Source organism: Burkholderia sp. AU31652, from assembly GCF_002223155.1.
GTDB lineage: Bacteria > Pseudomonadota > Gammaproteobacteria > Burkholderiales > Burkholderiaceae > Burkholderia.
This window is the reverse complement of sequence record NZ_NKFG01000002.1, coordinates 55,675-171,017: the sequence shown is the minus strand read 5'-3', so window position 1 is coordinate 171,017 and position 115,343 is coordinate 55,675. Positions and strand designations below refer to the sequence as shown.

The window sequence follows — 115,343 nt, the reverse complement described above, 5'->3', positions numbered from 1 at the left end:
GATCTTCCGCGGCTTCTACTTCACCAGCGCGCTGCAGGAAGGCGAAACCAACAGCGCGGCCGCGCAGCGCATCGCGCATCGCTTCGGCCTCGACGGCGCCGCGCTGCCGAAGCCGCACAGCGCGTTCTCGAAGAACGGCTTCTTCCTGCGCGACCTGTTCTCGAAGGTGATCTTCGCGGACCGCCAGACGGTGCGGCAGTTCGCGAGCCCGACCAAGACGCGGCTGCGCTACGCGACCTTCTTCGGCTTCGTCGCGGCGCTCGCGCTCGCGCTCGGCGGCTGGACCTGGTCGACGATCGGCAACCAGCAGCTCGTCGCGAACGTGCAGGCCGACCTCGACAACGTCACGCGCCTGCAGCAGGGCCGCAACGACCTGCAGTCGCGCCTGCAGGCGATGGACATCCTCGAGGACCGGATCGAGCAGCTCGAGCAGTTCCGCCGCGACAAGCCGATTTCGGTGTCGCTCGGCCTGTACCAGGGCGACCGTCTCGAGCAGCACCTGCTGACCGAGTACTACAACGGCGTGCGCCAGATCCTGCTGGCCCCGGTGTCGCAGAACCTCGCGTCGTTCATGAAGGACGTGAACGCGCACCCCGAACAGCTCGTGCCGATGACGCGCCCGCCCGAATCGGGCGCCGTGCAGGGCGGCACGATGCCGGTCTCGACGAACGCGGCGGGCGCCGCGCCGCAGGCCGGTGCCGCACTGGCCGCGTCCGGCGCCGCGCCGGCCGCAGCGCAGCAGCCGGCCGCACCGCAGGGCGGCCTCTACAGCGACGCGTCGCCGACCAACGTGCAGGATGCGTACAACGCGCTCAAGACGTACCTGATGCTGTCCGACAAGCGCCACGTCGAGCAGGCGCACCTGACCGACCAGCTCGCCCGCTTCTGGCGCGGCTGGCTCGAGACGAATCGCGGCAACATGCCGCGCGACGAGATGATCAAGAGCGCGGAGCGCATGATCTCGTTCTACCTCGCCCGCGTGAACGACAACGACTGGCCAATGATCGACGCGAACCTCGCGCTCGTCGACCAGACCCGCGAGAACCTGCGCCACGTCGTGCGCGGGATGCCGGCCCGCCAGCGCGTCTATGAGGAAATCAAGGCACGCGCGTCGACCCGCTTCGCGCCGATGACCATCGCGCGCATCGTCGGCGACGGTAACCAGGGGCTCGTGGCCGGCAGCTACGCGATTCCGGGCACGTTCACGCGCGAAGCGTGGTTCGACTACGTGCAGCCGGCGATCCGCGACGCGGCGACCAAGGAACTGCAGGCGAAGGACTGGGTGCTGAACACGTCGACGCAGGACGACCTGACGCTCGAGGGCAGCCCCGAGCAGATCCAGAAGACGCTGGTCGGCATGTACAAGACCGAGTACGCGCAGCACTGGCAGAAGTTCATGCAGGGCATCGCGGTGCAGGGCTTCAGCAGCTTCGGCCAGGCCGTCGACGGGATGAACCGCCTCGGCGACCCGCAGGATTCGCCGATCCGCAAGATCCTCGAGACCGCGTACGACCAGACCTCGTGGGACAACCCGTCGCTCGCGAACGTGACGATCAAGAAGGCGCAGACGGGCGTCGTGAACTGGGTCAAGCAACTGTTCTCGCGCTCGCCGGCCGGCCAGGTGGCGGCCGCCAACATCGACATCAACGGCAATCCGGCCGAGGTGCCGATGGGTCCGATCGGCCAGGAGTTCATCGGGCTCGCGCGGATCGTCGCGTTGCATGACGGCACGTCGATGCTCAAGGGCTACATGGAATCGCTGTCGAAGGTCCGCACGCGCTTCAACGTGATCAAGAACCAGGGCGACCCGGGCCCGGGCGCACGCCAGCTGATGCAGCAGACGCTCGACGGCAACGGGTCGGAACTCGCCGATTCGCTGAAGCTCGTCGACGAGCAGATGCTGACGGGCCTCACCGATTCGCAACGCAAGTCGCTGCGTCCGCTGCTGGTGCGGCCGCTGATGCAGGCGTTCGCGGTCGTGATCCAGCCGGCCAGCGCCGAAGTCAACAAGGTGTGGAACGCGCAGGTCTACCAGCCGTTCCAGAACTCGCTCGCGACGAAGTACCCGTTCGCGGCGAGCGCGAAGGTCGAGGCCGGCGCCGGTGAAATCGCGCAGGTGTTCGGTCCGGACGGCTCGATCGCGAAGTTCGTCGGCACGACGCTCGGGCCGCTCGCGGTACGCCGCGGCGACACCCTCGCCGCCCGCACGTGGGGCGACATGGGCATCGGCCTCACGCCGGACTTCACGAACGGCTTCGCACGCTGGGTCGCGCCGCTCGCCGGCGGTGCGGCAGGCAGCGCCGCCGCGTCGTCCGAGCCGCAGACCGTGTTCCAGATCCTGCCGCAGCCGAGCACGGGCACGACGGAATACACGATCGCGATCGACGGCCAGCAGCTGCGCTACCGCAACACGCCGCCGCAGTGGACCAACTTCGTGTGGCCGAACCCGCAGGGCTCGCCGGGCGCGACGCTGTCCGCGACGACCTTCGACGGCCGCACGGTGCAGCTCGTCAACGAGCCGGGCCGCTACGGTCTCGAGAAGCTGATCAACTCGGCGCAACGCAAGCGCCGCCCGGACGGCACCTTTGACCTGACGTGGGCGCAGGGCAGCGTGAACGTGTCGGTGACGATGCGCATCATCAGCACGTCGCAACCGTCCGGCGGCGGCGGTGACCAGCCGCAGCAGCAGAGCCTGCGCGGCCTGCAGCTGCCGTCGTCGGTCGCCGACGCGAGCGCGGGCGCCGCGCAGAACGCAACCCAGACCGCCGGCACGGGCACGCCGGCCGCAGCGCCGGCCGTCGCGGCCGCCAACGCAACGCATGCCCAGGGGGCGCAATGACGCAAACCGTACAGGCGCAGATCGCCTACTTCGGCAAGATTCCGTCGCGCGGCGACTTCGTGAAGAGCCCGCACAACCCGCAGTTGCTGCAGACGCTCGACCGCTGGATCGCGCAGGCGCTCGAACTGCTCGCGGAAGATCCGCGCTGGAAGCTCGTCTACGAGGATGCGAAGCCGATGCATTTCGCGTTCCTCGGCTCGCGCAGCAAGCTCGCGATCGCGGGCCACATGGTCGCGAGCCACGACGTGTCGATGCGCCGCTTCCCGTTCCTCGGTGCGACCGCGCTCGAGGTCGACCGGCCGCTCGCGTTCCTCGCGCGCAGCCCGCTCGCGTTCGCGCGGCTGTGGTCGCGCGTCGCCACGCAGATCCCGCCGCTGCTCGGCAAGGACGAGCCGCCCGGCGCGCTGCAGGCGCTCGGCGACACGCAGGTGCCGATCGACATCGGCGGCCCCGGCACGTCGCATGACGGCACCTTCAACGATTTCGTCGAGCACCAGACGCTGCACGGCCTCCAGGAAATGCTGCTGGAAAGCGGTCATCCGGTGCGGCTGCGCGGCGCGATGCTCGCGCTCGGCTCGCTGCTGCGGCCGGTGATGCAGAGCGGCTCGTCGCACATCGAGCGCGGCCTCACGCTGCCGCTGCCGGTCGATCCGTTCTACCGCAGCCTCGTCGCCGCGTTCTGGCTCGAACTGATCGCGCCGTTCGTCGCGCAGGCCGACTTCGAGCTCGCGATCTTCATCGGCACGATCGCCGAGCGCGAACGGCTCATCATCGGCTTCAACGGCGCGTCGGCGAAGACGCTGCTGAGCGTCGTCGACCCGCAGACCTACGCCGCCCACAACATCGACATCGACGATCCCGAGTGGATCGACGCCCATGCGCAAAACGATCACCAGATCAGCAAGCTCGTCAGCTACCTCGACCAACCGCAACTCTCGCTGCGTGTCGCCATCGACGCGTTCCGCGAAGCGTTCATCGGAGGCTGACGGGATGCATCGCACGATTCAAGCCCGGCGCGCACGCTTTTCGGCCGCGCGCTCGCCCGCCGTCGCCGCCCTCCTCGCTGCCGGGCTCTTCGCCGGCGGCGCGGCCTTCGCGCAGAACACCGGCGCGACCGTCACGCCGGTCGGCAACGGCACGGTCGCGACCACCGCGCTGTCCGCGAACCCCGGCGCCGCGCCGGGGACGGCTTCCGGCGCCGTCGTGCACGGCACGGCCGGCACCGCGAACACCCTCACGCCGCCGCCCGCGACCGCGACGCCCGGCCAGGTGGTCGTCGGCGGCAAGGTGCCCGACGAGGCGACCAAGGCCGCCGTGCTGCAGAAGCTGCGCGATACCTACGGTGCAACGAACGTCGTCGACCAGATCGAGGTGGGCGACGTCGCGACGCCGCCGAACTGGAGCGCGAACGTGCAGAAGCTGCTCGGCACGCAGCTCAAGCAGATCAGCAAGGGGCAGCTGAAAATCAACGGCACGCAGATCGAGATGAAGGGCGAGGTGCACAACGAGGCACAACGCCAGCAACTCGCGAGCGACATGGCGAACACGCTGAACCCGACGTATACGATCAAGAACGGGCTGCGCGTGTCGGCGTCCGAACAGGGCGTGCTCGACCAGACGCTCGCGAACCGGACGATCGAGTTCGAGACGGGCAGCGCGACGCTCACGCCGCAGGGCAAGCTGATCCTCGACCAGATGGCGGCCGCACTCGCGAAGATGCAGAACCGCACGGTCGACATCATCGGCCACACCGACAACTCGGGGAACCGCACGTCGAACATCGCGCTGAGCCAGGCGCGCGCGGATTCGGTGAAGGGCTACCTGATCACGAAGAGCATTCCGCCGCAGCAGATGACGACGACGGGTGTCGGGCCGGATCAGCCGATCGCGCCGAACGATACGGCGGATGGGCGGGCACGGAATCGGCGGATCGAGTTCCGGGTGGGGCAGTAAGTTTGCGGAGGGCGGCCGGCTCCATCGCGAGCCGGCGGGCGATCATCCGATGCGGGCGGCGACGGGAATTGTCGCCGCCCGTTTTTCATGGGCGGCTACCGCCGTCAATGAACGGGAGGCGTCGCACCGCCCTTGTACCTTTTCGCCCATTCCTGGCTCTGCTTGGCGGCCTGGTCGATACGGGCGGCGGCGAGGTCGTCCTTCTTGCGCTGTTTCGCTTCCTTGTCGAGATCACTCGACCCGAACGTATCCTTGTCGCGTGTCCGGAAGTACAGTGACGGCGCCAGCACATGGTCCTGCCAGCTCGTCAGCAATGTGTCGTGGACGAGCATGTCGAACAGTGCCATCACGTCGGGTGGCAGCGGATGCTTGCCTTCGATGCCCTCCTTCCAGGCTGACACGAGCTCCATTTCAGCTTCGGGCAGCATAGCGGCCTCGACCGTAGCCGCGCTGACCTTGTTATCAGAATCCCACGTTTCCGGCAGATTTCGGATGTGCTCCGCGGATTGCTTCCAGCCGTCCTGGTACGACGCGCTGCGCAGCTTCTTTGCCGCTTCCTTTTCGAGACGCTCCCACACCGTCGAATAGTCATTCGGCGCCTCCGCGATCAACTTCTCATAGCGTTTTTGCGCCGCGTCGCTCGCCGCCTTCATTCCCCGAAGCTTCGCCTGATCATCCGGGCTGCGGCTGGCCAGCATGCTCATGTTGATGCCTTGTCGCTGCAGTTCCCAGTCGAGTTGCGACTTCGCGGTCTTGCGCTGCAGGTCGGCGTCGCTCATGTTGCGCTTCCAGTCGGCGACGGGGTCAGCGATCGTGCGACGGAATTCGGGGTCCATATAGCGGGCCGAGATCCAGCGCATGAAGACTTTCGAATGCTCCATGAAGTCGGCGCCGGGTTTGCGGGGGACGAGAGTCCGGTAGGCGTTTACCAGCGCCCTGATTCGATAGTCCTTACCGCCGTACTTGATCGGATCCGAGAGCTTGAAGCGCTTGAACACCGGCGCGTTGTACAGGTACAAATCCTCCATGGTGTCCATAACGGCGCCCGCCTTGACCGCTTCCAGCAACATGTCCTGCAGCGGAACTCTCATCAGCTCGGCATTGAGCCCCAGCGATCCGCTCGGCGCGCCACCGACGACATCACAACTCGTGCCCGGATAGAGAAACTGTTCGCCGCGGGTTTTCTCGAGACTATCGAGACGCTGATAGAAACGCATCTCATGCGCCGCGGCGAAATGGACACAACGTTGCACGCTGGCCGGTATCGCGAGAGGACGATCCTTGAAGCTGGTCTTGAGCATACCCAGGTAAGGCACCATTCCGATCAGCTCGCCGGCTTCCTCCGACATGACGGACGAAACGGCATCGAGCAATCCGACGAACTTGATCTGGATAGGCACGCCTTCAATCGCGAGATCCGTATCGTCCCTGCGCTTGTATTTCTCCGCCAGATCGTTGATGAACGCGCGTGCAAGCACGCACCCGCGGTCCGCCCCGAACACCGACACCTCGATGGCTCGAACTTTCGGCATCTGCTTCTTCACGGCCTCGTACGCGGCTTTGAACTGGTCCTTCGCGGCGATCAACCGGGTATCGACACCCGTTCCAAACGCCTTGGCCATGACGGCATTGTCACGCACGATCGGCACGTTTTCCATCGCTATGCCGACAAAAAGACTGCGCGCAACCGCCCAGCCCGCCTTCATCGGAGCGCCTTTGACGTTGTTCTTGAAATCGTTCTTCGCGTTGCGCCACAACAGCGTACCTGTCGCCTTGGTTCGTTCCCAATAACGCTCCTGCGATGCGTTCAACACGTTCATCACACGCCGCGCCTGAGCGGGGATGTGCTCGATGTCCTTGCGAAGATCCTGAAATGCCTTGTCGATGGGTCGAAGCGAAAAATCCCCCTCGAGAAACCCGTCGATGAGTTGCTTCTTGACGTCGTCGACACGCTTTTTCGCACTGATCTGTTTGAGTGGCGTATTGACGCGCGTGAATGATTTGGCAACCGACTCCGCTCCGCTCAGGGCCTTCTTGCCCGCCATCTTGGCAGCGGCCACGCCCGCATTGATCCATTCGCTGGCCTTGGCCGATTCGTTCAGCGGCGTGCCCAATCCCGAATAGTAGAAGCGGAGCCAGAACTGATTCGCGGGTCGCCTCGGATCCTCGATGTCGCGATGCGCCTCCCAAAGCCGGGCGATATTGGAATACTGCGAACTCGATTGATCGTCGAGGTCGCGATGCCGTCCGAACGCATCGAAGAAAAAGCCCATCCGAATCGTCGCCCCGCACGGCATGCAATCGCCCTTCGGATACATCGTCTCGTTCTGCCTCGCGATTTGCGCGTAGACAGATGTCGGCGTTGCGTCATCCGGATCGAGTTTGACTTTCTCAGCCATGCTTTTTCTCCTCTACGCGCGGCGGTGGAACCAGCCCGTCGGGAATGGACGGCACCGTGACCGACGCGAACGTGTCGCTCGTCAATTCGGACAGGGTATTTTTGGGCAACGATTGCATCGACTTCGCAAAGGCACCCGGCTTGCCGGCATCCGCCTGCAACAGGCGCTGGATCTCTGGATGCGCGTCGAAGCGATTGTTCACGAGCAGAGCGTAGTAGGCGTATTGCTTCAGATCGTCCAGATCGGTCAGGCGATATTTGAGCCAAGCCATCGCGACGACCCGCGCAATACGACGAAACTGCTGGTCTTCACGCTCGTCGTACCGTTTGCTCAGCCGCACCTGATACCGGCTCGCCATCCAGCGCGCCACATCGATCGTCGGAATGCGCGATTCGTCCATCAGCACGCCAGGAAACTGAAGTTCGACGTGACGATCCGGATAGAAGTGAACCTCGAGAATTCGATCGCCGACCTTCTCCGGAACCTGCGACGGCGGTAGCGTCGCCTTTGCCTCGGCGTGAAGCGTTTCCTCGTTCCCTTTGTGCCACTGGTCGACGTCGACATAATTCCATTTGACCGTGAACTCGGTTCCCTGGAGCTTGTAGCAACACGTCACCCCGCCTCCGCCACCCGGCAGGCTATTGCCGCCGCCGGCCTTGTTTCCGTGGGCATCGGTGATCGTAAATCCGTCCAGGTTGTACGGAAGGTAGTTGTGAGCGATAACCGAAACACCGCTATACGTCGGCTCCGACTTGCTGCACGCCGCCACGGCCGTCACGAGCAGACACCCTGCCAGGACACGGCTCGCCAGACTCGAAAGTCTCGTTGATCTATTCACTGAGGTTTTCCTTCCGAAGATTGTCCTGCATGCGTTACCGACGTATCAGTACATCGGAATCGTTCCGCCTGTCGCGCAAACCGCCCTTCCCTCGTTGCACGACCGCTCTCCGCACAATCAACCATGCTGGGCCTCGTCGACACGCGCTGACGGCAGCAAACCGTCAGCTATCGACGGCGCGGCTACGGCGACGAATTTCCCGCTCGTCACTTCGAAACGCACGTGATCTGGAAGCGACAGCGCCCACTTCGCAAATGCACCTGGCTGGCTCGCCGTGCTCTTCAATATGCGCTGAGCCTCCGGATGGGTATCGAATCGACTGTTCATGAGCAAACTGAAGTAGGTGTACTGCTCCAAATCGTCACGATCCGTCAGACCGTATTTCAACCATGCCGACGCGACAATACGAGCGATACGGCGAAACTGCTGATCTTCGCGCTCGTCGTATCGTCTATCGAGTTGCGTCTGGTACTGCTTCATCCACTTCACGACGGCGACGATCGGCAGACGTGCGTCATCAACTAACTGGCCGGGAAACTGAAATTCGACATGCCGGTCCGGAAAGAAATGCACTTCAAGAATTCGTGACCCCACGTTGTCGGGCACCTGAGACTGGGGCATCGATACCTTCGTCTCACCATGCAACATCTGCTTGTCGCCCTTGTGCCACTGGTCGACATCGTAGTAATTCCACTTGACGACAAATTCCGTGCCCTTGAGCTTGTAGCAACACTTCACGCTGCCGCCGCCGGCACCCGGCGGGTCATCGCCTCCACCACTCGCCGTATTGCCAAATGCGTCGGCGATCGTGAATCCACTCAGGTTGTACGGCAGATAATTCCGGCCCATCACCGAAATCCCGCTATACACCGGCTCCGATTTCCCGCAAGCGCACATCGTCGCCGCAAGCATGCACATCCCCAGCACGGAGACCCTATGCCACGCCACGAAGCGTCTCCCGCGATTCCCGCTCATGCGCATCGCGAATCGCATCCCACGTCGCGTCGTCGATCGTCGCCAGCGCATCGTTGAGCGTCGTCTCGCCTTGCGCCACGGCCTCGAGGCACGCCTGTACCGCCGGATACTCGTCGAACCGCGGCGAGACCAGCACGCCGGTCATCACGTAGCACTGCAATTCCGCTTCATCGGCAATCCCGTGCGCGGCAGCGCGATCGAGTTGCTCGACGACCTCGTCATACAGTTGCGCATCCGACAAGTGATCGACCACCGCCCCCATCGTCTCGCGAAACTTCAGCACGAGCTTGTCCGGATACCCGAGCTCGATCAACCGAGCGTGCTGCTGCTCGCTCAGGCCCGGCGCATCGCCTGCCGGCGCCGCGCCTTCGATCGCCGGCGCATCGTTGCGCCACACGACCTCGTCGAGCCGACGATCGCGATACCGGATCTCGGTGAACGGCGCAACGAACTGCCGCGTCTGCGCATCGCTCCACACCTGCCGCAGACGTTCGAATACGTGGTTGTCGAAGAAGAACAGGTAGTACGAACGACCATTGGTCAGCTTGTACTGCACATACCGGCGCAGATGCGCGTCGAGCGCATCGAACGTCCACGTCGACCACAGCCATGTCACCGCATGCAGATCGACTGCATCGAGCCACAGCTTGCGCAGCAGCCGATGATGCTCGCCATGCTCGTCGTCGAGCGCGTCGCGCTCGAACGCGATCAGGTACGGCGCGATATCCGTATAGGCATCGAGCCCGGTATCGATCCAGAGCGACGCATAGCGCAGGCCGCGCACCGTCGCGAGTTGTACATCCAGCTCCTGATAGCCGCGCGTATCGACGAGCACATAAAGCCGCATCGCCCTGCCGTCGTCGTCCGCATGCGCCAGCGAAGCTTTTAGTGTTTCCAGGAACGCCGGCCACGCCGGCTCGCGCGGATTCGGCACGGTGTCGACGGCTTCGCCTGGCTCGACGGCGTCGTCCCGATCGACTACGTCGCCCGTGTCGTTGACCTCGTCCATCAATCCGCCTCGACCATCGATTCGCGCCCGCTATGCGCGTTCAGCACGCATTGCTTGCACGTGCCGCCCGGCATCGCGGGCAGCGGATACGGCATGCTCGTCGGCCCGCTGAACTGGTGCTGCGCGCCCTTGAAATCGATCTTCCCCGGCGCGTGAATCTCGATGTTGCCGCCCTTGATCCGGATATAGGCGCCGCCCGAAGTCAGCAGGACCTCCTGCTTCGCGGCCACATCGACGGCCTCGGTCGCCGCCACCAGCTTCACGGTCTTCTGCGCGGTAAGCTCGATGTTGTCCGCGTGCGCCTGGACCTCGACGTTGCCCTTCGCGGCGAACAGCTTCATTCCGGCATTCTGCGCGAACAAGCTGATGCGGTCGCGGATGCCGGCGATCAGCGACTTGCCGCTCGTGATGAAGGTGCTTTGACCGCTGACGATATTGGTCTGCCGGTCGCTCGCGACGTGCACCGACTGCTGCGACGCCATCCCGATCCCCGCCGGGCTCGCGAACAGCATCACCGGCTCCTTGAACGCATTCGCGTTCCCCGTCCCGCCGCCGCTGGTCCGGCCGCCCGACGACGCGCCCGCCAAGCTCTCCTGCGTCGCGTCGGTGAACGTCTTCAGCGCGTCTTGACCGTTGCCGAGGCTTTCGGCCTGATGCGCTTCGCTGACCTGCGACAACGATTCGATCAGCCCCTCGGCATCGACGAGCTGCTGTTGCGCCTCGCGCACGTCGAGCGGCTGGCTGCTCGCCTGCTTCGGATGCGTCGTGACGTACAGCCCCTGCCCGGCGCGCACGGCGCCGTATGCATCCGTGCGCAAGTCGAACCCCGAGCCGAGATACGCGCCCCGCGTGTTGCCGTTCTGCTCGATCAGGTAGCCGAGATGCAACAGCGAATTCGCGCTGCTGCTGAACAGGCGTGCACGGTTCTGGCCGGTCGCGTCGTCGAGCACCATCTCGTTGTGCCCCGACCCCGCGTACTCCTTCGACCGGAAGCCCGACAGGATGCCGTCGCTATGCCACTGCGGCCTGGTTGCCCCGTTGTAGACGCGATGCATCACGATCGGCCGGTCGCAGTCTCCGCCGATATAGCCGATCAGCACTTCCTCGCCGACCCGCGGAATATGGACGGCCCCATAGCCGCCGCCGGTATCCGACTGCACGACACGCATCCAGCACGATGCGGTTTCGGTGCCCTCGTTCTGCCGGTCCCAGACGAACATGACCTTGATGCGATTCAGCTCGTCCGTATACACCTCTTCGCCCTTCGGCCCGACGACGACGGCCGTCTCGAGCTGCATCACGGGCTTCTTGTGTTCGAACGGGCTGCGATACGGCACCGCCGCGCGTTGCGCTTCGACCTCGACGAGATAGAACCCGGCCGAGCCGTCTTCGTGCCCGACTTCGAACGCAGCCGCCGCACCGTGCCCGGCTTTGGCCTGCGCGAGGCGGTCCTGCAGGCTGTGCGGGAAGTGCGCCTCGTGATCCGACAGCGGCAAGTTGTTCTCGATGTAGCGTGTCACACCGATCGCCGCGAACTCACGATCGCGCTCCGGATCGCGGTCGTGCTCCGGATGATCGACCAGCGCGAAGCGCCGGCCCGCATCGATCCCGCGCACGCCGCCCACGCCGAAGAAACGCTTCGCGCGCGACTCCCATTCCTCCAGGCGGATCTTCGACAGATGTTCGCCGCGGTCCTGGCCCGGATACGTGTAGGCGCCCGTGTATTCGTAGATTTCCGCCTGATCCGGCAGGTCGCCCTGGCCGGCCTTGGTCGGCAGCGTCGTGCCGTTCGGATTGCCCGCGGACGACGGTGACTTGTAGTCGAACGTGCGCGTCGTGTGCAGCGTGCTCTGCAGAGTCCTCGACGCAGCCCATTGCGTAAAACCGGTCGTTTCCGCGCCGCTTCCCGAGCGATCGAAGCCGACGGCCTTCGGCGCCAGCTCGTCGACCGCATGCAGATCGTCGGTAATGACGAGCGTATGGGTCTTGCCGTCGTCGGCATGCCGCCAGAAGCCGAACAGCCCTTCGTCCTCCATCAGGCGATGCACGAAGTTCCAGTCGGTTTCGCTCTGGCGGCAGTACGAGCGCGACGGCAGCGGCTTCGACAGCGCGAACTGATACCGGCCCTTGGCCTGGGGATGCGCGTCGAACACATCGGCGAGGATCGCGTCGACGCTCTGATCCTGCCAATACCGCATGTCGCTGCGGAACTTGAGGAAGTGCATCCACGACGCGAAGGTGAGCTGGTAGCTCGACAGGCTGCCGTCCGCGCCGAGCCGGCGCGCCGTATGGACATAGCCGTTGATCGGGCGATACGACCGGTCCGCCTGCTGGATCCATAGCGTGATCGGCTGTGCGATCAGCGTCTTGAGTTCGACGTCGCTCGCGGTGGACACCAGATCGAGCGTCACGCTGAAATCGCGCCCCAGTTCGGAACGGGTCATGGCCCGGCGCGGTACGAGCGCATGGTCCGGCAACGACGGGATGTCCGTTTTCAGCAGGCGGTCCTGCTGAATCAGGCCGCCGCGAATCGCCTGCGCCAGTTCTGTCGCGTTCATGCGTCACTCACCTTCTTGTTTGCCGCGGACCCGCCGGGGCCCGCGCTCTCAGGAAAGAGCCCTTCCCTCACCACACGACGGCGTCCGGGCACGCGTCACGCGCGTCGCCGCGGCATCGTCGCTCACGCCTGCTCGTCCGGCCGCACGCCCAGCAACTCGCGAATATGCGACAGCGAGCCGTCGTCCTTCACGACGCTCTCGAGCCACTTGTGCAGCGGCATGTCGGCCCATTCGGCGGCCTTGTCGGCGAGATACGCGACCGGGCTGTGCGGCTCGGTCTGGCGGAAATAGCGGGCGACCGCGCGCAACTGGTCGACGGCCTGCGCACGGTTCTGGATGCCGGCGATCATCTGCGTCACCGGGGCGCGCGGAACGGGCTGCGGCTGCACGTGAGTCTCCTCCGTCTGGATCGGGTTGCCGAACACCGGCTCGATACGCTCGGGCTGCGCCTGCTGCGCCGCCTGCGTGTGCGGCGCGCTGCCCGTATAGCCCTGCTCGCGCGCAAAGCGCTCGGCGAGCCGGTACACGGTCTCGAACGCGTCGCGCGCCTGCCGGAAGCTCGGCGCCGAATCGCCCGCGCGCTCGACGAGGCGCTCCTCGAACGCATCGAGCGCGAACTCGAACGCCTTCAGGTTCGCGAGCAACGCGGTGTAGAACGCGATCGACGTCACGCGCCGCGACGAATCGATCTGCTCGATCGACGGCTTGCCGCGTGCGATGTCGTCCGCGTGTTCGGGGTCGCGCTTGATGGCCTGCGCGACGTGCTGCGCCACTTCCCAGTCGAGCGTGCTGAACGCGTTCGACGCGCCGTCCGTCATCGGCACCGCGCGCAGCAGCTCGGCCGTGCGGCCGGACAGCCACGCGACGTTGCCGAGCCGGTGCTCGGTGTCGTCGTCTTCCGGCAACGGATGCACGGTGTCCCAGAAGTCGCGGCACAGGCCCTCGAGCAGCGCATAGCCTTCGGTGAGACCGGTGATGCCGTCCTCGAGCGCGAGCGCCTCGGTCAGCCACACGGCGAGCCGCAGGTCCTTCGTGCGCGTGCGCAGCAGCTCGCCCGCATGGTCGACCACGAAGCCCCAGTCGGCCTCCTTGATCTCGGTCACCCACTCGCCCTGGTCGAGCGTCGGATCGTCGTAGCGCCGCGCATCCTGGATCGCGTCGAATTCGTTCGAAAACAGCAGGTCGTCGCCGCTGGGCGACGCATCGCTGATCGGCGTCAGCAGCTCGGGGAGATTGATCGGCATGGTTCGGTCAGTTCATCAAATGCTTGCGTTGCTCGGCCGCGCTCATTCGACGGTGTACGTGAATTCGCCGGCCTCGTCCGCGCGCACCGCGATGCGCGCGATGGCCTCGCCGTCGGCGATCCGGCCGAGCACGTGGCCCGCGATCTCCGGCAGCAGCGTGCCGTTCAGGATGTGGTCGACGTTGCGGGCGCCCGAATCGACCTCGGTGCAGCGCGCGAGCACCGCCTCGACGAGCGACTCGTCCCATTCGAACGCGGCCTTGTGGTTCGCCTCGATCCGGCGGCGGATCCGCTCGAGCTTCAGCTCGATGATCTCGGCCAGCACGTCGTCGGAAATCGGGTAGTACGGCACGACCTTCATCCGCCCGAGGAACGCGGGCTTGAAGGTCTTGTACAGCTGCGGGCGCAGCGTCTCGGCGAGCGCGTCCGGATCGGGCAGCTCCTCGGCCGGCTTGTTCAGGCACGCCTGCATCACCGCGGATGAACCGACGTTCGACGTCAGGATGATCAGCGTGTTGCGGAAGTCGATCTCGCGCCCTTCCGCATCGTCCATCGCGCCCTTGTCGAACACCTGGAAGAACATCTCGAGCACGTCCGGGTGCGCCTTCTCGACCTCGTCGAGCAGCACGACGGAATACGGATTGCGGCGCACGGCCTCGGTCAGCACGCCGCCTTCGCCGTAGCCGACGTAGCCCGGCGGCGAGCCCTTCAGGCCCGACACGCTGTGCGCTTCCTGGTACTCGCTCATGTTGATCGTGACCATCTTGCGCTCGCCGCCGTACAGGATGTCGGCCAGCGCGAGCGCCGTCTCGGTCTTGCCGACGCCCGACGGCCCGACGAACATGAACACGCCGCGCGGCTTGTTCGGATCCTCGAGGCTCGCGGTGGCGGTGCGCACGCGCTGCGCGATCGCTTCCAGCGCGTGATCCTGGCCGATCACGCGCGCGGCGAGCAGCGGCTGCAGGTTCATCACGGTGTCGATCTCGTCCTTCACCATCCGGCCGAGCGGAATGCCCGTCCACGCGGCGACGATCTCGGCCACCACGTGGCCGTCGACCTGCAGCGGCACCATCGGCTCGCCGCCCTGCAGCGCGTGCAGCGCCGCGACGCGTTCGGCGAGCTTGTCGCGGGTGGCCTGCACGTCGACCGGCTGGCCGTCTTCCGACGGGCCGCGTGCCTTGTCGAGCGCTTCACGCAGTTCGGTGATCTCGGCGACGATCACGCGCTCGGCTTCATAGCGCGCTTCGTCCTTCGCCAGTTGCTCGAGCGCCGTATCGCGCGTGCCGCGCAGCTCGCCGAGCCGCTCGTCGTGCGATGCGCCTCCCGCTGCCTCGCGCTCCAGCGACGCGATCTCCGCGTCGATGCGCTCGATGCGCTTCTTCGTGTCGTCGATCGCCGCCGGCGTCGCGCTGTGCGCGAGCGCGACCTTCGCGCACGCGGTGTCGAGCACGCTGATCGCCTTGTCCGGCAGCTGGCGGCCGCTGATGTAGCGATGCGACAGGCGCACGGCCTCGGTGATCGCGTCGTCGAGGATCCGCACGTTGAAGTGCTTCTCCATCAGGCCGGACATCCCGCGCAGCATCGCGGCCGCGAGCGGCTCGCTCGGCTCCTCGACCTTCACGACCTGGAAGCGCCGCGCGAGCGCCGCGTCCTTCTCGAAGTACTTCTTGTATTCGCTCCACGTCGTCGCGGCGATCGTGCGCAGCTCGCCGCGCGCGAGCGCCGGCTTCAGCAGGTTCGCCGCGTCGTTCTGGCCGGCCTGGCCGCCCGCGCCGATGATCGTGTGCGCCTCGTCGATGAACAGGATGATCGGATGCGCGCTCTTCTTCACCTCGTCGATCACGCTCTTCAGGCGGTTCTCGAACTCGCCCTTCACGCTCGCGCCGGCCTGCAGCAGCCCCATGTCGAGCACGTGCAGCGCGACGCCACGCAGCGGCGGAGGCACGTCGTCGGCCGCGATGCGCAGCGCGAGCCCCTCGACGACCGCCGTTTTGCCGACGCCGGCCTCGCCGGTCATGATCGGGTTGTTCTGGCGGCGGCGCATCAGGATGTCGATCGCCTGACGGATCTCGGCTTCGCGGCCGATCACCGGGTCGATCTTGCCGTCGCGTGCGCGCTGCGTGAGGTTGGTCGTGTACGTGTCGAGCGCGGGCGTCTTCGACGGGCCGGCCGCGGGCGCCAGGCCGTCGGCGGCCGGCGCGACGTCGCTGCCTTCGTCGTCCGCCTGACGCGGCTCGGCTTCGCTCGAGCCGGCCATGATCTCGTCGAACTTGTGCTTCAGGTCCGTCACGTTCATTTCCGCGAACTGCGACGACATCCGCTGCGCGAATTGCGCGAGATCGGGCGCGGTCAGCAGCGCCAGCAGCAGGTGCCCCGAACGGATGCGGCCGAGCTGCGAGTCGAGCGACGCGATCAGCCAGGCCTGTTCGAACAGCGCGATCAGGTGCACGGAGAACACCGGCGTGCGCGTGTTGCCCGTCTTCAGGCGCGTCAGTTCGCGCTCGAGATCGGCGTGCAGCGCGTGCGGATCGACGCGGCTCGCGCGCAGGGCGAGCGGCAGGTCGCCCGTCGCTTCGTCGAGCAACGCGAGGAACAGGTGCTCGAGATCGACCTCGTAGTGGCCGCGCGCCAGGCACGCGCTCGCCGCACGCTCGGTCGCGTGGCGGCACAGCGGGTTCAGTTTCGTGATCAGGGTCTTCAGAGGCGTGCTCATGGCGTCGATCTCAGTCTCAGGTTCGATTGCGTGTTTGTTGTCGTTCGGAATCAGTGAATCACGTGCAGTTCGTAGCGAGCGTCGGAGCGGTCCTCGACCGCGTCGCGCGTGCAGAGGAACGCGTCCCAGCCGAGCCGCGAGCCCGCGCCGAGCACGCTCGCACCGACCTCGGTGCGCTTGAGCACGAGCTTCACCTCGTATTCGAGCGTGACGCCGGCAAGCAGCGTCAGCATCCGCTCCAGTGCGATGGCGTGCGCGCCGCCGGGCAGGAACGCCTCGTAGTCGCGCTTGGACAGCGGGCCGACGACGATCCGCGCGCGCATGTCGCGCTGCCACACGCGTTCGCCGACGAGCGCCGTCGCGCCGAGCACCGCGTTGACTTCGCCGAGCACGCTCAGCTGGTCGGGCGGCACGTCGTACCACTTGCCGACGAACTGGTCGATCTTCACCGGCACGCGGAAGTAGTCGGACAGCGTGCGCTGCAGGTAGGCGGCCGACATCGGCCGGTGCCGCGCGGCGAGCGCATAGCCGGCCACGGCCTCGTCGAGCACGCCGCCCACGCCGGCCGCGAGACTGTCGCGCACCTCGTCGCTCGGCACGCCCGCGATCGCGAGCAGCAGCGGCAGATAGCGCTCGTCACGGTCGAGTTCGTAGTGGAACGGCAGCCGGTATTTCTTCCACGCGGCATAGAACAGCGCGGTCGCGCGGTTCGAGAACACGTCGAAGAAGGCACGCGCCGCATGATCGCGCTTCAGGTGCTCGCGCGCGACGATCTGCTCGGTGTAATGCAGCGGCAGCGCGCCCTGCCCGCCGAGCAGCCCGAAGAACGCGGGCGTCAGCTCGACGTGGCCGAGCTCACCGGCCGCGAGCGCGGCGCCGCGCGCCTCGCCCGTGTCGAGGTGGGTGCCGTCGTCGTCGAACGAACGCGCGCCTTCGATCTCGCTCGGCGGAAAGCCGAGCGACAGCGTGTTGCGGAATTCGATGCGCTGCGCGACCACGTCGCCCTGCCGCCACGCGCCGGGCGCATCCGACGCCTGCCGCGCGAACAGCCCTTCGAGCACGCGCACCGCCTGGAAGAACTCGAAGCGGTGCGGTTCGTCGAGCAGCGCGTCGACTACGCCAGGATCGATTCGCCGGTCCGGGGCTTGCATCGGATGATCTCCTCGCCGGTGCGCTTCGACACGACGACTAGTTGAACGAAACTGTTGAGGTGCACGTACAGCCCGAAGAAGCTGTCGAGCACACGCACGAACGAGGCCAGGCTCGCGCCGACGAAGTGTTCCTCGTCGATCGTCAGGCGGATCTCGATGCCGCGCACGAAGGTCGCGAACGGCTTGCCGGGCAGCCACTGCACGGCGCCGCGCTGCTCGATGCCGGCCAGGCCGTCGATCTGGCGCATCGACACGGCGGTGCGCCGCAGGTCGTACAGCGTCAGCATTTCCTTCAGCGGCGCGAGGCCGTGCGCGACCAGCGACACATGATTGAGCGCGAGATGCGACACGAGCCGCCAGTGCGCGGCGCGGCCGCGCTCGAAGCGCACGCTCTGCGTCGGGCGGCGCAGCAGTGAAATGCCGCTCGTCTGCGCACCGCCTTCCTGGAACAGGTCGCCGCCTTCGAGCCCGAACGCGAGCATCGCCGGCAGGTCGCGGTTCGTGCAGGTGAGGTCGAGGCTCAGCGTGTCGGTCTGCGGCGACGTCGGCTCGAAATCGATGTCGACGATCGAGATCTCGGTTTCGTAGCCGGGGCTCTTCTGCGCGACCCAGTCGTTGCGGCGCGCGAACCAGTAATGGCCGATCCGCGCCGATTCGCCGTGGTGCAGCGAATAGAACGGCCGGAACTCGATCACCGATTCCTCGTGCGCCTGTTGCCTGACGAGCTTCACCGAATCGATCGAATACACCTCGTACGCGAACGCGCGCCGCGCCTCGGCGATCACCGGGTAGGACACCGCGCGGTGCGTGATGCGGATCGGTTCGCCGTGCTGGCGGAACAGGTTGACGATCGGCGTGCAGAACAGCCGGAAGTGGCTCGCCGTCAACAGTTCGAGCAGCCGCGCGACATGCGAATCGCTGCGCACGTCCTGCAGCACGAGATGCAGCGTCGCGCGCTGGCAGCGGCCGCTCGCGCGCGCGATCGCCGCGATGTCGAAGTCGACGAAATCGAACTTGTCGGGGAACGCGAAGTATTCGGTGAGCAGGCGATACGCGGGATGCGATTTCGCCGGGTAGTCGATCAGCGCGTCGTCCTCGTCGAAGCCGGCATGCGCGATCGGCAGCTTGCGCAGCGCGGTCCAGCGGCCGTTGCGTTCGGGCTCGACATACGCGCCGAGCACGTTGACGAACAGGCAGTCGGTCAGCGCGGCGACGAACGACTGTTCGCCGTGCAGGTGCGCGCGCAGCGTCGGCAGCTTCAGCGCGCCGAGATCGAGCTGCGCGGCGAGCGATTCGAACGTGATCGAGATCACGCCCGTCGCGTTCGACGGCAGCACCGTCGCGCTCGGCGCGAGCGCGACCGGCGTGTAGCGGGCTTCCGAGATGCGGATCGGCGCGAGCGTCACGTCATAGGCGGTACGGAACCGGCACTGCACGCCGCGGATCGGGCGGCTCTTCAGCTCGGTGCCGCGATCGATCACGACCGGTTCGGTCTGCTGGCCGGGCGACGCCGGCGTGAACTGCGCGATCGAGCACGACGGGAACGGCCGCAGGTAGTGCGGATACAGCACTTCCAGCAGCGCTTCGGTGAATTCCGGGTAATCGTCGTCGAGCTTCTTGTTGATGCGCGCGCCGAGCAGCGCGAACGACTCGATCATCCGCTCGACGTGCGGATCCTCGCAATGCTCGCCGGACAGCGCGAGCCGCGCCGCGATCTTCGGATAGCGTTCGGCGAAATCTCGCGAATAGCGCCGCAAAAACGATAATTCGCGCTCGTAATACGGCAGCAATTCTTCCATCGACGACCCCGAACCTCAATATTTCCTGCCGGACCCTGATCCACCACCGGGCGGTCCGGCCCGCTCGGCGGCTTGATTTACTGCATTCTTGCGGCGCGTGCGCGCGTGACCGAATACTGCAGCGTCGAAGGCTGCAGCATCGCGTCGAAACTCACCGGCTCCTCGGCCGGGTGCACGACGAGCAGCGCCTGGATCGCGAAGTAAAGCGCGTTGGTGGCCTGCTCGTTCAGCTCGAACGTCACCTGCACCTGCTGCAGGCGCGGCTCGTGGCGTGCGATGGCCTGCTGGATCGACTTGCAGATGAACGCGCGATCGTAGTGACTCGCCAGGCTCAGCCCCGCGAAATCGTTCAGCCCGTAGGTCAGCACCGACTTCTGGCACTCCGGCAGCGTGGCCAGCTCGTTCTCGGTGTGGGCGATACGGGTGTTGAGGATCGCCTCGACGTCGCGGGCGACCGTGTTCTTGAGCTCGTCCAGCGACAATTGCCGCATCGCTGCCGAGGCCGGCAGGTGCGGTTCGTCGTCGAACAGCTTGTCGAGAAAACTGGGTTCGAATCGTTTCATCGGCCGGTATGTACAGCGAAAACGGCAACGGGGACGCCGAGCGCCCCGTTGCCGCAACCGACCTTAGACCGCGTAGGTCTTGTCGTTCTTCGTCAGACTCCAGGCGCCCTGCGTGTTGCCACCCTGGTTGCCGCCGATCTTCTGCTGGGTTTGCTTCCACTGCACAGCTGCGTACTTCAGCGAGAACGTCTCGAGCGGCAGACCTTCTTCGCGAACGCTCGGGGCGATGCTCGAGATGATCACGTACTTGAGCTTGACTTCCAGATACTGCACGCGCTTGCCTTCACCGTCAGCGCGCGAGAAATGGACCGTCACCTCGTCGAACGTGGTGCCGCCCGAAGCGTGTTGGTACAGCAGCGGGCTCGACGAATCGATTTCCTTCGTGAAGATCATGTCGCCGTGTTCGCAACGCGTCATCGTGTGACCGCCAGCGGTCGATGCGGTTGCCGAACGCGGCTGAACGATCGAGTGATCCCACGATTTCAGCTCGATCCAGCCCTGGTGGTCCTTGTCCGCGGATTCGCCCTTCACCGCGGGACTACCAAACTGCAAGTGCATATGTAACATGGCCCTTCGACTCCCCAAAGAGGTGGTTTTAACGTCCTACCCAGGCGGCCCGCCCGGGCGATTTACTCGCTTATGAATTTGCCGGTTTGGGCAGATCAGCGACAAGTCGCAGAGAAATCGAGAGTTCGTCGAGCTGAAAGTGCGGGCGCAGGAACGCGACCGAACGATACGAGCCCGGCTTGCCCGGAATCTCCGACACTTGTATGGATGCCTCGCGCAGCGGAAATTGCGCTTTCTGTTCCTGCGAGGCGTTGTCGTCGAGCAGGACGTATTGCGAAATCCACCGGTTGAGGAAAGTCTCCACGTTCTGCGCCGATGCGAAGCTGCCGATCTTGTCCCGCATCATCGCCTTCAGGTAGTGCGCGACGCGCGATACCGAGAAGATGTACTGAAGCTGGGCGGACAGGACGGCGTTCGCATTCGCGCTGTCGGTGCTGTATTTCTTGGGTTTCTGCACCGACTGCGCAGCGAAGAACGCGGCGTAATCTGAGTTCTTGCAATGGACGAGCGGGATGAAGCCGAGGTCGCTCAGCTCCTTCTCGCGGCGATCGGTGATCGCGATTTCGGTCGGGCACTTCAGCGCGACTTCACCGTCGTCGGTCTTGAACGTGTGGGTCGGCAGGTCCTCGACGAGGCCGCCGCCTTCGACGCCGCGGATCGCCGCGCACCAGCCGAAGTCGTCGAATGCGGCCGTCAGGCGCGCAGCGAACGCCCACGCGGCGTTGCACCACAGGTACTTGTCGTGGTCGGTGCCGTCGACGTCCTCGACGAAGTTGAAGTTCTCCGCGGTCTGGCCGTCCTTCGGATTGAACGGCAGGCGGCCGAGGAAGCGCGGCAGCGTCAGGCCGACGTAGCGCGAATCTTCGGCGTCGCGGAACGACTTCCACTTCGCATATTCGACCGTATCGAACACCTTGCCCAGGTCGCGCGGCTTGCCGAGGTCGGAGAACGACTCGAGACCGAGCAGCTCGGGCGATGCCGACGCGATGAACGGCGCATGCGCGGCCGCCGCGACGTGCGACATCTGCTCGATGAAGTACATGTCTTCCGGCTGGCGCGAGATCTCGTAATCGCCGATCAGCGCACCGAACGGCGAGCCGCCGAACGTGCCGAATTCTTCTTCGTAGACCTTCTTGAACAGCGCGCTCTGGTCGAACTCGCTCGCGCCCTTGAAATCGCGCACGAGGTCGCGCTTCGGCGCGTGCAGCGCCTTGATCTTGATCGTCTGGCCGGTGTTGCTTTCCTTGACCAGGTAGTCCATCCCGCGCCACGTGCTTTCGAGGCGCTGGAATTCCGGCGCGTGCATCACTGCGGAAAGCTGCGTGGAAATCAGGCGGTCCAGTTCCGCGACGCGCGCGTCGATCGTGGCCGACAGGTTGTCCGACACGATCACCGTGCCGTCGAGCACCTGGTGCACGAGTTCGCCGATCAGGTCCTTCGCACGCGCATGCTCGGAATCGGATTTCGCGACCTTGCTCTTCTCGACGATGTCGTCGAGCAGCGAGGTCCCGGCGGCGTAGTCCGCGCCGCTCGCTTGGGCCGCAGCCGTTTGCTGGTTCATCTCAACACTCCGTCGTCATTCGCCGTCTTTGTCGCTGCCCGTGCCCTTCGCGAGCTCCTGCAGCTGCTGCGTGTTCTTCAGCACCTCGGACAGCAGATCCTCGAGCTTGTCGTTGCCGGCGAGCTTGTTGCGCAGGTCGGCGAGCTTCGAGCGCGCCTCGAGCAGGCGGCGCAGCGGCTCGACCTGTTCGACGACTTCGTCCGGGCTGAAATCCGACAGCGAACGGAACTTCAGGTCGACCGCGAACTTGCCGCCTTCCGGGCTCAGGCGGTTTTCCACCTGGAACGCGGCACGCGGCTCGATCGCCTTCATCACGTCGTCGAAATTGTCGCGATCGATGTTGACGAATTTACGGTCGCGCAGCTTCGGCTGCTCGATTTCGGACTGGCCCGCCAGATCGCCGACGACCCCGACGACGAACGGCAGTTCCTTCACCTCGATCGCATCGCCCTTCTCGACCTCATAGGTCAATTGGACGCGCGGCGGCCGTATTTTCTGCAAGCTTTTCTGAATGCTTTCTTTCTTGGCCATCTCGACGGCTCCCAGGTTAGTTGTGGTTATCGCGTCAGTCTTGCGGTCAGTTGCGCAGTGCGCCGAACGGGTCGGCGCCGCCCTTTTGCGGCGTGGTGGGCGGCGTCGGCGTGCTGGTCGCCGCTGCTTCGGCCGCCGGTGCACTGCCGGTCTTCGCACGATGAACGACACGGCGCGTCTGGCGCGGCTTCACGACCTTCGTTTCCGGCGGGAACAGCGCCGATTCGCCCAGCGTGTCGCGCAGCTGCTTCGCGAGCGCCTGCGCATCCGACTTCGCGTCACCCGCGAGCGACGAATCCTGGCGCAGCTCGCCGAGCGACTGCGTCGCGATCCGCAGGCCGGCCACGGCCAGCACGCTCTTCGCCTGACGGTCGGTCGCGTCGCGCTGCAGCGCTTCCTGCGCGGCAACGATTGCCTGGCCGTAATGGTTCTGGGCGAACTGGATTTGCGCGATGCGCGACCACGGCTCTTCGCGCGTCGGATCCGACTTCGCGAGCTGCTGATACAGGCCGAGGGCCTTGTCCTGGTCCCCCGCCTTCGCAACTGCGTCCGCATCCGCCAGCGACTTGTTGAACACTTCGGCAGTCGGCGGCGCCGGAGGCTGGCTCGCACAACCGGCGATCACGCCGCAAGCCACTACTACCCCAGACAGTTTTGCGAAGAGACGGTCTTTCATCGTTATATCCACCGGCGCGTGAGTTTTAAATCGTTGAGAATCTGGTTCTTTTGCTTTGCAAGAAGCGCGCGGGTATAGTACCGATCAATTTTTCATAATTCAATCGTCGTGTGAAGAGTAATTCCTTTTAAAACCGGGCGCTACCCCCTCCAATGGCCTCTCGCAGCGGGCTCGCAGCGATTTTTCTTTGGGCCGGGACGGGCAAGTTTTACTGGTTTCGCGACGCGCCGCCCGGACGGTGGCAAAAATTTCCGGGCGCCTGCCTCGACGCGGGCGTGCTTAATAGTTGAACAGTGCAATGCCGGGGACACGCAGCGAACGCGGAAATACCCGGCAGATTTGACAGGGATAAAAGGCAGCCCGCCGGAAATACGATGAGATCGTTGATGATTCGCTACGCGCTGCCACTGGTTGCCTGCGCGCTTCTGGCCGGATGCGCGGCCGCTCCGCTGCTCGGCTCGGCCGCGAGCGCCGTGATGTCCGCGGCCGGCATCGGCAAGCCCGAGGTGCCCGACGCGCAGAAGCCGCCGCGCAACCTCGGCATCACGCTGGCCGCCGCGCCGAACCTGAATGCCGCAACCGACCACAAGCCGCTCGCGCTCGTCGTGCGGCTCTATACGCTGAAGGACCCGACGTCGTTCCAGCAGGCGCCGTTCGACGCATTCACGGATCCGACCAAGGAAAAGGCCGCATTGGGTGCGGATCTGCTGAACGTGCGTGAAATCACGCTGATTCCGGGCCAGCGCTATACGGCGACCGAGAAGGTTTCGCGCGAAGCGCAGGCATTCGGCATCGTCGCGCTGTTCCGCGATCCCGCCTTACAACGATGGAAACTGACGTTCGACCCGGTGAAGTCGGAGAAATCCGGCATAATCATCGGCCTGCATAATTGCGCGATGACGGTCACCGACGGCACTGTCATCGCACCGCAACAGGGTGCGCCTTCACAACCGCTGAATTTGCTTTCTTCGGTCTCCTGCGGTTAAACAATGACGCACGAATGTCAATTAACAAGAGTTAACAATTGGCGATTTAATTCGGGCACGAACAAATCGATTACATCGCAACGCGACATTAACCGGATTTGACATGAGTTATTCGGCCAAGGTGCTGTGGGGGGAAGGGCTGTTCCTCCGGCCTCAACACTTTCAGCGACAGGACGCGTACCACGAAGCGCGCCTGTTCGAATCGATCCAGGCGATCCAGCCGTACAACTGGGGCGTGCGCTCGGTGCGCATCGACCGCGATGCGCTCGGCAGCAACGTGCTGCGGGTGGCCGAGCTTGCGCTCGTGTTCCCGGACGGCGCGCTGTATGCCGCGCCGCAGGCCGACGACCTGCCGCCGCCGATCGCGCTGGACACGCTGCCTGACGGCATCAACGAATTCGTGTTCTATCTCGCGCTGCACCCGCTGCGCGAGAACGGCACCAACTACAGCGACGATCCGGCCGCCGGCTTCATGACGCGCTTCGTCAGCGAGCAGACGAGCGTCGGCGACAACTTCACCGACGCCGCCGAAGCCGACATCACGTTCCTGAAGACGCAGGTCAAGCTGATCGCGCACAGCGAACCGCGCGACCAGCTGCTGTCGGTGCCGCTCGTGCGCGTGCGCCGCACCGCGACGTCCGGTTTCGAGATCGACGACAGCTTCGTGCCGCCGTGCCTCGCGATCGACGCGTCGCCGATCCTCCACCAGCGGCTGCGCCAGCTCGTCGACGCGCTGCAGGCGAAGGTGAACGCGCTGTACGGCTTCCACCGCGAGCCGTCGAAGAACATCATCGAATTCCGCTCGGGCGACATCGCGTCGTTCTGGCTGCTGCACACCGCGAACGCCGCGTTCGCGACGCTCGCACACCTGCACCAGCATTCGGCGCTGCATCCGGAGCGGCTGTTCCAGGAACTGCTGCGCCTCGCAGGCCAGCTGATGACGTTCTCGAAGGGCTATACGCTGGCTGATTTGCCGGTGTACCGCCATGACGACCCGGGCCCGAGCTTCGCGCGTCTCGACCTGATGCTGCGCGAGCTGCTCGACACCGTGATCTCGACGCGCTACTTCGCGATCACGCTCGACGAGGTGCGCCCGTCGTTCCACCTCGGCCGCCTCGATTCCGGCAAGATCGACGACAAGACCGAGTTCTACCTGGCGGTGTCCGCGGACATGCCGAGCGTCGAGCTCGTCGATGCGGTGCCGGCCCGCTTCAAGGTCGGCGCGCCCGACGACGTCGACAAGCTCGTGCTGTCGGCCATGCCCGGCGTGCGGCTTTCGTACACGCCGCAGGTGCCGCCCGCGATTCCGGTGCGCCCCGGCGCATGCTACTTCGCGCTCGATTCGCGTAGCCCGCTGTACGAGCGCATGCTGCAGGCCCAGTCCGCCATGATCTACGCGCCGACTGGCATCAATGACCTGAAATTCGAACTGATCGCGGTCACATCATGAGCTACGCGCCTTCCCTGTTCGGCGACAACGCGCCGGCCCCGCTGCATACGCCGGCGTCGACCGACGCCTCGTTCCAGGCCCGTTCGCTGCTCGACCTGCTGTACGACGGGTTCTTCATGCTGTTCCTGCTCAAGAACGGGCGGGAGCCGGAGAGCGCGGGCGAGTTCAGCACGCGCATCCAGGAATTCCTGTCGGACTTCGAGCGCGGCGCGAAGAAGCTGAATATCGCGGCTGAAGACGTGTACGGCGCGAAGTTCGCGTTCTGCGCGGCGATCGACGAGATGGTGCTGTCGTCGCAGTTCAAGATCCGCACGGAGTGGGAGCGCCGACCGCTGCAGCTCGTGCTCTTCGGCGAGCAGCTCGCGGGCGAGAAGTTCTTCCAGTATCTGGAGGAATGTCGCGCGCAGGGTGCGGCGCGGCTGCAGTCGCTCGAGGTGTTTCATATGTGCCTGCTGCTCGGGTTCCAGGGGAAGTATCTGCTCGAGGGGCCGGAGAAGCTGGCTTACCTCACCGCGCGGCTGGGCGATGAGATCGCGCATATGAAGGGTAAGCGGGCCGCGTTTGCGCCGCATTGGCCGCTGCCGGATCAGATCGCGCATCGACTCAAGCGTGAAGTGCCGGTTTGGGCGATTGGGGCGGTTTTTGCGCTGGTCGCGCTGCTCGGGTATCTCGGGCTCAACACGTATCTCAAGGACAAGACGCTGCAGGCGCTGGCGCCTTATTCGCAGGTGATCAAGGTCGGACCGGAGTCGGCGAATTTGACGATCTCGTTGCCTTGAGGCTCCGCTTCGTTCGGACGTTGACGCTGCATGAAAAAGGACCGCTTGGCGGTCCTTTTTTACTGTGACGCGCGGCGTGCGCCGTCAAAGCAGGATGAATTCTTCGTTGTCGACGTAGAACACGAACGCGTCGAACAGCTGCGTGGCGGTCGGTTCGTCGACCTGGTCATGCGCGTTGATCACGATGTCTTCGATCGTCGCGCTGTTCAGCGTGACGTGCCAGCCGGGGCGCGGTGCGATAGCAGGTGGCGTGTCGGTCTCGGGGTCGTCGGCATCTTCGGTGAATGCGCCCTCTGTATCGAGCGTCCACGGCGTCGGCGGCAAGCAGAGCCATCCGGAGAAATCGCCGGGATGTTCGAGAATGTGTTGCAACGACACTTCGGTCGTGATGGTGGTCGACATGGGTATTGCGGTGGTAACGGGACTGGAGTCAATGCGCAGGAGCGGCGATATAGCAGGTGCACGAAAGGACCTGCGTCGCGGCACTCGTGTCAGCAAGCCGTGATTATGCCAATTCTCGGTCCGTGAGACTGGCCGGCGCCTGATGGCCGCCCGTCGCCCCCAAGGCAAGTCAGTCGAAACGCGGCCGACCTGAAGCGGCCGCGAACATGACGGTCGGTCCCAGGAGTGTATGCTTCGAGCCAAATACCGCATGATGGGCTGCTGAGACAAGGGAATGCCGAGCTGCCGACGAATATCTCTCAAACTTGACCGACGAGACTTACGACACGGATCGCAAGGGCAGCGAGCAAGGCCGAGCGGGACGATCCATCCTGTTGGGTTGTCGGCATATTGATAGACGTTGATCCCACCAGCGAGCCCGATCGGGTCGTTCGATACGAACCGTCCGCTACTCGAATCATAGTACCGGTGCCAGTTATAGCCCCGCTTCCACACCATGCTGTTGCCCCTGAAACCGTGCGGGTTACGCGGCGAGGCCTCGCATCCATGAGCCCAACGGAGGGCTCTGATGCTTGAATTGTCAAAACGCTCCCATAGGCAAACTCTGCGATGCTCCCGTTGCCGTACTTTTCCTACGAGCCGATGTACTTGTACTTCAAACTCAGCCCGTCGCTAGGCCCGCTCAGTTCGACGTGCAAAATCGGCTCCTCAGCCTTGCCGTCCACCCAAAGCACGCATTCCACGCCCCACGACTGACCGTCGTCCATCTCAAAGAGATCAATATATGGCCTCGATCCGCTCTTGCCGGAGAACGCAACTTCGATCGGCGCGAGGCTGATACTCGGTTTTGTTCCGAAGTAATCGTCGAGGGACTCGCATATCTCGTCGAGAATCGGTTCGGTCACTCCGAACTTGGACTCTAGTGTCCTTTTGTCCATCGAGTTGAGTGCGTCAAGGAATTCAGAAATCACCTTGTACGCTCGATCATTCAATGATGGGTTCATCTCAGCCTCATTCGTTTCGATGGAGTTGTCGTGCCAGACCCGGCGCTCGCGCCGATGCTGGAGAAATAGCCGCGTGCGCGTAAGACGGCGCATTTGGCCGCCTTGGAGCTGAGCCCGGCAGCCCTCAGCGAATTGAAGGCTACTACGGTTTCGCTTCCTAAGGTACCGGCAAGAGACGCGTTGTCTTGAGTCCGGTTCGCGCGGTAGTGAGGAGTTCCGCGAGTTGTACCGTCAGCATTTCGGCCCTGTAGACTAATTGCCGGCGCATCGTTGTAGTTGTAGTTTGGCAGGCCGTTCACGGCAGCATCTTGATAAATGTGATGGGAATCTTGTTGGCCGCCGATCTTTCTCAGATCGCCGTGCCTTCCGGTCACGACGCCTTCATCGGCGAGAGTCTTCTCGCAGTCGTCGGTGCAGGGGCATTTAGTGAGCCCACGCGGATCAATCCAAAGCGTCGGGTTAGGCGCGTATTGATAGACGTTGAGCCCGCCGGCTAGCCCGATCGGGTCCTTGCTCACGAAGCGCTCTGTGCCCGGATCGTAGTACCGGTGCCGGTTATAGTGGAGCCCGGTCTCCTCGTCCGCCTGCTGCCCCTGAAACCGCAGCGGGTTCTTCGCTAGGATCCCCGCCGCCGTCGACGCCCGCGCGCTCACCTCCCGTGCTTCACCCCAAGCTCGGTACGATGCTTCCCACACCACGTCGCCATCGTCGTCGGTAAGAAGTTGCGGCGTGCCAATCTGATCGCAGTGGTAATAGAACATCGCCGCGTCGCCCCGCCGCTCCGGTACCTTCTGCAGCGGATCGTCTTCCGGCGCGTAGCGGTCTGTGCTCTTCCATTCCGGCGTCTCGATGCCCGATACCGGTTCTGCGACGTATTGCGCCAACGGCACAAATGTTCTCGGCTCGTACAGATAGTGCGTGCCGCGCTCGCCGTCACTCTCGTACGCCAGCGTGTCACCATCCCACCCGAACACCGTCCGCTCGCCGTTCACTTCCTTAGCGATCCGTCGACCGAACGCGTCATAGAAATACCGCGCCTGACTCTGTCGCGACGTCTCCGCAACCCGCGCGGACAGCAAGCGATTGAATTCATCCCACTCGTATTCCTGCTCGCCCGCAGGCGTGCGCTTGCGCACCAGATTCCCGCGCGCGTCGTACTCGAAGTGCATACCCGCATACGCTTTCAGCAGGTTCCCGAGCACCTTCGGCATCTCGACCGGCAACGTGCTTTCCGGCCGTACCGGACTCGGACGTGATGCAGGCGTCTCCGAAGTCCGCACCGGATCGATGATGTTGCTCGCCGGATCGAACGCAAACCGTTCCTTCGCGATGGGACTGATCGCCTCGATCAACCGTCCGACCGGATCGTATCGATAGTCGGTCCCGCCCTTGCGGCTGTCCTCGATTCGCGACAACTGCCCCACCGCGTCATAGCGATAGCGCCGCTCGGCAAGCGGCGCAGGCGACGTCGATCGCTGAATCGTCTGCTGCAACACGCGTCCCGCCGGATCGTAGTGTGTGCGCTGGCCGACCTTGCTCGACAGCACGCGCATCGTCTCTCGATGCAAGTCATCGCGCTCGAACTGCACGCACTCCTCGCCATCGAGCAGCATCCCGTGCACATGCCCGGACCCGTACATCAGCCAGTCGACAACATGCCCGTCCGGTCGAACGGTACGCCGCCGATTGCCGAGTTCGTCGTACTCGTGATGCCACACGTAACTGCGCCGTTCGCCGAACAGGTCGTACGCGTGATGTTCGCGCACGAGATTGCCAACCGGATCGAAGAAGAATTGCATACGGCTGTACCGGTTCACCGCATCGATCAACTTGCCGCTCCGATCGTAGGCAAACCGCTCTTCGCTTTCCCCTGCGACGCGCTTCAGCAGACGGCCATTTGCATCGACGTCGATCGATGCGACGCAGCCCGCTTCATCGATCGAAACAAGACCGCCGCTGTCCGGATCGTATTGATAACGCGTCGACTTGCCGTCGAAGCCGATTTCCTCGATCAGCCGTCCTGCCGGATCGTAGTGAAACTGACACGTCGCAAAGTTGGCATCGGTCAACGCGGTCAGGCGCCCGAGGCGGTCATAGCGATATGCAACCGTCTGCCCGAGCGCATCGGCACGGCTGGCAATGCGGCCGACCGAATCGTAGCCATATCGCGTCGAACGATTGAGCTGATCCGTGTTACGGAGCAAGCGGCCTTCAGCATCGTATTGGACCTGTTCGACGCCAGCCGGCGAGCGAACTTCGGTCGGTTGCCCGTTCGGGCCGTACCGATAGGCAACCACACCACCGGCCGCGTCCTTTGTCTCGATCACGCGCCCGATTTCGTCATAGCGCCACTCCGTCTTCTTTCCGGAGCAGTCCGTATAGCTTGTGACCTGCCCCGCATCGTTGTACTCGAGCGTCTTCGAGCCGCCCTTCGCATCGATGATTTGCGTCGGCAAGCCCTTGTCGTTGTATTCGTACTTCGTCGAGTATTCGAGCGGATCGATTTCCTCGACGAGGTTGCCCGCATCGTCGTACTTGCGTTGCCACACGTAGCCATTCGGATCAACGAGCCGGATCATCTGATCCTTGTCGTCATACGCCATCTCGACAACGCTGCCGTCCGCCCGCTCGTGCTGAATCAGATTGCCGCGCGGGTCGTATTCGCGCCGCTCGATGCTGCCATCCTGTCGGATATGCAGCACCAGATTGTGATGGGCATCGCGCCGGAACCACTCCTGGTTGCCATCCGGATAGACGATCCGATACACGTAACCATGGATGTTGAAGTAGTACCGCGTCATCTGACCGAGTGCATCGGTCACGTAGGTCAGACGGATGTTCGGATTCCATGCGAGCCGGAGATCGAGACTGCCGTCGTCGGCGTATTCGCGAATACATTTTGCGTCTGCGTTGTCTTCGGCATCCGCACCATCCCATTCGAGCGTCATCCCGCGGCCCGTGCGATCGGTATAGCGCGTCACCAGGTGGCGGCGATAATGATACGTCCGTGCGTTGCCATGACGATCGGTCGCACGCACGAGATCCCCATCCGCATCGTATTCGTAGCTCGCCAGCGTGCGACGCGCGCCGTCCTTGAGCACGTGCTCGATCTGCACGATTCGACCATGCCTGTCATGCTCGAACGCGAGCACATTGCCGCTCGCATCGATCAGGCGAGCAAGGCGATCAAGCGCATCGTAGTCGAGCGTGATCGTGTTCCCGGCGCGATCCTTCTGCATCGCGAGTCGGAACGCTTCGCCGCGGCGCTCGTACACATGCAGCGCGTCATGGCCGTATGCGATCGTCACCCACGTGTCATCGAGCCGCGACAGCGTCAGGTTCTCGGACAGGTCATCGTGCACCGCGCCGGCCGCAAGTGCCGGATACTCGATGCTGCGCCCTTCCGCATCGCGATAGATCCACTGACCATTCTTGATGTCGATTCGCGTCGTATAGGGCGTGATCCATCGCGCACCCAACTCGCCATTGTCATAAGCCGACAGCCGGGAACGATAAGTACGCTCCCAAACGAGCGGCATGGCGCCGGGCAGGTCGAAATCCACGTGGGAGAATGTCTCGTCACCGAACGCGAAATCGATGGATGCCGGTGAGGCTCCGAGCCCGCATGCCTTGCACGTGCTCTTCCCCGGCCCCTCCGCCGGCGCCTGACCGTTGGTCTTCTCAAGCCCTTCCTGCCCCCGTGTTTTCTTCGCCTGACTGCGTCCGCCCACCTTGACGTCAGCACTCTGCTCGTGAAGCTTCGCGCGTGCCTTGACGCGCCCGACAGCCTCGATCAGTTGCAAAACCAGCCACATCATCTTGCCTTCTTCGCTGCCGGCGAGCGAACGGATCGACGTCGCGATCTTCGGCGCTTCGGTCCGAAGGAAGGTCACCGTGCCGCGAAACGGCTCGAGCCAGGCATCCGGCGCGAGTTTCGCCATCGTGCCCGCAGTCTTGTTCGCGACCTTCTTGCCGAGCGCCTTCGTGCCCTCGTACGCGAACTGGATGCCGTCACCCACCCGACTGGGGCTGTACCAGGGTCGGTTGTCCGCCATCTTCTTCGCGAGCTGATGCTGGCGTTTCAGATTGGCGTTGGCATCGAAGAGCTGTCCGTGCAGCGCCTTGTCCATGCCGGTCGCCAGCGCAAGCATCAGCTCTTCGCACTTCGATGCGCATCCGTTGAGCAGTTCAACGAGGCCGGTCTTCAGCTTGTTGAGAAAATCCTCGATCTCAGTCGCGCAAGTCGCGTTGATGTGCGTAACCAGCACGGAGATGATCGCCGCGCCGAGATTGTTGCGCGTCATCAGCAATTCGTGGCGAACGAGTGCGAGCAGCGGGCGCGCCGACATCCGGAATGGTGCGAGCGTCGGCGGAATCGGAATGATGCCGAGCAGGTTGATCGCGAGGCTCATGTAATCGAGCACCTGACCGCCGCGCTTCTCGACGATTTCGGCGATATCGCCGAGCGCGTCAACCATTGCCATGATGTTGCCGACAATCGGCACCGCACCGGCAAATGTCTTCACGTCCTCGAATGTGATGTGGTTGCCGCTAATCTTGCGCAACCACGCGTCAAAGCGGTTGCCGACTGCCGCGACGTCCTTGGCCGAAACATCGCTGAGCCAGGTAACGGCCTGTTCCTTCTCGGCGCCAGGTGGAAGCTGTTGTGCCATGTCGTTCTTCGTTCAAGTCACGATCTGGTTGTTCTTGGCGGTCATGCACCGCCCTCTCAGGATTTCAGCGGTCCGCCAAACCCGCTCGTCGGGAGCTTCATGCCGGTGGCGCCGGCAGCGGACGTCACCGTCGTGGCGCCCTTGCCGGCGATCCCGGCAACACCCGGCAGCGCACCCTGCAGTGCTCCGGATGCCGCGTTCGCAGCAGGCGCGGCCAGTGCCGCGAGCCCGCCCTGACGCGCAGCCTGCACCATCCCGGCCACCTGCTTCGCGGCGCTGCCCAGGCTCGAAGCCGTCTGCAAGGCAGACACCACACCTGCCCCGCCCAGCGCACCTGCCGCAGCCGGCAACGCGGAACTCGCCAGTCCGCCCAACGCCGCACCGGCACCACCGCCGCTCACGAGCCCCATCGCAGCGGTCGCCGCGGCAGGCGCCATCCCTTGCAACTGGCTGGCTAGCTGCCCCGTCGCCGCAGCCTGTGCGGCCTCCGGCGACGGCTCGATCGGCTCCGCCGGCCACTTCGCCTGCTTGAAGTAGTTCGCCGGCTGATCCGACTCGCGCGGATCCTTCCCGAACTCGACGCGCACCGCGCCCGGCGGCAGCCCGCTCACGACCGTATACCCGCCGTTGTCGAGCGCGCCCTTCTTGAGCACGGCGCCGTTCACGTCTTTCACCGTGAACAACCCACCCTTGACCGCCTCGCCGTTCACATACTTGTGGAACAACTCCAGTTGCCCCGGCTGATCCGGCCGCGGGCTCGGCAGCGGATACCCCATGCTCGCCGGCCCCGCGAACGTATGCGACGCACCCTTCACATCCACCGCGCCCGGCGTATGAATCTCGATGTTCCCGCCTTGAATGCGGATATACCCGCCACCGCTCGTCAGCAGAATCCCCTGATCGGCCGCGATCTCGATCCGGTCCGTCGCCGACACCACCTTCACCGCCTTCTGCGCGGTCACCTCGATGTTGTCCGACTGCGCCTGGATCTCCACCTTGCCCTTGCCCGCGAACAGCTTCATCCCCGCGTTCTGCACGAACAGGCTCAGCTTCTGCCCGATGCTCCCGATCAGCGACTTGCCGGCCGCGACGTGCACGCTCTGCCCGCTCGCCACGTTCACGTGATCGTTCGCGACCACATGCACCGACTGCTGCGTCGACATCCCGATCCCCGACGGGCTGCCGAACAGCATCACCGGCTCCTTGAATGCGTTCGCGTTACCCGTGCCGCCGCCTGCCGTACGCCCGCCCGACGCGCTACCCGATGCGCTGTCCTGCGTCGCATCCGTGAACGCGCGCATCGTGTCCTGCGCGTCCTTCAGGCTTTCCGCCTGATGCTGCTCGCTCACGCCCGACATCGCCTCGACGAGGCTCTCGCCCGTCACGAGCTGCTGCTGCGCTTCCTTCACGTCGAGCGGCTGGCTGTTCGCTGCCTTCGGGTGCGTCGTCACGTACAGGCCCTGGCTCGCCCGCACCGCGCCATACGCATCCGAGCGCAGGTCGAAGCCGCTGCCGAGATACGATCCGCGCGAATTGCCGCTCTGGTCGATGATGTAGCCCAGGTGCAGCAGGCTGTTCGCGCTGCTGCTCATCAGCTGCACGCGGTTCTGCCCGGTCGCGTCGTCCATCACGAGCTGGTTGTAGCCGCCGCCCGAATACTCCTTCGACCGATACCCGGACAGGATCCCGTCGGTATGCCATTGCGGCTGGTTCGCGCCGTTGTACACGCGCCCGACCGCGAGCGGCCGGTCGCAGTCGCCGCCGACGTAGTCGATCAGCACTTCCTCGCCGATGCGCGGCACATGCACGCCGCCGTAGCCGCCGCCCGTATCCGACTGCACGACGCGCACCCAGCACGACGCGTTCTCGTTGCCCGGATTCAAGCGGTCCCACACGAACTGCACGCGAATCCGGTTCAACTCGTCGGTATAGACTTCCTCGCCCTGCGGCCCGACGACGATCGCCGTCTCGAGATGCATGTCCGGCTTGTGATGTTCGAACGGGCTGCGATACGGCACGCTCACGCGCTGCGCTTCGACTTCGACGAGATAGAAACCGGCCGATCCGTCGTCGTGCTGCACGCGAAACGCGGGATCGGTACCGTAGTTGTCCTGTGCCTGCGTCAACGCTTCGCGCAGGCTGTACGGAAAGTCCGCGCTGTCGCTCGCGACGGGCAGATTGTTCTCGATCCACCACGCCACCTCGATCGCGGCGAATTCGCGTTGATCGGCGGGATCACGATCGTGCTCGGGATGATCGGCCAGCGTGAAACGCCGGCCGGCATCGATCGCGCGCACCCCGCCCGCGGCATGGAAGCGCTTCGCCCGTGACTCCCACTCTTCCATCTTGACCTTCGTCAGATGGTCGCCGCGCGTCTGGTCGAGATACGTGTAAGCGCCCGTGTACTCGTAGACTTCGAGTTGATCCGGCAACTCGCCCTGGCCACCCATCGTCGGCAACGACGTGCCTTTCGGGTTCGACGGCTGCGAAGGATTCTTGTAGTCGAACGTGCGCGTCGTACGCGTGACGCTCTGCAGCGTGCGCGTGCCCGACCATTGCGTGAACGCGTCGGGTTCGCTGGCAGCGTCGCCGCGATAAAAGCGCACGGTTTCCGGCGACAGCGGCGCGAACGCCTGCAGGTTGTCGGTGATCACGAGCGTGTGCGACTTGCCGTCGTCGGCCTGTTGCCATGCGCAGTAGAGCCCCTCGTTCTCCATCAGCCGATGCACGAAATGCCAGTCGGTGTCGTGCTGGCGCGTGTACGACCGGTTCGGCAGCGGCTTCGACAGCGCGAAGCGGAAATGCCCCTGCGCCTGCGGATGCTGGTTCAGCACGTCGCTGATGATCTGGTCGACGGTCGTGTCGTTCCAGAGCCGCTGATCGCGACGAAACTTCAGGAAGTGGGTGAAATCGGCGAACGCGAGCTGATAGGTCGTGAGCCCGCCGTCGGCACCGAGCCGGCGCGCGGTATGCACGTACCCGTTGATCGGCCGGTAACCGAGATCGCCCTGCTGGATCCACAACGTGACCGGCTGTGCGATCAGCTTTTTAAGTTCCACATCGCTGTCGGTCGACAGCACGTCGAGCGTGAACTCGTATGCGCGCCCGATACGTGAGCGACCGACTGCCCGCTGAACGGTCAGGACGTTGGCCCCCAATGGCGTATCGAGCTTCAGCAACCGGTCCTGCTGAAGCAATCCGCCGCGCAACGCGGCGATTGTGTTCTGCATGTTCATGAACGGCCTTTTTCTTTTGACACGCCCTCGGATGGCGCGAGCATTCGATTTTGCTCGCGCGATTTTACAGACAAAACCTCGCACGCCCTCAAATCTGACCTGCTTTAAACGAGCAGAATCCGCTCAGCCCGCATGCACGCTGGCGGACGGTAATCACGCCCGCCGTCCCGCACATCGATGAAATCGATTGCAATCAGGGCCAATTCGACTTCCGGCGCGGCCCGGTTGCGAGTAGTGTCTACGTGCCCGTCTTGCGGCCCGCCGCGCCCACCCGGCGCCGGCGCTCACCCCACACCACGCTGACCACTGGAGATCTGCGATGAAACGTTCGAAGTTCCTGCTGTCGGGCCTGCTGCTCGCGTCGGCCCTCGGCTTCACGGCCGTTGCCGCGCACGCGGACGACCTGCTCGATTCAGTGAAGAAAGCCGGCGTGCTGCGCGTCGGCCTCGAAGGCACGTATCCGCCGTTCAACTCGCGCGGCACGTCGGGGCAACTTGAAGGTTTCGACGTCGACGTCGCGAACGCGGTCGCCGGCAAGCTCGGCGTGAAGACGCAGTTCGTCCCGACCGAATGGAGCGGCATCATCGCGGGCCTGCAGGCCGGCAAGTTCGACGTGATCGTCAACCAGGTCACGATCACGCCGCAGCGCAAGGAAGCGCTCGACTTCAGCCAGCCGTACACGTACTCGGCCGCCCAGCTGATCCAGCGCAAGGACGACTCGCGCAACTTCAAGTCGCTCGACGACTTCAAGGGCAAGAAGCTCGGCGTGACGCTCGGCACCAACTATGACCAGATGGCGCGCACCGTGCCGGGCATCGAGGTGCAGACGTATCCCGGCGCGCCGGAGAAACTGCGCGACCTCGCCGCGGGCCGGATCGAGGCGACGCTCGACGACCGCCTGATGCTGCCGTACATGATCAAGACGTCGAACCTGCCGCTGCGCGCGGGCGCGGTGCTGAACGGCGGCAAGCAGGAAATGGCGATCCCGTTCCGCAAGGGCAATCCGAAGTTCGAGAAAGCGATCAACGACGCGCTCGATTCGCTGCACAAGGACGGCACGCTGAAGAAGATCTCGATGCACTGGTTCGGCAGCGACGTGACCGTGCCGGTCGCGCAGTAAGCGGCCCGGCGCTTCAACGCGTCACGTCCTTCGTCTCGACGAAGGCGTGACGCTTCCCCTCAAGCCGCTTCGTCGAAGCGCGCCAGCAGCATCTGGCCGATCGGGGTCAGCGCCGGGCGCGCGGCCACGGCATTCATGCGTACCTGCGTATCGTCGACCAGCCGCTTCTCGACCAGCACGGCGAAGGCCGGATTCGACGGATCGACACTGTCCGGCGCACGCGCGACGCGCAACAGCATCGAGAATTCATGCGGACTCAGCATGGTCCCTGTCTCCTGATCGTCCGCGGTCCGGTTCGAACCGTCGTCGATCGTATCTTCGAATGAAATGGCGCGATGCATGACCGCTGCGCCGCCGGGAGCGAGATCCCGGTCGGCCCCCACCTGCGACGCGGGCACGTCGTCGCGAGCGGGTTGCGCACGTTCCCGGTCCGGCAGTGCCGCCGCGACGGGAACGTGCAACGTTATGGTCGCCTCATGACGCGACCGTGACAGAGAAACGGGGCGCGCCACACACCGCTTTCGGTTCGATGCCGCCACGATCGACGAAGACGGACCGTATCGCCTGTCAGGCCATCAGTTGTCCGCTCGCCGGGCGTTTCGTACCCTTCATCGCGGATCGACCGAATACGTGTGTTGCATGCCGTGGTCCGAGAAAACTCAGGCCGGAGCAGCGCCAGCATTTCGCTAAAGCACCTCACGGCAACCGATGTAAAATCGCGCGGGCATTCCTCAGACGCTATCCGAGAGCGCTGCAAATATAACGAAAGGCTTACGATGAACGTGCAGAACCTTGCTGCCGCGCTACGTGGCGGCCTGATTCAGCAGGACCGGCTGTTGAAGCTTGATACACCGCTTGGTGCAAACGCGCTGACGGTACTCCGGGCCGTCGGCCGATCGACAATCGGTCGCGACTATGCTTTCACGCTGGACGTGGTATCGCCCGATAACGCCATCGAGCTGAAAAAGCTCATCGCGCAACCCGTCACGCTCTGGCTTTCGCAGGTAAACGGGCAGTATCGCCCCATCCATGGCTATATCTACACGGCACGCCAGCTGGGCGTGGATGGCGGGCTGACGACGTATCAGATCACGCTGCAAGCATGGATGCACGTGCTGAAATTCCGCCGCGATCAGAAGATCTGGATCGATAAGACGGCCGACGACATCGTATCCGACGTGCTGAACCAACACCCGGAAGCGCGCGGCCGGTTTCGGTTCGCACTGTCGCAAACGCTGCCGAACCGGTCGTACACCCGGCAGAGCGAAACTGACTGGCATTTCGTGCACCGCCTGCTTGAGAGCGAAGGCCTGTTCGGTTACTGGGAACAGGCCGACGACGGACAATCGCACACGCTCGTGATCACCGACAGGCTGGCAGCATGTCCGGAGCTGTCGCCAACGACGGTTTCGTTTTACCGAGGCGGAACCCGCATCGAAGCAGACGGGTTGACGCAATGGTCGGGTACGCGCACGCTGCAGAGCGTCACGCACACGACACGCACGTTCGACTACAAGAATCCTTCGCAGCCGTCGAACCCGAAAGGCACGACACTGCCGACGATGGGCGGACAGGGTGAGTTGCCCGATCAGCTCGAGATCTACGAGTACACCGGCGCGTACACCTTCCAGCAACAGCAGCATGGCGACCGGCTTTCCCACATCCGCATGGAAGAATGGGAATCGCGCGCCAAACGGTTCCACGGCGTCGGGGGCGCGCGAGCCATCGATGCCGGGCGGCGTTTCGTGCTGTCGGGCCATCCCGTACACGATCGCGACCCGGCAGACCAACGCGAATTCGCGACGATTTCGGTGACGTGGTGGATCGAAAACAACCTGCCTGCCACTCGCATGCGGGACTTTCCGCACAGTCTGCACCGCGACATCGACAAGGCCCGGACGAACCGGTCGGGCAACACGCCGACCACCCCGTCGCACGATGACGATTCGGCCGGTTTCTATCTCGTCGAAGTCGAGGCGCAGCGCGTGAGCGTGCCGTATCGCAGCCCGTTCGAACATCACAAGCCGGACATGCACCTCGAGACGGCGATCGTCGTCGGGCCGCAGGGCGAGGAGGTCTATACCGACGAGTTGAACCGGATCCGCGTGCAGTTCGTGTGGGACCGCTTGAATCCGGGCAACGAGAACGCGTCGTGCTGGGTACGCGTCGTGCAATCGGATACGGGCGGCGGCTACGGCGGCGTGCACGTGCCGCGCATCGGCGAGGAAGTGCTGATCGACTACGTCGGCGGCGACTGCGACCGGCCGCTCGCGGTCGGGCGCGTGTACAACGGCGCGAACCAGCCGCAATGGCATACCGACGGGATCCTGTCCGGGTATCGGTCGAAGGAGTATTCGGGCGGCGGCTACAACCAGCTCGTGATGGACGACGCGACCGGGCAGAACCGCGTGCAGCTGATGAGCAGCAGCGCGAACAGCCTGCTGCATCTGGGCTACATCATCGACCAGAGCGGCAATTCGCGCGGATCGTATCTCGGCAGCGGGTTCGACCTGCGCTCGGATGCGTATGGCGCGGTGCGGGCGAGCCAGGGCCTGTACGTCACCACCCATCCGAAGGCGGCGAACAGCCAGCCGCTCGACGTGAAGGAGGCGCAGCAGCAGCTCGTGACGGGAGAAAGCCTCGTCGAGGCGATGTCGGGCGTGAGCGAGCAGCATCAGGCGGAAAGCCTGAAGGACGCGCAGGACACGATGCGCGCGTTCACGGATGCGACGCAGGCCAGCGCATCGGGCAGCGCGTCCGGCGGGCGCACGGCAGGCGGCGGCACGGGTAACGCGAACGCGTTCAAGGAGCCGGTGATGCTGTTCGGCAGCCCGTCTGGGATCGGGATGTCGACGCAGCAGTCGGTGCATGTAGTCGCGAACGATCACGTGAACGTGGCGAGCGGGCAGAGCGTGCACGTGGCCGCAGGCAAGTCGCTGATCGGGAGCATCGGGCAGAAGCTGAGCCTGTTCGTGCAGAACGCGGGGATGAAGCTGTTCGCGGGCAAGGGCAAGGTGGAGATCCAGGCGCAGTCGGACAACATCGAGGTGACCGCGCAGAAGGCGGTGAAGGTGGTGTCGGCGACGGACCGGATCGAGATCGCGGCCGATCAGGGGATCCTGCTGACGAGCGGCGGAGCATACATCCGGATCAAGGATGGCAACGTCGAGGTTCATGCGCCCGGGAAAATCGATATCAAGGGTGCGTCGCATACGTTCGCGGGGCCGGCGAGCATGGGGTATCCGTTGCCGAGCCCGCGGCCGGATCAGCCGGGGCAGTTGGAGTTGCTGCATCGTTACGCCAACGGCCAACCAGTGAAAGGCGGCACGTTCTCCGTATTCGACGCAAGCGGCGGCTTGCTCAGGAGCGGCGCGCTCGACAACAGCGGTCACATGGTCGTGAGTGGACTGCCAGCCGGTGCGGCTCAAGTGAAGTTCGGCCATGATCCGCGCGATCAGGGCCAGGATGCCAGCCTCTTCCCCGTTGAACGCTGGCCAGCGCAGCCGCAGCAGAATGGCGCCGCCGACGCGACGATTGCCAAAGATCAGTTGGGCGGCCTGCTGCCTGCGGCAGCAAGTGCAGCCGGTGCCGGCGCGTTGACGAATGCAGCCGGTCTCGCGAACGCCGCCGGCCCATTGGCGGGAATCGCCGGCCAGGCCATGCAGGGCGCCCCCGCCCTGGCCAGCGCTATCGCCGGCCAGGCCTCCGGTATCGCGCAGCAGGCCATCGTCGGGCAACTGCCGGCCGCCGCGCAAGCCGCGTTGTCACAGGCGAGCCAGCTCACCGCAACCGCCAGGCAGCTCAGCAGTCTGGCGCAGACGGCGCGCAACGCAGCCCCCGTGCTCAAACTGACGTAAGCACCGTCTCGTCCAACTCCTTCGGAAAAAAACATCATGGCCGATTCGGGCGCCCTTCTTCCCAAGCCGACCGACGTTTTCGTGTCGCCGCTCAACAGAATCCAACCCATTGACGTCGATGCATCGATCAAGGTGATCGATGCATGGCTGGTCAACATCAGTGGCGGACTGGTCAATGCCGAACGCCTCAAGATGGTGGCATCCGGCATACCGATTCTCGCCAACATCTTTGCCGCGGTCGACGTCGTGCTCGATATCAAGGCGATGATCGAGCATGGCAGCAAACCTGTCGACGTATTCGACTGGACCAATCTCGGGCTGGATCTGATCGGCGTCGTGCCGTTGCCACCCGGCACCGCGGAAATACGGGTTGCCGCCCGGCCACTGCTGAAGATCATTCGCCAGGAAGTCGCGAAAAGCGGCAAGGCCGTGCTGGAATCATCCGCGTACATGTTGCGGGACGCCGTGATCGGCGCGATCGCGACGAGCCTGAACGAACGCTTCGCCGGCGAGATCGAGAACTTCATCAAGCACCTGAAAGCGGGGCTCTCGGATCTGCTCCACAAATGCGCGGAATACATCGGCAAATTGATGACCGCTTTTGCCGATCTCTTCGCTCAGGCCGCCGGCGAAAAAGGCTTCGAGGTGGACGGCAACCTGCGAGCAGCCGAGCGCCACGCAAAGGACATCAAGGCCGGATTCACGTCGTACGACGCGAAGAAGGTGTTCCATGGTGCAGGCCAGTTCATCGTCGACTTCGCGAAGATCGAAGTAAAGGGCGTCGCCAACGTCGCGACCAAAACCGCCAAATTCATCGATCCGGCCGCCAGCAAGGATCTGCTGAAGATCTCGAACGAGCTGCGGGCAAAAATCCCGGCCACGATGAAGTATGTTCGCAGCCTCGACGGCAACGAGATCGGCAAGATCGGCTGGTTGATCGAGGTCGGCGAACAGGGCGTCATGCGCTGGCGTCAGGTCAATCCGAAGAAGCACATGACGGGCATCCCGTCCCGCGGACAGGCCCGTGTCGTGGCACAGCGACCGCAAGCCCGCAACGAAGTCATGAATCACTCGGCACCGGCGGAGCATCCCGGTGCCGGCGACTGCAAGCGCGGGTGCCCCGTGCCGACGACACCGGAGCGCAGCGTGGGCTCGATTGGATTCGCGCTCGGCGATGAACGGATCGAGCATGACGATTTCGTGCTCGATGGCCCGTTATCGATCACCTGGCAACGGACCTACCGGTCTTTCTTCGACGCCTACGACGAGCGGGGCGAACTCGGTGCGCGCTGGATCACGCCCTACACATCGCGCTTCGACATTCACGCCACGAAGCTCGTCTACCACGGCGCCGACGGCCGGAGTCTCGATTACCCGCTGCTGGCCCCGGGTGAGGCGAAGGACGACCTCGCCGAAAGCCTCACCCTGCTTCGCGTCGACGACCAATGGCTGACACTCACGCGCGGCCCCGAACTCGTCGAAGTGTACGAAAGGCACGGCGACAGGTTCCGACTCGCATTCGTCAAGGACCTGACCGGCAATCAGCTCACGCTCGACTACGATGCACCGGGACGCCTGTCCCGAATCATTGCGCCGCATGCCCTCGTCGCATTCCGGCATGACGCACACGGCCGCATCGTGGAGATCGTCCACCACGACGCAGACGGCGTGCGACTGGGCACGCTGGCGACGTACACGTACGACCGGGAAGGCGACCTCGTCGCGGCCGCCGATCGCTACGGCAATACCCGCTCGTATCGCTACGCCAATCATCTGGTTACGTACTATACGGATCGAACCGGACGCGGCATGCATCTCGAATGGGACGGATCGGGACCCAAGGCGAAATGCATCCGCGAGCGGGCGGACGACGGAAGCCACGCGGTCTCGCTTGCCTGGCACCCCGACTTCCGGATGGTGTCCGTCACCGATGCGCTCGGCAACGTGTCGCGCCATTACTACGACATCAAGGGCTACACGTTCCGGGTCATTCACCCCGACGGCAGCGAGGAATGGCTGTATCGCGACGAGCATGACAACCTGACGCAATACATCCATCGCGACGGCAGCGTCGAGCACATGCGTTACGACGCACGCGGCAATCTCGTCGAGCACGTGCGGGCGGACGGCAGCACGATCGCCATGACCTATGACGACGACATGCGTCTCGTCGGCGTAACCGATCCGCACGGCCATGTCTGGAAACAGGAGCACGATGCGGCCGGACAGGTCGCCGCTCGCATCGATCCGCTCGGTCACCGAACCGAATACAGCTACGACGGGCAAGGTAACGTCACGGCAATCAAGGATGCGAAGGGTGGCGTCGTTTCGCTCACCTACGACGCCGCGGGTCGCCTGACGTCCCGGACGGACTGTTCCGGCAAATCCACCGCGTTGACCTACGACGCCGACGGACGGCTGGCCTCCGAGCAGGATGCGTCAGGCGCCGTGACGACATTTGCTTATGGCGAAAACGGCCGACCGATCGAGATCAGGACGCCAGCGGGAATCGAGCGCGTCAGCTACGACGCCGAAGGACGGTTGCTTGCTCATGTCGATCCCCTGAACAACGAGACTCGTTTCGACTATGACGCCGCAGGCCGGATCGTGCGTCGGACCGATCCATTGGGGCACGCGACTACGTACCGCTATGACGGACTGGGTCACGTCACTGCCGTGGTCAACGCGCAATCCGCAACGTACGGTTTCGAGTACGACGCGCTGGGCCGGATCGTTCGGGAAACGGGATTCGACGGACGAACGATCCGTTACACCTACGGAGAAACGGACGGCCTGCTGCAGTCTATCGACGATGCCGGGCAAGTCGTGACGCTCGAACACGATCGCGCCGGCCGGCCGAATGCCCGCGCGGCCGGCGACGATTCCGAGCGCTTCGTCTTCGATGCGAGCGGCAGATGGATCGACGCAACCAACCGCCATAGCCGCGTGCAGCGCTTCTTTGATCCGGTCGGCAATCTGGTTCGCGAGCACCATGCGTACACGTTGTTCGGCGAAGCGCGCAGTTACGTGTGGCATCACGAATATGACGAGCTGGGCAACCGCGTACGGACCATTCGCCCGGACGGTCATTCGATCGACTGGCTCACCTATGGATCGGGACACGTGCACGGGATGCTGCTCGACGGCAAGGAGCACTTGCAGTTCGAGCGCGACGACCTGCATCGCGAAACGGTACGCACGCTGTCGAGCCGCGTCAGTCAATTCACTGCATTTGATCCGGCCGGCCGACTGGCCCGACGATCGGTGCAGCGCAACCAGGCACCGGCCCCGTTCGCCGCCCGCAGCTATCGCTACGACGCCGCGGGTCAGGCGGTCGAGATCGAGGACAGCCTCAAGGGCATCATCGGCTATCGTTACGATCCGGCCGGACGCCTTGTCGAATCATCCGGGCCGGCCGGTTCGGAGCGCTTCGCGTTCGACGCGGCCGGAAATTTCGCCAATCCGGATCGGTCGGCCACGCCCCGCCCGTCGCCAGGTGCCAGCCCCGTACGACCGGACAACACGCTACCGGCGAACGTACCGCGTGCGCTGGGCAATCTGCTGACCGAGTACGCCGGCACACGCTTCGCGTACGACCCACGCGGCAACCTCGTTCATGCCCGCTCACCGAGCGGTGAACGGCACTATGAATGGGACGCGTTCGGCCGCCTGACGGCGGCCCGCATCTCGACTCAGAACCGTCAGAGCCACGCGCGTTACTACTACGACGCACTGGGACGCCGGATCGCGAAGGAAGTCGACGGCGAACGCGTCATATTCGGCTGGGAAGGCGACCAGCTCGCCTACGAGACCGACGGCAATCGCAGCACGCACTACGTGTACGAACCGGGGACGTCAGTGCCAGTCGTCCAGTTCCTCTCGGGCTCGGGCATCGGCATGCCCACGCCGACGCACGACGATACCAATCGATACGCGCCGGAAAGCGACGCGCTGCAGCGTCATCCTCGCCGTCAAGGCGACGCCAGCGTGTTTTACTATCACTGCGACCAGATCGGCACACCGTTGATGCTCACGGACGAAGCCGGCGAAGTGGTGTGGGAGGCTTCCTATCGAGCCTGGGGCCATGCACAGGAAGTCATTGCGCGGGCATCACGGGCTGCCGGTGCGACGCCCCGCAACCCGCTGCGATTCCAGGGCCAGCAGTTCGACGACGAAACCGGGCTGCATTACAACCGCCTCCGGTACTATGATCCGCAACTCGGGCGCTTCATCAGCGAAGACCCGATCGCACTGCACGGCGGTGTGAATACGTACCAGTACGCGCCCAATCCTGTCGCCTACATCGACCCGCTCGGGCTGGCGAGAGGCAAATGCGTGATCTACTGGTACAACCATATCGGTGGTCGGACCGGGCATTACACCGTCAAGACCCTATCCGGCACCGGCAACGTGCATACCGAACAGGATATTAATGGTGACAAGACCTGGATCATACGCGTCAGTAGCCTCGCGCCAGGCGAACCTGTCAACAGCGCTACCTTCGATATACCGGACGTCGGCGCGGCACAGAAATTCCAGCGCGACAAGATACGTGCAGGTAGCGCGAAGACATCAGATGGCGCCTATGACGTGTTGAACAATAGTTGCATGACGCACGTAATGGACGTGCTCAGCGCCGGGGGAGCCGACGTTCCGACGCGGGGCAAGGCTGCGTGGGTATTCCTCAACCGACAGGGCGTCGGTCCGCGTGGGAAATAACCGATGACGAGGTAACGACAGATGAGGTCTCCAACGTTGTGCGCCAGGCACGGCGTCCGGCCATTCACCGTGGCAGCGAAACGCATCGACGACCGGATTCGCGAGCGCGGCCAGTTCGAGCCCGGTGAATTGGTGCGGGTATCGCTGGATCGGCCCAAACGCAGTCATGTTGCGTGGATGACGCGCGCGGATCTGGATGAGCATGCGGTAACCGCCAACCATGTCGACGGGGTCGAGCACGTCACCGAGCTGAGAAAGATTGCGTTGCTCGACCAGGCGTGCGAGCACGTTTGCCCGGATTGCCTGGATGAACTGCTCGTACGGTCAGGCGAGCAACCGCACTCACCGACGCCCGTGTCGCGCGCGTTCGACACGGCGATCGTCGCCGACAATGCGACGGTGAGCGGCCCGCTCGTCAGGTGCGACATCCACGGGATTGGATTCGGCTCGTGCACCTCGCCGGCCATGGCAGCCTTGATCGATCGGGGTGACGCGCTGCCGCACGGTCGGCTGATCAAGGTAGTCGTGGTTTCGCCGAAAGCCGAAAACGAATTCTGGTTCGACGAAGCCTTCCTTCGCCGCTTGCTCGGTGAAGATACCGATCTTTCCAGCGGCATTTATCGAATGGAATTGGGCGAGCGCAGCCTGCACCTGCTCGAAAGCGGGGAATCGGTATGCAGGTACTGCCTGGAAGACTGGCTCCGACGCAACGACATCGCTTAGCGATGCACCGCTCCTGACAGGCAACACCTCGTGCCGACCGGAGATCGTACGGCACGAAGTCGTGAAAGAGATTCCGCATGCTTGCGTCGGAACATGCGATGCGTGGAAGCGGGTATGCCACGCGACCCGCGTCGGGTTTGTCGCCTTATGGGACAGAAACGACAAAGGGCCGGGAGGCAAAACCTCCCGGCCCTTCGTTCAATATGGTGCCGGCTGCAGGACTCGAACCCGCCACCTGATGATTACAAATTTCCTTGTAAATCAATAAGTTATTGATATGCAAGGGAAAGCAACCGTAACGCAGCGCAATACAAAGTACTTTATATTCAGCAACTTAGCGTAACTGAGCGATTTCTAGAAAAACTTGTCCGTGTACCACTATTGCACCGGGCGGATGGCGGGACAGTTGCCCGCTGCCATCGCCCGCGCCTCATTTCCTCACCCCTCCCGATGAGGGACGCCGACGTCTCCCCGTCCCTGTCGTTTTGAACGCAGGCCACCACTTACCAAGCCGCGTCCGGATGGTAGATATCACCGACTGCTCTCCCTGAATCGATTGAAGCATATGCGTCGGAACCTCAGTGAATGCATGATGAGTCATTCTTTCTGGCGAAACACGAATGAAGTGCCGGATCACTACCGGTGAAATCGACTGCGGTTTCTTTGCGTCTAGATCGAAGACACAGATATAGGCGTTCAGCTTAGGCTCATGCGGCGCACCAGGATTAACTCGCAGTCGCTTTATGCCGGGAGACTCGTCCTCTAGCTCTGGCGCTCCCAAAAATGGTTGCCAGCTGTCCCATACGGACTCGGGAATCGCTAGCACTGTACCCGCAGCAGCTGATCCATCACCGGCCAAGCGGAACTTAAGTAGCATCTGATAGAACGTCCGCTTGAACACGTTGGCTATGTTGGGGCCCTCAACATTTTCACCTGACCAGTGCTCCAGATTACTCCTCAGCGCGTCAGCAAAAGATTCCGGATGGAGCCTAAGGCCATCGCGGAGATTGGAAACCGCGTGCTTGTACGACCCATGGTAGTCCATCGTTTGAATTTCGAGAACACCATAGCGCGAGACGTCAAAGCCTCCGTTTTCGGTCGGACAAATTTCGACAATGGTGACGTCAAACGAAAGCTCTGGTGATCGGTTCGTTCCAATCACAGAAACTTCGCCGCCGAGCTTGTCTTGGAAGAAGACATAACCCGCTCCATTTGCGCGAATTTCATCGGTTAGCCTGTCGAGTTCCGCGACGTCGCCGAGAATAGATACAGGAATCGGTTCGACGGCATGCGGAAGATTGAATATCAACTGACAGCCGCGTGAAACTATCGACGAGCTAATGACCCGGTACGGACAGACAAGCCAATCTTGACGAGCTCCGTTGCTTGAACTACTGATTGTACAAACACCTTTGCTGTTTTCGTTTTTAACGCAGTTGGCTGGATGGTGAAGAACGTCGCTGAGAAATGGGCACTTGTTCGCGCCAGCACCAGTTACTCCCCCGATATCCAACCGGACATCGGGATATATACGCTGTCCGAACCATTCACTGACGTAGTTTCCGCGCGGCTTGTTTTTTGCCATTGAGTTTTTTTTGTTGAAGTTTGACGAAGACGCTTTGAGCATCGAAACCAACGGCTTTTCGACCATGCTTCAGCGCTACTTCGAGTGCCCGGCCGGTACCCGAGAATGGATCCAACACGACACCGCCGGGTGGGCAAGATGTCAAGATCCGTGGTTCGATCAGATCATGAGGAAAAGTCGCACTATGCCCCCCCTCGCCCGGCGCAACGTTCACTGTAACTACGTCGCCAGCACGAGGCTCAGCTTGCGCAATATCGTAGTAGTAAGCTGGCCGGCCGGAAGTTGGCTTCTTCACAAAGTGGAAAAAGTGTTCATGCACAGACCGCAGTCGATCACCTTCTGGGCGAGGTACTGCATTTGGCTTATGCCAAATCACGTCGTTGCGAAGAATCCACCCCCTCTCCTGCATTGCAATCGCGAAGCGGGCCGGAATGAGAAGTAGATTCTTCTCCTGACGGAAACCGCCCAACGGAGTCTTGCGTCGATGTCGCTCCTCGGAACCTAAGCCTTGACGACCCTGCTCGCGAATGCTGGCCCACCGCGCGAAATAGGTGTCGCCGATATTTACCCACATCGAGCCGCTACCCTTCAGACCGGATCTAGCCTTGTCCAGAATTTCGGCCAAGTGCTGCACGAACCACTCAGGATACGGTTCCAAGCCCAGCAGACCACCTCGGCTTCTATACCAGTGGTAGCCTGGGCTGACGGCACCAATCTTCCGAACTGTCGGAATATCGTTGAAGTAGTCCCAGTTATGAGACAGGCCATAGTCGCGATGCCCCCAGTACGGCGGGGATGTGATGATCAAATCAACAGAAGCCTTGGGAAGGGTCTCGAACAGATCAAACGCGTCGCCGTGATGCACCTGCACCACGGGATCCTGTTCATGCTGCGTTGACTCGGCAGCGGGTGCGATAGCGGCTATACGTTGTTCCATCCCGCAATCTTATCGTATTTGAACAGGCTGCTGCCGCCTGATCAGACACTGGACACGACGGCTAACCGATCGCTGCAACTTCGCGCGGACAGGACTCTGGCTCGCGTTACGAACAGCAATCCACAGCACCGTCGCTGCCCGATGTGGCCTCCGGCTCGGCCCACTCGCACTCCCCTGTTGGAGGGGGTCGCCTATACGGCGAGGGGACGGATTGTCCCGTCCTCCCGACCGGAAGGGATGCGGCATCCCCCCCGGCACACCACGACGACCGTTTACAACATCTCACCGATCCGGCGAAACCAACCTTGCACCTCGCCAGCAGGATCGCGCGCAACTAGACGTTCCGCTGTCATCAGCGGAAACGCCCTATCGGCAAGGCGCAACTTTGCCGCCCCATCTTTCATCACACCGTCAAATTTCTGCTGTGCGGAGTAGGCTTCGGCGAATAGCCTTGGAACAGCTTTTCCGTCTGCTCCGGGCTCGTCAACGACGATGACGTCGACGCCGAAGGCGTCTCTAATAGCATCTGCATGTAGATAGCATTCGATCTCATACTTCATCGTCTGCGTCGCCCATGAACCGTCCGTCCGCAGGTTCACCTCAGCAACCGATTGCGCATACTGGGGAACATCACGGTCATAAATGTGGACTTCGGGACGATTGAGCGAGCGCAAGTAGTGCTCTGCGACCCAGTGCTTGAGCGTTGACCCGCCGAGCAATACGAAGGCAACGCGCTCGTCACTGGCCAGATCTGGCACAGTCTCATCGGCCGCATGAAGCGCCTGACTAAGAGATTTGAGCGCGACCACATCGGTTGGCCCTTCAACACAGAGAAGAACCTTGACTCGGCTATCGGGCACTACGCCAAGCGTTTCGGCCACCTGCCCAAAGACGTCAGCACCCTCCTGCACCACGGGATTGCGCTTTTCATCACGCGTCACGAATCTAATACTTGCGGTAGGCAAATCTGACGCAAAACCGGGACTGTGCGTCGTGAGCAATACCTGACACCCGAACTCCGAAGACAATGCCTTAAACGACTCGATTAGAACACGCTGATTGTTCGGATGCTGAGCGGTTTCTGGCTCCTCGATTGCGTAAATGATGCTCCGACTTGTGCCGGTTTTTAGGCGCCGTTCCGCTTCCGCCTTGAAAAAACTGACCAGAACAAGGCGGCGGACTCCGCTACCGCGCTTGTTCAGGGGAATACCGTCGTCCGTGTCCAATCCCACCGAAAACAACCCCGTCCACTTGGCTGCAGTCGGTGGCAAAAATTGCGGCGTCAACTCTTTAGCCAAATTGGGGTCGATTGTTTTCAGGGCCTCATGGGTATTTTTCGCGATTAACTCAGCCTTTTCTCTCACCTTTTCTTGAATTCGGCCGATATCATCCTGCACCTCCGCAATGGCAGCAGCCACCGCCGCCTTCATCGGGTTTTGCACCTCTCCGTCGGAATCCCTGCTGCTCCGGTCGCTCTGAAACAACGCAAACATCGGCAGGTAATTCTCAAGCTGGTCCCAAATCCGCTTGCTATCTTCTTTTGGTTTAGTAACAGAAAGTTCGACTTCTTTCAGCTCCAAATCCTTTGCTGCAGCCCAAAGTGCCTGCCGCATGCCCGGATTTCCCTTAAGCGCAACATCGATCTTTTGCTCTTTGATGAGTTTTTGTAGATCCTTTTCCTTCTGCTCGAGAAGGTCCGACACGCCGAGAGCAGTTGGATGGTTCGCCAAGATGAAAACTTCCACAGACGGGGTTTTCTTGCTGCAATCGAAAACTTTCTTTATTTTTAGCGTGCCTTTATCAGAAAGCAGATATTCTGCCGCGAGACTCGTTTCGGCTCCCGCATCAAGACTCAGCGCCGGAGGAAGATCGGAGAATTCACACGCAATCGAAACTTGACCATCACCGCTATAAATATTCGCATCACCCTGCTCAATCTTGACTGTGTCGTTATTGAAGAAGATTTCCAATGCCTCAAGAATTGACGATTTTCCGATATCATTTTTCCCGACAAAGGTTGTCAGGTCACCGATAGGCACCGTAACCTCCTCGCGATAGCAGCGGAAATTTTTGATTGAAACAGATTCTAGTCTCATCGCTTCCCTCTTAATTTTGATTTCCGGTCTTTTATAGGCGCACTTGTTTATAGCGTGGTGAGCCCTCACTACCTGCAACGTTCCCCACGTTGGTCCAACAACGCTCCCGCGATTTCATGTCAGCCGCTCCTTGGCACGTCTGCTGTATCACGCCCCTATGCTTTCGAATAACTTTGTTTCCCCCAAAATCATCATGGCATTACGGTCCACGTACCGATAACACTCTGATACAGGCACATATGGCGTTATCCGATGCGAGCCTTTCCTGCCGCCGCCGCACTTAGACTTACTTCGCCCGATTGAGTCCAGTGCAGCGCTGCTCAAAAAATAGGCACTGTATCACGCGGTGATACAGGCTAGTTCTGTGTCATCGCGTGATACTCCCCTAGTTCTGTATCGCCTCGTGATACAGAACGAAGTTAACGATTGAGAACAATACCGCCCGGGCTGTGGATGCTTCCTCGAACGGAGCCTGCCACGCACAATGCGCCGAAACCGGCGAGCAACCCGCGTCAGCGAAGAGGGGATCAGCGATAAACCCACCCGGCGCTGTGCGTGATCCCAAGAGGGCTCATAGCCAGTCAGCGCAAAGACAAAAATTGGACATTTACTGTCTTTCAACCGACAGCCGTTGTCTTTGGAGGTCCAATTTTTGCCCCGCAAGCGTCCCGAAAACCAGAATTCATCGTATTACGCGCCTTGATGCCCCCAGCACCCAATTGTTTTCCCCGGGCCCGTGGAGCCTTGGTCTAAGCCGCTGACGGGGCAAGCCCCGCCACCGGCTAAGACCGGGATAAATCGCGCTCGGGCCGTCCTACAGCCGTCCCGATCGCTCAACCCGGCCCCTGTGAGGGCCATCGGCCGATCGGCCCGGGGTCCACCTAGGCATATTTGTCTACAAAAATGGGCGACCGGTAGGTTGGATGGCCCTGCGGCTTGAAATCCGGCCCTCAGCGCCGATCCTGCGCATCGCCCAAGCCCACATACCCCCTCCGCCTTCAGCGGCTCACAGCACCGATTTTGGGCGAGAGCGGGCCGTAGCGTTGGATTGAGGTCTTTTTATCTCACTTGGGCAAGCCGCGCAGCGGCGCGTCAGGCCCGTAGGGCTCGATCGCGGGGAGCCGGTGGGCGGGTGCGGTATCTCGGCCGCGAGGGCCGGGACTGTCCACACCCTCGCGGTGTGGGCAGCGCAGCCGTCCACGGGCGGGCGCGGGTGAACCTCGCACCAAAGAGGCATCTGGGATCTAGCATGTGGCCGATGCCAGTCACCGCTACGTCCCGGCTGCCGGGAGTTTAGGCGTCTTGTGCAGCTCGATCCAATATGAGTTGATACGGTCCGGCTCGACATCAAGCCGACGAAGCCAAGCCTCGGTCGCAACCTGCGTGTTCAGTAGGGGAGCGGTGCTAGTCGCCGTCCCGGTTTGTAGCGTGCCGAGCGCATCTACAATGATCGGGCGCAGAGCGTTGTTCAGCAGCACGTACGCGGGCGGAGGCGCAGGAGGATGGCCTGGCTCGCCAGCAATACCCGTCTGCGGCGCAACACCGGCCTGAATGATCAGGCCGCCGTCGTCGTAGGGCTGCTTGCGGAACCAGTCCGGTGGCAGGCCCAGTTTGTCTACTCCCCCCAATTCCCGCACGAGGTCAGCATTGATTGCCGTCAGCCAGTCCACCGTCTTGATGTGATCGGTGAGCCGGCGGAGGTTCCGACGCATCGGGTCGCCGACGTCCAAGCCGGGGCCGAATTTCCGCGCCCAAAAATATTCCGAAGCCTCGTTCGGACCGCGCTGCAACAGCGACAAGTTCGCTGCATATCCTGCGTGCCCGCGCACCGCATCGAGTTCGTCGACGGCTTGCGCAAAGAGCGCTTGGAACACGTCCGGACAGAGCGTCAGGAAGGCTTGCGGGACAGAGAACGTCGCAACGTCGATGCCTCGGTTCATCGACGCCTGCCAGTCCTCGAGACAGAAGGTCGAAAATTCCATCGTGCCGGCCTCTTGTTTGTCCTCCGCGTTAGAGAGGGCCAGTACGAACGGCGCATCAGCCGGAATGCTCGTCGCCAAGGAGGCGAACGAAGGCCCCTTTTCGAACTCGACCGGCTGCTTGCCGTCCTGATACAGCCATCGGAGCGGAGAGCCTTTGGACGGGTCGCGGCCGGCGGCCTTTTCCGCCGCGCGCTGATAAGTCTGCAGCGCATCGTTGTATCGCTGGAAACAGGCGATTAGCGCCTTGCGTTTGGCCGGCGTGTGACCGCCCTTGAAGTAGATAACAGCACGCACGGCAAGAGCGGCGCCTACGATCGCGCGCTGGTGCTTCGGCTCGAACGCTCCGAACGGAAGCGTGCCCGCTCGGTTCGGGTCGTTGGCCCACGCGATCAGTTCATCCTTCGTCATTGGCATGATGCTCAAAAGGGAATCGGAAACGGAGAAGGCGGCAGCGCCGGGGGGATGAGCGGCGGAAACAGACTGCCCGAGCGCGCATTGGAACCACCGCCAAGGATGCTCTCAAGGTCCGTTTGAGTCTGCTTTGCAGTCGATCGCCGAGATTGCTCATCGGCATCACCGCAACCGCAATCATCCGGCGTGATGCCGGCGTATTTCGATTCGTCGCCGGCGATATCCATGTATGCGGCTTCCTGCGTCTTCGAAAACTCGTCGGGCGGGAACTTCATTTCCACCACTTTCCTGATGTTCGACTGTACAGGAGGTTTGGACGGATCGTTCACGATCACGACGTCGGGCCGGCGGAACCAGGTTTTGTCCTCTTGCTTGTACGCATCCATGCCGCCCGGCCAGTATTTCTGAATCCACGCCGGAAGCCACGGATGCGGCGTCGACGGGTCCGATGCTCGCATGATCGGCGTCGGAGGCTCGTTCCGCATGTCGTATGAAACTTCCGGCAGGTACGGCGTCGTTTCGCCGGTCAATACCTTCGAGGCGAGGTTCTTTGCTCGCAGTCGCTGTGCGACGCACGATTGGCGGAGGATCTTCGCATCGCGGCTGTAGACGCCTATCGATTTGCAGCGACATAGAGCGTCGCAGAGCACCGCGCGGTCTTCCGGGGACAAGTTGCCCTTGGTCATCCCGACCTGCGTGGTTTTACCCTGGCCGGCCCCCATGTTGCCCGATGCCGAATTCGTCATTGATCGCTCGCCGGGACATGTTCGAAGGTCAGCGACGACGCCTGGTGGCTGCTCAGCCAGTCGGTATGGCCGCTCGCGTCCGTTGTGCCCCGGATCGTTTGGCCGTCGGCAGACGTAACGGTGTATGGGTGATTCGCGAGGGGTTTGCGCGACTGGTCGTCGACGAGTTGGAAGCGCCCGCGATATGCGCCGTCGTCTTGCGCGATGGTCTGCGAGACAACGCTTTTGCCCGCGCCGACCGACCCGCCTGCGCCCGACGTCGGCTCCGCCGTCGCCATGCCTTGTGACGCGATCAGCGTCGCGCCGCAGGCTGTCTTGTCGCCGTCTGTCGCTACGGCTCGCCCACCGAATGTCATGCTGCGCACTCGGACGCCAACAATAGGATAGACGCCGCCACACTTCGGACACGACACCATGTCGCCCTCGAGCGCGAGCGGCTTACCGAAAACGATATTGGTCGACGTGCAGGCGAGCACTCGACCACCATGGCTGGTCGTGTCGCCTTCGCGAATGAATGCAGAACTCATGCAGAATCCTCACAGGAAATCTGCGGCGAATGTAGCACATCCGCTTTTTCTTGTTCGTACCGTGCTTCTATTGGTGACGTGTCATTTCTAGCGTATTGCCACGCGCGGAATCTCTTATAATTAGCCGGGAATGTACAGAGGCAAAAAAAACCGGAAAGCCTTACCCAGCAAGGCTGGGACTTGCTGCTGAATCAGTTGACGGAGAGGACATGAGCATGGTCGTAATCACGGACCGTGCGGCGCTCATGCAGCGCCTCATGGATGCAGTCATTCAGGGCTATAGCAGCTATACATCCGGCGTCGTCAAAACAGAGCGTGTACACGCGCTCTGTGAAAAATTCTCCGAACGCTATCTGATTGCCCTTAATCGCAATCAGCTCGCATATCGACGCGCAAAAGGCCAAGGTAATGCACGGTTCATTCTCGCTGATCTAGGCGACCAGAACGGCCTACACTGGTGGCTACTGGTCACGGAAGGCGAGCACGCTGCACACAAACTCGAAGTGCTGAAAGAGGCATTTGGGAAGGGCAGCCGATTACGTGTCGAAGGCTATGAACTTCTCAAACTCCCCCGATCGAAGAGCAAAGGCGGTGGATTTCACTATACGTGGTGCATGTCGCAGGAAGCAAAGCGGCAGTGGCGTTATCAGATACGCATCGCCGTTCGAGCCCGCCGACCGGACGACGCGGCAGCTAAAGTTTTGCGCCTGTTGTACAAGGCTCCTGGCTTCGATTCCATCAAGGCTCAGGTGGATAAACTCGCGGACTTTCTGCGGGGGGAATGGTCCAGAACCGGACACGATGTGCAGCACTTGAAGGTTCCCGAGTCACTGACGCCAGTTCCTCGTCTCGCAAGCGATGGGGTGCCGTTAGCCGAATGGATAGCCGCACGGTTGCCGCAAAGCGCTTGCTACTTGGAGGGAAAATGAACGACGGAACGGTCTCAAACTTAATCTCATGCGGCATCTTGATCGTCGGTCTCGCGTTCGCTTTCTGGTTCACGGCGGTGCTGCCGGATCGTGAAAGACGAGCTAAAAGGCAGTCGGGGCCAACCGAGAAATCGATCGGAAAAGGCCGGAGTGACACGTGAAGCTGGCACAGCTTCGCACACCTCGGACAGGATTTTTGTCGTCGTCGCAGGCGTCCTTCCGGTACGTGAACGAACGACAGATCGAATAATATTGGCGGTTGGAAACAGCTTGCGCTACCGCGCGATCAGAGACTAATCGCCGCCCGGAAGCGGCGTTGTGCAGTCAACGCATGAGCGATCGGGCGACGTTTATCGGCCACAGCCAGACGTAGAAGAGGCGCAGTTGGAGCCGGCTATTCCAGTTCAGGCCATTGAATTTGTCATCCGGGATCACCTTGGCCCACCAGCAAAAAACCATTCCAACGGCGACGTAGAGGACGAAGTACACAACAAGATAGCTGGTTGGGAAGCGCGACAGCAGCCACATCACAGTGAGGGCGACCGCAATATTCACCAGCCTTATCGATAAGGCTTCCCCCGGCGACGTGTTCAGATTGGACTGGAACAGCCGCTTCTCCCGTTGCTCGCTTTCGACTCGAATGACGTGGTCGGCGATGGTTTCTCCACGCCATCTGCTCCCGATGAACGGGACCACGAATCTAAAAATTACCGTCGCGGCCACAACAGCCATGCCTGCAATCACAACCGTTCGAAGTGCGTCAGCCGATACCTCGATCATCGTTACGTCCCCCTGCTTTGTGAGCCTTGTGATCCTTGAGCGTAGCTGTATCCGCCTCCACTAGACGAGCTGCCCCCGGTGCTACCGGTCCCGGAATTCGAGCCGCTACCCGCGCCTGCACTGCCTTGCGACCCTCGAGCGTAGCTGTATCCGCTGCTACTCGACGAGTTGCCGCCGGCGCTCCCGGCTCCGGAATTAGAGCCGCTGCCCGCCCCTGCGCTGCCGCCGTTGTTACCACCGGACGGGCTCCCCCCGCCTCCGCCGGGGGCTGCGGAAGACGAGCTTGGCTGCGGCAGGAAACGATCAAAATTCGTCTTGACGCCACTCGTCCATCGCGCTGCGAGATCGGGCAAGACCTTCAACAAACCGAGTGCCATAACGGTGACCAGGCCGGCAGTGATGATCGGGCCAATGATGGCCGCGTCCGGGTTCGGTTTGGCCGCGGCCGAGATGGCGCTGTCGTAGAAGTGCATGAAAACACCGAAGCTCATCGCCGTTATCGCGATGAGGATGACGTAGTTCAAGACCGAACCGAGCCAGTTCCCGAAGAGATTGGCGAGCGGCGGGGCCAGCAACATGAAGATGAAGAACGGGCCGAAGCAAACTGAAAGCGCGAGCAGGAACTTCGCAATCAGAATCGAGACAGCGCCCACGCCGCAGATCAGTAGAGTGGAAAGCACGAGCACGATGCCCAGAATGAAAGCCCCAATCCCGGTGCTCGTCAGTAGGCTCGAATTCGCGAAGACCGTGCGCATGACGGTCAGACTGTGGTCGATCGCGCCATCGATCAGGCTTGCTATGGCACTGTTACTCGCACCCAGGCTCCCGTGTACCAGCAGCTTGGACGCCAGCTCATCGGGCAAGTGGATGGCTGTACTGGCCAGCGTTGTTTCATACAGGCCACCGGCGCCGGCGATCCCCACAATCGCGTAATACTTGAGGAACTTCTCCACGAGGTGCGTGAGCGGTACGCCGCTCGGCCGCAGCATCGTCGCCACGCCATCTATGACGAGCATAATGGTCAGGCCAAGCGCCGCGAGCGGCGTGACCCATGCAATCATCCTGCTAACGTTTTCGGCGACGATCTGGAGCGTCACAGCATCCATGTAGTCGAATATCTGCGTTACCGCATCGAAGGCCATGGTTCGCTCCTTATTGCTCGCGGGCCGCTCTAAGCGCCGCTTCTTTGCCGTAGAAAGTCACCATCGCGTTTGCTTCTTTCGCGTTCAGGCAGTCTGAACCTTGCCGCAGATATTGCGCGGGATCGTTCTCGCATTCCTTGAACCTGTTGGTTCGCTCCGCGTCATGTTCGATATACCAAGCCTTGGTGTGATATTCCTGTCCACAGGCGGCCAGAACGCAGGCAACCAAGACATAGAGGCACTTCTTCATATTCATATCCTCCGCGCAACGTTTTAACGTCGTGACGTTGTAGCGTTCTGACGTCGTAACTTTATAACTTCACGACGCTGTAACGTTAGTAGTTCTACTTAAATCTTCTCTGGGTCGAGATTTTTTCGCTGACCTGCTTCTAGCGCAGGTTAACCATGCAGGTCTTCACGCCGTCTTTCAGTGAATGGGACAGCAGATCAAGCATCGTGAAATACGCCTCTTGATCGCTCGGATCAACGAAACTGCTCAAGTTGATGAGAAGCTGGAATGCTTCCTGTGTTCTGGAGATGTTGTGCAGCAAGCCTTTCAGACGAGCGACGTTATCCGCTTCGTGTTGCTGTGAGTTGCAGGTACACTCAGTTCTAGCCATGATTCACCTCTTGGAAGGTGGGTTGTGGTCAGGCCCGTCTTGGTGTTGGTGCACCTTGGCGGGCCGCTTGCTGCGTTGTCCGGGCCTCGCATTGCATTCGCCCCTATCTCCGCAACGCGTGCGGCTAGCGGCGAAAGCAGCTTGTCAGATGGTGGCCCGACTGCCTGAGGAGTAACGGCAACAGGGATGGCCGCACGTAACTCTCCGGTCTTCGAGTCCCAAGTAAGTCCCCCGCCGGGAACGACTTCGACACGAGCGAATGCGTCCGGATCGTGCTCGCCGGTTTCCAATGCGGCCTTGATCCGTGCGATCCATTTCGACAGGCTCCTGGGTACGTAGTTGATGACGATCGAACAGCACGTGCCCTGTTCCGACGTCACATCCAAGCGCTCACGCGCTAGGTAGCATTGCACCCGTCCTTTCTTTCCTACTTTCTTCAACAAATGAGCCGCTTCGAGCCGCATCAAGGCTTTTTGAACAGTGGCAGATGCCAGCCTCGTTAGATCCATAAGGCGACGAATACTCGGATACCCAACTCCGGTATTGAAATCGGCATGCCATTTGATTGCGAGCCACACGTTTATCGCGTCCGACCCAAGCTCCCGAGCGAGACCTGACGTGTATAGCTCTCGCTGGACGGTGATGAAGGTTGTATCAACGCGCCCGTGCATACCTTATTCCGCGAACAAGTGTGCAACAGCAGCCGTTTTGAACAAGACACGCCGGCCGATCTTGATCCGTGCTGGTAACAACTTGCGAGACACATCGTTATCTCGCGTGAGCGTCACCCGAAGTCCCTCAGGGCTGCGATGCAATAACTCCGCCACCTGAGGAAGAGTCAACAATGCTCCGTAACGCTCGATGATGTTTTCTTCCGTTGAAGTCACCTGAATAACTCCTTGCTTTTATGCGCAACGGAAGATTACGGTCGATCAAAACAAACAACAAGCCCTAACCAACATCAACACCAAACACACCATAACTTTATAAAGTTATAACTTCAAATCAGCACAAAATAAATATTTAACAATCAATGATTTACGAAAATCGCGTGGACGAGATTTATCGCCAATTAATTTGTATCTTTTTGTAAATGCAAAATCGTAAAGTTATAACTTTATAAATCAGAAAAGTTATAACGCTTTAATACTACAGCACCACGACATCGCTCATCGAATAAGAACAAAGGAACGCGTGTATATAATCGGCATTTAAAAAGAGAGCGTGTACACGCTCTCGATAACATCGATCGTGGCTCTCCTCGCGATGGCCGTCCAAACCACGCCGGCAGCTGATTCAGGCGCGTCGAAGAGTGTCGAGCTTCTGCACCAGATCTTCAGCTCGTAGGTGCGTGTAACGCTTGAGCATTTGCATCGACTTATGACCGCTGATCGAGGCCACCTCCTGATCACTCAACCCCGACTCAACAAACCGACTGACTGCCTCATGTCGCAGATCGTGGAAATGCAGATCGACCATCCCGAGGTCGCGAACGATGCCGGTCCAGAGCTTCTGGAACACATACGGCTTACGCTTTCCGTCTCGCCCTGGCTCGCCGAAGAACACGAGAACGGTGTCAATGGGCCGTATCGGATTGTCCAGGGCTGCGCGGAGGACTTCGGCTGCCTCACGCGTCAGCGGGACCACACGACTGGATCCGTTCTTTGTATCCCTGAGAGTCACGACCCGTCGATCCAAATCTACTTGCGGGCGACATAAGCCAGTGATCTCGGACGATCGCATGCCGGTTTCGACGGCAAGCCGCACGATCCAGCCGAGCATCGGGTTGCTATGGGCGTCGGCGGCCGCGAAGAGACGTTGCTGTTCGTCACGGCTTAATCGCCGGTCCCGGCCGGCACCGGGACTCGGCTTGCGAACGTTGGCGACGGGATTGAACGTCAGGCCAATTCCCCACTCCTGAATCGCCATCCGGAAGAGATGTCCGAGCATTGCCAGCTCGAGACGAACCGTGTTGTTTGATTTGCCGGCCGCGAGGCGTTCATCGCGATACTTGGCAACGAGCTCGGCACTGACGGCCGCCATCGAATACTTCCCGAAAAACGCCTCGAGGTGCTTCGCAGAAAAGCTCTCGCTGCGCTGCGTGGTCGCCTTCTTGGTAACCGACACCTCTTCCATATACCGCTTCAGCGCGGCCGACACCGTGAGTTTTTCGGAGGGAGCACGCGACAGATAGACACCCCGAACCATCTCATCTTCGGTCCGGCGGCCCCAATCCTCGGCGTCGCGTTTGGTGCGGAAGGTCTTGGCCGTAGTCGGCCAACCAATCTTGCGGATGACCGCCTTCCACGTGCCGGAAGGCGTCTTGACGATGGTTGCCATGTACCTGTTCTGAGAGCTGACTGTACCGAAAATGTACTTTTCAACGCCCAGAAAGCACAAGGGGTTACGCGAAATTCACGTAACCCCTTGATTTGATTGGTGCCGGCTGCAGGACTCGAACCCGCCACCTGATGATTACAAATCAACTGCTCTACCAGATGAGCTAAGCCGGCGTAGCGCGAGATTCTACCTCATTTCACGATCTTGAGGCGAGGTCTGCTGCCACCTTTTGAACCGTCGCCATCGCCGTCGGTTTTCGGCGGTTCGTCGGCGCCTTCGGAGGGTTCCTCGTTCGCGCCGCTGTCGGCCACCGGCGTCAATGCAGCAGGCGATTCGTCGCGCTGCGCATCATCCGTCTGCGCCGCTTCATCATCGAACGCACCCGAATCCGCGCCTTCACCCGCGACGGCATCGACCTGGAACGCCATGCCCTGCCCGTTCTCGCGCGCGTAGATCGCGAGCACGTTGGCAACCGGAATCTCGATCTTGTGCGCCTTCCCGGAGAACCGGGCCGTGAACTCGATCCACTCGTTGCCCATCTGCAACTGGCTCGTCGCCTCGAAGCTGATGTTGAGCACGATCTCGCCGTCACGCACGAACTGACGCGGTACGCGCGTCGAGTTGTCGACCCTCACCGCGATATGCGGCGTGTAACCGTTATCGGTGCACCACTCGTACAACGCGCGCAGCAGATAAGGCTTCGTTGAAATCTCTTGCATCACAATCCTCGAACCCGGAGCGGGGGCGCGGCATGCCGCGCCGCCCGCTCCGTCATGCACTCATTGCACCATCAACGACGCATGACCTTTTCGGACGGCGTCAGTGCTTCGATGTAGGCCGGACGGCTGAAGATCCGCTCGGCGTACTTCATCAGCGGCGCCGCGTTCTTCGACAGCTCGATGCCGTAGTGATCCAGACGCCACAGCAGCGGCGCGATCGCGACGTCGAGCATCGAGAATTCCTCGCCGAGCATGTACTTGTTCTTCACGAAGATCGGCGCGAGCTGCGTCAGGCGATCGCGGATCGCGAGCCGTGCCTTCTCGTGGTTCTTCTCCGCTGCCTTGCCCTTCTCGTTCTCGAGCGTGCTGACGTGGACGAACAGTTCCTTCTCGAAGTTGAGCAGGAACAGGCGTGCACGTGCGCGCTGCACGGGGTCGGCCGGCATCAGCTGCGGATGCGGGAAGCGCTCGTCGATGTACTCGTTGATGATGTTCGATTCGTACAGGATCAGGTCGCGCTCGACCAGGATCGGCACCTGACCGTACGGGTTCATCACCGAAATGTCTTCCGGCTTGTTGAACAGGTCGACGTCACGGATTTCGAAGTCCATGCCCTTCTCGAACAGCACCAGCCGGCAACGCTGGGAGAACGGGCAAGTTGTGCCGGAATACAGAACCATCATGTTTGCGTTTCCTCAAAAAAGCCGAGGGCCGGCACGCGGCGAACCCCTTCCGGGGTTCCACCTTGCGCCGGCCCCACGCCGGTCAGGCGTGATTACTTGATATCTTTCCAGTACGCGGCATTGAGCCGCCAGGCCAGGAAAGTCAGGACACCGAGAAAGATCAGCACCCATACGCCGAGGCGTTTACGGGTCTGCTGAGCCGGCTCGGACATCCAGGTCATGTACGCCACCAGGTCGGCAACCGCAGAATCATAATCCACCGCGGACAGTGTCCCCGGTGTGACCTGCTGGAAGCCGACGAGCGTATGAACCTTCTCGCCCGTCTCCTCGTCCGTCTTGTCTTCGAATTTGGCGGTGCGCTGCCCCTGCAGCTGCCACAGTACATGAGGCATGCCGACGTTCTCGAACACCGCGTTGTTCCAGCCGCTCGGCCGTGTATCGTCGCGGTAGAAGCTCCGCAGATACGTATACAGCCAGTCGCGGCCGCGCGCGCGCTCCTCGACCGACAGGTCGGGCGGCGAGGTGCCGAGCCAGTTCTTCGCGTCTTCGGGCCGCATCGCGACGGACATCGTGTTGCCGACCTTGTCGGTCGTGAACAGGAGATTCTTTTCGATCTCCTTCTGGGATATGCCCAGATCCGTCAGACGGTTGTAGCGCATCAGGTTCGCGCTGTGGCAGTTCAGGCAATAGTTTACAAACAATTGCGCGCCGTGCTGAAGCGAAACGAGATTTTCCGTGTTATCGGGCGCCCGGTCGAGCGGAAAATTACCTTCCGCCCGAACCGCCGGCGCCGCCAGCAGCGCACACGCGGTCGCCCCGATCAGCGCGAGTGTCGAAAGCAGTTTCTTCATGTCGTTCTCTCCTCGCTCACGTTAATGGGGCTTGAAGCGCACCCGCTCCGGCGGCTGCTTGAACGTGCCAAGCGGCGTCCAGACGGGCATGCCGAGGAAGAACGCGAAGTAGATCAGCGCACAGGCCTGCGCGATCAGCGTCGAGGCCGGCGATGGCGGCCGCGTGCCGAGGAACCCGAGGGTCAGGAACGCCACGACGAAGATCCCGAGGAAGACCTTGTGGAACAGCGGCCGGTAGCGGATCGACTTCACCGGGCTGCGGTCGAGCCACGGCAGGAAGAACAGCGAGACCACCGCGGACCCCATCACGACGACGCCCCAGAACTTCGACTCCGTCAGGTACATGAACACGACGATCGCCGCGGCCAGCACCGGCAGGCCGACCTTCCACTTGCCGCGCGCGCGGATCAGCGCGAGCACGCCGAGCAGCGCGATCACGATCATCAGGACGATCTTGAACGGGTCGGTGGTCGCGCGCAGCATCGCGTAGAACGCGGTGAAGTACCAGACCGGCGCGATCTCGGGCGGCGTCTGCAGCGGGTTCGCCGGGACGAAGTTGTTCGCCTCGAGGAAGTAGCCGCCCATCTCCGGCGAGAAGAACGCGATCAGCGCGAACACCATCAGGAACACGCACACGCCGAGGAAATCATGCACCGAGTAGTACGGATGGAACGGGATGCCGTCGAGCGGCACGCCGTTCTCGTCCTTCTTCGCCTTGATCTCGATGCCGTCCGGGTTGTTCGAGCCCACTTCGTGCAGCGCGACCAGGTGCGCGATCACGAGGCCGACCAGCACGAGCGGAATCGCGATCACGTGGAACGCGAAGAAGCGGTTCAGCGTGACGTCCGACACGACGTAGTCGCCGCGAATCCACAGCGACAGGTCGGGGCCGACGAACGGGATCGCCGAGAACAGGTTCACGATCACCTGCGCGCCCCAGAACGACATCTGGCCCCACGGCAGCAGGTAGCCGAAGAACGCCTCGGCCATCAGGCACAGGAAGATCGCGCAGCCGAAGATCCACACGAGTTCGCGCGGCTTGCGGTACGACCCGTAGAGCAGCCCGCGGAACATGTGCAGGTAGACGACCACGAAGAACATCGACGCGCCCGTGGAGTGCATGTAGCGGATCAGCCAGCCCCACGGCACCTCGCGCATGATGTACTCGACCGACGCGAACGCGAGCGTCGAGTCGGGCTTGTAGTTCATCGTCAGGAAGATGCCGGTGACGATCTGGTTGACGAGCACCAGCAGCGCGAGGGAGCCGAAGAAGTACCAGAAGTTGAAGTTCTTCGGCGCGTAGTACTCGGAAACGTGCTTCTTCCAGGTGGACGTGAGCGGGAAGCGCTGATCGATCCAACCGGTGAGACCTGTCGTGGAGACTTCCTTGTTGTCGGCCATCACGCTTCTCCTTTCTCGTCCTTGCCGATCACGAGGGTCGTTGCCGACGTGAACATGTAGGGCGGGATGTCGAGATTCTGAGGCGCCGGTTTGTTCTTGAACACACGGCCGGCGAGGTCGTAGGTCGAACCATGGCACGGGCAGAGGAAGCCGCCCGGCCAGTCGTCCGGCAGGTTCGGCTGCGGACCCGGCGTGAAGCGTTGACTTGGCGTGCAGCCGAGGTGCGTACACACGGCCATCACGACGAGAATGTTCTTGCGATCGGCCCGCGCGCGATATTCGTTCGCGCAATACGCGGGCAACGGCATCGTATAGGGCTTTTCGGTGGTCGGATCGGCCACTTCCTTGTCGGCCTTGACCACATCGGCGAGCATCGCGTCGGTGCGGTTCAGGATCCACACCGGCTTGCCGCGCCACGGCACGGTCACCATTTCACCGGGCTTCAGCCCGCTGATGTCGACTTCGACCGGTGCACCGGCCGCTTTCGCTTTCGCGGACGGCGCAAGCGACGCCGCGAAAGGTATGACGGTGGCTACGCCTCCCACGCCACCTGCTACGGATGTCGCAATCAGCCAGGTACGGCGGCCGCTGTCGACGCGTTTCTCTTCCTTGTCTCGCATCACACGCCCCACTTCTGAGTTGGATTTTCCGTCACGACTTTTCATTCCGCCGCTAGTTTGCGCGAATGGAGTCGCCATTTACAAGGCCCGGAGATGAAAATCCCTTCGAAGTGATTGATAGTTAAGGGTTTTCCCCCACTATCGGAGCGATTAAATCATTTCGCTTTTAAGCATCCGCTACATTGTGAAATTTCGATGCGCTGCCGCAAATCCGGCATTCAGACCGGGTTATGGATATCGATAAAAAGGTGTTCGATATCGAATTCTTCCGACAAGTGGGCGCCAAGTGCCTGGATTCCGTAGCGCTCGGTCGCATGGTGCCCTGCCGCAACGAACGCGACACCGCTCTCGGCAGCCGTGTGCGTCACGTATTCGGACACCTCGCCGGTCAGGAACACGTCCGCGCCGGCGTCGATCGCCGCGTCGAAATAGCTTTGCGCGGCGCCCGTGCACCACGCGATACGGCGCAGCTGCATGTCCGGATCGCCGAGCACGAGCGGCGTGCGGCCAAGCGTGCGTTCAACCTTCGCGACGAAGTGCTCGAGCGTGACGGGCATCGGCAGCGTCGCCATCCAGCCGAGGTCACCTTCGCCGAACCGCTGCTCGCCGATCAGGCCAAGCCGGTCGCCGAGCTGCGCGTTGTTGCCGAATTCGGGATGCGCGTCGAGCGGCAGGTGGAACGCGAACAGGTTCAGGTCGTTCGCGAGCAGCAGCTTCAGGCGCTGGTACCTGCGGCCCGTGATCTGCGGCGGCTCGTTGCGCCAGAAATAGCCGTGATGGACCAGCACGGCATCTGCCCCCCATTCGAGCGCGGCTTCGAGAAACGCGACCGACGCCGTCACGCCGGTGGCGATCTTCTCGATCTTGCGGCGCCCCTCGACCTGGAGGCCATTCGGGCAATAGTCCTTGAAGCGCGCGGTTTCAAGGGTATTGTTCAAGTACAATTCAAGTTCGATCCGATCCATATAAACCTCTAATCCATTCAGATGCTTAGACGCTTCTGGCTGTTCTTCGCGCAGGCGGTTACCGTGCTGCTCGCGCTGATGTTCATCGTCGTGACGCTCAAGCCGCAATGGCTGCAACGGCAAGGACAGCTCGGCAAGCAGCTCGCCACGCCGATCGTTGCGCTGCGGGAAGTCGCGCCGGGCATCGGCGGCGCACCGGCGACCACGTCGTACGCCGAAGCCGCGCAAAAGGCGATGCCGGCCGTCGTCAACGTGTTCTCCAGCAAGGACGGCTCGCTGCCGCCCGACCCGCGCGCGAAAGATCCGCTGTTCCGCTACTTCTTCGGCGACCGCAACGCCCGCAAGCAGCAGGACGAACCGGCCGCCAACCTTGGCTCGGGCGTTATCGTGAGCCCTGAAGGTTACATTCTAACGAACCAGCACGTCGTGGACGGCGCCGACCAGATCGAAGTCGCGCTCGCCGACGGCCGCACGGCCACCGCGAAGGTGATCGGCAGCGATCCCGAAACCGATCTCGCCGTGCTGAAGATCAACATGACGAACCTGCCGACGATCACGCTCGGCCGCTCCGACCAGTCGCGGGTCGGCGACGTCGTGCTCGCGATCGGCAACCCGTTCGGCGTCGGCCAGACGGTCACGATGGGGATCATCAGCGCGCTGGGCCGCAACCACCTCGGCATCAACACGTTCGAGAACTTCATCCAGACCGACGCGCCGATCAACCCCGGCAACTCGGGGGGCGCGCTGGTCGACGTGAACGGCAACCTGCTCGGCATCAACACCGCGATCTACTCGCGTTCGGGCGGCTCGCTCGGCATCGGCTTCGCGATCCCCGTGTCGACCGCGCGCACGGTGCTGGAAAGCATCATCACGACGGGCTCGGTCACGCGCGGCTGGATCGGCGTCGAGCCGCAAGACGTCACGCCGGAGATCGCCGAGTCGTTCGGGCTGACGCAGAAATCGGGCGCGATCGTCGCCGGCGTGCTGCAGGGCGGCCCGGCCGACAAGGCCGGCATCAAGCCGGGCGACATCCTGATCTCGGTCAACGGCGACGAGATCACCGACACCACGAAGCTGCTGAACACCGTCGCGCAAATCAAGCCCGGCACGGCGACCAAGGTGCACGTCGTGCGCAAGGGCAAGGCATTCGACCTGAACGTGGTGATCGGCAAGCGCCCGCCGCCGCCGAAGCAGGCGCTCGACGAGCAGGACAGCGATACCGAGTGACGCCGGGCGAGCGGCGCACGGCCGCATGCCCGGACACCGTCGGAAATGAAAAAGGGCAGCCGGTTGGCTGCCCATTTGCTTTGTATCGAAAGACCCTTGTTGTCGGGCAGATGGCCCCGCCAGCCGCTTTCCGACCGACTACGCCACCGGGTTTCGCTCAAGCCCGGCGCCCGGAAATCCGGCCGCCGCGCGCCGCCCGGCGCGCTGCCGTCAACTGGCGGCTTCGCCGTTCCCCGCCTCGCCTTCCTCGGCCGGCTTCTTCGGCACGAAGAACCGCGCCGCCAGCAGCCCGATCTCGAACAGCACGACCAGCGGCAAGGCGAGCATCAGTTGCGAGAACACGTCCGGCGGCGTGACGACCGCCGCGACGACGAACGCGCCGACGATCACGTACGGACGCATCTCCTTCAGCTTCTTCAGCGACAGCACACCCATCCGGACGAGCAGCACGACGACGATCGGCACCTCGAACGTGACCCCGAACGCGATGAACATCCCGAGCACGAAGCTCAGGTAGTTGTCGATGTCGGTGGTCATTTCCGCGCCGAGCGGCGCGTTGTAGTGCGCCATCACGCGGAAGATCGTCGGGAACACGAGGAAGTACGCAAACGCCATCCCGCACAGGAACAGCAGGTAGCTGCTGCCGACGAGCGGCGCGACGAGCTTCTTCTCGTGCTGGTACAGCCCCGGCGCGACGAACGCCCAGATCTGGTACAGCACGATCGGCAGCGCGATCACGAGCGCGACGAGCATCGTGACCTTCATCGGCACGAAGAACGAGCCTGTGACGTCGGTGACGATCATCTTGCCGTCCTTCGGCAGGTTCTCCATCAGCGGCCGCGCGAGCAGCCGGAAGATGTCGGGCGCCCAGTAGACGAGCCCGAGGAACACGACGATCACGGCCGCGCCCGCGCGAATGATGCGATCGCGAAGCTCGACGAGATGGGAAATGAAGGTTTCTTCCGGGGCGTCGCCCGGGTTCTGCTGGGGGTCGCTCACACCGGCCCTCGGTAGGATTGACGAGCGAGCATGCGCTCGGCTCAGAAGAAGCGCGTCGGCCGGCGCAGGCTGGCCGGCTGGTGGCGCGCGACACGCGCGGCGCCCGACTGCACGTGGGTACGGCGGGTGGTCGCGCGCTTGTACCAGGCAGGCGCAGCCGCCTGCTTGACGCGCCAGTTGCGGCGCTTCGGCGCGAGCGCGGCCGAACTGCCGCGCCACGACGGCATGGCGGGCGTATCGGAACCCGTCGAACCGGGGTCGCCCGCCGCTTCGTTGAGACCGCCGACCGCGGAATGCCACGTGTCGTTCAGTTCCTTCTCGTGCTCACGCAGGTTGTCGTGAATCGTCGTCTCGACATTGCGCGCGGCCGACTCGAAATCGGTCTTCATCGTCCGCAACGCGTCGAGTTCGATTTCGCGCGAGACCTCGGCCTTCACGTCGTTGATGTACCGCTGCGCACGGCCGAACAGCGCGCCTGCCGTGCGCGCAACGCGCGGCAGGCGCTCGGGGCCGAGCACCACGAGCGCGACGACGCCGATCAGCGCCATCTTCGAAAGACCGAGATCCAGCATCGCGAATGCCTGTCAGCGTACCGGCGTTACGCCTTGTTCGAGTCGGAACGCGTCGTTTCCTTCGCGTTGACGTCGACCGAGCCCGAGCGCGGCAGTTGCTGCGCGTCCGCCGGTGCTTCGCCGTCCTTCATGCCGTCCTTGAAACCCTTCACGGCGCTGCCGAGGTCGTTGCCGATGTTGCGCAGCTTCTTCGTACCGAAAACCAGCGCGACGATCAGCAGCACGATCAGCCAGTGCCAAATGCTCAATCCACCCATGATGAAACCTCTCCTCAACCACGCCGCGATGCGGCGTAAATCGCCGGCAACGCGCCGGCTTCGACCATCGATGCGGGGAAACGCCCCGCGCCGTCAACCCATCCGCTGCCAGGGGCGCGGGCCGGCCAGGATATGCGCGTGCAGGTGGTAGACCTCCTGCCCGCCTCCCGGGCCCGTGTTGATCACCGTACGGAAACCGGTTTCGCCGCCCGTATACGCGACGCCGAGCTGGCCGGCGAGACGCGAGACGAGCAGCATCAGCCGGCCGAGCATCGGTGCGTCGGCGTCGCTCGCCGCCGACAGCGTCGGCAGATGCTGGCGCGGAATCACGAGCACGTGGGTCTCGGCCGCCGGGCGGATGTCGCGGAACGCGACGAATTCGTCATCCTCGTGCACCTTCGTGCTCGGGATCTCGCCTGCCGCGATCTTGCAGAACAGGCAATTCGGATCGTGACTCATGTTGCTCCTGCAGACGCCCGCCCGAGGCCGGTCAGAACCAGGCCTGCGGATCGAGCGGCTTGTTGTCGTTCAGGTACAGCCAACCCTTGATGATACGGTACAGCGTCCAGATCCATGTGACAAACATCACTGCGAATCCGATCACCACGAACATGAGCGCGAACCCGATCACATACGCGATCAGCGCGCGCCAGAACGTGCGGATCTGCCACTCGAAGTGGGCCGCATACGGCGTGCCGGCCACATCGTCGCGCTTCACGTAGTTGATGATGATCGCGATGATGCCCGTGACGCCGCCCGTCAGCCAATGAAACGCATAGAGGCCGTAGAGCACGTGAGTCAGCGTGCGCAGCCCGTTCAGGCGCTCGGCGTCCGCGGCCCCCGGCACCGACGGCGGCGGAAACTGGCTTGGCGTATCGGTCATGATGCTACCCCCGTTAGATGACAATTCTTACAGCTTACCGCACTGTGGCCATCCCGCGACAAGGGCCTGTCAACCGCCGTTTTCCTCGCGCTCGCGACGCTTGCGCAGGGCCTTCTCCTCGATACCCGACAGCCCTTCGCGGCGCTCGAGCTCGCCGATCACGTCGGCCGGGCTCAGGTCGAAATGCGACAGCATCACGAGGCAGTGGAACCACAGGTCGGCCACCTCGCCGACGAGCGCGGTCGGCGCGCCGCCCTGGCGCACGTCCTTCGCGGCCAGCACGACTTCCGTCGCCTCCTCGCCGATCTTCTTCAGCACCGCGTCGTCGCCCTTGTGGAACAGGCGCGATACGTACGATTGATCGGGATCGCCGCCCTTGCGGCTATCGATCACGGCCGCGAGGCGCAGCAGGGTGTCTTCGGTCGATTGCGTCATTTGTAGATGTGTTCGGGATCTTTCAGCACCGGTTCGACCGCGACCCAGTCGCCGCTGTCGACGGTGCCCTCGAATTTCTGGAAGAAGCACGAATGCCGGCCGGTGTGGCACGCGATGCCCGACACCTGCTCGACCTTCAGCAGCACGACGTCCTCGTCGCAATCGAGCCGCACCTCGTGCACGTGCTGCACGTGGCCCGACTCCTCGCCCTTGAACCACAGGCGCTTGCGCGAGCGCGAATAGTAGACCGCGCGCTGCGTCTCGATCGTCTTCGCCAGCGCCTCGCGGTTCATCCACGCGAACATCAGCACGTCGTTCGTCGACGCCTCCTGCGCGATCACCGGCACGAGGCCGTTGTCGTCCCAGCGGACCTTGTCGAGCCACGCGGGCAATGCATTCGTTTCCGTATTCATCACAGCCTCACCGGGATGCCCAGGTCGGCCATGAAGCGCTTCGCCTCGCCGACCGTGTGCTCGCCGTAGTGGAAGATACTCGCGGCCAGCACCGCATCGGCGCGGCCGTCCTTGATGCCGTCGGCCAGGTGCTGCAGCGAGCCGACACCGCCCGACGCGATCACCGGCACCGGCACCGCGTCCGACACGCCGCGCGTGAGCGCGAGGTCGAAGCCCGACTTGGTGCCGTCGCGGTCCATGCTCGTGAGCAGGATCTCGCCCGCGCCGAGCTCGGCCATCTTGCGCGCCCATTCGATCGCGTCGAGGCCCGTGTTCTTGCGGCCGCCGTGCGTGAACACTTCCCAGCGCGGCGCTTCGCCGTCGGCCGACACGCGCTTCGCGTCGATCGCGACGACGATGCACTGCGAGCCGTACTTGTCGGCCGCGTCGCGCACGAGCTGCGGGTTCGCGACCGCCGACGAATTCATGCTGACCTTGTCCGCGCCCGCGTTCAGCAGGCGTCGCACGTCCTCGACGGCGCGCACGCCGCCGCCGACGGTCAGCGGAATGAACACCTGCGACGCGACGGCTTCGATGATCGGCAGGATCAGGTCGCGCTGGTCGGACGTCGCGGTGATGTCGAGGAACGTCAGTTCGTCGGCACCCTGGTCGTCGTAGCGGCGGGCGATCTCGACAGGATCGCCGGCGTCGCGCAGCTCGACGAAGTTGACGCCCTTGACGACACGCCCGGCAGTCACGTCCAGGCAGGGGATGATGCGTTTAGCTAGAGCCATGATGTTGCGCCAAATGCCGCGATGGGACGGCCGGTTGCGGAAAGCCTCGCGCGAGGCTTCCGGTCGGGGCCGCCTGCAGGCAGCCCCGGCGAGCGGGACAACCGCGCTTACGCGTTGTCGAGTTCGCCGTTCAGTTCGTCCGCGCGCCTTTGCGCGGCCGCGAAATCGAGATCGCCGGAGTAGATCGCCCGGCCGCAGATCACGCCTTCGACGCCGTGCTCCTCGACTTCGCACAGGTTCTCGATGTCCGTGAGGTTCGACAGGCCGCCGCTGGCGATCACGGGGATGCCGACTGCCTGCGCGAGCTTCACGGTCGCGTCGATGTTGATGCCCTGCAGCATCCCGTCGCGGCCGATGTCCGTGTAGACGATCGATTCGACGCCGTAGTCCTCGAACTTGCGCGCAAGGTCGATCACTTCGTGGCCGGTCAGCTTGCTCCAGCCGTCGGTCGCGACCTTGCCGTCCTTCGCGTCCAGGCCGACGATGATGTTGCCGGAGAACGCGGTGCACGCGTCCTGCAGGAAGCCGGGGTTCTTCACGGCGGCCGTCCCGATGATCACGTAGGACAGGCCTGCGTCGAGATACTTCTCGATCGTCTCGAGGCTGCGGATGCCGCCGCCGAGCTGGACGGGAATTTCATCGCCGACCTCGTCGAGGATCGCTTCGATCGCCTCGAGATTCTTCGGCTTGCCGGCGAACGCGCCGTTCAGGTCGACGAGATGGAGCCGCCGGGCGCCGAGATCGACCCACTTGCGGGCCATCGCCGCCGGGTCCTCGGAAAAAATCGTGGCCTGGTCCATATCGCCCTGTTTGAGGCGCACACACTGACCGTCTTTGAGGTCGATGGCCGGAATCAGCAACATAGCAATCGGGTGTCGTCGTGGAAAAAGAAAAGAATCCGGCGCGTACCGGCCAATCCGGTACCGCGCCGTCTCGCTAGTTTAGTACAACTCTTTCGGCGCTTAGGCGCGAGCGCGCCGTGCGACAGGCCGTTCGGCCAGATCGACTGTGGCTCGCGCACCACGTTTTACGGCTTCCAGTGTACGAAGTTGCGATACAGACGCAACCCGACCTCCGCGCTTTTCTCCGGGTGGAATTGGGTCGCGAAGAGGTTGTCCCGCGCGACCGCGGACGTAAACGGCGCGCCGTAGGCCGTTTCGCCAACCGTATGCGCCGGGTTGTCCGGCGTCACGTAATAACTGTGCACGAAGTAGAAATACGCGTCGTCGGGCACGCCGTCCCACAGCGGGTGCGGCTGCGCCTGGCGCACGCGGTTCCAGCCCATCTGCGGCACCTTGAAGCGCGAGCCGTCGTCCTGCAGGCGGCCGTCGAGCGCGAAACGCACGACCTTGCCGGGCAACAGGCCGAGACCCTTCGTGTCGCCTTCCGCGCTCCAGTCGAACAGCATCTGCTCGCCGACGCACACGCCGAGCAGCGGCTTCGTGCGCGACGCCTCGATCACGGCCTCCTGCAGCCCCGATTCGCCGAGGCAGCGCATGCAGTCGGGCATCGCGCCCTGGCCGGGCAGCACGACACGGTCGGCCGCGCGGATCGCGGCCGGCGTGTCGACGATCGCCACGTCGGCGGCCGGTTCGGCCTTCTTGAGCGCCTGCGCGACCGAGCGCAGGTTGCCCATCCCATAATCCACAATCGCAATCGAAGTTTTCATCTCAGTGCAGGCAGTAGCGCCCTCAGTCCATTGACGATGAATTCCACCGCCAGCGCCGACAGCATCAAACCCATCAGCCGCGTGGCGATGTTGATGCCCGTGCGGCCGATCCAGTTCGCGATCGGCTCGGCGAGCCGCATCGCGACGAAACACAGAAAAGCCAGGACCGCGCCGATCGCGACCAGTCCGGCCCGCTCATACCAGTGATGCGAGTTCGCCGCATAGATGATCACCGTGCTGATCGAGCCGGGGCCCGTGAGCAGCGGAATCGCCAGCGGCACGACCGCGATGTTGTCCTTCAGCTCCGCCTCGTGGCGCTCCTCCGGCGTCGATCGCGTGTTGCCGATCTGCGCGTTCAGCATGTTGATCGCCATCAGCAGCATGATGATCCCGCCGCCCACTTCGAGCGACCCGACCGAAATGCCGAAGAAGTCGATGATCTGCTGCCCGAGCAGCGTCGTCACCGTGATCACGCAGAACACCGACACCGACGCGATCCGGATCGTGCGCCGCCGCTCGGCATCCGTCTGCTGCGCCGTCAGGCTCAGGAAGAACGGCACCGCGCCGACCGGATTGATCAGCGCCAGCAGCGATATGAACGATTTGAGCAGATCCATCGCAAGCCGGCGCCGCGCGCCGAAGCCGTGAGGTTGTCCTTGACGCGCCGTCCGGTCAGTTCAGGTTCAGAGACTGCCCTTCGTCGACGGGATCTGCCCCGCCGCACGCTCGTCCAGCTCCACCGCCGCGCGCAGCGCACGGCCGAAGGCCTTGAACACCGTTTCGAGCTGATGGTGCGCGTTGATCCCGCGCAGGTTGTCGATGTGCAGCGTGACGCCCGCGTGGTTCACGAAACCGCGGAAGAATTCGATCGACAGGTCGACGTCGAACGTGCCGATCCGCGCCCGCGTGAACGGCACGTGGAATTCGAGGCCCGGCCGGCCGGAGAAGTCGATCACGACGCGCGACAGCGCCTCGTCGAGCGGCACGTACGAATGGCCGTAGCGGCGGATGCCCTTGCGGTCGCCGATCGCCTTCGCGACGGCCTGGCCGAGCGTGATGCCGACATCCTCGACCGTGTGGTGATCGTCGATATGCGTATCGCCATGCGCTTCAACCTCGAGATCGACCAGACCGTGTCGCGCGATCTGGTCGAGCATATGGTCGAGGAACGGCACGCCGGTGGCCAGCTTCTGCTGGCCCGTGCCGTCGAGATTGAGCTTCACACGGATCTGCGTTTCGCTGGTATTGCGAACGACTTCCGCCACACGCATGGCAATTCCTTGACTGAGTCGATGTAAATGGGGATTGATCGTTTCGCGCTGCGGCGCCGAGAGGCTCAACCGGGCAGCGCGAGTTTCAAAGCGGCCAGCAGGCGCGCGTTTTCGTCGGGAGAACCGACGGTCAGCCGCACACAATCAGCCAGCAACGGATGCATTTTACTCACGTTTTTGACCAATACCCGCTCGGTGAGCAGCGCGTCGAACACGGCGGCCGCGTCCGGCACGCGCACCAGCAGGAAATTGCCGGCGCTCGGGAACACCGTCGTGCCCGGCAGCGCGGCCACTTCCCGTGCGAGACGCGTGCGTTCCGCTCGCAGGTCGGCCGCCTGCGCGTCGAGCACGTCGAGATGGTCGAGCAGGAAATCGGCGGTCGCCTGGGTCAGCACGTTGATGTTGTACGGCGGGCGCACCTTGTCGAATTCGGTCAGCCATGCGGGCGACCCGACCAGATAGCCGAGGCGGATGCCCGCGAGGCCGAGCTTCGACACCGTGCGCATCACGACGACGTTGTCGAATTCGGCGGCGCGCGGCAGCCACGAGCGCACTGCGAACGGCTGGTACGCCTCGTCGATCACGACCAGGCTGTGCCGTGCGGCCGCGACGATCCGTTCGATGTCGGCATCGTCGTACAGCGTGCCGGTCGGGTTGTTCGGGTACGCGAGATAGACGAGCGCCGGACGATGCTCGGCAATCGCCGCAAGCATCGCGTCGACGTCGAGCGTCAGGTCGGCCTTCAGCGGCACGCCGACGAATTCGAGCTGCGCGAGCTTCGCGGACAGTTCGTACATCACGAACCCTGGCACCGGCGCGAGCACCTTCGCGCCCGGCTTCGCACAGGCCATCGACATCATGCTGATGATTTCGTCCGAACCGTTGCCGAGCAGCACGTCGCAGCCGGCCGGCACGCCCATCGCATGGCGCAGCTTGTCGAGCAGCGCGGCCGGGCGCGGGGCCGGGTAGCGGTTCAGCGCGACCTGCGCGAGACGCTCCCCGAGCGCCGCGGCGAGCGGTTCGGGCAGCGGGTACGGGTTCTCCATCGCGTCGAGTTTCACGAACCCGCTCGCGTCCGGCACCGGGTAGCTCGTCATCGCGAGCACGTCGCGGCGGATGATGTCTTGTGGCGTCGTCATGGTCTCAAGCCGGCGTACGTCGCGCCGGCGTCAATGGGTAGGCAAAGCGGCGGCTGCCGCCCTGCACTGGTGTCTCCCGCCCCGACCTTCGGGGGCAGGCCGGGCGGCACATCAGCGCCGGCCGCGGCCCCGTGCAGCGTGCGGTCAGTTCTTCATCCGGAATTCGGCGCTCTTCGCGTGCGCCTGCAGCCCTTCGCCGTACGCGAGCTCGGATGCGATCTCGCCGAGCGTCTGCGCACCTTCCGCGCTGACTTCGATCACGCTCGAGCGCTTGATGAAGTCGTACACGCCGAGCGGCGACGAGAAGCGCGCGGTGCGCGACGTCGGCAGCACGTGGTTCGGGCCCGCGCAGTAGTCGCCGAGGCTCTCGCTCGTGTAGCGGCCGAGGAAGATCGCGCCCGCATGGCGGATCTGCTGGCCCCATTGCTGCGGCTCCAGCGCGGAGATTTCCAGGTGCTCGGGCGCGATGTCGTTCGCGATCCGGCAAGCCTCGGCCATGTCGCGCACCTTGATCAGCGCGCCGCGGCCTTCGAGCGACGCGCGGATCACGTCCTGGCGCGGCATCGACGGCAGCAGCTCGTCGATCGCCTTTGCGACGCGCTCGAGGAACGCACCGTCCGGGCACAGCAGGATCGATTGCGCGAGTTCGTCGTGCTCGGCCTGCGAGAACAGGTCCATCGCGACCCAGTTCGGGTCGGTCGTGCCGTCGCACAGCACGAGGATTTCCGACGGCCCGGCGATCATGTCGATGCCGACCGTGCCGAACACGCGGCGCTTCGCCGACGCGACGTACGCATTGCCGGGGCCGCAGATCTTGTCGACGGCCGGCACCGTCGCCGTGCCGTATGCGAGCGCGCCGACCGCCTGCGCACCGCCGATCGTGAACACGCGATCGACGCCGCCGAGCAGCGCCGCGGCGAGCACGAGGTCGTTCTTCACGCCGTCCGGCGTCGGCACGACCATCACGATCTCGCCGACGCCCGCGACGCGCGCGGGAATCGCGTTCATCAGCACCGACGACGGATACGCGGCCTTGCCGCCAGGCACGTACAGGCCGACGCGGTCGAGCGGCGTGATCTTCTGGCCGAGCACCGTGCCGTCGCTTTCCGTGTATTGCCAGCTATGCGTGCCGCACTCGATCTTCTGCTTCTCGTGGTACGCACGCACCCGCGCGGCAGCGGCTTCCAGCGCCGCGCGCGCCTTCGGCGCGAGGCCGTCGAGCGCCGTCTGCAGCGCGTCCTGCGGCAGCTCCAGCGCGGCGACGCTCGTCGCGCTCAGCCGGTCGAAGCGGTTCGTGTACTCGAGCACCGCGGCATCGCCGCGCGACTTCACGTCGGCGAGGATCTGCGCGACCGATTGCTCGATCGCCGCGTCTTCGCTCGCCTCGAATGCGAGCAGCGCGCGCAGCTCGGCGCCGAAGCCTTCGCTCGTCGAATCGAGCTTGCGGATGGTGATGGACATGGGAGTTCCGTTACGGTGATGCGCTCAACCGCCATTCTGCGACGCGCGTTCGAACGCGTCGAGGATCGGCTTGAGCGCCGTGCGCTTCAACTTCAGCGCAGCCTGGTTCACGACGAGGCGCGACGAGATCGCCATGATCTCCTCGACCTCGACCAGATTGTTCGCCTTCAGCGTGCCGCCCGAGCTGACGAGGTCGACGATCGCGTCGGCCAGCCCGACCAGCGGCGCCAGCTCCATCGAGCCGTACAGCTTGATCAGGTCGACGTGCACGCCCTTCGCGGCAAAGTGCTCGCGTGCGGTTTCGACGTACTTCGTCGCGACGCGCAGGCGCGCGCCTTGGCGCACGGCGCTCGCATAGTCGAAACCGGCCGACACGGCCACCGACATCCGGCAGCGCGCAATGTTCAGATCGATCGGCTGGTACAGGCCCGAGCCGCCGTGCTCGACCAGCACGTCCTTGCCGGCCACGCCGAAGTCGGCCGCGCCGTATTCGACATAGGTCGGCACGTCGCTCGCGCGCACGATGATCACGCGCAGGTCGGGGTTCGTCGTCGGCAGGATCAGCTTGCGCGACGTTTCCGGATCCTCGGTCACCTGCACGCCGGCCGCGGCCAGCAGCGGCAGGGTTTCCTCGAAAATCCGGCCCTTCGACAGGGCAAGGGTCAGCGGCGCGGTCATGCTTGGCTCCCGGAAAGGCGGCGCACGTTCGCGCCGACGGCGGTCAGTTTGGCTTCCATGCGGTCGTAGCCGCGGTCCAGGTGATAGATGCGGTCGACCAGCGTTTCGCCGTCGGCACGCAGCCCGGCGATCACGAGGCTCGCCGACGCGCGCAGGTCGGTCGCCATCACGTTCGCGCCCGACAGCTTCTCGACCCCCGTCACGAGCGCGGTGTTGCCGTCGATCGTGATGTTCGCGCCGAGCCGGTTCAGCTCCTGCACGTGCATGAAACGGTTCTCGAAAATGGTTTCGACGACTTGCGCGGTGCCCGTCGCGACCGTATTGAGGGCCATGAACTGCGCCTGCATGTCGGTCGGGAACGCCGGGTATTCCGACGTGCGGATCGTCACCGCCGACGGGCGGCGGTCCATCTTCACGCGCAGCCAGCTGTCGCCTTCCTCGATCGACACGCCGGCTTCGCGCAGCTTGTCGATCACCGCGTCGAGGATGTGCGGGCGCACGCCCGTCAGCATCACGTCGCCGCCGGCCGCCGCGACCGCGCACAGGAACGTGCCGGCCTCGATGCGGTCGGGGATCACCGAATGGCGCGCGCCGTGCAGCCGCTCGACGCCCTGGATCACGAGGCGATCGGTGCCGATGCCGTCGATTTTCGCGCCCATCGCGACCAGCAAGTGTGCGAGATCGCTCACTTCCGGCTCGCGCGCGGCGTTTTCGATCACCGTCTCGCCGTCGGCGAGCGTCGCGGCCATCAGCAGGTTTTCCGTGCCCGTCACCGTGATCATGTCGGTCACGATGCGCGCGCCCTTCAGGCGCTTCGCGCGGGCTTCGATGAAGCCGTGCTCGATGCTGATCTCGGCGCCCATCGCCTGCAGGCCCTTGATGTGCTGGTCGACCGGACGCGCGCCGATCGCGCAGCCGCCCGGCAGCGACACCTTCGCCTCGCCGAAGCGCGCGAGCAGCGGCCCGAGCACGAGGATCGACGCACGCATCGTCTTCACGAGCTCGTACGGCGCGACGAGGTTGTCGACGCGCGACGCGTCGAGCTGCACGCGGCAGCCGTCCGTCTCGCTCTTCACGCCCATCTGGTTCAGCACCTTCAGCGTGGTCCGCACGTCCTTGAGATTCGGCACGTTGTCGAGATCGACCGGGTCACCGGTGAGCAGCCCCGCGCACAGGATCGGCAGCGCGGCATTCTTCGCGCCCGACACGACGATCTCGCCCGACAGGCGGTGGCCGCCTTCGATCACGAGCTTGTCCATCCCATGGCCATGCGCTTCCCCGTTGGCGGCCGGGTGTGCCGTGGCGACGCTCTGGACGGCGTCGCGCTCGTTGACGGTGACTTGCACTCAGTGATTTCCGTTTATGCGTTCTGCCATTCGGCGGGCGTCAGCGTCTTCATGCTGAGCGCGTGAATTTCCTGTTTCATGCGATCGCCGAGCGCCGCATAGACGAGCTGGTGCCGCTGGATGGGCCGCTTGCCTTCGAAGGCCGCCGACACGATCGTCGCGAAGAAATGCTGGCCGTCGCCTTCGACTTCCAGATGCGTGCAGGCGAGACCGCCGGCGATGTATTGCTTGACCTGTTCGGGAGTCGGCAACATGGTGTAAGGCTCCTGTCGGCGCGCGCCGCCCGGATGGCGGCCGCTGCCGTCGATATCAATGACGCAGTTTGTAGCCGGTCGCGAGCAGCCGCATCGCGATCAGCGCGAGCAGCACGAAGAAACCGGTGACGATCGCGAGGCTCGCGAACGGGTTGATGTCGGACGCGCCGAAGAACCCGAAACGGAAGCCGTCGATCATGTAGAAAAACGGGTTGAGACGCGAGATCTCGCGCCACACGGGCGGCAGCGAGTGCGTCGAATAGAACACGCCGGACAGGAACGTCAGCGGCATGATCAGGAAGTTCTGGAACGCGGCGAGCTGGTCGAACTTCTCGGCCCAGATCCCGGCGATCAGGCCGAGCGTGCCGAGGATCGCCGAGCCGAGCAACGCGAACGCAATGATGAACAGCGGCGCCGCGAAATGCATCGGGATAAACCAGATCGTCACGACGAACACGCCCGCGCCGACCGCGAGGCCGCGCACCACGGACGCGAGCACGTACGCGCCGAAGATGTCGCGGTACGACAGCGGCGGCAGCAGCATGAACACGAGGTTGCCGGTGATCTTCGACTGGATCAGCGACGACGAGCTGTTCGCGAACGCGTTCTGCAGCACGCTCATCATCACGAGGCCCGGCACGAGAAAGCTCACGTACTCGACGCCCGGATACACCTCGACGCGGCCCGACAGCGCGTGGCCGAAGATCGTCAGATACAGCAGCGCCGTGACGATCGGTGCGCACACCGTCTGGAACGACACCTTCCAGAAACGCAGCAGTTCCTTGTAGAACAGCGTTTGAAACCCGCTTCCCGACACTCGCCGGGCCGCCCCAAGAGTGGCGGGCGCCCCCTCGGGGGGCAGCGAACGCAGTTCGCGTGGGGGTTGTTGATTCATGCCAATCCCTCGATGACGTCTGCTCCGTTCATCACCTGGACGAACACATCTTCGAGGTCGGCCTTGCGGACCTCGATCTCGTCGAACGTGCAGCCCGCCGCGCGGCATTGCGCGAGGATACGCTCGACATCGTCGTAGCTCGTCAGGCGCAGCAGATGCTCGCCCGGCGCGCGGGCGGCCGGATCGGACTCCAGCCCGCGCAGCTCGGACGGCAATGCGCCGGTCGCGAGGCGCAGGTACAGCTGCAGCCCCGCGAAGCGGCGCAGCAGCGCGTCGGTGCGGTCGAGCGCAACCACTTCGCCACGGCGCAGCATCGCGATGCGGTCGCACAGCGACTCGGCTTCCTCGAGGTAATGGGTGGTCAGCACGATCGTGTGGCCCTCGCGATTCAGCCGCGAGATGAATTTCCACAACGTCTGGCGCAGTTCGACGTCGACGCCGGCGGTCGGTTCGTCGAGCACGATCACCGGCGGCCGGTGCACGAGCGCCTGCGCGACCAGCACGCGGCGCTTCATGCCACCCGACAGCGCGCGCATGTTCGCGTCGGCCTTCTCGGTGAGGTCGAGATTGGCCATCACTTCGTCGATCCAGTCGTCGTTGCGGCGTAGCCCGAAATAGCCGGACTGGATCCGCAGCGTCTCGCGGACGGTGAAGAACGGATCGAACACGAGTTCCTGCGGCACGACGCCGAGTGCGCGGCGCGCGCCACGGAAGTCCTTGACGACGTCGTGACCACGCACCGAGATACTGCCTTCGTCGGCCCGGGCGAGCCCGGCGAGGATACTGATGAGCGTGGTTTTGCCTGCGCCGTTGGGGCCGAGCAGACCGAAAAACTCGCCTTCCTCGACCGACAGGCTGACGCCCTTGAGCGCCTGAAGCGACTTGTAGCGCTTCTTGACGTGACGGATTTCTATGGCTGACATGACTGTGCGCGACGCCAGGGCCGCGACGCCTATTCTGTGCTTGCTGCGTATGAAAATGGGGGCCGGACGCCGATTGGCTGCCCCGCAAAACGCTTGATTATAGGGCAAACCGGCTGGGGGAGCCGGTGCCGGAGGCACGCGGCCTGAAGCTTGCGCGCGCCGGGCGGCGCGGCAGGCTCCGGTCGGACAGGGTCAATGTCGCCCGGTGCCGTCGATGAGCGCGTCGACGCCGTACGCGCGCGCGAGGCTGGCGAGCTTCGGGGGGAGATTGTGGATGTCGAGGGTCGCGCCGCGCGCTTTGGCGGCACGTTGCCATGCGAGCAGCACGGCGAGCGCGGACGAATCGAACTGCGTCAGCGCCGCGCAATCGACGGCGGTCGCGCCCGCGCCGATGCGCGCAAGACCGTCCGCGAGCGCAGACTTCGCGCTCGCGACGGTCAGCGAGGAGCCGGCTTCAAAGCCGCTCACGACGCTTGCTTGCCGGCGGCAAGTTGCTGGTTGCGCTGCGTGAGGAACTGGATCAGGCCTTCCACGCCGCTTTGCTGGATCTTCTCGTTGAACTGCTGCTGGTACGTCTGGATCAGCCACGCGCCGAGCACGTTCAGGTCATACACCTTCCAGCCGTTCGCCGTCTTGTACAGGCGGTAATCGATCTGGACCGGCTGGCCGTTGTTCATCGCGACCGTCTTGACCACGACATCGGTATCGGCCGGATCGGCACGGAACGGCGGGTACTGGATCTGCTGGTCCGGCTTCAGCTGCGCCAGCGCGCCCGAGTACGTACGGATCAGCAGCAGCTTGAACTGCTCCTGAACCTGTTGCTGCTGCTCGGCCGTCGCGGTGCGCCAGTTGCGGCCCATCGCGAGCTGCGTGGTGCGGCGGAAATCGGTGTACGGCAGGATGTCCTTGTTGACGATCGTGATGATGCGGTTGGTGTCGCCCTGCTTGATCGTCTGCTGCTTGACTTCGTCGAGCACCTGCTGCGTCGCCGTCTTGATCAGCGCCTGCGGGTTCGACTGGTCGACTTGCGCGTGGGCTGCGCTACCGAACGAGAACAGCGCCGCGAAAACGGGGATCAGGAACAGTTTTTTCATCATAGTGGCCTGCATGAATGAGTCGATGCGAAGGTTGGAGCAGGTAGCTTACGCGCAAGTTCGCATACGCTACCGACTGAATCGTTTCCGGCTGTAACGAATGTAAATCCGTCAGTGCAGCCGGATGCTCGGGAACCGGAACCCGCCCGGCGACGGCGGCGCCACCTGCATCGCCGGCACGTTCGTCTCGCTGGCCGGGTTCGGCGATTCGGCCGTGCCCGAAGCCGGCGCGGCCACCGCCGCGCCCGATGCGCCCGCCGGCGCCGTTGCACCGCCCACCGCCGCTGCGCCCGCCGCACCGGCCGCGCCGGCTGCCGCCGGTGCCGCGCCGTCTTCCGGCAGGTCGTACTTCGGCAGCGCATCGTTGCTCGACGTCGCGGCCGCCTCGCCGCGCGCGTTGCTGATCAGCATCTGGCGGCGTTGCAGGTACGCGTTACGGACGAACGAATACTTGTCGAGCGCCGCGGCATCCAGCACGTCGCCCGCGCCGAGCAGGTTCGAACGCGTGTTGACGAGATTGACGCCGAACAGGCCCCAGCTCAGGCCATCCGGCTTCACGTACGTGAGCGGGTTGCCGACGTAGTCGACGCCGAGGCCGGCCGTGTCGCGCAGCGTGCTCGGGCCGAGCAGCGGCAGCACGAGATACGGGCCCGACGGCATGCCGTAGCGGCCCATCGTGATCCCGAAGTCGGCCGTGTGCTTCGGCAGCTTCGCGATCGTCGCGACGTCGAACAGGCCGCCGACGCCGAACACCGTGTTGATCACGACGCGCATGATGTCGCCGACGCCGTCGGCAATGCGCAGCTGCACGATGTTGTTCGCCGCGATGTAGACGTCGCCGATGTTCGAGAAGAAGTTTGTCACGCTGTCGCGCACCGGCTGCGGCACCACGTACTGGTAGCCCTTCGCGACCGGCTTCAGCGCATACGTGTCGACCGTGTCGTTGAACTTGTACATCGACCGGTTGAAGCCTTCGAGCGGATCGCCCTTGGTCGGCGTCTGCACGGTCGCGCAGCCGCTCAACGCGGCGACTGCCGCTACCGCCAGCGCGGCCTGCCTGATGCGGATCGTCTGCATGGTCATTCCCTCTTGTTTTCTCTCGTGTGGTTATTGGCCGGCCGAACCGGACACCGCCGACGCCGGCACCGCCACCGGTGCGGGCGCGGCGGCCGAGGCACCGGCTGCCGGCTTCGCCCCGCCCGCATCGGCGGCCTTGCTGTACAGGAACTGGCCGATCAGGTTCTCGAGCACGATCGCCGATTGCGTCATCGTGATCGTATCGCCCGACTTCAGCATTTCGGTGTCACCGCCCGGATCCAGGCCGATATATTGCTCGCCGAGCAGGCCCGACGTCAGGATCTTCGCCGACGAATCCTTCGGGAACTGATACTGGCCGTCGACATCGATCGTGACAAGCGCCTGGTACGTATTCGTGTCGAAGCCGATCGACTTCACGCGGCCGACCACGACGCCCGCGCTCTTCACGGCCGCGCGCGGCTTCAGCCCGCCGATATTGTCGAATTTCATCCTCACCGAATAGGTCGGCTGAAACGACAGCGAGCTCATGTTGCCGACCTTGAGCGCCAGGAACAGCACCGCAAGGAAGCCCACCACCACGAACAGGCCGACCCAGAAGTCGAGAGCAGTCTTTTTCATCGTCATCCCAAAATTTGGCTTGGCTGAGGCTTAGCTGAACATCAGCGCGGTCAGCAGGAAATCGAGGCCGAGTACGGCGAGCGACGCGAACACGACCGTCTTGGTGGTCGCGCGCGACACGCCTTCGGGCGTGGGCTTCGCTTCATACCCTTGATAAAGCGCAATGAAGGTCACGGCGAACCCGAACACGATGCTCTTGATCACGCCGTTGCCGACGTCGGCCCAGACCTGCACGCCGCCCTGCATCTGCGACCAGAACGCGCCCGGATCGACGCCGATCAGCACGACGCCGACGAAGTAACCGCCGAGCACGCCGACCGCGTTGAAGATCGCCGCCAGCAGCGGCATCGCGATGATGCCCGCCCACATGCGCGGCGCGATCACGTTCTTGATCGGGTCCACCGCCATCATCTCGAGCGCGGTGAGCTGTTCGCCGGCTTTCATCAGACCGATCTCGGCCGTGAGCGACGTGCCCGCACGTCCCGCGAACAGCAGCGCGGTGACGACCGGCCCGAGCTCACGCACGAGCGACAGCGCGACCAGCAGACCGAGCGCCTGCTCGGAGCCGTAGCGGTTCAGCGTGTAATAGCCCTGCAGGCCGAGCACGAAGCCGACGAACAGCCCCGACACGGCAATGATCACGAACGAATAGTTGCCGAGGAAGTGGATCTGCTTCGTGACCAGCCGCGGCCGGCGCAGCAGCGGGAAGAATTCCAGCACGAGGCGCACGAACAGCCGCGTGCCGTAGCCCGCGCGTTCGAGACCGCCGATGACGTAACGTCCGATCGCGCTGATCATGCGCGCCCTCCGCCGAGGCCGAAATCCGCTGCGAGCGGCGGGCTCGTGTAATGAAATTTGAACGGGCCGTCCGGCGCGCCGTCGATGAACTGCCGCACGCTCGGATCGGTCGACGCGCGCAGCTCGTCGGGCGTGCCCTGCGCGAGCACGCCGCCGTTGGCCAGGAAATACACGTAGTCGGCGATCGCGAACGATTCCGGCACGTCGTGCGTGACGAGGATCGACGTGGCGCCCAGCGCCTGGTTCAGCGTGCGGATCAGGTTCGCGGTGATGCCGAGCGAGATCGGATCGAGGCCCGCGAACGGCTCGTCGTACATGATGAGCTGCGGATCGAGCGCGATCGCGCGTGCCAGTGCGATGCGGCGCGCCATCCCGCCCGACACCTCGGACGGCATCAGGTCACGCGCGCCGCGCAGCCCGACCGCGTTGAGCTTCATCAGCACGAGGTCGCGGATCAGGTCTTCGGGCAGGTCGGTGTGCTCGCGCAGCGCGAACGCGACGTTCTCGAACACCGACATGTCGGTGAACAGCGCGCCGAACTGGAACAGCATGCCCATCTTGCGGCGCAGCGCGTACAGGCCGTCGCGCGTTTGCGCGCCGACATCGGCGCCGTCGAACAGCACCTGGCCGCGGCGCGCGCGCACAAGGCCGCCGATCAGGCGCAGCACGGTCGTCTTGCCGCAACCCGACCCGCCCATGACCGCAACCACCTGCCCACGCCCGAAGCGCAGGTTCAGGTTGGACAGGACGAGGCGGTCGCCGTAGCCAAAGTCGACGTCGCGAAGTTCCAGCAGTGTCTCGGTAGGAGTGGGGCTCACGGAGCTGACAGTCCTTTTACGCAGAACGCCGAATTATAGGGCCTGCATTGGAATGATGTCGTGAAGCCGTTCCGGGCCCTGCGGTCAACGATTGTCAAATTGTCCGGGAAAGCATTGCTGCAATGCAGCAATGGCGGCCCGATAGTCGGTCGCACCCGTCACCGCACTGACGACCGCGACACTGCCGACGCCCGTTGCCAGCACGCCCGGCAGCGCGTCGAGCCCCACCCCGCCGATCGCGACGAGCGGCGCCTGGGTGCCCGCGAAGCGCGCATAGCGGGTGATCCGCGCGAGGCCCTGTGGCGGCGCAACAACGGCCTTGGTCGCGGTCGCGTACACGGGGCCGAGCGCGAGATAGCTCGGGTGCTCGTGCAATGCCCGCAACATTTCGTAATAACCGTGGCTCGAAAGTCCGAGCCGCAGGCCCGCGCGCGCGATCGCGGCCAGATCGGCCGTCTCGAGGTCCTCCTGGCCCAGATGAACGCCGTACGCCCCCTCTTCTGCAGCGATCTGCCAGTGATCGTTGATGAACACGCGCGCATCGGAATAGCGGCGCCCGGCCGCGACCGCGCGGGCGATTTCCCGCCGCAAGGTGTCCGGCGTCGCGCCTTTCACACGCAGTTGCACGGTTCGCACGCCGCAATCGAGCACACGCTCGACCCATTCGGCGTCCGGCACGACCGGATACAGGCCGAGTTGCGCGGGACACGGCGCGAACGCGGGTTCGGGCGCGGCCGGCAGCCCGGCGATCCGCGGAAACCGCGCGGCGTCGACCGGCCACGCATCGGCGGCGCGGGTTTCATCGCCGTCGCGCCAGGCCAGCGCCAGCACCAGCGCGTCGATCGACGCAAAGCCGCAATCGAGGAACGCCGCGAGCGCGGCGATCCAGTCGTCCCCGAGCGGATGCGCGGCGTCGAGCGCGTAACGCGCGCCCGCCGTGTGAAACACGGCGCCCTGCTCGTCGAATTCGATCGCGACGGCGCCCGGCGCCGCGGGCCGCGACGCGGCCGACACGCGCGCCTGCGCGGCGCGGTCGCCAGCCGAGACGATCAGCACGTCGCCATCGGCCGGCACATCGGGCACCGCGACGCAGAGCCGCCACGGCGCCGCCCCGCGCGGCCAGTCGCCGAGCCGCGCGCGAATCCGTTCGGCCGCTTCGGCCAGTTCGTCGGCCGGCGGCCAGAATGCATCGGCGAAACGCGCGCTCATGCGCCGCCTCCGTCCTGGTGCCAGAACGGCATCCCGACGACCGGCGTGCTCGCATGGGCGGTCTCGCGCGCATCCATCGGCCCGGCAAGATAGGCGGCACGGCCGGCCTCGACGCCCTGCGCAAACGCGCGCGCCATGATCTCGGGATGCGTGGCCTGCGACACGGCCGTGTTCAGCAACACGCCGTCGAAGCCCCACTCCATCACCTGGCACGCATGCGACGGCACGCCGAGCCCCGCGTCGACGATCAGCGGCACGTCCGGCAGCCGCTCGCGCAGCACGCGCAGGCCGTACGGGTTCACGACGCCCTTGCCCGTGCCGATCGGCGCGCCCCACGGCATCAGCGCCTCGCAGCCGACGTCGAGCAGGCGCCGGCCGATCACCAGATCCTCGGTGCAGTACGGCAGCACCTTGAAACCGTCCTTGACCAGTTGCGCGGCCGCTTCGATCAGGCCGACCGGGTCGGGCTGCAGCGTGTAGTCGTCGCCGATCAGTTCGAGCTTGATCCAGTCGGTGTCGAAGACCTCGCGCGCCATGTGCGCGGTCGTCACGGCTTCGGCGACGGTCTGGCAGCCGGCCGTGTTCGGCAGCAGCGGCACCGCGTGGCGCTTGAGCAGGTCGAAGAAGCCGGCTTCGGCCGTGCCGCCGGTCATCTGGCGGCGCAGCGCGACCGTCACCATCCCGGGACGCGACGCGGCGATCGAATCGGACAGCGACTGCAGCGACGGATAGCGCGACGTGCCGAGCAACACGCGGCTTGCGAAGGTTTCGCCGTACAGCGTCAACGCGTCGGCGGAGGTGAGGGACGTCATGTCGTTTTCCTGAAAGAGCGGGGACGAAGCGTGAACAACGCGGCGGCGCTCAGCCGCCCGCGACCGGGTGCACGACGTCGAGCTTGTCGCCCGCCGCGAGTGCGCGCGCCGCGTGCTGCGTGCGCGCGACGAAGTTGCCGTTCAGCGCGACCGCGTACGGCGGACGCGCGCCGTACGCGGCGAGCGCGTCGGCCACCGTTGCGCCGTCGGGCAACGTCAGGTTCTGTTGGTTGATCTGGATGTCCATGGGGCTTCGTCGAATTCGGTCGGCAGCGCGCGTCAGGCCGGCTGGCGCGCGTCGTTGCAGTGATGAAGGAGCGTCGGCCAGCGCTCGGCGCCGCGCCACGCGGCGAACGCATCGGCATCGCCGAACGCGCCGCCGAGCGCGGCTTCGGCAACCGCGACCGCCGCGTGCGCGACTTCCGGCGCGATCATGAAGCCGTGCCGGTACAGGCCGTTGACGGCGAGCGTCGACGCGCCGTCCCAGATCACCGCCGGGCGATGATCGGGCAGCGTCGGCCGGCACTGCGCATTGAGTTCGAGGATGCGCGCCTCGCCAAACGCCGGATGCACGGAGAACGCCGCGCTCAGCAGTTCGAGCGCGGAGCGCACGCTGACGGGCGACATGTCCTCGCCCTCCACCTCGGTCGCGCCGATCACATAGAGATCGTCCTGCTTCGGCGCGATGTACAGCGGGTAGCGCGGATGCAGCAGCCGCACGGGCCGGGTGAGCCCGATGCCGGGCGCACGCACGCGCGCGACTTCGCCACGGATGCCGCGCAACGCGGGCAGCGCGGATTTCGCGCCGAGCCCGCGACAATCGATCGTGAAATGCGCGGCGGGCAGGTTCGCATCGTCGATCGTGACGTGCCAGTGCAGGTCGACGCCGCGCTCGACGAGGCCGGCCGCGAGCGCGCGCAGCGCCTGGCGATTGTCGAGCTGGCCTTCGTTCGGCAACAGCAGGCCGCGCGCGAAGCGGCCCGCGAGCACGGGCTCGGCCGCGTCGACCTGCGCGCCGGCGAGCGTCACGAAACCGCGGTCGAACAGGTCGGCCGGCGCGTTCGCGCGCACGCGCCGCTCGAACAGCGGCGCCTCGGCGCGATCGGCGTGGTGCCAGACGACGAGCGTGCCGTGCTGCTGGAAGAAGACGGGTTCGGGCAGTTCCGCGAGCCACTGCGGCCAGCGCGCGAGCGACGCGGCGCCCAGCTCGGTGATCAGCAGCTCCGCGCTCGCCGCTTCCGCGAGCGGCGCGAGCATCGCGGCCGCGATCCATGCGGCCGACTGCTCGCCGTCCGGGCCGCCGCGCTCGTAAAGCGCGACGCGATGCCCGTCGCCCGCGAGCCGCCAGGCGATCAGGCGGCCGACGAGGCCGCCGCCGAGCACCGCGAAATCGGGTCGGGAATCCCGGGCGTTCATCGCGCGCCCTCCGCGCGAGCACGCACGACGAGCGTCGACGCGCACGCGCCGCCGCATGCGGACGCACGCGGCATCGGGCCGGGAACCATGCAAAAGACTGAAGATTGTGCGGTCATCATTCCTTCCGTAACGCGCAAGGCGCGTACCCAAAAGGACGAAACCGGCAGCAAAGGCCGGCCGGGCGGGACAAGGGCGCTGACCATGTGGGATGGCAGCCAGCGCGACCCGGCGGGATCAGAAACTTCCCTCGCCGGTATTACCCGGATCGGGTGCGAAGGGTCTTTCTCAGCCTCATCGCGCTGCCCGGAACATCTGCCGGCCGCGCCACGAAGCACCCCTGTTTCGTCGTCGGCCATTAGACCATAAAAGCGGAAAGCGCCGCAAACTGTCCCCCTTGCGGCAAATTCGCCGACGTGCCGCGCCGCTCTGGCACAATGCCCGCAGGCCGGCCGCGCGAGCGGCCGGTTGCCGCGTCACCGCCGGCCTTAAGTGCCGTTTAAGACGCGCGGGCGACCATCCGGACGCCCGCCGTCAGTCGGCGCCGCGTCCCGGCATGCCGTATCGCGGCGCGCGCCCGGCTTCGCCCGGCCCGCGCGCCGGCTACTCATCAGGAAGCACATGACCCAATCGATCGATCCCGTCCGCTCCGCCTCCGACGCGCCGCAGGACGAGCGCCCGGTATCCGCATGGAGCCTCATCAAGCCCTACTGGGTATCGTCCGAATGGAAAATCGCGTGGGGCCTGCTGGTCACGATCATCGCGATCAACCTCTGCGTGGTCTGGATCAACGTCCGGCTGAACAAGTGGAACGCGGAGTTCTACAACGCGCTGCAGTCGAAGGACGTCCACGACTTCCCGAACCTGCTGATGCAGTTCTCCGCGCTCGCGTTCGCCTTCATCATCCTCGCCGTGTACGGCCGCTACCTGCGGCAGATGCTCGGCTTCCGCTGGCGCCAGTGGCTCACCGACCGCTTTCTCGGCCAGTGGCTCGGCGATCGCGCGTTCTACCGGATCGAGCGTGACCGCCTCGCCGACAACCCAGACCAGCGGATCACCGACGACCTCCAGTCGTTCGCGACGACCACGCTCGCGCTGTCGCTCGACCTGCTGTCGACGGTCGTCACGCTCGTGTCGTTCATCACGATCCTGTGGTCGCTCGCCGGCGCGCTGACGATTTCGCTCGGCGCGACGCCGATCGCGATTCCCGGCTACATGGTGTGGGCGGCCGCGCTGTACGCGGTGGTCGGCTCGCTGATCATCCAGAAGGTCGGCCATCCGCTCGTGTCGATCAACTACCAGCAGCAGCGCGTCGAGGCCGACTTCCGCTTCGGGCTGATCCGCGTGCGCGAGAACGCCGAGCAGATCGCGTTCTACGACGGCGAGAAGACCGAGACCGGCAACGCGCAAAACCTCTTCATGCGCATCCGCGACAACTGGTGGCGCGTGATGAAGTACACGAAGCGGCTCACGTTCGTGCTGAGCTTCTACGGGCAGATCGCGATCATCTTCCCGCTCGTCGTCGCCGCGCCGCGCTATTTCGCGGGTGCGTTCTCGTTCGGCGTGCTGATGCAGATCTCGTCCGCGTTCGGCACCGTCAGCGATTCGTTCTCGTGGTTCATCAACAGTTATTCGACCCTCGTCGAATGGCGCGCCACCGTCAACCGTCTGCGCGAATTCAAGCGCGTGATGAGCACGTCGCACCTGAAGGAAAGCCTGTCGCCCGCGACCGAGCACGGCGGCATCAACCTGCATTACGTCGACGGCGCGAAACTGTCGACGTCGTCGCTCAAGCTCGCGCTGCCGAACGGCAATGCGCTCGCGAACATCGGCAGCGTCACGATCGAGCCCGGCTCGCGCTGGCTCGTGATCGGCAAGTCGGGTTCCGGCAAGAGCACGTTCATGCGCGCGCTCGCGGGCCTGTGGCCGTTCGGCGACGGCGCGATCGATGCGCCGGTCGGCGCGCGGATGATGTTCGTGCCGCAGACGAGCTATCTGCCGATCGGCACGCTGAAGGCCGCGCTCACCTATCCGGCGACGGCCGACGCGTTCAGCGACGAAGCCTGCCGCGACGCGCTGCGCGCATGCCGCCTCGAGGATTACGTCGACCGCCTCGACGAGACCGCGCACTGGACCCGCGTGCTGTCGCCGGGCGAACAGCAGCGCCTGGCCGGCGCGCGCGTGCTGCTGCACAAGCCCGACTTCCTGTTCCTCGACGAAGCGACCAGCGCGCTCGACGCCGACAACGAAGCGCGCCTGTACCACCTGTTCGCCGAACGGCTGCCGAAGGCCGCGATCGTCAGCATCGCGCACCGCGAATCGCTGGCCGCGTTCCACGTCGGCACGATCAACGTCGAGCGCGTGAACGACAGCGACAAGGTCGCGGCTTGAGCGCACGCGCCGCGCACACCGCACGGATCGCGCTGATCACCGGCGCGGGTTCCGGGATCGGCGCGGCGCTCGCGCGGCGGCTTGCGGCACCCGGTATCGCGCTGGCGCTGCACGCGCGCGGCGCGGACGAAGCGGCGCGCGCCCGGCTCACCGAAGTTGCTCGCTCATGCACGGCGGCCGGCGCGGCGTGCGTCACGCTTACCGGCGATCTCGGTGAGCCGGGCGTCGCCGCGTCGCTCGTCGAGGCGACCGCCACGCACTTCGGCGGGCTCGATCATCTCGTCGCCAATGCCGGCTTCGCCGCGCGGCAATCCTTTTCCGGTCTTTCCGCGGATGCGCTCGCGTCGGCCTTCGCGGCGATGCCCGGCGCGTTCTCCGCGCTCGCGGGCCGCGCGCGGCCGCTGCTCGAAGCGTCGGTTGCGCCGCGGATCGTCGCGGTCAGCTCGTTCGTCGCGCACCGCTACCGCGCCGACGCGCCGTTCGCGGCCACCGCCGCGGCGAAGGCCGCGCTCGAATCGCTCGTGCGCTCCGCCGCCGCCGAATTCGCCGCCCGCGGCATCACCGTCAACGCGGTCGCGCCCGGCTTCACGCGCAAGGACCACGGGCCGAGCGCCGGCAATGCCGCCGCATGGGCGCAGGCCGAACAGGCGACACCGCTCGGCCGGATCGCCGAACCCGACGATGTGGCCGCGCTGATCGCGTTCCTGCTGTCGGACGCCGCGCGGCAGATCACCGGGCAGGTCGTGCATGTCGACGGTGGCCTGACGCTCTGAAGCACGTGCCTGCGCGCCGTGCCGGCGCGTGGACCGTCGCCGTTGCCCGGGCATGCCTGTCGCCCAGGCGCGATCGGATCGGCCATCACGCGTTCCCCGGACGAACACCCTCCGCCCTCGCCGTTCACCGCGCCGCCACGCACCGGCACTCACCTTTTTGGCACCCCGCATCCCGCCCGTAAAATAGCCGCCAGACGGCAGCGCGAGACGAGACAAAAGAGGGGGCGGCAAGCATGCAGGCATTCCAATGGTTCAACGAGCTGTCGACGCGCGAGCGCAGGACGCTGTACGCCGGCTTCGGCGGCTACGCGGTCGATGCGTTCGACTTCATGATCTATTCGTTCCTGATTCCGACGCTGATCGCCACCTGGGGCATGACGAAGAGCGAGGCCGGGATGATCGCGACGAGCTCGCTGATCTCGTCGGCGCTCGGCGGCTGGGTCGCCGGCATCCTTGCCGACCGCTACGGCCGCGTACGCGTGCTGCAGTGGACGATCGCGACGTTCGCGCTGTTCACCTGCCTGTCCGGCTTCACCCATTCGTTCTGGCAGCTGCTCGCGACGCGCACGCTGCAGGGCTTCGGCTTCGGCGGCGAATGGTCGGTCGTGACGATCATGATGGCCGAGACGATCCGCTCGCCCGAGCATCGCGGGAAAGCGGTCGGCACCGTGCAGAGCAGCTGGTCGTTCGGCTGGGGCGCGGCCGCGATCCTCTACTGGGCGTTCTTCGCGCTGCTGCCCGAGCAGGTCGCATGGCGCGCGTGCTTCTGGATCGGCATCCTGCCCGCGCTGTGGATCCTGTACATCCGCCGCAACGTCAGCGATCCGGACATCTACACGGCCACCCGCCGCGCGCGCGACGAAGGCCGCGTGTCGGGCCACTTCCTCGAGATCTTCTCGCCGCCGCACCTGCGCGCGACGCTGTTCGGCAGCGCGCTGTGCACCGGGATGCTCGGCGGCTACTACGCGATCACGACGTGGCTGCCCACCTACCTGAAAACCGTCCGCCACTTGTCGGTGTTCAACACGAGCGGCTATCTCGTCGTGCTGATCGTCGGCTCGTTCGTCGGCTATGTGGTCGGCGCGATCCTGTCCGACCGGCTCGGCCGCCGCGCGTCGTTCATCCTGTTCGCGATCGGCTCGTTCTCGCTCGGCATGGCGTACACGATGCTGCCGATCACCGACACCGCGATGCTGCTGCTCGGCTTCCCGCTCGGCATCGTCGTGCAGGGGATCTTCGCGGGCGTCGGCGCTTATCTATCGGAGCTGTATCCGGGCGCGATCCGCGGCTCGGGCCAGGGCTTCTGCTACAACCTCGGGCGCGGGCTCGGCTCGTTCTTCCCGATTCTCGTCGGCGCGCTGTCGCAGTCGATGTCGCTCGTAAAGGCGATCGGCCTCGTGGCCGGCGGCGGCTACCTGCTCGTGATCGTCGCCGCGCTCGTGCTGCCGGAAACGCGCGGCAAGTCGCTCGTCGACGATCCTGCCGTCGCGTCGTGAGCGACTTCTTCGTTCGGGAAACCGCATGCATGTGATCGTTCTCGGCGCCGGCGTGATCGGCGTCACCACGGCCTGGCACCTGCGCGAAGCAGGCTGCGACGTCACCGTGATCGAACGCGAAGCCGATGTCGCGCAGGCGACGAGCCTCGGCAACGCGGGCGTGATCGCCCCCGGCTACGTGACGCCGTGGGCCGCGCCCGGGATGCCCGGCAAGATCCTCAAGTACCTGTTCAAGCCCGCTTCGCCGCTGATCTTCCGGCCGACGCTCGACGCCGCGCAGTGGCGCTGGATCGCGCGCTGGCTGCGCGAATGCGAATTCGAGCGGTTCCGCGTGAACAAGCAGCGGATGCAACGCATCGCGTATTACAGCCGCGCGTGCCTGCACGCGTTTCGCGACCGCCATCCGTTCGACTACGGCGCGAGCCGCGGCTATCTGCAACTGCTGCGCGGCGCGTTCGACGTCGAGATGGTGCAGCCCGCGTTGAAGGTGCTGCGCGACGCCGGCATCGCGTTCCGCGAACTCGACGCGGCCGGCTGCACGGCGATCGAGCCGGGCCTGCGCTGGGCGCGGCAGGCGCCCGTCGGCGGCATCTACCTGCCCGACGACGAAGCCGGCGACTGCGCACGCTTCACGCGCGAACTGCGGGCACTGTGCGAAGCCAGCGGCGTGACGTTCCGCTTTCGCACGGAAGTGCGGGCGCTCGACGTTGAAGCCGGCCGGGTGCGCGGCGTGCGGATCGTCGGCACCGGCGACGAGGATGGCGGACCGAATCCGCGCGCATCGAACCCCGGCGGCCAGCACCGCGACGTGCGGCTCGCCGCCGATGCGATCGTCGTCGCGCTCGGTGTCGACAGCGCCGGCCTGCTGCGGCCGCATGGCATCGACGTACCGCTGTATCCGGTGAAGGGCTACTCGGCGACGCTCGCCGTCGTCGACGACGAAAAATCGCCACACGCCGCGCTGATGGACGAATCGCTGAAGACGGCGATCACGCGTTTCGGCCCGACGCTGCGCGTCGCGGGTACCGCGGAACTCGGCAACCGGCACGCCGCGCTGCGCCAGCAGGCGCTCGATACGCTGATGAAGGTGCTCGACGACTGGTTCCCGCACGCGGCCGATCGGGCGTCGGCGCGCTTCTGGGTCGGCCGCCGGCCGATGACGCCCGACGGGCCGCCGCTGCTGGGCGCGAGCGGGATCGACGGACTCTGGCTGAACGTCGGCCACGGCTCGACGGGCTGGGCGATGTCGATGGGTTCGGGGAAGGTGGTGGCGGATCTCGTCACGGGGCGAGAACCGGAGATCGATCTGTCGGGGTTGACGCTCGCGCGCTACGTCCGGTAGGCCCGGTAGGCCCGGTAGGCCCGACGATATCGTCGACGCGATGCGCTGACGCGATACACATGGCGGCCGGCAATCACAACGCGGCTCACAAGCCGCTCACTGCGCCGCCTGGCCGCCCGCCTCACCGTCCGCCCGCGCAATCGGCGCCGACACGATCGGCCGATGCGACACGCCTTCGTGCGACAGCCGGCTTTCGAACAGCGTGAGCGCGTCGAACCGCAGCGCGACCGGCCGCTTCACCGCACCGCCGTGCGCCGGCTGCCCGACCGCATCGTGCGGCAGCCGCGCGAGCGTCACGTGCGGGCGGAACTGCCGCCGGTCAGCCGGCACGCCGAGTTCGCGCAGCTTCGCCGACAGCGCGACATTCAACGCCGCGCACGCCGGTTCGGCGGCCAGCTCGGCGACGATCAGCCGCGCGCGCGGCAGGCTCGGCCACCACGCGATCCGTTCGACCGGCATCAACGGCAGTGCATGCGCGGCCGCGAGCGCCGGCAGGCACGCGGCCAGCGCGTCGCAACACGCCCGTTCGATCGCGCCGACGAACGCGAGCGTCACATGCAGTTGCGCGGGCAGCGGACGCCGCGCGCCCCGGGTAACCGGCAACGCGTGCAGCGCGTCGCGCGATGCCGCATCGGGCATCAGCGCGACGAACACGCGCAGCCGGTCGCCGTTCATGACTCGCTCGCCACCGCGCGCGGCGCGCGCGCCGGATCAGCCGCGGCCGGACGTTGCGGCAGCGGGCCATGCTCGCCCCACACGTCGGTCGGCAGCACGTTCGCGAGCTCCGGAATCGTGTTGCGCGTGAACACCGGATCGGCCACGCCTGCCGCGCGCTGGCGGCGATAGTCGCGCCAGGCCGCGTGCGCGTACTTGCCGAGCGCGAGGATCGCGATCAGGTTGATGATCGCCATCAGCCCCATGCTCGTATCGGCCATCGCCCACACGAGCGGCAGTTGCCCGACGCTGCCGAACATCACCATCGCGAGCACCGCGACGCGGAACAGCGGCAGCACGCCGCGCCGCTTCGTGATGAACTCGACGTTGCCTTCCGCATACGCGTAGTTGCCGATCACCGACGAGTACGCGAAGAAGAAGATCGCGAACGCCATGTAGATGCCGCCCCAGTCGCCGACGTGGCTCGCGATCGAGCGCTGCGTGAGCGCCGCACCTTCCATGCCGGTGCCGAGTTCGTACTGGCCCGACAGCAGGATCACGAAGGCGGTCGCGCTGCAGATCACGATCGTGTCGACGAACACGCCGAGCATCTGGATCAGCCCCTGCACGACCGGATGCCGCGTGCTGGCCGTTGCCGCCGCATTCGGCGCGCTGCCCATGCCGGCCTCGTTCGAGAACAGCCCGCGCTTCACGCCCATCGCGACCGCCTGGCTGACCGCATAGCCCGTCAGGCCACCCGCCGCCTGTTCGAGACCGAACGCGCTCTTCACGATCAGCGCGATCACGCCCGGCACCAGCGCAATATGCGTCGCGACCGCATAGACCGCCAGCGCGAGGTAGCCGATCGCCATCAGCGGCACGATCACCTGCGCAACCGCCGCGATCCGGCGAATCCCGCCGAAGATGATCGGCGCGGTCAGCAGCACGAGCCCTAGACCGACCGTCGCGCGGCTCCAGCCGAACGACGTGTCGAACGCATCGGCGATCGCGTTGGCCTGCACCGCATTGAACACGAAGCCGAACGCAAGGATCAGCGACAGCGAGAACAGCACGCCGAAGCCGCGCGAGCGCAGGCCCGTCTGGATGTAGTACGCGGGGCCGCCGCGATAGCTGCCGTCCGGATGCGACACCTTGAAGATCTGCGCGAGCGTCGCCTCGACGAACGCGGACGACATCCCGACCAGCGCCGTCATCCACATCCAGAAGATCGCGCCCGGCCCGCCGACGGTCAGCGCGACCGCGACGCCGGCGATGTTGCCGGTGCCGACGCGGCTCGCGAGCCCGGTCGCGAACGCCTGGAACGACGAGATGCTGCCCGGCTCGCCCTTGCTGCCGACCAGCTTCACGCTGAGCAACAGCGCCTTCAACTGGATCATCCGGAACCGCAGCGTGAACCACAGGCCCACGCCGAGCAGCAGCGCGATCAGCACGTAGTTCCACAACACGCCGTTGACGGCGTCGATCAGCCCTTGCACGAGTGCTTCCATCCAGAGTCCTTGTAAATAGGGTCAGTCACATGCAGCCACCGCGAATGCGGCCCGAGGGGCGACATGATATGACAGTTCGCAAGGAACATTACAAAATGAAAGATATCAGCGGGTTATTCGCGGTCTCCTGTCCGAACGACGCGGGCACGCTTCGTTGCGTCAGCGAGGCCGCCATTCGGCCGGAACATCAAAGACCAGCCCGGACAATCCGCTGGCGAGCAAGACGCGCGCAAAATGCGCCCAGGCAGGTTCGATCGACGCGAATCGCTCGTACTGCAGGATCTGCTTGGCGATCAGTTCGAGCCGCAATCCGGCATCCGGCATCCGGCAACACGTCGGATTTCAGCAGCGGCGGATTCAGCGGGCCCAGGCTGTCGACCTGCACGCCCATCGACATGCTGATCCGCGGCAGGTCCGACAGCGGGCTGCCGCGGCTGCCCCAGTGCAGCACGGCCTGGCTCCACATCATCAGGTCGCCGGCGAGCCCGGGAAGCGCGCGGATGTCCCGCACGTCGAATTCGGCCTGCGACACGCGATCCGTTCCATAGTCGGGATCGCGATGCTTCGGCAGCAGCATCACGCAACCGGTGGACGAATCGACGGGCGTCAGCGGGATCCACAGCGACAGCGCGCCGGCGCGCCCGTCCGGCAGCAGCGATCTCGCCCCCGCATCGCGATGCATGCTCCAGCCGGCCTGCCCCGCGTTCGCGCGGACGTGCCATACCCAGAAATCCGGCATCAACTGGTAGGTGTCGGCACCCAGCGCCGCCTGGACGATCCGGTGCAACCGCCAGTACGTGAGCCAGAATTCGTCGCACACGAACGCGAACACCGGCGGAATGCCGGCCTGCACGAGGCTCGTCACCATGTCGCGCATCGCCGCGAGCGGAAGGGTGCCCCGCACGTCGTCGCTCGGGGTGAACTGGGCGAAGCCCTCGAGCGCCACCCGGGCGTGGATCGCGTCGGCAATGTGTTGCTCGATTTCGATCGGCCGCTGCCGTCCGACGAATGCGTGATCCTCGACGTGAAGACCGCGGCCGAACGAAAGCAGCAGCGCGACGACCTCGTCCAGCCGGACGCGCTGGCCGTCGTCCGTCAAGCACGGTCGGGTGATTTCCGGGGCGGTTTCTCGAGACATGGACTGCGCGATACGTTCGTGGCTGAAACAGGCTTCGACCGTCGCCCGGCCAACGCCCGAACCCTGATTCGCGCATGTTAAGCGGCAACGGCCATCCGGCGCACGCATAAAAAAACGGGCGCCCTTCCGGACGCCCGCCTTTCGTCAAAACCCGCTCGCGAGATTCAGCTTATCGCGGCAGGTTCGAATGCCCCATCAGGTACGCATCGACCGAGCGTGCGCACTGGCGGCCTTCGCGGATCGCCCACACCACGAGCGACTGGCCGCGGCGCATGTCGCCCGCCGCGAACACCTTGTCGACCGACGTGTAGTACGAACGATCACCTTCGGTCGCCGCACGCGCATTGCCTCGCGCATCCTTCGCGACGCCGAATGCCTCGAGCACGGGGGCTGCCGGCTGCGTGAAGCCCATCGCGAGCAGCACGAGGTCGGCCTTCATTTCGAACTCGGAACCCGGCACTTCCTGCATCTTGCCGTCCTTCCACTCGACGCGCACCGCGATCAGCTTCTCGACCTTGCCGTTCTTGCCTTCGAGACGCTTCGTCGCGACCGCCCAGTCGCGCTCGCAACCTTCCTCGTGCGACGACGACGTACGCAGCTTGATCGGCCAGTACGGCCACACGAGCGGCTTGTTTTCCTCTTCCGGCGGCTGCGGCAGCAGCTCGAACTGCGTGACCTGCTTCGCGCCGTGGCGGTTCGACGTGCCGACGCAGTCCGAACCCGTGTCGCCACCACCGATCACGATCACGTGCTTGCCCTTCGCGAGCAGCTGGTCGACGAGCTTGTCGCCCGCGTTCACGCGGTTCTGCTGCGGCAGGAAGTCCATCGCGTAATGCACACCCGCGAGTTCGCGGCCCGGCACCGGCAGGTCGCGCGGCGTTTCCGACCCGCCCGCGATCACGACCGCGTCGAACTCTTCCTTCAGGGTTTCCGGCGAGATGGTTTCCTTCGCGAGGCTGCCGATCGACTCGGGCAGCGGATCCTTGCCGATGAACACGCTGGTGCGGAACGTCACGCCTTCCGCTTCCATCTGGCGCATGCGGCGGTCGATCAGCCACTTCTCGAGCTTGAAGTCGGGAATCCCGTAGCGCAGCAGGCCGCCGACGCGGTCGTTCTTCTCGAACACCGTCACGTCGTGGCCCGCGCGCGCGAGCTGCTGCGCGGCGGCGAGGCCCGCGGGGCCCGAACCGACGACCGCGACCTTCTTGCCCGTCTTGTGCTCGGCCGGCAGCGGCTTCACCCAGCCTTCCGCCCAGGCCTTGTCGATGATCGCGTGCTCGATCGACTTGATGCCGACCGGATCGTCGTTGATCCCGAGCGTGCACGCGGCTTCGCACGGCGCCGGGCAGATGCGGCCCGTGAATTCCGGGAAGTTGTTGGTCGAGTGCAGGACTTCGATCGCCTGCTGCCAGTCCTGGCGGTAAACGAGATCGTTGAAGTCCGGAATGATGTTGTTGACCGGGCAGCCGTTGTTGCAGAACGGGATGCCGCAATCCATGCAGCGCGCGCCCTGGACCTTCGCGTCCGCGTCGGTCAGTGCCGCGACGAATTCCTTGTAGTGCTTCACGCGCGTGAGCGGTGCTTCGTACGCCTCGTGGCGGCGTTCGAACTCCAGAAAACCGGTTGCCTTGCCCATAAGGTGCTCTTCTGTTCGGTGTATCGGGTGGGGGAGCCGCGCGCGGCAGTCATGCGCGCGCGGCATTCGCTATGTCGTTCGTCGTTCAGGCGGCCAGTTCTTCCTTCGCCGCCTTCTTCGCACCGATCTCGCCCAGCGCGCGCTTGTATTCGTGCGGGAACACCTTCACGAACTGGCGGCGCGCCGCGTCCCAGTTTTCCAGCAGCGACTTCGCGCGCGGCGAACCCGTGAACTGGAAATGACGCTCGACGAGCCCCTTGAGCAGCGCTTCGTCCGTCGTGCCTTCGTGCCAGAGCGCGCGGTCGACCGTGCGCTCCTGCTCGGCCTGCTGCAGCACCGGCTCGAGCGCGACCATCGACTTGTTGCACTTCGCCGCGAACGTGCCTTCCGGATCGTAGATGTACGCGAGACCGCCCGACATGCCGGCCGCGAAGTTGCGCCCGGTCTCGCCGAGCACGACGACCGTGCCGCCCGTCATGTATTCGCAACCGTGGTCGCCCGTGCCTTCGACGACTGCCGTCGCACCCGAGTTGCGCACGCAGAAGCGCTCGCCCGCCACGCCGCGGAAGAACGATTCGCCTTCGATCGCGCCGTACATCACCGTGTTGCCGCAGATGATGTTTTCCTCGGACTTGCCGCGGAAGTCGTTGGTCGGGCGGATGATGATCCGGCCGCCCGACAGGCCCTTGCCGACGTAGTCGTTGCCGTCGCCGACGAGGTCGAGCGTCACGCCCTTCGCGAGGAACGCGCCGAAGCTCTGGCCGGCCGTGCCCTTCAGCTGGATGTGCACCGCGTCGTCGGCCAGGCCGTCGTGGCCGTGCTTCTTCGCGATCACACCCGACAGCATCGCGCCGACCGTCCGGTTCACGTTGCGCACCGGCTGGATGAACGACACATGCTCGCCGTTCTCGATCGCGGCCTTCGCCTTCTCGATCAGCACGTGGTCGAGCGCACGCTCGAGGCCGTGATCCTGCACGTCGACGTGACGCGGCGCGACGTCCTCGCATTCTTCCGGCTGGTAGAACACGCGCGAGAAGTCGAGGCCCTTCGCCTTCCAGTGCTCGATGCCCTTGCGGGTGTCGAGCAGGTCGGCGCGGCCGATCAGGTCGTCGAACTTCGCGACGCCGAGCTGCGCCATGATCTCGCGCACTTCCTCGGCGACGAAGAAGAAGTAGTTCACGACGTGCTCGGGCTGGCCCTTGAACTTCGCACGCAGCACCGGATCCTGCGTCGCGACGCCGACCGGGCACGTGTTCAGGTGGCACTTGCGCATCATGATGCAGCCTTCGACGACGAGCGGCGCCGTCGCGAAGCCGAATTCGTCCGCGCCGAGCAGCGCGCCGATCACGACGTCGCGGCCCGTCTTCATCTGGCCGTCGGCCTGCACGCGAATGCGGCCGCGCAGGCGGTTCAGCACCAGCGTCTGCTGCGTTTCGGCCAGGCCGAGTTCCCACGGCGTGCCCGCATGCTTGACCGACGACAGCGGCGACGCACCCGTGCCGCCGTCATGGCCGGCGATCACAACGTGATCGGCCTTCGCCTTCGCGACACCGGCCGCGACCGTGCCGACGCCCACTTCCGACACGAGCTTCACGGAGATGCTCGCGCTCGGGTTCACGTTCTTCAGGTCGTGGATCAGCTGCGCCAGATCCTCGATCGAGTAGATGTCGTGGTGCGGCGGCGGCGAGATCAGGCCGACACCCGGCACCGAGTAACGCAGCTTGCCGATGTATTCGGACACCTTGTGGCCCGGCAGCTGGCCGCCTTCGCCCGGCTTCGCGCCCTGCGCCATCTTGATCTGGATCTGGTCGGCCGACGCGAGGTACTCGGCGGTGACGCCGAAGCGGCCCGACGCGACCTGCTTGATCTTCGAGCGCAGCGAATCGCCATCCTTCAGCGGAATGTCGCTGACGATTTCATCGCCGATCACCGACTTCAGCGTCTCGCCCGACTTGATCGGAATGCCGCGCAGTTCGTTGCGGTAACGCTTCTCGTCCTCGCCGCCTTCGCCGGTGTTCGACTTGCCGCCGATCCGGTTCATCGCGATCGCAAGCGTTGCGTGCGCTTCGGTGCTGATCGAACCGAGCGACATCGCGCCCGTCGCGAAGCGCTTGACGATGTCCTTCGCCGGTTCGACATCGTCGATCGGGATCGCCTTGGTCGGCTCGACCTTGAACTCGAACAGGCCGCGGAACGTCATGTGACGCTTGGTCTGGTCGTTGATCAGGTGCGCGTATTCCTTGTACGTCTGGTACGAGTTGCTGCGCGTCGCGTGCTGCAGCTTCGCGATCGAATCCGGCGTCCACATGTGGTCTTCGCCACGCACGCGGTACGCGTACTCGCCGCCCGCGTCGAGCATGTCGCGCAGGACCGGGCTGTCGCCGAACGCGTCGCGATGCAGGCGGATCGCCTCTTCCGCGACTTCGAACAGGCCGATACCGCCGACCTTCGACGCCGTGCCCTTGAAGTACTTCTCGACGAGGTCGCTCGACAGGCCGAGCGCTTCGAAGATCTGCGCGCCCGTGTACGACATGTACGTCGAGATGCCCATCTTCGACATCACCTTCTGCAGGCCCTTGCCGACTGCCTTCGTGAAGTTGTAGACGGCCTTCTCCGGCGACAGGTCGCCCGGCAGCCCTTCGGCCATCTTCGCGAGCGTTTCCATCGCGAGGTACGGGTGCACGGCTTCCGCGCCGTAGCCCGCGAGCAGCGCGAAGTGGTGCGTCTCACGTGCGGAGCCGGTCTCGACGACGAGGCCCGTGCTCGTGCGCAGCCCCTGCTGGACGAGGTGCGAGTGGATCGCCGACGTGGCGAGCAGCGCCGGAATCGCGACATGCTCGGCGTCCGTCTTGCGGTCCGACACGATCAGCATGTTGTAGCCCGACTTCACCGCGTCGACGGCTTCCGCGCACAGCGACGCGAGGCGCGCCTCGATGCCTTCCTTGCCCCACGCGACCGGGTAGCAGATGTTCAGTTCGTACGCGCTGAACTTGCCGCCGGTGTACTGGTCGATCGCGCGGATCTTCGCGATGTCCTTGAAGTCGAGCACCGGCTGCGACACTTCGAGACGCATCGGCGGGTTGATGTTGTTGGTGTCGAGCAGGTTCGGCTTCGGGCCGATGAACGACACGAGCGACATGACCATGTTCTCGCGGATCGGGTCGATCGGCGGGTTCGTGACCTGCGCGAACAGCTGCTTGAAGTAGTGATAGAGCGTCTTGTTCTTGTTCGACATCACCGCGAGCGGCGAGTCGTTGCCCATCGAACCGACGGCTTCCTCACCCTGCTGCGCCATCGGCGCCATCAGGAACTTCAGGTCCTCCTGCGTATAGCCGAAAGCCTGCTGGCGGTCGAGCAGCGCGGCGCCCTGCGTGCGGCCGGCCGCGACTTCCTCGGCCTTCGGCTCGATCTCGTCGAGCTTGATGCGCACGGCGTCGATCCAGCTCTTGTACGGCTTCGCGTTCGCGAGGTTGTCCTTCAGTTCCTTGTCGTCGATGATGCGGCCGTGTTCCATGTCGATCAGGAACATCTTGCCCGGCTGCAGGCGCCACTTCTTGACGATCTTCGATTCGGGGATCGGCAGCGTGCCGGCTTCCGACGCCATGATGACGAGGTCGTCGTCGGTGACGATGTAGCGCGCCGGACGCAGGCCGTTACGGTCGAGCGTCGCGCCGATCTGGCGGCCGTCGGTGAACGCGATCGCGGCCGGGCCGTCCCACGGCTCCATCATCGCGGCGTGGTATTCGTAGAACGCGCGGCGGTTCTCGTCCATCAGCGTGTGCTGTTCCCACGCTTCCGGGATCATCATCATCACCGCGTGCACGAGCGGGTAGCCGGCCATCACCAGCAGCTCGAGACAGTTGTCGAACGACGCGGTATCCGACTGGCCCGGGTAGATCAGCGGCCACAGCTTCGGCAGATCGTCGGCGAGCACGTGCGATGCGATCGCGCCGGTACGCGCGTTCAGCCAGTTCACGTTGCCCTTCACGGTGTTGATCTCGCCGTTGTGCGCGATCATCCGGTACGGGTGAGCCAGCTCCCACGCCGGGAACGTGTTGGTCGAGAAGCGCTGGTGCACGAGCGCGAGCGCCGACACGACACGCGCGTCCTGCAGGTCGCGGTAATACACGCCGACCTGGCCCGCGAGCAGCAGCCCCTTGTAGACGATCGTGCGCGCCGACATCGACGGCACGAAGTATTCCTTGCCGTGCTTGAGCTTCAGCGCCTGGATGCGGTGGCTCGCCGTCTTGCGGATCACGTACAGCTTCCGCTCGAGCGCGTCCGTCACCATGATGTCCTTGCCGCGGCCGATGAAGATCTGGCGGATCAGCGGCTCGCTCGCCTTGACCGTCGGCGAAATCGGCATCGCATGGTCGACCGGCACGTCGCGCCAGCCGAGCACGACCTGGCCTTCCGCCTTCACCGTCCGCTCGAGCTCCTGCTCGCACGCGAGACGTGATGCGTTTTCCTTCGGCAGGAAGATCATGCCGACCCCATATTCACCCGCCGGCGGCAGGTTCACGCCCTGCTTCGCCATTTCCTCGCGATAGAACGCGTCCGGAATCTGGATCAGGATGCCCGCGCCGTCGCCCATCAGCGGATCAGCGCCGACCGCGCCACGGTGATCGAGGTTCTCGAGAATCTTCAGGCCCTGCTGAATGATCTCGTGGCTCTTCTTGCCCTTGATGTGAGCGACGAAGCCGACGCCACAGGCGTCGTGTTCGTTTTGCGGGTCATACAGACCTTGTGCGGCGGGCACCGCGGCGAGCGGCTGCTGGTGGTCGTTCATGGGGACACCGTCGTAAAGGGGGCCTGGAGGCCGTTGAACCATTTTCTTGTTGCCGTCGATCCCGCTCCCGACGGGAGACGGCGCGGCCGACCGTGGATGGGCATGCTTCGCCCGGGCCACCGGAATTCGGAATATACGCGACGAATCAAAGGAATAGCAACAAAAACCGCTTGATCGAGCCCCAATAAAATGGATGCCTCGATCTGGTGCCGTTTTATTGGGGCTGCATCATTTTGGTGCAAAAAGAAGCGGCGCCCGCAGCGCCGCCTCCTGAACCGCCATTCCTGCGTTACTGCTGGATCGGCGGCGTGTTTTCACGCACCTTTCTGGGGCGTCCGCGTGGCAGCGGCGACACGCGCCGGTTCGCGGTACGCGCCGCCCACTCGCGATAATTCTCGCCGCCGAGCACCCAGCCCTTCAACGTCGCCTGCTGCAGCTGGTCGGCCTGGCGCTCGTCGAGCGGCTGCTCGCACAGCTCCTTGTACGCGCGCTGGCGGTCGAACGGCGTATTGCCGAGCGCCCAGTAGAGCGGATGGTCGGTGATCAGGCTGTCGACGGTGAGCCCGACGTGGTGCCGGTAGCTCGACCAGCGATAGGCCTCGGGCGTCGCGACGAGCTGCGCGCGCACCGGGCTCATCTCGACCACGCGGCTCGCGAGCAGGAAATAGCGCTCGCCTTCGATCACGGTCGCGCGATAGCGGCCTTCCCACAGGGTGCCGCGCCGCGAATAGCGCCGGTTGAAATGCGCGACGTAGCGGCGACCGACGGCCTGCATCGCTTTCGGCAGGCTCGCCTCGTCGCTCGGCGTCACGAGCAGTTGCACCTGGCGGGGCAGCAGCACGTAGGCGTGCACCGACAGGTGATGATCGCGCGCGGCGGCCTTCAGGCAATCGATGAAGAGTTCGTAGTCCTGGTCGTCGACGAACGCGGGTTGCTGATCCAGGCCGCGCAGTATCACGTGCTGCGGCTGGTCGGTAACGTAGAGTCGTGCTAACCGTGCCATGCTGAATGTCCGTTTGAACGCGTTAGGAAATACCCGGGGGTCCGAAAATGCGCACCTGCGTAGAATGCCTGTCCCCGCTGGGCGCGAAAGCGTACGGTCGTACGAAACCTAGGGAGAAAACTCTAACTTACGAGCTTGTTTGGTTTTAAACGCAGTCGTCATAATGAGCACGCCTTTGATCGGAGGAGACACAATGAAACGAAAACTGGCCATTACGGGGGCCGCAGCGCTCGCATTCGCGGGCGGTACGGCACACGCACAATCTGCAGGTGATTTCTACGTCAGCACCGGCTGGCTGCACCTTGCGCCGCAGGACAGCAGCGACCCGCTGTTCGTCTACCGCGTAGGCGGCACGCCCATCAACCAATCCATTCCCAACACCGGCGCGGGCATCAACGACGCCGACACGCTGGGGCTCGCGGCGGGCTACTTCGTCACCGACCATATCTCCACCGAGCTCGTGATGGGGATACCGCCGAAGTTCGACATTACCGGCAAGGGTCAGTTCGATAGATTCGGCGTACTCGGCCGCGCGTACCAGTGGAGCCCCGCCGTCTTGCTGCGCTACCACTTCAACGACGCCAATGCGAAGTTCCGTCCGTATGTCGGTGTCGGCGCGACGTATGTCTGGTTCACCGGCGCGAAGATCACCAACGGCACGTTCGAGAACGGCGTGCTCGGCGGCCCGACCAGCGCGACGACCAGCAACCAGTGGGCGCCCGTCTTCAACGCCGGCTTCACGTACAACTTCACGAAGCACTGGTTCGCGGGGCTGTCGCTCTCGTACATCCCTGTCAGCGTGACCGCGACCTTCACGACGGCCCGCCGGACGCCGGTCGGCACCCTGACCGAAACGTCGAAAGCGAAGATCTCGCTGAACCCGATCGTCACGTACCTGAACCTCGGCTACCGCTTCTAAGCGTAGTCGAATATTTGGGGAATGGTTAATCCTGCTGCAATTTGTAGCGGATTTTTCGTGACGTAACGTCTCCACGATGCGAAACGCCCCGGCGGGAATCCCGTCGGGGCGTCGTTTTTTCGCATCAGGCACGTTCCTGACACCGGTTTCGCCGGCCGTTGTCGCGCCCGTCAGGGGATGGCGATGTCGTCCAGCGCTGCCGGGCCGATCAGGTCGATCAGGTCCGTGCAGACCGCGTCGACGCCCCAGCGTGCGAGTTCGCGTGCCCGCTCGAGGTCATTCACCGTGTAAACCAGGATGCGCAGCCCGGCCGCCTTGATCGCGCGCACGAGCGGTTCGTCGAGCTGTGTGTGGTCTGCATGCAACGAAACGCAGCCGAGCGCACCGACGACCTGCGCATGCCAGTCGTCCGGCACGGACTCGTAGAGCATTCCGCGCGGCAGCGCAGGCGCCGTTGCGCGTGCCTGTTGCAGCGCATCGAACGAGAACGACGACAGGAGCGGCGGAATCGCGGTATCACGCCAGTACACGGCCGCGTCGGCCGCCACGCGCTGCCCGGTCTCAATCTCGCGCCCCGGGCACGGCTTGATCTCGACATTCGCTGCCAGCCCGTGGGCGAGGCAGCGCGCCGCCGCCGCCTCGAGCGTCGGCATCCGCTCGCCCGCGAAGCGCGCGTCGCGCCACGTGCCCGCATCGAGCGCGGCCAGCGCGTCATAACGCATGCGCGCCGCCGCGCCGTGACCGTTCGACGTGCGGTCGACCGTGTCGTCGTGCAGCAGGAACGTCACGTCGTCGGCGGACAGCTTCGCGTCGAACTCGACCATCCGGTGGCCACGGCGCGCGCCCTCGTCGAGCGCGGCGAGCGTGTTCTCCGGCGCGAGCGTGCCGCCGCCGCGATGGGCGACGACGCGCGGATAAGGCCACCAGTCGGTATGGGTCGTCATCGTCGGTCTCTCGGCAAGGTCAGCAGGGTCAGCCGGCACGCTTGCCGGTCTCGGGATCGAAGAAATGCAGCCGGTGCGCCGGCAGCGCGGCCGCCAGCGCCGTGCCGCGCGCGGGACGGTCCGCGTGCGGCAGGCGCACCGCGACGTCGTGACTGCCCCAGCGGCCGTGCGCGAGATTGTCCGCGCCGAGCAGCTCGCACGAGTCGACCGGCAGCGTCGCCTGCGCGACGCCCGGCTGCGGCGTCATGTGTTCGGGACGCACGCCGAGCACCCAGTCGCGCCCGGTGGCGATCGCCGCGCCGATGCCGGGCGCGCCCGCGACCGGCAGCGCGGGGCCGCCGCCCGCGACCGTAAACGTCGCGCCGTCGTCCGACAGCCGGCCGTGCATCAGGTTCATCGCCGGCGAGCCGATGAAGCCCGCGACGAACACCGTCGCCGGCTTCTCGTACACGTCGACCGGCGCGCCGATCTGCTCCGCGTAGCCGCGGTTCATCACGATCACGCGCTGCGCGAGCGTCATCGCCTCGATCTGGTCGTGCGTCACGTAGACGCTCGTCGTCGCGAGCCGCGCATGCAGCCGCTGGATCTCGAGCCGCATCTGCACGCGCAGCTTCGCGTCGAGGTTCGACAACGGCTCGTCGAACAGGAACACCGACGGCTCGCGCACGATCGCGCGCCCCATCGCGACACGCTGCCGCTGGCCGCCCGACAGCTCGCGCGGCCGCCGCGCGAGCAGCGGCTCGAGTTCGAGGATCTTCGCGGCAGCCGCCACCCGCGAATCGATCGTCGCGCGCTCGATCCCGCGGATCTTCAGCCCGTAGCCCATGTTCTGCGCGACCGTCATGTGCGGGTACAGCGCATAGTTCTGGAACACCATCGCGATGTCGCGATCCTTCGGCTCCAGCGCGTTGACGACACGCTCGCCGATCGCGATCTCGCCGTCCGTCACCGTCTCGAGCCCCGCGATCATCCGCAGCAACGTCGACTTGCCGCAGCCCGACGGGCCGACCAGCACGATGAATTCGCCGTCGGCGATCTCCACGTCGATGCCGTGCAGCACGTGCTGCTTGCCGTCGTAGGATTTCCTGACGCCCTTCAAGCTCAGCGCAGCCATTCTTGGTCTTTCTCCCGGTTGCCGTCCGTCATTCATTTCTCGGAATCGACGAGGCCGCGCACGAACCAGCGCTGCATCGCCAGCACGACGACGAGCGGCGGGATCATTCCCAGCAGCGTCGCCGCCATCACGTATTGCCATTCGGTCGCGGCGTCGCCGCTCGCGATCATCGTCTTGATGCCCACCACTGCCGTCGACAGCGAGGCCTCCGTCGTGATCAGGATCGGCCACAGATACTGGTTCCAGCCGTAGATGAACGTGATCACGAACAGCGCCGCGATGCTCGTCTTCGACAGCGGCAGCACGACGTCCCAGAAGAACCGCAGCGGCCCCGCGCCGTCGATGCGTGCGGCATCCATCAACTCGTCGGGCAGCGTCATGAAGAACTGGCGGAACAGGAACGTCGCGGTTGCCGACGCGATCAGCGGCAGCGTGAGCCCCGCGTAGGTGTTCGTCAGGTGCAGCGTCGACACGACCTGCACGGTCGGGAAGATCCGCACTTCCACCGGCAGCATCAGCGTGACGAAGATCAGCCAGAACGCCGTGTTGCGGAACGGGAAGCGGAAATAGACGATCGCGTACGCGGACAGGATCGACACCGCGATCTTGCCCACCGCGATGCCGAGCGCCATCGCGAAGCTGTTCACGAGCAGGCGGCCGAACGGCGCGGTCGTGCCGCCGCTGCCGTGCCCCCAGATGTACGCGACGTTCTCGAACAGGTGCGTGCTCGGCACGAGCGACAGCGGCACCGTGAACACTTCCTGCGCGTTCATCGTCGCCGCGCAGAACGCGACGTAGACGGGAAACACGATCAGCACCACACCCGCGATCAGCACCGCGTGGCAGAACAGGTCGAAGCCCTTGCGATTTTCGATCATGCGTATTGCACCCTGCGTTCGACGAAGCGGAACTGGATCACCGTGAGCCCGACGACGATGATCATCAGCACGACCGACTGCGCGCCCGAGCTGCCGATGTCGAGCCCCTGGAAGCCCTCCGCGAAGATCTTGTAGATCAGCGTCTTCGTGCTCTGCGCCGGGCCGCCGCCGGTGGCCGCGTCGATCACCGGGAACGTGTCGAAGAACGCGTAGACGAGGTTCACGACCAGCAGGAAGAAGCTGGTGGGCGACAGCAGCGGCAGCACGATGTTGAAGAAGCGCCGCACCGGCCCGGCGCCGTCGATCGCCGCCGCCTCGATCAGCGAGCGCGGAATCGCCTGCAGGCCCGCGTAGAAGAACAGGAAGTTGTAGCTCACCTGCTTCCACACCGACGCGAGCACGACGAGGAACATCGCCTGCCCGCCGTTCAGCGCGTGGTTCCACACGATGCCGCTCTTCGCGAGCGCATAGGTGATCAGGCCGATGCTCGGGTTGAACAGGAACGCCCACAGCACGGCGGCGATGGTCGGGGCGACCGCGTACGGCCAGATCAGCAGCGTGCGGTACACGCGCGCGCCGCGGATCACGCGATCGGCGCACGCGGCGAGGACCAGCGACACGACGAGCCCGCTCACCGTGACGAGCGAGCTGAACACGAGCGTCGTGCGGAACGAATCGAGATACAGCGGATCGGCGAACAGGTGCGTGAAGTTCGCGAGGCCGACGAATTCGCTCGACGTGCCGAACGCATCCTGCATCTGCGTCGACTGCCATAGCGCGACGCCGGCCGGCCACAGGAAGAACACGGCGGTGATCGCGAGCTGCGGCGCGATCAGCAGGTACGGCAGCAGGCTCGTACCGAAACGGGAACGGGATTGCATCGCGGAGATCCGGTCAGGCGCAACGGAAAGGGGGCGTGCCGCCGGCCGGCGCGCGCATCCGCACTGGATGCGACGCGGCCGTCGGCACGGTGCGATGCGGGCTCAGCCGCCCGACTTCTCGAAGCGGCGCAGCAGTTCGTCGCCGCGCGACGCGGCCGAATCGAGCGCGTCCTTCGGCGACTTCTTCTGCGCCCAGACCTGTTCGAACTCCTCGTCGACCACCGTGCGGATCTGCGGCATGTTGCCCAGGCGCAGCCCCTTCGTGTACGGCAGCGGCGGCTTGTTCAGCATCTGCTTGATCGCGGTTTCGGCGCTCGGGTTCTTCGCGTAGAAGCCCTGCTGGCGCGTGAGGTCGTACGCGGCGGTCGTCACGGGCAGGTAGCCCGTGTCCTGGTGCCACTTCGCGGCGACCGCCGGCGAGGCCAGGTATGCGAGGAATTTCGCGACGCCCTTGTAGGTCGCCGGATCCTTGCCCGCCAGCACCCACAGGCTCGCGCCGCCGATGATCGCGTTCTGCGGAGCGCCCTTCACGTTCGCGTCGTACGGCATCATGCCCGTGCCGTAGCTGAACTTCGCGAACTTCTGCACGTTCGCGAGCGCGCCCGACGACGTCGTCAGGATCCCGCAGTCGCCGCTGTAGAACTTCGCCGACGCCTCATCCTTGCGCCCCGCGTACGTGAACGTGCCGTCCTTCGCCATCTGCTGCAGGAACGAGATGTGCGCAATCTGCTGCGGCTTGTTGAATTCGAGCGCCGCGTCGGTACCGTCGAAGCCGTTGTTGCGGCTCGCGAACGGCAGCCCGTGCCACGCGCTGTAGTTCTCGAGCTGTATCCAGCCCTGCCAGCCGGTCGTGAAGCCGCACGCCATCCCCGACTTGCGCAGCTTCTCGGCATCGGCCTGCACGTCGGCCCACGTCTTCGGCGGCTGGTTCGGGTCGAGGCCGGCCTTCTTGAACGCGTCCTTGTTGTAGTACAGCACCGGCGTCGAGCTGTTGAACGGCATCGAGACGAGATGGCCCGTCTTCGCGTCGCTGTAGTAGCTCGCGATGGTCGGCACGAACGCCTTTTCGTCGAGCGGCACGCCGGCCTGCTTGAACACGTCGTAGACGGGCACGACGGCCTTCTTTGCCTGCATCATCGTGGCCGTGCCGACTTCATAGACCTGGAGGATCGCCGGCGCGTTGCCGCTGCGATAGGCGGCGATGCCGGCCGCGAGCGCCTGGTCGTAGGTGCCCTTGAAGACCGGCACGATCTTGTAGTCGCTCTGCGACGCATTGAACTGGTCGGCGATCGCATTGACCCGCTCGCCGAGCGCGGCCTCCATCGCATGCCAGAACTGGATTTCCGTCGCGGCGAGCGCCACGTGCTGTACCCCGAACATCAGCGCGCCGCCGAGCGCGATCGAACGAACCAGTGTCCCCGCAGGCTTCTTCTTCATCGACCTCTCTCCTATGAAAACGTTACCAACAGCGTGTGCAACATTCCCGTCGCCATTGAACCGGCGAAGTCTAGTGATCGTTTGTGACAGTCAGTTGTCGCCGATGACGAACAGGCGCTGATACTCCTTCAGCGCGAAGCGGTCGGTCATGCCGGCGATGTAGTGCGCGACGAGGCGCGGCTGCTGCGCGGTATCGTCGGACTGGTATGGCGGCGGCAGCAGGCGCGGATCGTCGATGAACGCATCGAACAGGCCGGTGACGACGCGCTGCGCCTTGCTCGCCATGCGCATCACCTTGTAGTGGCGATAGAGGTTCTTGAAGAGGAAACGCTTGAGGGCGGCCGCCTGGGCGGCGACCGTTTCGCTGTGCGACACGAGCGGCGGCGCGGCGCGCACGTCGTCGAGCGATGCGGGTGCGACACGCGCGAGATTGCGCGTCGTCTCGTCGATCAGGTCGACGATCAGCGTGTTGATGATGCGGCGCACCGTCTCGTGCACGAGACGACGGCCCTCGAGGTGCGGGAATTCGGCGAGCGCCGCCTCGTAGTGGCGCTGCCACAGCTCGACTTCCGCGAGCTGCTCGATCGTGATCAGGCCGGAACGCAGGCCGTCGTCGACGTCGTGGTTGTTGTACGCGATCTCGTCCGCGATGTTGGCGAGCTGCGCTTCGAGCGACGGCTGGCGGCCCTGCAGGAAGCGCTCGCCGAGCGCGCCGAGCTTGCGCGCATTCTCGCGCGAGCAGTGCTTCAGAATGCCTTCGCGCGTCTCGAAGCACAGGTTCAGCCCGTCGAACGCGCCGTAGTGCTCCTCGAGCTCGTCGACGACCGCGAGGCTCTGCAGGTTGTGCTCGAAGCCGCCATGCTCGCGCATGCAGGCATTCAGCGCGTCCTGCCCGGCATGGCCGAACGGCGTATGGCCGAGGTCGTGCGCGAGCGAGATCGCCTCGACGAGATCCTCGTTCAGGCGCAGGTTGCGCGCGACCGAGCGCGCGATCTGCGCGACTTCGAGACTGTGCGTGAGACGGGTGCGGAACAGGTCGCCTTCGTGATTGACGAAGACCTGCGTCTTGTATTCGAGCCGGCGAAATGCGGCCGAATGGACGATGCGGTCGCGGTCGCGCTGAAATTCGGTGCGCGCCGCCGGCGGTGCTTCCGGATGGCGACGGCCGCGCGACTGCGACGCGTGTGCGGCATACGGAGCGAGATGGGCTTCCAGCGCCGCCAGCGTCGGCGGCTCGGCCACCGGCGCAGCAGACGCGTGGCCGGCTTCGGGCAGTGTGCTGCTGGATGTCTCGCTCACGTCTCCTCCATGTCAGGGGCGCCGGGGCATCCGGGCCGCCGTTAGCGGGTGGTCTGCGCCAGTGTGGCGAACACGGCTTCGTCCGGCGCCTGCGTGATCAGCGTATCGCCGAATCGCTTCAGCAGGATGAACTTGATCGCGCCGGCCTCCGCCTTCTTGTCGACGCGCATCAGGTCCATGTAGCGCGCATCGCCGAGCGCGGGCCCGCGGGTCGGCAGGTGCGCGGCCGCGATCACCGCATCGAGGCGCTGCCGCGACGCTTCGTCGAGCAGGCCGAGCCGCACCGACAGGTCGCCCGCCATCACCATCCCGCAACCGACCGCCTCACCGTGCAGCCACTCGCCGTAGCCGAGCCCGGCCTCGATCGCATGGCCGAACGTGTGGCCGAAATTCAGGATCGCGCGCAGGCCGCCTTCGCGTTCGTCGGCCGCCACCACGCTCGCCTTGATCTCGCACGAGCGCTTCACCGCATGCGCGAGCGCAGCCGGGTCGCGACGGTTCAGCGCGTCGACGTTCGCCTCGATCCAGTCGAAGAATTCCGCATCGGCGATCGCGCCGGTCTTGATGATCTCGGCGACGCCGGCCGCCAGTTCGCGGTCGGGCAGGGTCGTCAGCGCGCCGATGTCCGCGATCACGGCCTGCGGCTGGTAGAACGCGCCGATCATGTTCTTGCCGAGCGGGTGGTTGATGCCCGTCTTGCCGCCGACCGACGAATCGACTTGCGACAGCAGCGTCGTCGGCACCTGGATGAACGGCACGCCGCGCATGTAGCATGCGGCCGCGAAGCCCGTCATGTCGCCGATCACGCCGCCGCCGAGCGCGACGAGCGTCGTCTTGCGGTCCGCGCGGTCGGTCAGCAGGCCGTCGAAGATCAGGTTCAGCGTTTCCCAGTTCTTGTACGCCTCGCCGTCCGGCAGCACGACCGTCGACACGCGCTTGCCGAGCGGCGCCAGCGCCGCACGCAGTGCGTCGCCATAGAGCGGATCGACCGTCGTGTTCGTGACGATCGTGACGGACGAGCCCTTGATATGAGGCGCGAACAGCTCGGCGCGGCCGATCAGGCCGGCGCCAATGTGAATCGGATAGGCGCGCTCGCCCAGGTCGACGTTGACAGTAATCATGCTTGTAGCGGCTTGGCGATGACGCCGGCCAGTTCGAGTTGCATCAGCACCATGTTGACGAGACCGTTGACCGACGGACGGCCGGTCTCAATGACGAAATCCGCGCATTCGCGGTACAGCGGGTCGCGTACCTCGTACAGCGCTTCGAGACGCCCCTTCGGATCTTCGGTCTGCAGCAGCGGGCGGTTCTTGTCCTTGCGCGTGCGCAGCCACAGATCGTGCGGATTGGCGCGCAGGTAGACGACGATGCCGTGGTTTTTCAGGCAGTCGCGGTTTTCCGGGCGCAGCACCGCGCCGCCGCCCGTCGCGAGCACGATGTTCTCGCGCTGCGTGAGATCGGCGATCACCTGCGTTTCGCGATCGCGAAACCCGGCCTCGCCCTCCATCTCGAAGATCACCGGAATGCGCGCGCCCGTGCGGGCCTCGATTTCGTGGTCGGAGTCGAAGAACGTCCTGTCGAGACGACGCGCGACCGCACGGCCCACGGTGGTCTTACCCGCTCCCATAAGGCCGACGAAAAATACGTTTGCATGTGGGTCCCGCGCTTGCAACGGCTTCCTCTGCTTCAATCTTGCTGGTGTGTGGCGCAGCTTACTGGCAAAGCGGCTGCCTTGTCGAGCCTGCGCCGGCGGCTTCCGGCCCCGTTTTCTCGGCATCCGCGCTGACCGCGCCGCGCGCATTGCAGCGCGCATCGACGACGGTCGGCGTGATGAAGACGACCAGTTCGTTACGCTGATCGCGTTGCGCGCGGTGCCGGAAAAGCGCGCCCAGTAACGGTATTTTGCCCAAGAGCGGCACGCGCGTCACATCGTTCCGGTTCAGTTGTTCATAGATCCCGCCGATCGCGACCGTCCCGCCGTTCTCGACCTCGACGCGCGTCTGGACGTGCTTCGTGTGAATCGCCGGGCCGGCCGCCGTCGGCTCGCCGATGCTGTCCTTCGTCACGTCCAGGTCGAGCACCACGCGCCCGTCCGGCGTGATTTGCGGCTCGACCTCGAGCTTGAGCGTGGCCCGGCGGAACTGCACGCCGCTCACGCCGTTGCCGACCTTCGCCTGGTACGGCAACTCCGACCCCTGTTCGACGATGGCCTTGACGCGATCGGCGGTCACCACGCGCGGGCTCGAAACGATCTGGCCCCGCCCCTGTGCCTCGAGCGCGCTCAGTTCGACGTCGAGCACACGGCTGAGCGGCGCGGCGAACAGCGTGAAGCCGGCGGTTGCCGCTTCGAAGCCGCCGAGCGGCCGTGCAGCCAGGTCGAGCGCATTGCGGGCACCGGTCGCAAACGTGGCGCTCTCGCCCGACGGCGGCCGCTCCTGCGCCCGCAGCGCGACGCGTGCGCCGAGATTGCGCGAAAAACCCTGCTCGC

98 protein-coding genes, 1 tRNA gene, 1 pseudogene and 1 riboswitch (2 of these 101 only partly in view) are annotated in these 115,343 nt (G+C 64.5%); of the genes and pseudogenes, 17 read left to right on the top strand and 83 right to left on the bottom strand.

The genetic code is table 11. From position 1 onward, the window contains the following. The 3 genes in view from tssM to CFB40_RS02225 are tightly spaced (at most 4 nt apart) and all read left to right on the top strand, a layout consistent with a single transcriptional unit that may run on beyond the window. A protein-coding gene (tssM, locus tag CFB40_RS02235; RefSeq protein ID WP_089424365.1) for a type VI secretion system membrane subunit TssM crosses the window boundary here: on the top strand, nt 1–2,839 show its 3' portion. The gene continues 1,106 nt to the left of window position 1, outside the view; the window shows 2,839 of its 3,945 coding nt (coding positions 1,107–3,945); its start codon lies beyond the left edge, outside the window; the stop codon is at nt 2,837–2,839. Further along, nucleotides 2,836–3,825: a type VI secretion system-associated protein TagF gene (tagF, locus tag CFB40_RS02230; protein WP_069246999.1), complete on the top strand. Its 990-nt coding sequence runs from the start codon at nt 2,836–2,838 to the stop codon at nt 3,823–3,825. The genes tssM and tagF overlap by 4 nt, the downstream gene beginning before the upstream one ends. Before the next feature lie 4 nt (nt 3,826–3,829). Continuing rightward, the gene (locus CFB40_RS02225; protein ID WP_174975227.1) at nt 3,830–4,792 is read left to right on the top strand and encodes an OmpA family protein; all 963 of its coding nucleotides are present in this window, start codon (nt 3,830–3,832) and stop codon (nt 4,790–4,792) included. A 104-nt stretch (nt 4,793–4,896) separates the two neighbouring features. Here the strand turns inward: CFB40_RS02225 and CFB40_RS02220 are convergent, their stop codons facing one another. The 14 genes from CFB40_RS02220 to CFB40_RS02155 all read right to left on the bottom strand — a co-directional run bounded on the left by CFB40_RS02220 (nt 4,897) and on the right by CFB40_RS02155 (nt 23,375). After that, nucleotides 4,897–7,191 carry a DUF2235 domain-containing protein gene (locus CFB40_RS02220; RefSeq protein WP_089424364.1) on the bottom strand — a complete coding sequence of 765 codons (2,295 nt, stop codon included), beginning with the start codon at nt 7,189–7,191 and terminating at the stop codon, nt 4,897–4,899. Continuing rightward, on the bottom strand, nt 7,184–8,029 hold the full coding sequence (locus CFB40_RS02215) for a DUF3304 domain-containing protein (RefSeq protein WP_089430531.1): 846 nt from the start codon (nt 8,027–8,029) through the stop codon (nt 7,184–7,186). The genes CFB40_RS02220 and CFB40_RS02215 overlap by 8 nt, the downstream gene beginning before the upstream one ends. Before the next feature lie 117 nt (nt 8,030–8,146). Next, on the bottom strand, nt 8,147–8,947 hold the full coding sequence (locus tag CFB40_RS02210) for a DUF3304 domain-containing protein (protein ID WP_089430565.1): 801 nt from the start codon (nt 8,945–8,947) through the stop codon (nt 8,147–8,149). Nucleotides 8,948–8,963: 16 nt separating this feature from the next. Next, nucleotides 8,964–10,013, bottom strand: a complete 1,050-nt coding sequence (locus CFB40_RS02205; protein WP_089430530.1) for a DUF4123 domain-containing protein — start codon at nt 10,011–10,013, stop codon at nt 8,964–8,966. Then, nucleotides 10,013–12,571, bottom strand: coding sequence for a type VI secretion system Vgr family protein (locus CFB40_RS02200; protein WP_089430529.1), 2,559 nt, complete (start codon nt 12,569–12,571; stop codon nt 10,013–10,015). The genes CFB40_RS02205 and CFB40_RS02200 overlap by 1 nt, the downstream gene beginning before the upstream one ends. Before the next feature lie 122 nt (nt 12,572–12,693). Next, nucleotides 12,694–13,815, bottom strand: coding sequence for a type VI secretion system protein TssA (tssA, locus tag CFB40_RS02195; protein WP_089430528.1), 1,122 nt, complete (start codon nt 13,813–13,815; stop codon nt 12,694–12,696). Between the two features lie 42 nt (nt 13,816–13,857). Beyond that, complete coding sequence (tssH, locus tag CFB40_RS02190) at nt 13,858–16,527, bottom strand: type VI secretion system ATPase TssH (RefSeq protein ID WP_089430527.1); 2,670 nt, start codon at nt 16,525–16,527, stop codon at nt 13,858–13,860. Nucleotides 16,528–16,577: 50 nt separating this feature from the next. Then, nucleotides 16,578–17,678, bottom strand: coding sequence for a type VI secretion system baseplate subunit TssG (gene tssG / locus CFB40_RS02185; RefSeq protein WP_089424358.1), 1,101 nt, complete (start codon nt 17,676–17,678; stop codon nt 16,578–16,580). Further along, the gene (gene tssF / locus CFB40_RS02180; RefSeq protein ID WP_089424357.1) at nt 17,642–19,477 is read right to left on the bottom strand and encodes a type VI secretion system baseplate subunit TssF; all 1,836 of its coding nucleotides are present in this window, start codon (nt 19,475–19,477) and stop codon (nt 17,642–17,644) included. The genes tssG and tssF overlap by 37 nt, the downstream gene beginning before the upstream one ends. Nucleotides 19,478–19,554: 77 nt before the next feature. Continuing rightward, nucleotides 19,555–20,040, bottom strand: coding sequence for a type VI secretion system baseplate subunit TssE (tssE, locus tag CFB40_RS02175; RefSeq protein ID WP_021161818.1), 486 nt, complete (start codon nt 20,038–20,040; stop codon nt 19,555–19,557). A gap of 63 nt (nt 20,041–20,103) precedes the next feature. Further along, nucleotides 20,104–20,607 (bottom strand): Hcp family type VI secretion system effector, encoded by a 504-nt coding sequence (locus CFB40_RS02170; protein ID WP_006477093.1) that lies wholly within the window; start codon nt 20,605–20,607, stop codon nt 20,104–20,106. A gap of 70 nt (nt 20,608–20,677) precedes the next feature. Further along, nucleotides 20,678–22,168, bottom strand: a complete 1,491-nt coding sequence (gene tssC, locus CFB40_RS02165; RefSeq protein WP_011350759.1) for a type VI secretion system contractile sheath large subunit — start codon at nt 22,166–22,168, stop codon at nt 20,678–20,680. Nucleotides 22,169–22,183: 15 nt separating this feature from the next. Next, nucleotides 22,184–22,699: a type VI secretion system contractile sheath small subunit gene (tssB, locus tag CFB40_RS02160; RefSeq protein ID WP_027783377.1), complete on the bottom strand. Its 516-nt coding sequence runs from the start codon at nt 22,697–22,699 to the stop codon at nt 22,184–22,186. A gap of 46 nt (nt 22,700–22,745) precedes the next feature. Next, on the bottom strand, nt 22,746–23,375 hold the full coding sequence (locus CFB40_RS02155) for a tetratricopeptide repeat protein (protein WP_089430526.1): 630 nt from the start codon (nt 23,373–23,375) through the stop codon (nt 22,746–22,748). A 374-nt stretch (nt 23,376–23,749) separates the two neighbouring features. Between CFB40_RS02155 and tssJ the strand changes: the two genes are divergently transcribed. The 3 genes from tssJ to icmH all read left to right on the top strand — a co-directional run bounded on the left by tssJ (nt 23,750) and on the right by icmH (nt 26,590). Then, nucleotides 23,750–24,361 carry a type VI secretion system lipoprotein TssJ gene (gene tssJ, locus CFB40_RS02150; protein WP_089424355.1) on the top strand — a complete coding sequence of 204 codons (612 nt, stop codon included), beginning with the start codon at nt 23,750–23,752 and terminating at the stop codon, nt 24,359–24,361. Nucleotides 24,362–24,464: 103 nt separating this feature from the next. Next, a complete protein-coding gene (tssK, locus tag CFB40_RS02145; protein WP_039352024.1) occupies nt 24,465–25,811 on the top strand; it encodes a type VI secretion system baseplate subunit TssK in 1,347 nt (448 codons plus the stop codon). Continuing rightward, the gene (gene icmH / locus CFB40_RS02140) at nt 25,808–26,590 is read left to right on the top strand and encodes a type IVB secretion system protein IcmH/DotU (RefSeq protein WP_089424354.1); all 783 of its coding nucleotides are present in this window, start codon (nt 25,808–25,810) and stop codon (nt 26,588–26,590) included. The genes tssK and icmH overlap by 4 nt, the downstream gene beginning before the upstream one ends. Nucleotides 26,591–26,674: 84 nt before the next feature. On the opposite strand, the gene CFB40_RS02135 is transcribed toward icmH, so the two are convergent. The 5 genes and pseudogenes from CFB40_RS02135 to tssI all read right to left on the bottom strand — a co-directional run bounded on the left by CFB40_RS02135 (nt 26,675) and on the right by tssI (nt 35,905). Then, entirely contained in the window at nt 26,675–26,992 is a 318-nt protein-coding gene (locus tag CFB40_RS02135) for a DUF7716 domain-containing protein (protein WP_089430564.1), read from the bottom strand. A 408-nt stretch (nt 26,993–27,400) separates the two neighbouring features. Further along, nucleotides 27,401–27,490 (bottom strand): annotated as a pseudogene (locus CFB40_RS39460) (hypothetical protein); the annotation flags it as partial. A 134-nt stretch (nt 27,491–27,624) separates the two neighbouring features. Then, complete coding sequence (locus CFB40_RS02125; RefSeq protein ID WP_089430525.1) at nt 27,625–27,996, bottom strand: hypothetical protein; 372 nt, start codon at nt 27,994–27,996, stop codon at nt 27,625–27,627. Further along, complete coding sequence (locus CFB40_RS02120; RefSeq protein ID WP_218829594.1) at nt 27,993–32,669, bottom strand: RHS repeat-associated core domain-containing protein; 4,677 nt, start codon at nt 32,667–32,669, stop codon at nt 27,993–27,995. The genes CFB40_RS02125 and CFB40_RS02120 overlap by 4 nt, the downstream gene beginning before the upstream one ends. A 56-nt stretch (nt 32,670–32,725) precedes the next feature. Further along, a complete protein-coding gene (tssI, locus tag CFB40_RS02115; protein ID WP_089430524.1) occupies nt 32,726–35,905 on the bottom strand; it encodes a type VI secretion system Vgr family protein in 3,180 nt (1,059 codons plus the stop codon). Nucleotides 35,906–36,224: 319 nt separating this feature from the next. On the opposite strand from tssI, the gene CFB40_RS02110 reads away from it, so the two are divergent. Then, a complete protein-coding gene (locus CFB40_RS02110) occupies nt 36,225–37,025 on the top strand; it encodes a transporter substrate-binding domain-containing protein (protein ID WP_089424350.1) in 801 nt (266 codons plus the stop codon). A gap of 59 nt (nt 37,026–37,084) precedes the next feature. Here CFB40_RS02110 and CFB40_RS02105 read toward each other — a convergent pair whose 3' ends face one another. Continuing rightward, the gene (locus tag CFB40_RS02105; protein ID WP_011350748.1) at nt 37,085–37,288 is read right to left on the bottom strand and encodes a hypothetical protein; all 204 of its coding nucleotides are present in this window, start codon (nt 37,286–37,288) and stop codon (nt 37,085–37,087) included. Nucleotides 37,289–37,801: 513 nt separating this feature from the next. Between CFB40_RS02105 and CFB40_RS02100 the strand changes: the two genes are divergently transcribed. The 3 genes from CFB40_RS02100 (at nt 37,802) to CFB40_RS02090 (ending at nt 46,324) form a co-directional block, all read left to right on the top strand. Beyond that, complete coding sequence (locus CFB40_RS02100; RefSeq protein ID WP_089430523.1) at nt 37,802–40,882, top strand: type VI secretion system Vgr family protein; 3,081 nt, start codon at nt 37,802–37,804, stop codon at nt 40,880–40,882. Nucleotides 40,883–40,918: 36 nt separating this feature from the next. Next, nucleotides 40,919–45,601, top strand: coding sequence for an RHS repeat-associated core domain-containing protein (locus tag CFB40_RS02095; protein ID WP_089430522.1), 4,683 nt, complete (start codon nt 40,919–40,921; stop codon nt 45,599–45,601). 69 nt (nt 45,602–45,670) lie between these two features. Continuing rightward, a complete protein-coding gene (locus CFB40_RS02090) occupies nt 45,671–46,324 on the top strand; it encodes a hypothetical protein (protein WP_089430521.1) in 654 nt (217 codons plus the stop codon). Between the two features lie 430 nt (nt 46,325–46,754). Here the strand turns inward: CFB40_RS02090 and CFB40_RS37730 are convergent, their stop codons facing one another. The 6 genes from CFB40_RS37730 to CFB40_RS02065 all read right to left on the bottom strand — a co-directional run bounded on the left by CFB40_RS37730 (nt 46,755) and on the right by CFB40_RS02065 (nt 54,608). After that, the gene (locus CFB40_RS37730) at nt 46,755–47,909 is read right to left on the bottom strand and encodes a hypothetical protein (RefSeq protein WP_179255240.1); all 1,155 of its coding nucleotides are present in this window, start codon (nt 47,907–47,909) and stop codon (nt 46,755–46,757) included. Then, nucleotides 47,872–48,846 (bottom strand): DNA-methyltransferase, encoded by a 975-nt coding sequence (locus tag CFB40_RS02085; protein ID WP_089430520.1) that lies wholly within the window; start codon nt 48,844–48,846, stop codon nt 47,872–47,874. Before CFB40_RS02085 ends, CFB40_RS37730 begins: the two co-directional genes overlap by 38 nt. Nucleotides 48,847–49,118: 272 nt before the next feature. Next, nucleotides 49,119–50,942, bottom strand: a complete 1,824-nt coding sequence (locus tag CFB40_RS02080) for an ATP-binding protein (RefSeq protein ID WP_089430519.1) — start codon at nt 50,940–50,942, stop codon at nt 49,119–49,121. Nucleotides 50,943–52,213: 1,271 nt separating this feature from the next. Then, nucleotides 52,214–53,332, bottom strand: a complete 1,119-nt coding sequence (locus CFB40_RS02075) for a DUF3396 domain-containing protein (RefSeq protein WP_179255244.1) — start codon at nt 53,330–53,332, stop codon at nt 52,214–52,216. Between the two features lie 11 nt (nt 53,333–53,343). Further along, on the bottom strand, nt 53,344–54,081 hold the full coding sequence (locus tag CFB40_RS02070; protein WP_089430518.1) for a VRR-NUC domain-containing protein: 738 nt from the start codon (nt 54,079–54,081) through the stop codon (nt 53,344–53,346). Continuing rightward, nucleotides 54,078–54,608 carry a PAAR domain-containing protein gene (locus CFB40_RS02065; RefSeq protein ID WP_089430517.1) on the bottom strand — a complete coding sequence of 177 codons (531 nt, stop codon included), beginning with the start codon at nt 54,606–54,608 and terminating at the stop codon, nt 54,078–54,080. Before CFB40_RS02065 ends, CFB40_RS02070 begins: the two co-directional genes overlap by 4 nt. Nucleotides 54,609–54,817: 209 nt before the next feature. Here CFB40_RS02065 and CFB40_RS02060 point away from each other — a divergent pair, with 209 nt between their 5' ends. Next, nucleotides 54,818–55,537, top strand: a complete 720-nt coding sequence (locus CFB40_RS02060; RefSeq protein ID WP_089430516.1) for a hypothetical protein — start codon at nt 54,818–54,820, stop codon at nt 55,535–55,537. 324 nt (nt 55,538–55,861) lie between these two features. Here the strand turns inward: CFB40_RS02060 and CFB40_RS02055 are convergent, their stop codons facing one another. The 13 genes from CFB40_RS02055 to CFB40_RS01995 form a co-directional block, all read right to left on the bottom strand. Continuing rightward, nucleotides 55,862–56,317: a hypothetical protein gene (locus CFB40_RS02055; RefSeq protein WP_089430515.1), complete on the bottom strand. Its 456-nt coding sequence runs from the start codon at nt 56,315–56,317 to the stop codon at nt 55,862–55,864. A gap of 2 nt (nt 56,318–56,319) precedes the next feature. Further along, complete coding sequence (locus tag CFB40_RS02050) at nt 56,320–57,459, bottom strand: type IV secretion system protein (protein ID WP_089430514.1); 1,140 nt, start codon at nt 57,457–57,459, stop codon at nt 56,320–56,322. A 10-nt stretch (nt 57,460–57,469) separates the two neighbouring features. Further along, nucleotides 57,470–57,709, bottom strand: coding sequence for an EexN family lipoprotein (locus CFB40_RS02045; protein ID WP_089430562.1), 240 nt, complete (start codon nt 57,707–57,709; stop codon nt 57,470–57,472). Nucleotides 57,710–57,848: 139 nt separating this feature from the next. Further along, on the bottom strand, nt 57,849–58,079 hold the full coding sequence (locus tag CFB40_RS38520) for a hypothetical protein (RefSeq protein ID WP_179255239.1): 231 nt from the start codon (nt 58,077–58,079) through the stop codon (nt 57,849–57,851). 674 nt (nt 58,080–58,753) lie between these two features. Further along, nucleotides 58,754–58,966, bottom strand: coding sequence for a hypothetical protein (locus CFB40_RS02035; RefSeq protein WP_038761028.1), 213 nt, complete (start codon nt 58,964–58,966; stop codon nt 58,754–58,756). Nucleotides 58,967–59,375: 409 nt separating this feature from the next. Then, complete coding sequence (locus tag CFB40_RS02030) at nt 59,376–60,419, bottom strand: tyrosine-type recombinase/integrase (protein ID WP_089430561.1); 1,044 nt, start codon at nt 60,417–60,419, stop codon at nt 59,376–59,378. Nucleotides 60,420–60,516: 97 nt separating this feature from the next. Then, nucleotides 60,517–60,592, bottom strand: a tRNA-Thr gene (locus CFB40_RS02025). Nucleotides 60,593–60,610: 18 nt separating this feature from the next. Continuing rightward, the gene (locus tag CFB40_RS02020; protein WP_089424346.1) at nt 60,611–61,138 is read right to left on the bottom strand and encodes a ClpXP protease specificity-enhancing factor; all 528 of its coding nucleotides are present in this window, start codon (nt 61,136–61,138) and stop codon (nt 60,611–60,613) included. A 71-nt stretch (nt 61,139–61,209) separates the two neighbouring features. Then, a complete protein-coding gene (locus CFB40_RS02015; RefSeq protein WP_006400565.1) occupies nt 61,210–61,821 on the bottom strand; it encodes a glutathione S-transferase N-terminal domain-containing protein in 612 nt (203 codons plus the stop codon). A 92-nt stretch (nt 61,822–61,913) separates the two neighbouring features. Further along, nucleotides 61,914–62,672, bottom strand: a complete 759-nt coding sequence (locus CFB40_RS02010; RefSeq protein WP_071335456.1) for a cytochrome c1 — start codon at nt 62,670–62,672, stop codon at nt 61,914–61,916. Nucleotides 62,673–62,693: 21 nt separating this feature from the next. After that, complete coding sequence (locus tag CFB40_RS02005; protein WP_089430512.1) at nt 62,694–64,076, bottom strand: cytochrome b; 1,383 nt, start codon at nt 64,074–64,076, stop codon at nt 62,694–62,696. Further along, nucleotides 64,073–64,693, bottom strand: a complete 621-nt coding sequence (petA, locus tag CFB40_RS02000) for a ubiquinol-cytochrome c reductase iron-sulfur subunit (protein ID WP_039366620.1) — start codon at nt 64,691–64,693, stop codon at nt 64,073–64,075. The genes CFB40_RS02005 and petA overlap by 4 nt, the downstream gene beginning before the upstream one ends. A gap of 218 nt (nt 64,694–64,911) precedes the next feature. After that, the gene (locus tag CFB40_RS01995) at nt 64,912–65,658 is read right to left on the bottom strand and encodes a Nif3-like dinuclear metal center hexameric protein (RefSeq protein ID WP_089424343.1); all 747 of its coding nucleotides are present in this window, start codon (nt 65,656–65,658) and stop codon (nt 64,912–64,914) included. A 21-nt stretch (nt 65,659–65,679) separates the two neighbouring features. Between CFB40_RS01995 and CFB40_RS01990 the strand changes: the two genes are divergently transcribed. After that, on the top strand, nt 65,680–66,885 hold the full coding sequence (locus tag CFB40_RS01990) for a Do family serine endopeptidase (RefSeq protein ID WP_089424342.1): 1,206 nt from the start codon (nt 65,680–65,682) through the stop codon (nt 66,883–66,885). A gap of 210 nt (nt 66,886–67,095) precedes the next feature. On the opposite strand, the gene tatC is transcribed toward CFB40_RS01990, so the two are convergent. From tatC to CFB40_RS01845, 29 genes are all read right to left on the bottom strand, one after another. Then, entirely contained in the window at nt 67,096–67,884 is a 789-nt protein-coding gene (gene tatC / locus CFB40_RS01985) for a twin-arginine translocase subunit TatC (RefSeq protein ID WP_039366629.1), read from the bottom strand. A 41-nt stretch (nt 67,885–67,925) separates the two neighbouring features. After that, nucleotides 67,926–68,456, bottom strand: a complete 531-nt coding sequence (gene tatB / locus CFB40_RS01980) for a Sec-independent protein translocase protein TatB (protein ID WP_089430511.1) — start codon at nt 68,454–68,456, stop codon at nt 67,926–67,928. 26 nt (nt 68,457–68,482) lie between these two features. After that, nucleotides 68,483–68,713, bottom strand: coding sequence for a Sec-independent protein translocase subunit TatA (tatA, locus tag CFB40_RS01975; RefSeq protein WP_021161850.1), 231 nt, complete (start codon nt 68,711–68,713; stop codon nt 68,483–68,485). 93 nt (nt 68,714–68,806) lie between these two features. Further along, a complete protein-coding gene (locus CFB40_RS01970; protein WP_059491979.1) occupies nt 68,807–69,172 on the bottom strand; it encodes a histidine triad nucleotide-binding protein in 366 nt (121 codons plus the stop codon). A gap of 31 nt (nt 69,173–69,203) precedes the next feature. Further along, nucleotides 69,204–69,596, bottom strand: a complete 393-nt coding sequence (locus CFB40_RS01965; protein ID WP_011350734.1) for a DUF4870 family protein — start codon at nt 69,594–69,596, stop codon at nt 69,204–69,206. A 69-nt stretch (nt 69,597–69,665) separates the two neighbouring features. Then, entirely contained in the window at nt 69,666–70,031 is a 366-nt protein-coding gene (locus tag CFB40_RS01960) for a phosphoribosyl-ATP diphosphatase (protein ID WP_006751798.1), read from the bottom strand. Beyond that, nucleotides 70,028–70,444: a phosphoribosyl-AMP cyclohydrolase gene (gene hisI / locus CFB40_RS01955; protein WP_039366640.1), complete on the bottom strand. Its 417-nt coding sequence runs from the start codon at nt 70,442–70,444 to the stop codon at nt 70,028–70,030. Before hisI ends, CFB40_RS01960 begins: the two co-directional genes overlap by 4 nt. Continuing rightward, the gene (gene hisF, locus CFB40_RS01950; RefSeq protein ID WP_089430510.1) at nt 70,444–71,217 is read right to left on the bottom strand and encodes an imidazole glycerol phosphate synthase subunit HisF; all 774 of its coding nucleotides are present in this window, start codon (nt 71,215–71,217) and stop codon (nt 70,444–70,446) included. Before hisF ends, hisI begins: the two co-directional genes overlap by 1 nt. A 107-nt stretch (nt 71,218–71,324) precedes the next feature. Then, nucleotides 71,325–72,080 (bottom strand): 1-(5-phosphoribosyl)-5-[(5-phosphoribosylamino)methylideneamino]imidazole-4-carboxamide isomerase, encoded by a 756-nt coding sequence (hisA, locus tag CFB40_RS01945; protein WP_089424338.1) that lies wholly within the window; start codon nt 72,078–72,080, stop codon nt 71,325–71,327. A 164-nt stretch (nt 72,081–72,244) separates the two neighbouring features. Continuing rightward, nucleotides 72,245–72,886 carry an imidazole glycerol phosphate synthase subunit HisH gene (gene hisH / locus CFB40_RS01940; RefSeq protein WP_089430509.1) on the bottom strand — a complete coding sequence of 214 codons (642 nt, stop codon included), beginning with the start codon at nt 72,884–72,886 and terminating at the stop codon, nt 72,245–72,247. After that, nucleotides 72,883–73,503, bottom strand: coding sequence for a YchE family NAAT transporter (locus CFB40_RS01935; RefSeq protein ID WP_039366649.1), 621 nt, complete (start codon nt 73,501–73,503; stop codon nt 72,883–72,885). The genes hisH and CFB40_RS01935 overlap by 4 nt, the downstream gene beginning before the upstream one ends. Before the next feature lie 66 nt (nt 73,504–73,569). Beyond that, entirely contained in the window at nt 73,570–74,157 is a 588-nt protein-coding gene (gene hisB, locus CFB40_RS01930; RefSeq protein WP_011350728.1) for an imidazoleglycerol-phosphate dehydratase HisB, read from the bottom strand. A 65-nt stretch (nt 74,158–74,222) separates the two neighbouring features. Beyond that, a complete protein-coding gene (gene hisC, locus CFB40_RS01925; protein WP_089430508.1) occupies nt 74,223–75,296 on the bottom strand; it encodes a histidinol-phosphate transaminase in 1,074 nt (357 codons plus the stop codon). A gap of 144 nt (nt 75,297–75,440) precedes the next feature. Then, nucleotides 75,441–76,757, bottom strand: coding sequence for a histidinol dehydrogenase (gene hisD / locus CFB40_RS01920; RefSeq protein ID WP_089424335.1), 1,317 nt, complete (start codon nt 76,755–76,757; stop codon nt 75,441–75,443). Between the two features lie 24 nt (nt 76,758–76,781). Beyond that, nucleotides 76,782–77,435: an ATP phosphoribosyltransferase gene (gene hisG / locus CFB40_RS01915; RefSeq protein ID WP_011350725.1), complete on the bottom strand. Its 654-nt coding sequence runs from the start codon at nt 77,433–77,435 to the stop codon at nt 76,782–76,784. Next, nucleotides 77,432–78,781 carry a UDP-N-acetylglucosamine 1-carboxyvinyltransferase gene (murA, locus tag CFB40_RS01910; protein ID WP_069246963.1) on the bottom strand — a complete coding sequence of 450 codons (1,350 nt, stop codon included), beginning with the start codon at nt 78,779–78,781 and terminating at the stop codon, nt 77,432–77,434. Before murA ends, hisG begins: the two co-directional genes overlap by 4 nt. A gap of 14 nt (nt 78,782–78,795) precedes the next feature. Further along, entirely contained in the window at nt 78,796–79,035 is a 240-nt protein-coding gene (locus CFB40_RS01905) for a BolA family protein (RefSeq protein WP_006477131.1), read from the bottom strand. A gap of 55 nt (nt 79,036–79,090) precedes the next feature. After that, complete coding sequence (locus tag CFB40_RS01900) at nt 79,091–79,930, bottom strand: ABC transporter permease (protein WP_226207856.1); 840 nt, start codon at nt 79,928–79,930, stop codon at nt 79,091–79,093. After that, entirely contained in the window at nt 79,927–80,853 is a 927-nt protein-coding gene (locus CFB40_RS01895) for an ABC transporter ATP-binding protein (protein ID WP_011350722.1), read from the bottom strand. Before CFB40_RS01895 ends, CFB40_RS01900 begins: the two co-directional genes overlap by 4 nt. A 192-nt stretch (nt 80,854–81,045) precedes the next feature. Further along, nucleotides 81,046–81,321, bottom strand: coding sequence for an STAS domain-containing protein (locus CFB40_RS01890; RefSeq protein ID WP_089424333.1), 276 nt, complete (start codon nt 81,319–81,321; stop codon nt 81,046–81,048). Next, nucleotides 81,318–81,947: an MlaC/ttg2D family ABC transporter substrate-binding protein gene (locus CFB40_RS01885; RefSeq protein ID WP_050013177.1), complete on the bottom strand. Its 630-nt coding sequence runs from the start codon at nt 81,945–81,947 to the stop codon at nt 81,318–81,320. The genes CFB40_RS01890 and CFB40_RS01885 overlap by 4 nt, the downstream gene beginning before the upstream one ends. A 111-nt stretch (nt 81,948–82,058) precedes the next feature. Then, on the bottom strand, nt 82,059–83,024 hold the full coding sequence (locus CFB40_RS01880; protein WP_046546273.1) for an MlaA family lipoprotein: 966 nt from the start codon (nt 83,022–83,024) through the stop codon (nt 82,059–82,061). A 30-nt stretch (nt 83,025–83,054) separates the two neighbouring features. After that, nucleotides 83,055–83,609: an outer membrane lipid asymmetry maintenance protein MlaD gene (gene mlaD / locus CFB40_RS01875; RefSeq protein ID WP_089424332.1), complete on the bottom strand. Its 555-nt coding sequence runs from the start codon at nt 83,607–83,609 to the stop codon at nt 83,055–83,057. 24 nt (nt 83,610–83,633) lie between these two features. Then, nucleotides 83,634–84,401, bottom strand: coding sequence for a lipid asymmetry maintenance ABC transporter permease subunit MlaE (mlaE, locus tag CFB40_RS01870; RefSeq protein ID WP_006486220.1), 768 nt, complete (start codon nt 84,399–84,401; stop codon nt 83,634–83,636). Then, a complete protein-coding gene (locus CFB40_RS01865) occupies nt 84,398–85,219 on the bottom strand; it encodes an ABC transporter ATP-binding protein (RefSeq protein WP_006477138.1) in 822 nt (273 codons plus the stop codon). The genes mlaE and CFB40_RS01865 overlap by 4 nt, the downstream gene beginning before the upstream one ends. Before the next feature lie 84 nt (nt 85,220–85,303). Continuing rightward, nucleotides 85,304–86,428: a thiamine phosphate synthase gene (gene thiE / locus CFB40_RS01860; protein ID WP_089424331.1), complete on the bottom strand. Its 1,125-nt coding sequence runs from the start codon at nt 86,426–86,428 to the stop codon at nt 85,304–85,306. Beyond that, complete coding sequence (locus CFB40_RS01855; RefSeq protein ID WP_039322226.1) at nt 86,425–87,240, bottom strand: thiazole synthase; 816 nt, start codon at nt 87,238–87,240, stop codon at nt 86,425–86,427. The genes thiE and CFB40_RS01855 overlap by 4 nt, the downstream gene beginning before the upstream one ends. Nucleotides 87,241–87,289: 49 nt before the next feature. Next, nucleotides 87,290–87,487, bottom strand: coding sequence for a sulfur carrier protein ThiS (gene thiS, locus CFB40_RS01850; protein WP_011350713.1), 198 nt, complete (start codon nt 87,485–87,487; stop codon nt 87,290–87,292). Between the two features lie 32 nt (nt 87,488–87,519). Next, on the bottom strand, nt 87,520–88,656 hold the full coding sequence (locus CFB40_RS01845) for an FAD-dependent oxidoreductase (protein ID WP_089430507.1): 1,137 nt from the start codon (nt 88,654–88,656) through the stop codon (nt 87,520–87,522). A gap of 225 nt (nt 88,657–88,881) precedes the next feature. Beyond that, nucleotides 88,882–89,005, bottom strand: a riboswitch (TPP riboswitch). 269 nt (nt 89,006–89,274) lie between these two features. Here CFB40_RS01845 and CFB40_RS01835 point away from each other — a divergent pair. The 4 genes from CFB40_RS01835 (at nt 89,275) to CFB40_RS01820 (ending at nt 94,655) form a co-directional block, all read left to right on the top strand. Further along, nucleotides 89,275–91,044, top strand: coding sequence for an ABC transporter ATP-binding protein/permease (locus CFB40_RS01835; RefSeq protein ID WP_089424329.1), 1,770 nt, complete (start codon nt 89,275–89,277; stop codon nt 91,042–91,044). After that, a complete protein-coding gene (locus CFB40_RS01830; protein ID WP_089430506.1) occupies nt 91,041–91,817 on the top strand; it encodes an SDR family NAD(P)-dependent oxidoreductase in 777 nt (258 codons plus the stop codon). Before CFB40_RS01835 ends, CFB40_RS01830 begins: the two co-directional genes overlap by 4 nt. A gap of 233 nt (nt 91,818–92,050) precedes the next feature. After that, entirely contained in the window at nt 92,051–93,313 is a 1,263-nt protein-coding gene (locus CFB40_RS01825) for an MFS transporter (RefSeq protein ID WP_089430505.1), read from the top strand. A gap of 25 nt (nt 93,314–93,338) precedes the next feature. Beyond that, complete coding sequence (locus CFB40_RS01820) at nt 93,339–94,655, top strand: D-amino acid dehydrogenase (RefSeq protein ID WP_089430504.1); 1,317 nt, start codon at nt 93,339–93,341, stop codon at nt 94,653–94,655. A 96-nt stretch (nt 94,656–94,751) separates the two neighbouring features. On the opposite strand, the gene thpR is transcribed toward CFB40_RS01820, so the two are convergent. From thpR to CFB40_RS01785, 6 genes are all read right to left on the bottom strand, one after another. Further along, nucleotides 94,752–95,330: an RNA 2',3'-cyclic phosphodiesterase gene (thpR, locus tag CFB40_RS01815; RefSeq protein WP_089430503.1), complete on the bottom strand. Its 579-nt coding sequence runs from the start codon at nt 95,328–95,330 to the stop codon at nt 94,752–94,754. Beyond that, nucleotides 95,327–96,817, bottom strand: a complete 1,491-nt coding sequence (locus CFB40_RS01810) for an alanine/glycine:cation symporter family protein (RefSeq protein ID WP_089424324.1) — start codon at nt 96,815–96,817, stop codon at nt 95,327–95,329. Before CFB40_RS01810 ends, thpR begins: the two co-directional genes overlap by 4 nt. A 187-nt stretch (nt 96,818–97,004) precedes the next feature. Next, nucleotides 97,005–98,063 (bottom strand): phytanoyl-CoA dioxygenase family protein, encoded by a 1,059-nt coding sequence (locus CFB40_RS01805; RefSeq protein WP_089430502.1) that lies wholly within the window; start codon nt 98,061–98,063, stop codon nt 97,005–97,007. Between the two features lie 61 nt (nt 98,064–98,124). Further along, the gene (locus CFB40_RS01800; RefSeq protein ID WP_089424322.1) at nt 98,125–99,591 is read right to left on the bottom strand and encodes a glutamate synthase subunit beta; all 1,467 of its coding nucleotides are present in this window, start codon (nt 99,589–99,591) and stop codon (nt 98,125–98,127) included. An 85-nt stretch (nt 99,592–99,676) separates the two neighbouring features. Beyond that, nucleotides 99,677–104,380, bottom strand: a complete 4,704-nt coding sequence (locus CFB40_RS01795) for a glutamate synthase-related protein (RefSeq protein ID WP_089424321.1) — start codon at nt 104,378–104,380, stop codon at nt 99,677–99,679. A 289-nt stretch (nt 104,381–104,669) separates the two neighbouring features. Then, a complete protein-coding gene (locus tag CFB40_RS01785; RefSeq protein ID WP_089430501.1) occupies nt 104,670–105,383 on the bottom strand; it encodes a transposase in 714 nt (237 codons plus the stop codon). 193 nt (nt 105,384–105,576) lie between these two features. Between CFB40_RS01785 and CFB40_RS01780 the strand changes: the two genes are divergently transcribed. Then, nucleotides 105,577–106,302: an OmpW/AlkL family protein gene (locus CFB40_RS01780; protein WP_089430500.1), complete on the top strand. Its 726-nt coding sequence runs from the start codon at nt 105,577–105,579 to the stop codon at nt 106,300–106,302. A 170-nt stretch (nt 106,303–106,472) separates the two neighbouring features. Here the strand turns inward: CFB40_RS01780 and ugpQ are convergent, their stop codons facing one another. The 9 genes from ugpQ to CFB40_RS01735 form a co-directional block, all read right to left on the bottom strand. Further along, nucleotides 106,473–107,246, bottom strand: coding sequence for a glycerophosphodiester phosphodiesterase (gene ugpQ, locus CFB40_RS01775; RefSeq protein WP_089430499.1), 774 nt, complete (start codon nt 107,244–107,246; stop codon nt 106,473–106,475). Between the two features lie 28 nt (nt 107,247–107,274). Continuing rightward, entirely contained in the window at nt 107,275–108,360 is a 1,086-nt protein-coding gene (locus tag CFB40_RS01770; RefSeq protein WP_089430498.1) for a sn-glycerol-3-phosphate import ATP-binding protein UgpC, read from the bottom strand. A 32-nt stretch (nt 108,361–108,392) separates the two neighbouring features. Next, complete coding sequence (gene ugpE, locus CFB40_RS01765) at nt 108,393–109,238, bottom strand: sn-glycerol-3-phosphate ABC transporter permease UgpE (protein ID WP_039366729.1); 846 nt, start codon at nt 109,236–109,238, stop codon at nt 108,393–108,395. Continuing rightward, a complete protein-coding gene (ugpA, locus tag CFB40_RS01760; protein ID WP_089424317.1) occupies nt 109,235–110,119 on the bottom strand; it encodes a sn-glycerol-3-phosphate ABC transporter permease UgpA in 885 nt (294 codons plus the stop codon). Before ugpA ends, ugpE begins: the two co-directional genes overlap by 4 nt. 102 nt (nt 110,120–110,221) lie before the next feature. Further along, nucleotides 110,222–111,556, bottom strand: coding sequence for a sn-glycerol-3-phosphate ABC transporter substrate-binding protein UgpB (ugpB, locus tag CFB40_RS01755; RefSeq protein ID WP_089424316.1), 1,335 nt, complete (start codon nt 111,554–111,556; stop codon nt 110,222–110,224). Nucleotides 111,557–111,646: 90 nt separating this feature from the next. After that, nucleotides 111,647–112,855: a deoxyguanosinetriphosphate triphosphohydrolase gene (locus CFB40_RS01750; protein ID WP_089430497.1), complete on the bottom strand. Its 1,209-nt coding sequence runs from the start codon at nt 112,853–112,855 to the stop codon at nt 111,647–111,649. A gap of 41 nt (nt 112,856–112,896) precedes the next feature. Then, a complete protein-coding gene (gene aroB / locus CFB40_RS01745; RefSeq protein ID WP_089424314.1) occupies nt 112,897–113,976 on the bottom strand; it encodes a 3-dehydroquinate synthase in 1,080 nt (359 codons plus the stop codon). Next, nucleotides 113,973–114,527 carry a shikimate kinase gene (locus CFB40_RS01740; RefSeq protein WP_089424313.1) on the bottom strand — a complete coding sequence of 185 codons (555 nt, stop codon included), beginning with the start codon at nt 114,525–114,527 and terminating at the stop codon, nt 113,973–113,975. The genes aroB and CFB40_RS01740 overlap by 4 nt, the downstream gene beginning before the upstream one ends. A gap of 40 nt (nt 114,528–114,567) precedes the next feature. Continuing rightward, nucleotides 114,568–115,343: the end of a type IV pilus secretin PilQ gene (locus tag CFB40_RS01735; RefSeq protein ID WP_089430496.1), read on the bottom strand. It continues 856 nt past the right edge of the window; only the last 776 of its 1,632 coding nucleotides appear in the window; the start codon falls outside the window, past its right edge; the stop codon is at nt 114,568–114,570.

Bases quoted from the DNA above. Each gene is read 5' to 3' on its own strand.
- tagF (WP_069246999.1), top strand. From the start codon at position 2,836: ATGACGCAAACCGTACAGGCGCAGATCGCCTACTTCGGCAAGATTCCG.
- CFB40_RS02225 (WP_174975227.1), top strand. From the start codon at position 3,830: ATGCATCGCACGATTCAAGCCCGGCGCGCACGCTTTTCGGCCGCGCGC.
- CFB40_RS02220 (WP_089424364.1), bottom strand. From the start codon at position 7,191: ATGGCTGAGAAAGTCAAACTCGATCCGGATGACGCAACGCCGACATCT.
- CFB40_RS02210 (WP_089430565.1), bottom strand. From the start codon at position 8,947: ATGTGCATGCTTGCGGCGACGATGTGCGCTTGCGGGAAATCGGAGCCG.
- CFB40_RS02205 (WP_089430530.1), bottom strand. From the start codon at position 10,013: ATGGACGAGGTCAACGACACGGGCGACGTAGTCGATCGGGACGACGCC.
- CFB40_RS02200 (WP_089430529.1), bottom strand. From the start codon at position 12,571: ATGAACGCGACAGAACTGGCGCAGGCGATTCGCGGCGGCCTGATTCAG.
- tssA (WP_089430528.1), bottom strand. From the start codon at position 13,815: ATGCCGATCAATCTCCCCGAGCTGCTGACGCCGATCAGCGATGCGTCG.
- tssH (WP_089430527.1), bottom strand. From the start codon at position 16,527: ATGAGCACGCCTCTGAAGACCCTGATCACGAAACTGAACCCGCTGTGC.
- tssG (WP_089424358.1), bottom strand. From the start codon at position 17,678: ATGCAAGCCCCGGACCGGCGAATCGATCCTGGCGTAGTCGACGCGCTG.
- tssF (WP_089424357.1), bottom strand. From the start codon at position 19,477: ATGGAAGAATTGCTGCCGTATTACGAGCGCGAATTATCGTTTTTGCGG.
- tssE (WP_021161818.1), bottom strand. From the start codon at position 20,040: ATGAAACGATTCGAACCCAGTTTTCTCGACAAGCTGTTCGACGACGAA.
- CFB40_RS02170 (WP_006477093.1), bottom strand. From the start codon at position 20,607: ATGTTACATATGCACTTGCAGTTTGGTAGTCCCGCGGTGAAGGGCGAA.
- tssC (WP_011350759.1), bottom strand. From the start codon at position 22,168: ATGAACCAGCAAACGGCTGCGGCCCAAGCGAGCGGCGCGGACTACGCC.
- tssB (WP_027783377.1), bottom strand. From the start codon at position 22,699: ATGGCCAAGAAAGAAAGCATTCAGAAAAGCTTGCAGAAAATACGGCCG.
- CFB40_RS02155 (WP_089430526.1), bottom strand. From the start codon at position 23,375: ATGAAAGACCGTCTCTTCGCAAAACTGTCTGGGGTAGTAGTGGCTTGC.
- tssJ (WP_089424355.1), top strand. From the start codon at position 23,750: ATGAGATCGTTGATGATTCGCTACGCGCTGCCACTGGTTGCCTGCGCG.
- tssK (WP_039352024.1), top strand. From the start codon at position 24,465: ATGAGTTATTCGGCCAAGGTGCTGTGGGGGGAAGGGCTGTTCCTCCGG.
- icmH (WP_089424354.1), top strand. From the start codon at position 25,808: ATGAGCTACGCGCCTTCCCTGTTCGGCGACAACGCGCCGGCCCCGCTG.
- CFB40_RS02135 (WP_089430564.1), bottom strand. From the start codon at position 26,992: ATGTCGACCACCATCACGACCGAAGTGTCGTTGCAACACATTCTCGAA.
- CFB40_RS02125 (WP_089430525.1), bottom strand. From the start codon at position 27,996: ATGAACCCATCATTGAATGATCGAGCGTACAAGGTGATTTCTGAATTC.
- CFB40_RS02120 (WP_218829594.1), bottom strand. From the start codon at position 32,669: ATGGCACAACAGCTTCCACCTGGCGCCGAGAAGGAACAGGCCGTTACC.
- tssI (WP_089430524.1), bottom strand. From the start codon at position 35,905: ATGAACATGCAGAACACAATCGCCGCGTTGCGCGGCGGATTGCTTCAG.
- CFB40_RS02110 (WP_089424350.1), top strand. From the start codon at position 36,225: ATGAAACGTTCGAAGTTCCTGCTGTCGGGCCTGCTGCTCGCGTCGGCC.
- CFB40_RS02105 (WP_011350748.1), bottom strand. From the start codon at position 37,288: ATGCTGAGTCCGCATGAATTCTCGATGCTGTTGCGCGTCGCGCGTGCG.
- CFB40_RS02100 (WP_089430523.1), top strand. From the start codon at position 37,802: ATGAACGTGCAGAACCTTGCTGCCGCGCTACGTGGCGGCCTGATTCAG.
- CFB40_RS02095 (WP_089430522.1), top strand. From the start codon at position 40,919: ATGGCCGATTCGGGCGCCCTTCTTCCCAAGCCGACCGACGTTTTCGTG.
- CFB40_RS37730 (WP_179255240.1), bottom strand. From the start codon at position 47,909: ATGGCAAAAAACAAGCCGCGCGGAAACTACGTCAGTGAATGGTTCGGA.
- CFB40_RS02085 (WP_089430520.1), bottom strand. From the start codon at position 48,846: ATGGAACAACGTATAGCCGCTATCGCACCCGCTGCCGAGTCAACGCAG.
- CFB40_RS02080 (WP_089430519.1), bottom strand. From the start codon at position 50,942: ATGAGACTAGAATCTGTTTCAATCAAAAATTTCCGCTGCTATCGCGAG.
- CFB40_RS02075 (WP_179255244.1), bottom strand. From the start codon at position 53,332: ATGACGAAGGATGAACTGATCGCGTGGGCCAACGACCCGAACCGAGCG.
- CFB40_RS02070 (WP_089430518.1), bottom strand. From the start codon at position 54,081: ATGACGAATTCGGCATCGGGCAACATGGGGGCCGGCCAGGGTAAAACC.
- CFB40_RS02065 (WP_089430517.1), bottom strand. From the start codon at position 54,608: ATGAGTTCTGCATTCATTCGCGAAGGCGACACGACCAGCCATGGTGGT.
- CFB40_RS02060 (WP_089430516.1), top strand. From the start codon at position 54,818: ATGAGCATGGTCGTAATCACGGACCGTGCGGCGCTCATGCAGCGCCTC.
- CFB40_RS02055 (WP_089430515.1), bottom strand. From the start codon at position 56,317: ATGATCGAGGTATCGGCTGACGCACTTCGAACGGTTGTGATTGCAGGC.
- CFB40_RS02050 (WP_089430514.1), bottom strand. From the start codon at position 57,459: ATGGCCTTCGATGCGGTAACGCAGATATTCGACTACATGGATGCTGTG.
- CFB40_RS02045 (WP_089430562.1), bottom strand. From the start codon at position 57,709: ATGAAGAAGTGCCTCTATGTCTTGGTTGCCTGCGTTCTGGCCGCCTGT.
- CFB40_RS38520 (WP_179255239.1), bottom strand. From the start codon at position 58,079: ATGGCTAGAACTGAGTGTACCTGCAACTCACAGCAACACGAAGCGGAT.
- CFB40_RS02030 (WP_089430561.1), bottom strand. From the start codon at position 60,419: ATGGCAACCATCGTCAAGACGCCTTCCGGCACGTGGAAGGCGGTCATC.
- CFB40_RS02020 (WP_089424346.1), bottom strand. From the start codon at position 61,138: ATGCAAGAGATTTCAACGAAGCCTTATCTGCTGCGCGCGTTGTACGAG.
- CFB40_RS02015 (WP_006400565.1), bottom strand. From the start codon at position 61,821: ATGATGGTTCTGTATTCCGGCACAACTTGCCCGTTCTCCCAGCGTTGC.
- CFB40_RS02010 (WP_071335456.1), bottom strand. From the start codon at position 62,672: ATGAAGAAACTGCTTTCGACACTCGCGCTGATCGGGGCGACCGCGTGT.
- petA (WP_039366620.1), bottom strand. From the start codon at position 64,693: ATGCGAGACAAGGAAGAGAAACGCGTCGACAGCGGCCGCCGTACCTGG.
- CFB40_RS01995 (WP_089424343.1), bottom strand. From the start codon at position 65,658: ATGGATCGGATCGAACTTGAATTGTACTTGAACAATACCCTTGAAACC.
- CFB40_RS01990 (WP_089424342.1), top strand. From the start codon at position 65,680: ATGCTTAGACGCTTCTGGCTGTTCTTCGCGCAGGCGGTTACCGTGCTG.
- tatB (WP_089430511.1), bottom strand. From the start codon at position 68,456: ATGCTGGATCTCGGTCTTTCGAAGATGGCGCTGATCGGCGTCGTCGCG.
- tatA (WP_021161850.1), bottom strand. From the start codon at position 68,713: ATGGGTGGATTGAGCATTTGGCACTGGCTGATCGTGCTGCTGATCGTC.
- CFB40_RS01970 (WP_059491979.1), bottom strand. From the start codon at position 69,172: ATGAGTCACGATCCGAATTGCCTGTTCTGCAAGATCGCGGCAGGCGAG.
- CFB40_RS01965 (WP_011350734.1), bottom strand. From the start codon at position 69,596: ATGACCGATACGCCAAGCCAGTTTCCGCCGCCGTCGGTGCCGGGGGCC.
- CFB40_RS01960 (WP_006751798.1), bottom strand. From the start codon at position 70,031: ATGACGCAATCGACCGAAGACACCCTGCTGCGCCTCGCGGCCGTGATC.
- hisI (WP_039366640.1), bottom strand. From the start codon at position 70,444: ATGAATACGGAAACGAATGCATTGCCCGCGTGGCTCGACAAGGTCCGC.
- hisF (WP_089430510.1), bottom strand. From the start codon at position 71,217: ATGGCTCTAGCTAAACGCATCATCCCCTGCCTGGACGTGACTGCCGGG.
- hisA (WP_089424338.1), bottom strand. From the start codon at position 72,080: ATGTTGCTGATTCCGGCCATCGACCTCAAAGACGGTCAGTGTGTGCGC.
- hisH (WP_089430509.1), bottom strand. From the start codon at position 72,886: ATGAAAACTTCGATTGCGATTGTGGATTATGGGATGGGCAACCTGCGC.
- CFB40_RS01935 (WP_039366649.1), bottom strand. From the start codon at position 73,503: ATGGATCTGCTCAAATCGTTCATATCGCTGCTGGCGCTGATCAATCCG.
- hisB (WP_011350728.1), bottom strand. From the start codon at position 74,157: ATGCGTGTGGCGGAAGTCGTTCGCAATACCAGCGAAACGCAGATCCGT.
- hisC (WP_089430508.1), bottom strand. From the start codon at position 75,296: ATGACGACGCCACAAGACATCATCCGCCGCGACGTGCTCGCGATGACG.
- hisD (WP_089424335.1), bottom strand. From the start codon at position 76,757: ATGTCCATCACCATCCGCAAGCTCGATTCGACGAGCGAAGGCTTCGGC.
- hisG (WP_011350725.1), bottom strand. From the start codon at position 77,435: ATGACCGCGCCGCTGACCCTTGCCCTGTCGAAGGGCCGGATTTTCGAG.
- CFB40_RS01905 (WP_006477131.1), bottom strand. From the start codon at position 79,035: ATGTTGCCGACTCCCGAACAGGTCAAGCAATACATCGCCGGCGGTCTC.
- CFB40_RS01900 (WP_226207856.1), bottom strand. From the start codon at position 79,930: ATGAATCAACAACCCCCACGCGAACTGCGTTCGCTGCCCCCCGAGGGG.
- CFB40_RS01895 (WP_011350722.1), bottom strand. From the start codon at position 80,853: ATGTCAGCCATAGAAATCCGTCACGTCAAGAAGCGCTACAAGTCGCTT.
- CFB40_RS01885 (WP_050013177.1), bottom strand. From the start codon at position 81,947: ATGAAAAAACTGTTCCTGATCCCCGTTTTCGCGGCGCTGTTCTCGTTC.
- CFB40_RS01880 (WP_046546273.1), bottom strand. From the start codon at position 83,024: ATGCAGACGATCCGCATCAGGCAGGCCGCGCTGGCGGTAGCGGCAGTC.
- mlaD (WP_089424332.1), bottom strand. From the start codon at position 83,609: ATGACGATGAAAAAGACTGCTCTCGACTTCTGGGTCGGCCTGTTCGTG.
- mlaE (WP_006486220.1), bottom strand. From the start codon at position 84,401: ATGATCAGCGCGATCGGACGTTACGTCATCGGCGGTCTCGAACGCGCG.
- thiE (WP_089424331.1), bottom strand. From the start codon at position 86,428: ATGAGCGCGCGTTTCGCCGATGCATTCTGGCCGCCGGCCGACGAACTG.
- CFB40_RS01855 (WP_039322226.1), bottom strand. From the start codon at position 87,240: ATGACGTCCCTCACCTCCGCCGACGCGTTGACGCTGTACGGCGAAACC.
- thiS (WP_011350713.1), bottom strand. From the start codon at position 87,487: ATGGACATCCAGATCAACCAACAGAACCTGACGTTGCCCGACGGCGCA.
- CFB40_RS01845 (WP_089430507.1), bottom strand. From the start codon at position 88,656: ATGAACGCCCGGGATTCCCGACCCGATTTCGCGGTGCTCGGCGGCGGC.
- CFB40_RS01835 (WP_089424329.1), top strand. From the start codon at position 89,275: ATGACCCAATCGATCGATCCCGTCCGCTCCGCCTCCGACGCGCCGCAG.
- CFB40_RS01825 (WP_089430505.1), top strand. From the start codon at position 92,051: ATGCAGGCATTCCAATGGTTCAACGAGCTGTCGACGCGCGAGCGCAGG.
- CFB40_RS01820 (WP_089430504.1), top strand. From the start codon at position 93,339: ATGCATGTGATCGTTCTCGGCGCCGGCGTGATCGGCGTCACCACGGCC.
- thpR (WP_089430503.1), bottom strand. From the start codon at position 95,330: ATGAACGGCGACCGGCTGCGCGTGTTCGTCGCGCTGATGCCCGATGCG.
- CFB40_RS01810 (WP_089424324.1), bottom strand. From the start codon at position 96,817: ATGGAAGCACTCGTGCAAGGGCTGATCGACGCCGTCAACGGCGTGTTG.
- CFB40_RS01805 (WP_089430502.1), bottom strand. From the start codon at position 98,063: ATGCGTGCGCCGGATGGCCGTTGCCGCTTAACATGCGCGAATCAGGGT.
- CFB40_RS01800 (WP_089424322.1), bottom strand. From the start codon at position 99,591: ATGGGCAAGGCAACCGGTTTTCTGGAGTTCGAACGCCGCCACGAGGCG.
- CFB40_RS01795 (WP_089424321.1), bottom strand. From the start codon at position 104,380: ATGAACGACCACCAGCAGCCGCTCGCCGCGGTGCCCGCCGCACAAGGT.
- CFB40_RS01785 (WP_089430501.1), bottom strand. From the start codon at position 105,383: ATGGCACGGTTAGCACGACTCTACGTTACCGACCAGCCGCAGCACGTG.
- CFB40_RS01780 (WP_089430500.1), top strand. From the start codon at position 105,577: ATGAAACGAAAACTGGCCATTACGGGGGCCGCAGCGCTCGCATTCGCG.
- ugpQ (WP_089430499.1), bottom strand. From the start codon at position 107,246: ATGACGACCCATACCGACTGGTGGCCTTATCCGCGCGTCGTCGCCCAT.
- CFB40_RS01770 (WP_089430498.1), bottom strand. From the start codon at position 108,360: ATGGCTGCGCTGAGCTTGAAGGGCGTCAGGAAATCCTACGACGGCAAG.
- ugpE (WP_039366729.1), bottom strand. From the start codon at position 109,238: ATGATCGAAAATCGCAAGGGCTTCGACCTGTTCTGCCACGCGGTGCTG.
- ugpA (WP_089424317.1), bottom strand. From the start codon at position 110,119: ATGCAATCCCGTTCCCGTTTCGGTACGAGCCTGCTGCCGTACCTGCTG.
- ugpB (WP_089424316.1), bottom strand. From the start codon at position 111,556: ATGAAGAAGAAGCCTGCGGGGACACTGGTTCGTTCGATCGCGCTCGGC.
- aroB (WP_089424314.1), bottom strand. From the start codon at position 113,976: ATGATTACTGTCAACGTCGACCTGGGCGAGCGCGCCTATCCGATTCAC.